The sequence below is a fragment of the Haloarcula litorea genome (assembly GCF_029338195.1).
Lineage (GTDB): Archaea > Halobacteriota > Halobacteria > Halobacteriales > Haloarculaceae > Haloarcula > Haloarcula litorea.
On the sequence record NZ_CP119779.1, the window covers coordinates 1,651,349 to 1,758,706 of the forward strand.

Here is a 107,358-nt window from a genome sequence, read left to right on the forward strand (position 1 = left end):
CGCTCGGGTTCCACACTCGGTCGGGACGCCACCGGTCCCGAGCCGCGCCTGACCAGTCACATAGAAGTGGTTCGCCGTGGTAGTCGCCGGTGTGTCCCGGGATCGACGTGGGGGAACGACCGACGACCGCGGACCCGCCGACCGGTACGGGTCCGTTCGGCTCCCGTCTGCGGTCGCTCTGCTCGCGCTCGCGCTCACGCAGGTCCCCGTCGCGGCCGCCCACGGCGCGACCGCGACCGGCGGCCTCGCCCGGATACACGCGATCGCGATCGTGCTCGTCGGCGTCGGGTCGCTGGTCGGAGCCGTCGTCCTCAAGCGGACGGACCGGGTCTCGCCGACGACCGCGCTCTACGGCGTCCTCCTCGGCGTCGCCGTGGCCGTCGTCGGTGCGGTCCTGTTCGAGGGGCTCGCCCCGGACCCGACCTACACGGCGGCGTCGATGCCGTTCCCCCGGTCGTGGTACCCGCCCATCGCGCTGGCGACGAGCCTGGCGATCGCCGTGGCGAGCTTCGCCGTCGTCGGGCTGCGCTGGCCGACCCGACCGCGGTACGCCCTCTTTGGCACCCTGATGGGGCTGTGGATCGCCTACCCGTACCTGTTCCGGGGGACCGCGGGCACCACGCATCCGATCGGCTACGCCGTCGTCCTCGGGACGCCGGTCGCCGTCGGGTACCTCCTCTGGCGGGACGCGCGACACGCCGTCCGGGACGTACTTCGTGACCCCGTCGCCCGCCGGTTCGGCCTCGGTCTCGGGCTCGCTATCGCGCTGTTTTTCGTCTCCGTCACGGGCTATCTCTCGGTGTTCCCCGAGGAGGGGTTCCCCCACGAGGTGACGGTCGTCGTCTTGCCGACGGTCTACCAGCTGGTCACGTGGCCGACGCTCGAGATCGCGATCCCGCACGTCCCGTTCTTCCTCGCGGTCTCGCCGGGGCTGGCGGTCGTCGTCGGTCTGTTGAGCGCGCTCGTCGGACTGAACGGCGCGCTCGTCGCCCGGCACTGGCGGCTCGAGGAGCGCGCGGGGCTGGCCCGCGGGACCGCCGGCAGCGCCGCGATCGTCGGCACGTGCACCTGTGGCTGCTGTGGACCGCTCGTCGCGAAGGTCGCGCTCCTGGCGGCGGGTCCGTCGGTCGCCGCGCCCCTCTACTGGGTGTTCGTCGATTCCGCCTCGCCGCTCAGCGCGCTGTTCATCGTCGGCAGTCTGTTCCTGTTCACCGGGAGCGTCGTTCACTCGATCGGCTCGGCGTCCGGCCCCGACGGTCCGTCGGCGGTCACCCCCTCGGACTGAAAACGCGCGACCGACGGGAGACCGGGACGTGCCGACCGCCACGAGACCGACCTCGGCGCACGGGCCTACGCCGCTGACGACACCGGCGACCGGCTTCCGGGGACCGCCGCTGCCACCGATCCCCCGCGGCTGGCCCGGCCCGAGGCCGGCGAGGAATCGATCGACTGAGCCCACTCGCCCCGGACCGCCCGACAGACCGCGCCGGGGACGGCGGGGAGTGACCGGACCCGCCGCCGCCCCGTCGTCGGGCGGCCTGTACCAGCCGGCTCTGTCGGGGGCCGGGGGCTCGACCGGGCACCGATCCATACGCGAGGTTTTTATACCGAGAACGGGGTAACACCGGTTGGTGGCGATGACGAGACGTTACCCCCGCTGAGCCCCTTGTGACGACAGCTTCACCCGAGCCACCTTCGATCGGCTCAGAACTCCGTGATCACCGGAATCCCGAACGTCTCGTAGTCGGTCATCGCCGCGAGCGTGGCCGGCGTGTCGTCGAGCGTGACGTGCTCGGAGACGACGGCCCCGGGGTCGACGGCGTCGTCCTGAACGAACCGGAGGATCTCGTCGTAACGGGCCGGCTGCATCCCGATCGCGCCGACCAGGTCGATCTCTTTCCCCACGATATCGTCCGTCGGCAGCGGGATCTCGCCGCCCTCCGCCGCCGTCGTCAGCCCGATCTGGACGTGCTGGCCGCGCTTGCGCAGACAGTCGATGGCGTTCCGGCAGGTCGCCTCCACGCCCAGCGCGTCGACCGCCACGTGGGCCCCGCCGTCGGTGAGCGCCCGGACTGCCGCCGGAACGTCGTCGGTGTCGTCGGCGTCGACGGTCTCGTCGGCACCGAGTCGGCGGGCGAAGTCGAGCTTCTCCTCGAAGAGGTCCACCGCGACGACGCGGGCACCGAGCGCGTCGGCGACGTGGACCGCCGACAGCCCGACGCCGCCACAGCCGTGGACGGCGACCCAGTCCCCGCCGTCGACGTCGGCCCGGTGGACGAGCCCGTGGAACGCGGTCATGAACCGACAGCCCAGCCCCGCCATCTCGACCGAGGAGACGCCGTCCGGGAGCGCGACGACGTTGGCGTCGGCCCGCGGGACGTGGACCTGTTCGGCGAAGGCCCCCGGGGCACCGGGTTCCAGCCCCAGCGCGATCCGGTCGTCACAGAGGTTCGCGTGGCCGGTCCGGCACTGGTGGCAGGTGCCGTCGCCGAGGTTGAACGGGACCGCGACGTGGTCGCCCTCGCGGACGGTCTCGACCTCCTCGCCGACCGCGACGACGGTGCCGGCGGGTTCGTGTCCGAGGACGTGCCCCTCCGTGAGTCCACGCTCCGCCCAGGCGGGGTCGCCCTGCCAGGCGTGCCAGTCGCTCCGGCAGATCCCGCAGGCCTCCGTCTGGACGACGACGCCGGTCGGCTCCGGCGTCGGCGCGTCGATGCTCCGGATCTCCAGCGGCTCCCCGTGGCCGGTGAACACTGCGGCGCGCATGCCACGCTCTACCGCGGTCACGAGCAAAACAGTATCCCCTCGCTCGCGGGTCCGCGATCGACTCCCGGGACGGATCGACGGGGGTATCGAATCCCCTCCGTTCGGCCGGAGGAGTCCCGGACGGGGAGCCGCCGCCGATCGGTCTCTGTCGCGTCGAAACCGCCCCGATCGTCTCCGGAGGTCCCGGATCAGAACGGCGCGTCGGGTCCCTCGTCTGCCCCGCCCGCGTCGGCTCCCCGCTCCTCGATCGGGCCGTCCCAGCCCTGCAGGCCGGGCGCGAAGCTCTCGACGCGGCCCTCGAACCCCTCGTAGGAGGCGATGAGCCGCGCGGCCTGGACGCTCGATTTCCCCTTCGGACACACCGTCACCACGCGGTCGTCGCCGTCGAACTGCTCGACCTCGTCGACGAGTCGCCCGAGCGGGACGTTCTCGCTGCCGGGGATGTGGCCCCGTGCGAACGCCGCGGGCGATCGGATGTCGACCACGCGGGCGGCCTCGTCGTCGAGCACCGACCGGAGCTCCTCGCCGTCGATCTCGCCGTCCATACACGGTGTCTGTCGGTACGGGCCTAAACCTCCGTCGGACTACAGCAGGTCCTCGGCCCGGGCCAGCAGGATCCCCTCGATGGTGGCGTCGTTGGCCGGCTCGCGGCGGGCGACCGACAGCGCCTCCTCGACCGGCACCGTCGTCACCGAGAGGAACTCGTTGTCGTCGAGGTCCCGGTCGACCGGCTCCAGTCCCTCCGCGAAGACGATGCCCCGGCGGTGTCGCAGGACGCCGGTCGAACACCAGAACTCCTCCAACAGCGAGACGCCCGCCGGCTCGAACCCGGTCTCCTCGCGGAGCTCGCGCGCCCCGGCGGCCGTGTAGGACTCGCCGTCCTCGACGATGCCCGCGGGCAGTTCCAGACACTGCTCGCGGATGGTGGGCCGGTACTGGTCGACGAACACGAGCTCGTCGCCGGTGCGGGCGACGACGACGACGGCGTCGGGCAGCTCGGCCCAGTAGTACTTCTTCTCGGAGCCGTCGGGCTGGCGCACGCGGTCGTAGCCGCCGGTGTACCAGCCGGTCTCGTACTCGGCCGCCGAGTCGACGACGGGCCACTCGTGGGTCGGCTCGCGGGTCATGGTTGCTGTGTCACCGCGAGCCGGTAAAGCGTACCGTCGTGGCGCACGCGGACCCCCTCGCCGGCGACGGCGTCGGGGTACTGCTGGCGGAGCGCGTCGAGTTCGTCGAACGGCGAGTGGGTGAACGCCCCCTTCAGCCCGACCGGCCCGCGCCAGTAGGGGGCCGAGCGGCCGCTCGCGTCCGCGGAGGCGTTGCCCAGCGCGCCCGTCGTGTAGGGGTACCGCCGGTCGGCGAGCGCGCTGGCGTTCACGGCGCTGGCGTTCCCGCCGGCAGTCGCGTTCCCCGCCGGCGTCGCGGTCAGGTAGTAGGGATCGCCCGACTGCAGGTAGCTCGGGAGCGCACCCAGCGCGAGCAGGGCGAGGAGCACGACGGCCACGCCGAGGAGGAAGTTCCGCGTGACCCGGCGCATCAGACGACCTCGCTGTAGATGCGGCCGAAGGCCTGCCGGCGGAGGGTGCCGACGGCGGCCTCGCGCTCGTCCTGGAAGGTGGCCGCGACGGCTTCGTCGGCGAACGCGGGCGCGTGCCAGACGACGCCGTCGACGTGCTCGCTCCCGAGGACCGTCACCTCGTGGTCGGCGTCGGCCCGCCAGTCCTCGAACTCCGCGCGGGTGCCGACCGTCACCGCGAGCGACTCCGCGAACAGGGCGTCGCGGGCCGTCTCGACCACGTCGCCGGTCACGCGCTCGCGGTACTCCTCGCCGTCCAGTCCCATCGCCTTCGCGACCTCCTTGACGACGACCTGCGCGGTCGACCCGACCGCCTCGTAGCGGTCCCGGGCCGCCTCGGCCGTCGCCGGCGCGAACTGCCCCTCTGTCTCCATACCCGGCCGTAGGCGCTCGCGGGCTTACTCGGTTTCGGCTTCGTCGTCGCCCGCCCCGCCGTCCGCGTCCGGTTCGCCGTCGCTTCCACCGCCGTCCGCGCCTGCCTCGTCGTCCGCCGCCCCCTCGTCGAGCATCGCCCGCGTGAGGTCGCGGGCCTCGGCCAGCACCTCGCGGTCGTCCTCGCTCAGGTCACGGGGGCCGCGGTGGCTGTCGGCCCCGGGCGGCAGGTCCCCGGTGCCGCCGTGGTCGTGTCCGTGCCGGGCCTCGCCGTGGGCGTGGCCGTCGTCCACGCCGCTCTCCTCGAACACCTGCGGGTACTCCGTCTCCTCGGCGCGGTCGACGACCGCCTCGGCCAGTTCTGTCTCGCCCAGTTGGCCCCACCCCTCGACGTGGTCGTCCAGCCACGCCTCGTGGTCGTCGCCGCCGGTCATCGCGGTGAACGCCAGGTGGTTCGCGAGGTGGCCCGCGTCGGCCTGCGGGTCGCCACAGACAGGACAGGCGTATCCCATGTCCGGCGACAGACGCGCCAGCCGTATAGCTGGCCGGGTTCAGAGCAGTCGCACCATCACGAGCGCGTTCTCGCCGTTGTCGTAGTAGTTCGGGATGGTCTTGCGGTGCTCGAAGCCGAACTCCCGGTAGAGCCGGCGCGCGCCCGAGTTGTCGGCCCGGACCTCCAGCTTGACCGAGCCGGCACCGGCCGCCGACAGCACGCCCAGGGCCCGCTCCAGCAGCGCCGTCGCGACGCCGCCCCGCCGGTAGTCCGAACGGACCGCCAGGTCCTTGATGTGACCCATCGGCGTCCCGTGGTTCGGCACCGTGTCCGCGATGACGTAGCCCGCGACGGTCGGCACGTCGTCCTCGATCCCGGTCTCGGCCACGAGGAAGCCCGGCTCGCTCAGATAGCTCTCCAGCGCCGAGAACGGCCACGGCTGCGGGAAGGCGGCCTGCTCGATGCGGTGGACCTCCAGCAGGTCGGCCTGTTCGGCCTGCCGGACCGTCGGCCGGTCGGCGTCGCCCGGACCGTCGGGTGCGACCGTCGTCACGTCCGTGCGTACGCGGTGACTCCACATAGATGTTGTCGCCGACCGCCCCGCTCCGCGATTCCGGAACCACTTTGTCCGCGCTCGTCCCCGCTTGGCTCGGACCCGGCCGCACGCGCCGGTCCCGCTCACGCATGACAGACACCCACCCGCTCGCGGTCGTCGAGACGGTCGTCCTGGTCGGCATCGGCGGCTTCGCCGGCTCGAACCTCCGGTACTTCGTCGCGGGCGTCCTGCCGGGGCTGCCCGGGACCCTGCTGGTCAACGCCGCCGGGAGCTTCGCGCTCGGGGTCCTCGTGTACGAGGCCCACCGGATCGGCGTGCTGGCCGACGAGACCAGCCTCGCGGCGTCGACGGGCTTTCTCTCCTCCTTTACCACGTACAGTACGTTCGCGCTCCAGACCGCCCGGGCCGCCGAGTGGGCGCTGCTCAACGTCGGCGCGAACTACGCGCTTGGGTTCGCCGGCGTCCTCGCCGCCCGGGCCGCCGTCGACGCCGTCGGGGGTGGTGACTGATGGTGGCGGTCGAACCGGCTCACCTCGTCGGCACCGGGGGCGCGGTCGGCGCGATCTGCCGGTACTACCTCGGCCGGGCCGTCGACCGCGAGGGGTTCCCCGTCGGGACGCTGACGGTCAACGTCGTCGGGAGCTTCGTCCTCGGGCTGATCACCTTCGCCGGGGCGGGGACCGACGTGCTCCTGCTGGTCGGGACCGGAGCCTGCGGATCGTTCACCACGTTCTCGTCGTTCTCGGTCGACACCGTCCGGCTCTGGGAGCGCGGCCGCCCGGCGGCCGCCGTCGGAAACGCCGCGGTCAATCTCGCCGGCGCGCTGCTGGCCGTCGCGCTCGCCCGCGGCCTCGTGACACTCGTGGCTGGCCTCTGAGTCGACGGCGCGTCAGCGACACCCCCCGTCTCCGTCCACCGCCCGCGGGCTGGCCCCGCCGTCGGGCGTCCGGCGCTCGCGCACCCGGACGTGGTGGACCGTCTCCGTCGCGTCGTCGACGACCAGCGCGGCCCCCGTCTCGGTCGGGAGCCGCTCGTCGAGCGCGTCGAGGTACGTGGGCCGGGCCCCGCGCAGCGCCGCCACGTCGCGCTCGCTGGTCAGCCGGTGGGCGACAAGGAGGTCCGCCTGCGAGACGGCCACGTCGGGGAGCGCGCTCGGCCGCTGGGTCGCCAGCCAGCAACTCACCCCCGGCCGCCGCCCCCGGGTCAGTAACCGCCGGAGCGGCCGCCCGGCGACGCCGTCGGTGAACGCGTGTGCCTCGTCGACCAGCAGCCACGGGAGGCGGTCGACGGCTCCCGCGACGCGCCCGCCGTACAGCGCCCCCGCGACGGCCGCGAGGACGGCGTTGGCCGGTGCGCGGTCGAGCCCGGACAGCGACAGCACGGTCGCGTCGCCGTCACAGAGGTCCGTCGCCGTCAGTCCGTCGGCGTCGAAGACGCCCCACGCCGCCGCCAGGTCGAGGTGATTGGCGGCCGCTCGGCGGGCGGCGGCGGCCGCGTCACAGTCCGCGACCCGCTCGCGCATCCCGGCCAGCGTCTCGGCCTCGCTCGCGGCCCGCCAGACGAGCGCGCCCGCCCCGGACTCCGGAGCCAGTCCCAGCAGCGAACACCACGCTCGCGGCCCCAGCGCGTCCGCGCTGACACGCGGCGGTTCGACCCGACCGATCCCCGCGTCCGCCAGCGGGCCGAACGCGCCCATCGGGTCCGCGACGACGGGCGCGACGCCGTCGGCCGCCGCCAGTCCCTCCAGCAGGACGCCCAGCGTGTGTGTCTTCCCGGCCCCGCGCTTGCCGACGACCAGGCCCGCGTGCGGTCGGTTCAGGTCGACGTCGACCGCCGCCCCGGGACTCCCGTCGCGGGCCCGGTAGTGGCCCAGCCGTCCCGTCGGTCCGTCTCCTCGCTCGCGCCCGATGACCACCATAGCGTGGCTGGTCCCGTCTCCGTACTTGAACCCCCGTCCGAGCGTTCAAGTGGGAACCCGGGGCCAGGGGGGTCTATGTGTGCGTCACTGCGTGCGGACGAACGAGCGATCGAGGGGCTCCCGATCCGGCTGGTCATCTCACTGGTGGTCGGCGTCGCCTGCCTCAGCGTGATGATGGGGACGATCTCCGGCATCGAGACGCTCCAGGTCACGGAGGTCGACGTGGAGCCACACCCCGAGGTGACGACGCCCGGAGGTACGAACGTCACCGTCACGGTCGTCGACCCGGAGGGGTCTCCGGTCTCGGGCGCGACGGTGGTCGCAAAGAGCGGGTCGGCCCGGCTCTCGTCGGTGGCGACCGCCGAGACCGGGGCGGGCGGGAACGCGACGCTCTCGCTGTCGCCGTCACTGGGGCCGAACCAGCAGGAGGGGACGGTCGTCTTCGACGTGAAACCGCCGGCGGGCAGCAGCTACCAGGACACGCGGACGAACACGCACCTGCTCGTGGTCGAGTCCTAGTCCCAGTCGATCCAGTCCTGCTCCCACCCGGCCCGTGACTGGGCCTGCCGGCGGGCGTGCTCCCGGTCCTCGCGGCGGGTCCGGTTGCGCTCGACGGTGTCGGCCTGCTCGCCCTCGACGAGCATCGGCCGGAAGGCGACCCCGCCGAGCCGCTCGGTGTCGCCCCCGGGCTGGACGACCGCGAGGCTCTGTTGTCCGGTTCCGAGCGGCATCACCAGCCGGCCGTCCTCGGCCAGCTGGTCGAGCAGCGCCCGGGGCGGTTCGACGGCGGCGGCCTCCACGAGGATGCGGTCGTAGGGGGCGTACTCCGGCAGGCCGTCGGCCCCGTCGCGCCGGTCGACGAGGACGCCGCCGTAGCCCGCCTCCGCGAGGTTCGATCGCGCGTCGAAGACGAGCCGGCGCGTGATGTCGATGGCCTGGACGTTCGCGGCCCCGACGTGCTCGGCGAGGACGGCGGCCGTGTAGCCGACGCCGGCCCCGACGACGAGCACCTCGTCGTCGTCCTCGGGCGCGAGCGCCTCCAGCAGCCGCGCGACGGTGCTGGGCGAGAGGACGCGGGTCCCGAGCCGCTCGAACGGGCGGTCGGTGTAGGCCTGCTCCTCGCCGACGAACGGCTCCCGCGGGACCGCCCGCATCGCCGACGACAGCCACGCGCTCCGCACGACGCCAGTGCTGTCGTGCTGGAGGCCGTCGACCATATCGTCCCGCAGCACCGCTGGGTCCATATCCGAGGTTCCCGCTGGACGTATATGAATGGCGCGCCCGGCGGCGGCCGGCACCCTCACTGCAACGGGACGAACCGCACCGCACCGTGGTCCTCGCGGTCGAGCGATCCGTCCGCCCGGCGACGCGCCCGCACGAGCGTCTGGCTGTGCGAGCCGATCGGCGCGAGCAACAGGCCGCCGGGTCGGACCTGTTCGACCACGGCCTCGGGGAACTCCGGGGCCGCACAGGTCAGGTACGCGCGGTCGTAGGGCGCGTGGTCCGGCCAGCCCTCGCGGCCGTCGCCGGCCCGGACCGACACGTCGCCGTAGCCCGTCTCGGCCAGCGTCGCGCGCGCCAGTTCGGCGAGCTCGTCGTGGTACTCCACGCTGTGGACGTGGTCGGGACCGACCAGCTCGGCGGTGACGGCGGCGTGGTAGCCGCGGCCGGTCCCGATCTCGAGGACCCGGTCGCCCGGTTCGAGGTTCAGCAGTTCGGCCATCATCCCGACCATGCGTGGCGCGGAGATGGTCTGGTCCTGCCCGATCGGCAGCGGGCGGTCGTCGTAGGCGTCGCGCCGCCGCTGCTCGGGGACGAACTCGTGGCGCGGGACGGTCCGCATCGCGTCGAGGACGGCCCCGTCGTCGACCCGGGTATTCCGGAGGCGCTGGACCAGGCGCTCGCGGGCGTCGTCGGGGTCGAACCCGGCCATCCTACCAGGCGGACCAGGCCGTCGTGGACTCGTCGCGGACGTACAACCGGTTGATGTCTTTCGCCTCGGCGCTGTCGCCGTCGAAGTCGAGCTTGCCGTGGTCGTAGCCGTGGGCGTCCTCCCGGATGTGGATGCCCTCGACGGTGAACTCCTCGTCGCCCAGCTGGTCGGTCTCGCCCACGACGAACTCGTAGTCGCCCGGCACCTGGAGCTTGAAGCTCTCGGTCTCGTCGTGCTGGCCGTCCTTCGGGTGCATCGTCACGTTGACCGCGACGTTGCCGACCGCCCGGGACCAGATGGTCTCGACGGCCTCGACGGGGGCCTCTTCCGTCCGGCCCTCGTCGGTCTCCAGACTCGTGATGCGGGCGGTGACGACCGCCGCGTCGGTCTCCAGCAGGAACTCCTCGCCGACGGCCAGCTGCTCCTCTTCGGGGACGTCGACCTGTGCGGTGAACGAGTCCCCGTCCTGGGAGACGACGACGTCCCGTTGCAGGGTGGTCTCGTCGGGCAGTTGCTCCTTGTGGACGTGGTCGCAGTCGGTACAGCGGACGGTGACCTGCCCGCCGGGTTTGAGGACCTCGTGAACCGTCTCGAGGCCCGGCGAACAGGCCGGACAGGGGAGCGCGATGCGCTCGCCCGGTGTGACGTCAGTCATAGGAGGCCGTTGACGGCCCGGGCCTAAATGGTCGTCGTCCCGGCCGAGCCGCGGCCGACGCCTCAGCCCACCACCTCGAAGACGGCGACGAGGTAGTACACCGACACCGCGAGCATCACCGCGCCGGTCGCCCGGTTGACCAGCGACCGGTGTCGGGTGAGTGCCCCCAGTACCCGGGACTGCCAGCGGTCCGAGACGAGCGCCAGCGTGACCAACGGCGCGGCGATGCCGCCGCCGAACGCGAGGAAGTTCGCCAGGCTCCCGACCGGGTCGGTAAAGAGGAACGAGCGCGCCAGGAAGACGGCGACGAAGCCCGGATTGCAGGGGACGACGATGGCCCCGAAGAACGCGCCGTAGCCGAACGCCGACGCGACCGGGTGATTGGTCTGTGGGGGCTCGACGCTCGGGACGAACCGTCCGAACTCGACGTCCGCCAGCAGGAGGAGACTCGCCGCCCCCAGCAGCGCGAACGCCGCCGGCGAGACGACGCCGACGACGTCGGTCAGCGAGGTCTGCAACAGCGTCGTGAACACGAGCCCCAGTCCGAGCATCGACGCCAGGACGCCGGCCGCGACCAGGCCGCCCAGCACGCCGATCGACAGCCGCCCCTCGTTCGTCCGGTTCGAGAGATAGGCGAGAAAGCCGGGATACAGCGGGAGGACACAGACGGCCGTCAGCGGGGTCGCAAGCCCGAGCGCGAACGTGCCGGCGAGCTGGGTCGCTGTGACCATCTCAGCACTCGTCGACGGCCGCCGCGATGTCGCCGGCGGACTTGACGCCCCGTCCCGACAGCAGGGCCGCGTCGCCGTCCGGACAGACCCGGGCGACCGGGGCCGCGGGCGGGCTGGTGACCACGGTGCCGAACTCGTCGACCAGCGCCGAGGTCACGTCCGTCGGCGCGACGGCGTACCGCCAGTCGAAGCCGTGCTCCGCGGCGTGTTTCCGGACCGTCTCGGCGCTCTCGTTGGGGTCGACGTTGACGCTGATCGGGACCGCGTCGGGGTCGTCGGCCGCGAAGGTCGCGAGGTGCTGTTGCTGGCGGGTACAGACGGGACACCAGACCGCGAAGAACTCCAGGATAACCGGCGCGTCGGCGAGTCCGGCGACGGTGAACGTCTCGCCGGTCGTCACGTCGGTCAGCTCCGCCGTCCGCCAGTCCACCTGCGCCTCGGTCGCAGTCCGCGTGGTGGCGTCGGTCGCCGCCTCCGTCGGCTCGGTCGTCCCCGTCGCGTCCCCCTCGCTCCCCGTCGAGCTACACCCCGCAGCCGCCGCCAGCCCCGCCGCCGTCGCCCCGAGGACCGCCCTGCGTGAGCGTTCGCTGTCGTCCATACACTCTCCTCGGCCAACCGGGGAATATTCGTTGTCCGAATTCCGTTCAAACTCCGCACAGCCGCGGTAGTTTTATTGATCCCCGATCGAGCGTCCAGTCCGCGCGCTCGTCGCCCCGCTCACTCACTCCGCGGAAGCGCCACTTCCGCGCCGTCCGCGTACACGGTCGGCTCGGTCAGGATCCCGTCGAGGTGGACCGGCGCGTGCGTGTCGCCGCCGATGGCGTGGTCGTCGCCGACCGCGATGTGGACGGTGCCCCCGGCCTTCTCGTCGAGCAGGACCGAGCCGACCAGCTCCGTGACGGCGACGTTGGTCCCGATGCCGAGTTCGGCGAGGTTGTAGGCGTCCCGGCCCACCTCCTCGGCGGCCGCCGCCAGTTCCGCGCGGACGGCGTCGTCGCTCACCTCGGTGACGTAGCCGTCCTCGACCTCGAACCGGAGCCGCTGCCCGTCGAGCTTCCCGTGGGGACGCATCGTCCCGTCGACCACGAAGGTCCCGTCGGCCGTCTCGGGCGAGAGAAAGACCTCGCCCGCGGGGAGGTTGGACATCTCGCCGGGCTCGTGGACGATGCCGGTGTCGAGGTTCCACTCCCGGTCGCCGACGCCGAAGACGATATCGGTGCCCTGTGGTGAGGTGACCCGGATCTCCTCGGCGTCCTCGACCTGTGCGAGCACGTCCTCGCAGTGGCGTCGGATGGCCTCGTAGTCGGCGTCCAGACCCGTCAGGAACACGTCCTCGGTGATGCCGGGCAGGGTCGCCACCCGGGCTCCGGCGGCGTTTGCCTCGCTGCGGGCCTCGGTGTGGCTCAGGCTCTTGGTCGTCGGAGCCAGCACGACGTCGGCGGTCGCCATCGCGCCGGCGACGGGGGCCGGCGGCTCGGCCCCGTGTTGCTCGCCCGGCGGGTAGCGGAGGACGACGGCGTCGTCCGTAATCTCGCTGGCGACGCGGTACAGCGCCTCGCCGATCGGCCGTCGCTCGTCGTCGGTCACGACGGCACACGACTCGTCTCCCTGGAGGTCCAGACACTGTCGGACCGCGGTCTCCGCCGGTGCTCGGAGCGAGGAGTTGCCCATACCGTCGTCTGGGGTCGCTGCCGGATTAATGCTTGATGGATTCGGCCACCGCCACCGTGTGTCACGGTACCGTGCCGATAGTACAACGATCCGAGTTAGTTTCTATAATTATTAACCGCAACAAATATCTTGACCCCGCGCGAACCCTGTCGTATGCTCCACGTGGGCATCAACGGCTTCGGCACCATCGGCAAGCGGGTCGCCGACGCGGTCCGAACACAGCCCGATATGACGGTCGCTGGCGTCGCCAAACGGTCTCCGAACTTCGAAGCCGCGATCGCGCACGACCGCGGCTACGACCTCTACGCGGCCGGCGACGACGGCCACGACTTCGCGGCGGCGGACCTCCCGACCGCCGGGACCGTCGACGACATGATCCAGGAGAGCGACGTCGTCGTCGACACCACGCCGGGCGGCGTCGGGGCGACCAACGCCGACCGCTACGCCGACCACGACACGCCGGCCATCTTCCAGGGGGGCGAGGCCGCCGACGTGGCCGAGGTCAGTTTCAACGCCCGCGCGAACTACGACGCGGCGGTGGGTGCCGACTCCGCCCGCGTGGTCTCCTGTAACACCACGGGCCTCTCGCGCCTGCTCGCGCCGCTGGAGGAGACTTACGGCGTCGAGAAGGCCCGCGTGACCCTCGTCCGCCGTGGCGGCGACCCCGGGCAGACCTCCCGAGGCCCCATCAACGACACACTCCCGGACCCGGTGGAGATCCCGTCCCACCACGGCCCCGACGTGAAGACGGTCTTCCCGGACCTGGAGATCGACACGATGGGGATGAAGGTGCCGACGACGCAGATGCACACCCACAGCGTCAACGTCACCCTCGACGCGAACCCCGACGCCAGCGAGGTCCGCGACCTGCTCTCCCGGGAGTCCCGACTGTTCCTCATCCCCGAGACGCTGGGCATCGACGGCGCGGGGAAACTGAAGGAGTACACCCGCGACGCCGGCCGGCCGCGGGGCGACGTCTGGGAGAACTGCATCTGGGCCGAGTCCGTCACCGTCTCCGACGGCGACCTCTACTGCTTCCAGGCCATCCACCAGGAGGCCGACGTCATCCCCGAGAACGTCGACGCGATCCGCGCGCTCTCCGAGCGGACCGCCAGCGCCGAGACCAGCATCCAGCGGACCAACGACGCACTCGGCGTCGGGCGGGGCCTCGTCGAACACGAGGAACCGGCCCGCCACGCCGACAGCGCGGCCGACGACTGAGCCCGTCGCCGCCTATCCGACCTCGTAGAACTCGACCTCGCCGCTCTCGGTGTCCAGCGTCGCCACCGAGAACGGCTCCGGGGCCGGCGGGATGGCGATGCCGCCGGGGTTGATCCGCGTGGTCCCCTCGTACTCCTCGACGCCCGCCTCGTGGGTGTGGCCGTGGCACACGTAGTCGTAGGTGCCACACTCGACCAGCGCGTCCACGAGCGCGCCGCTGGTGCCGTGGTAGACCGCCACCGCCTGGCCGTCAAGCGTCAGTTCGCCCATCTCCCCGCAGTAGGTGCCCAACTCCGCGACGGTCGACTCCAGGGCCCACTCGCCGTCGTTGTTCCCCCGGACCGCGTAGAACGTCCAGTCGCCGTCGAAGGGGGTCGCAGAGAACGGCGCGACGAAGTCCCCGCAGTGGACCACCGTCTCGACGCCCGCCTCGGCGAACGTCTCGACGGCGGCCTCGACCAGCTCCGTGTTGTCGTGCGTGTCCGAGACGATTCCGACTTTCATACGCCGGGGTACAGGCGGCGCTCACAAGAACGTGTCTCCCCGACCCCGTCGCGCGGGGCTTATACACCCCCTCCCCGTAGCGGGCGACGATGGCACAGGGTATCCTCGACACCGTCGGGCTCGCCGCCGTCCTCCTGCTGGCCGGCCCCATCGCGCTGTTCGGCCTGGAGCACCTGGTCCGGGGCGACCTGTTCGGGGCCGCGCTCTACCTCGGCGTCGCCGCCGGCCTGGTGGTCGTCGAGCAGTACCTCACGACGCCGACGGACGTCCCGGGGCTGGTCGCCGAGAAGACGGTCGGGGCGGTCGTGAAGACCGACGACGAGGACTAGGTCTCGTCGCGCCAGCGGTCGGGGTCGTCGGCGGCCAGGTACTCCGTCAGCAGCGGCGGGAACGCCCGCCCCTCGAGGTACCGCAGACCGAAGTCCTCCGCCCAGTTGATGATGCCGCGGTCCTCCGTCACGACGCCGGCGTCCAGCTCCTTGGCCAGTACGAGCAGGTCGAAGTCCTCCCGCGAGTCCAGCACCCCCTGCCGGAGCGCGTCGCGGTACTCGTCGCGCAGGTCCGAGATCACCTTGTCCACCTCGGTCATGTGGTCGTGTTCCTCGACGGCCTCGGCGCGGGACTCCTCGGCCTTGCGGACGGCCTTCTCCGAGACCCGCAGCCCGCGGTTCACGCGGTCGGACATCTCGTCGATGAACTCGTAGACGAGGTCCGCGGGGATCATCACCTCGTGGTGGGCCGGCGACTTCGTGATGACCCACGTGTCCAGCTTCGTCAGCACCGCCTCGTCGACGTTCCGGTCCGCGAGCATCTCGGTCAGCTCCGTCTTGATCGAGGGCGGCATGTAACAGGAGATGTTGTGGACCAGTTTCGCCTCCGCGATCAGGTCGAGCAGGTCCCGACACGCCGCCTCGGCGTCCTGGTCGTCGTCCCGGATCTCGTCGGTGAGAAACAGCGAGGTGTCCAGCACGAACCGCTGTTTGAGCGGGCGGTCGGCCATACCGGTGCTACGCCACCCGTACACTAAGACCCTCTGGGGCCTCTCAGCGCCCGGGACTCGACACCAGCGTTATACTGGAATGTCAACAAGTGACAGTATGGCCCGCGACTGGGCGACGGTGTTCGACCTCGACACGGACGCCGCCGACCTGCTGGAACACTTCGAGCGCGAGTGGTTCGAGGGCCGGCAGTACCGCCACCTCCCGGACGCCCGACACGGCGTCGAGCGCGGGACCGCCATCGTCGGCGACGCCGTCGTCCGCGGCTACCCGTCGATGCCCCGGGCGCTCGTACTGGCGACGGCCGTCCCCGAGCGGTTCGACGGTCCCGTCGCCGTCGAGGAGAAACTGAACGGCTACAACGTCCGGGTCGCGCGGATCGACGGGGACCTGCTGGCGTTCACCCGCAGCGGCTACGTCTGCCCCTACACCACCGCGAAGGTCGAGTCCCTGCTCGACCCCGCGGGGTTCTTCGACGCCCACCCCGGGAAGATGCTCTGTGGCGAACTGGTCGGGCCGGAGAACCCCTACACCGAACACGACTACGCGGAGGTCGCGGAGGCGGGCTTCTACGTCTTCGACGTCCGCGACCGGGAGACGGGGGACCCCGTCCCCGTCGAGCGCCGGCGGGACCTCTGTGCCGACTACGACCTGGCGACCGTCCGGCAGTTCGGCACGTACACGCCCGCCGCGGCGGTCGGCGTCGCCCGCGAAGCCATCCGCGACCTCGACGCGACGGGCCGCGAAGGGGTCGTGCTGAAGTCGGTCGACGGCCGGCGGGCGCTGAAGTACACCACCAGCGCCATCCACCGCGCGGACCTCGAACACGCGTTCGCGCTCCCGTTCGACTACGGTCGGGACTTCCTCTTCACTCGGGTGCTGCGCGAGGCGTTCCAGGCCGTCGAGTTCGGCGACTCGACCGCCGAGGTCCACGAGCGCGCCCGGCGGCTGGGAGAAGCGATCCTCGTCCCGGCCGTCGAGACGGTCCGGGCCGTCGAGGCCGGCGAGCCCGTCGGCGACGACCACACGGTGCGGGGCGACCCGGCGGTGATCGAGTCGCTGCTGTCGCACTTCCGGGACCAGGGGCTGGAGGTACACGTCGAGCGAGACGAGCGCGTCGACGGGGAGCGGGTCGTCGCGTTCACCAAGGTCGCGCGGGCGACCCGCGACAAGACCGAGTACTACCTCGAGGGCGGAACGGTCGACGAGTGAGACGGGTCAGTCGGCGACGATGGCCTCGCCGGCCTCGTCGAGCAGTTCGTCGATGGAGCGGTCGCTCGGTGCGTTCTCCAGCAGCACGTCGATGGGCAGCGTCGGCGCGCCGTCGATGAGGTTCTCCATCAGGACCAGCCGTTCCCGGGCCCGGGACATCCCGACGTAGAAGACGCGCCGCTCGTTGTCGGTCAGGGTCGGGACGGGGCTGGTGTGTTTCGTGAACTCGTCGACGCTTGGCACCTCGATGCCCTTCTGGTCGACGGTGGCGGCCATCTGCTCGACCACCTTCTCGGTGAGGTCGGTGCCGACGAAGACGTGGTCGGCCTCGCGGCCCTTCGCGGAGTGGATGGTGCCCAGGCGGACCCGGTCGGCGTCCATCCCGCGGTAGTCGCCGGTGAAGTACGCGTCGACGCTGCGCTCCTGGAAGCTCGTGACCTTCCGGAGCATGTCGCCGGCCGAGGCCGCGTCGGGGACGAACGGCACGTACTCGGTGACGAAGTCGGCGTCGACGTCGATCTCGGCGATGTCGTCGGCGTCGTGGTCCTCCTCGACGTCCTCCAGGGCGTCGAAGAAGTCGTCGCGCTCGCCGGTACCGAACGCGGAGTCGGCCAGCATGTCCGCGAGCCGACGGGCCTCCAGCAGCGTCAGCTCCTCGTCGGCCTCGACGGCCTCGACGGCGTTGACGTACTCGGTCAGCCGGTCGGTCCACATCCGCTGGTCGGTCAGACAGGAGAAGGGGATGCCCTCGTCGATGAACTCGTCGATGAACTGGAACATCTGGTAGCGGGCCCGAAAGAGGACCATCACGGTCTCGTCGGACTCCTGGACGGTGGCCTTGACGTTGCGCGCCAGGTCGAACATCGAGGGGTTCGTGACCGCCTCGACGCGCCCGCCCTCCTTGCGGGGGTTGAGGTCCTTCTCCTGGCGCTTGTCGATGTGGCGCACCTCGCGGTTGACGACGTTGAGGATGCGCGAGGGCAGTCGGTAGGAGTTCGGGAGCACCTCGTCCTGGGTGACGTCCTCGTCCAGCAGGAGGTCGGGGTCCGCGCCCTGCCAGGCGTAGACGACCTGGTCGTCGTCGCCGGCGATGAGGACCCGCTGCATGTGGGGCTTCCACTCCTCGTAGACGTCGTACTGCAGCGTCGTGATGTCCTGGAACTCGTCGATGACGAGGTAGTCGACGTTGGGCAGCAGCGACCGCTGGGCGACCCGTTCGAGCATATCCGCGAACCCGGTGACGTCGTTGTCGCCCTTGTACTTCCGCCAGCCGCGGATGGCGTTGGGCACGTCCACGCGGTCGTCGTCGGTGGGCCAGGTGGGCGTGTACTTGTTACCGGTCTGGGCGTTGTCGTCGATCTCCGGCGGCAGGCGGACCTCCTCCTCGTCCCACTTGAACGGGACGTCGTACCAGTCGGCCACGTCGCGGCGGGTCCGCTGGAGCCACTGGCTGGTGGCGATGATCTTGTTGCCCAGCGTCGTCGACCGTGCCGAGCGCCGCCGGGACCCCTCGTACTCGTCCTCGTACTCGATGCCGAACTCCTCGCAGAAGGCCTCCTTGTCGTCCTCGCCGACGACGTCGCCCCGGGAGAGATCCAGCAGTTCGTACGCCTTCGCGTGCATCGTGCAGACGTTGCCCTTCAGCGCGCGGGGAGTCACGTCGAGCCGCTCGGCGAGCCGCTCGCGGATCTCGGCGGCCGCCGCGCGGGTGTACGAGACGACGAGCACGTCGCGGAAGTCGACGTCGTCGTCCTCCAGCAGTTCCTCGACCCGGTCGAGCAAGGCCGTCGTCTTCCCGCTCCCGGGCCCACCGAACAGGCGGACAACCTCGGTGGTCGAATCGGTCATTGCCAACCAACTAGGCTCGCTGGTTCTTAAACGACGTGCTTTCTGGGAGGCGGAGATAGCCCGACCGCGACGGCCGTCGACACCGACGCCCTACCGGTACAGCGAGACGTACAGCATCGCGAACCCGATGATGAACGGGATGGTCTCGGCCATCTGGAAGAAGACGTTCGCCAGCGCGCCCACGCGGCCGGCGCTCAGCTGCGTGATGACGCTGGAGACGGCCACGCCCATACTGATGAACGCGAAGCCGACGAAGGCGAACTGCAGGCGCTCGGAGGGGCGCTTGCGGTAGGCCTGGAAGCTGATGAGCGTGATCCCGAGCGTCAGGCCGAACACGACCATCCGCATCAGGACCAGCGCCCCGCGGGCGATGGCGACGCCGCCGGAGGCCATCCGTCAGGCCCTCCCCTGCATGGTCATTCGGGGTTCAGCTCGTCCCACAGCTGGCTGAACCGGTCGGGGAGGTTCTCCTCGCGGTAGATCTGGACCTTGTACTCCTCGTCTTCGAGCGAGATGACCGTCGACTCGAAGTTCGACTCGTAGACCTTGTAGTGGTTGCCGTCCTCGGCGACCAGCGTCCGGTCTTTCACGAGGTCGTACTCGTCGAGCAGTTCGATGCGACGGTACACCGTCGGCAGCGAGAGGTCGCACTCCTCGGCGAGCTCCTTCGCGGAGTGGGGCTGGCGGCTGATCGCAGCCAACACTCGGCGGGCGTGCTCGTCGCCGATGGTGTCGAGGATCTCCTCGATGCTCTCCTCGTCGTCCTCTGCCACTACCCGTGCTCTACTCGTGAGTTCACATAAGCGTTTTCGCCCGTCGAGGTGGTTTCAGGCTCGGAAAACGCTGGGCGGTTTATATGCTGTCAGAGCCGGTACCTCCGGGTGCGGATCTAGGTGAGACGATGTCCGGAGACGACCTCCGTCGCGTGGCGACGGGCGAGGCGGTGGGCGACCGACCCGACGAGCGACTGACTCCCCTCGACGGGACGGACGACCGGCGAGTCGCGGCCAGTCGCGACGCCGTCCCGGAGTCGGTGTTGGCCTCGATCGCCGACGATGTCGCCGACGGCGACGTCGCGGTCGACGACGGACTCGTCACGGGGAGCCTCGACGAGGTCCTGCTGGCACTGATCGCGCTGTCGGACGACGAGACCCACGGGACCGGACTGATGACGGAGCTGTCGAACCTGTTCGACGCCGACCTGAGCCCGGGCACTGTCTACCCCCGGCTCCACGAGCTCGAAGCCGACGACACGCTCGCGGTCCACGAGCTCGTCCAGACCAAGCAGTACGCTATCGACGACCCCGACACGGCACGCGCGTCGATCGAGGACGCGGCACGCAGCCACCTGGCACTCGGGCTGTTCCTGCACGCGTCCCTCGACGCCGTGTGACGCGAACCGGTTCTCTCAGTTCGGCCTGTTCCCGGCCCCGGTCGGGTTCGGCTACACCCCCTCGACGGGTCGACGGCGCTCCCGCTCCACTGGAGTCGACGACGAACCGCAGAAAGCGCGCCGTGGTTATACCGGTGTCCAGCCGCACACCGAGCACTCGGTCGCCGACGTCTCGTGGAGACCGCCACAGTCCGGACACTGTTTCTTGTTGTAGTTCTCCTCCCAACCGGGCTCGTCGACCTCGTGGCCCCGCTGTGAGAGGAACTCGTCGAACATATCGTCGCTACTCGGTGCGGACGCCATACGTGCTATGGTATACCACACCAGCATATAGAACTACCGGTACTGTCGAACGTTGCCACACCACCGCCGCTGCGGATCGCCCGGCGACGGCGATTTCCGAGTGTCCGGTATCGGACGGCGACGGCTCCACGCACCGGTCTCACGCCCTGTCCACCGGCGTCACGGACCGCCGCCGTGTCGACGACCGGCCCCGTCGCCGTTCGCCGACTGCCGACGCGGGCGGCTGTACGTGTGAGCGAGAGGGCGGCGCTGACTCTCCTCGGAACTCGAACAGCTGTACGGGCTCGCCGTCGACGAGACGGAGCTGCGGGAACGCGGCGAGCAGATTGAGCGATATTACGAGCCGCTCGCCGACCGGATGGCCCCGCCGGCCGAGGCCGAACAGTCGGCGGCGAGCCACGACTACCCGGAAGACAGGATGTGCGTGTAGCGGTGGCGGGCGATCCGAGTCCCCCAACCGCCGTCGGCTCACTCCTCTGCGATCTCGTGGCCCTGCCTCCCTCGATCCCCTGTCCCCGGGGTGTGATCGAAAGGACGCCGTCGCTCGCGGCGGGTGAGCTGTTCGTCCGCCTCGTCGACCGACGCCGTCCGCTCGGCGGTGATCCGGAGCCTGTGGTCCGCGACCGTGATGTCGACGAGGTCGGTCGGCATCGACTCCGATCGGCCCCCACTGGGCGACGGGACCGGAAACCCGCGGGCGGCGTGTTTCGCCCGTCGCGCTCGCTCCTCGCAGAAACGTGGGCCCTGCCGGATTTGAACCAGCGCTCAATCGGTTATGAGCCGACCGCTTTAACCAGACTAAGCTAAGGGCCCTCGGCGGCAGTTCTCGATTCCTCGTCTTTAGCCTGTCGGCATCGGCGTCCCGCGGGTGTCCGATCGGCGCGACGGAGAAGACGCCACCGCCAGGGCTCGAACCTGGGACAACCACGTTAACAGCGTGGTGCTCTACCAACTGAGCTACGGCGGCTCGGACGCATCCAAACCTTATCCGAGTCGTTAAATATGGCTTTCGCTTCCGGTCGTCACCGACACGCTTTCACGCACTCTGTGGGAACCAGGGGGTATGAGCGACGAGTTCGACGCCGTCGTCGAGCGGGTCCGGGCCCGGGTCTCGCCCGACGCCACGGAGCGCGAGCGGCTCCAGGCGGCCGCGGAGGCGGTGATGGAGCGGGCGCGGACGGCAGTCGCGGACCTGCCGGTCGACGCCGAGGTGATCCAGGTCGGGTCGACGGCCCGGGGGACCTGGACCGCCGGCGATCGGGACGTGGACGTGTTCGTCGCGTTCCCGCCGGAACTCGACCCGTCCGAGCTGGAGCGGTACGGCCTGCAGGTGGGTCACGCCGTCCTCCCCGACGGCCACGAGGAGTACGCCGAACACCCTTACGTCGTCGGGACCGTCGACGGCTACGACGTGGACCTCGTCCCGTGTTACGCCGTCGACGACGCGGGCGACATCCAGTCGGCGGTCGATCGGACGCCGTTTCACACGCGCTATCTCGACGGCCGGCTGGACGACGGCCTCGCAGACGAGGTCCGGGTCGCGAAGGCGTTCCTGAAGGGCGTCGGCGTCTACGGGAGCGACCTCCGGACGCGGGGGTTCTCGGGCTATCTCACCGAACTGCTCGTCCTGGCGTACGGCGGGTTCCGGGCGCTCGCCGACGCCGCCGCGGACTGGCATCCACCGGTGCGGTTCGACCCGGCCGACCACGGGACCGAGACGTTCGACGACCCGCTGGTGGTCGTCGACCCGACCGACCCCGAGCGCAACGTCGCGGCGGTCTGCTCGGCGGAGAGCGTCGCCCGGCTCCAGCACTACGCCCGGGACCTGCTGACCGACCCACGCGCGGAGCTGTTCGAGTCCCGCGACCCCGAGCCGTACGACGCCGACGACGTGCGGGCCGCCGTCGACCGCCGCGGGACGACGCCGGTCGCGCTCCGGTTCGACGCGCCGGACGTGGTCGCCGACCAGCTCTGGCCGCAGCTCCGGAAGTCGCTGCACGGCGTCACGGACGAACTCGAACGGCGGGGGTTCGAGGCGTTCCGGGCGGCGGCGTTCGCCGGGGACAGCGGTGGCCCCGACGGCCCGGCCGCCGCGACCGGCGACGCCGTCCTGCTGGTCGAACTCGCCGTGGCCGAGCGGCCGGCCGTCGAGCGCCACGAGGGGCCGCCGGTCCACGTCCGCGAGCACGCCGAGGGGTTCTACGAGGCCTACGCCGACGATCCCGACGCGGTCGGCCCGTACGTCGACGGCGACCGCTACGTGGTCGAGCGCGACCGGGCGTTCCGGAGCGCCGAGGCCTTCCTCCGGAGCGACGCCCTGTTCGACGTCCGCCTCGGTCCCCACGTCGAGTCGGCGCTCGACGACGGCTACGAGCTGCTCGTGGGGGCGGAGATCGCGGCGCTGGCCGACGCCTTCGGCCGTGACCTGGCGGCGTACTTCGATCCGCAGCCGTGAGGACGCGCTACGACCCGAAGCCCCGTTCGGCCAGTTCGTCCAGCACCTCGCGGGCCTCGTCGCTCACGTCGCCGTCGGGCTCCATCGGCCGGTAGCCGTCCATCACTTCGTGGACGGTGGCGACGGAGTCCGAGAGCGTGTCGAGGCCGTAGCCGCCCTCGAGAACGAACCCGAGGCCCGCGTCACAGTCGTCCGCGAGGTTTCGCATCCGGGCGGTCATCGCCCCGTACCCCTCCGTCGAGACCCGCATCCGCGAGATAGGGTCGTGTTCGTGGGCGTCGAAGCCGGCGCTGACCACCAGCAGGTCGGGGTCGTAGTCGGCGACGGCGGGGGCGATGCAGTCGTCGATGGCCGCGAGGTAGTCGGCGGTGTCCGCGCCCGGCCTGTACTTCACGTTGAGGGTCGCGCCCTCGCCGTCGCCCCTCCCGGTCTCGTCGACGGCCCCGGTCCCGGGGTAGAGCCCGTCCTCGTGGATCGAGGCGTAGAAGACGTCGCCGCGGTCGTAGAAGATGTCCTGCGTGCCGTTCCCGTGATGGACGTCCCAGTCGAAGATGGCCACGCGGTCGGCTCCGTCCTCCAGGGCGGCCTGAGCGGCGACGCCGGCGTTGTTGATGAAACAGAACCCCATCGCGTCGTCGGCGACGGCGTGGTGACCGGGTGGCCGACCCAGGGCGAAGGGGGTGTCCCGGTCGGAGACGTCCGTCCCGGCGGCCCGTGCGGCCCACACCGAGAGGCCGGCCGAGGCCAGCGCGGCGTCCCAGGTGGCCTCGACGGCGACGGTGTCGGCGTCCCAGTCCCCGCCACCGTCGTCGCAGAACTCGCGGAACTCGTCGATGTAGTCGGGGTCGTGGACGGTCCGTACGAGGTCCAGGTCGGCGTCGTTGGCGGCGACGTACTCGACGCCGTGGCGCTCCTTGAGCGCCCGCCGGACCGCACGGAGGCGGTCGGCACTCTCGGGGTGGCGCTGGCCGGTGTCGTGGTCCAGACAGACCTCGCGGTAACCGAAGTTCATTCAGTAGTACTGGGCGAGTTCGAAGTAGGTTCGGACGTCGGCGGCCTTGACCGTCCGCCGGTCGGCGTGGCGGGCGAGGTCGGCGGCGGCCGCGGCGGCGTCGTCGGCGAACCGCTCGAGGACGGACGCCAGCGCCACGCGGGCGTCCATCGCGACCCGGTAGTCGTCGTCGATGTCGAGCCGAGCGATGCGGTCGACGGGGGCGACGGGGAGTTCCAGGGCGTCCTTGTCCGGGACCTCCCCGACGCCGAAGTCCGACGGCATCAGCGTCTTCCGGCCGTCGGCGGTCGCCTCCTCGGCCGCGTCGACGGCCAGCCGCGCCCCCCGCTGCTGGATTCGACGCGCCAGTTCCTCTGCCGCGTCGGCACTCACGCGCAACCCGCCGGCGTTCCGTCGGATGACGGTATCGACCGGCGCGAACGGCAACTCGACGCTCATACAAACACGCGGGAGTGTTGCGGCCTTAAGGGTTTCCGTAACCCCGCTTGGCGGCTCAGAACACGTCGTCGGCGTCGACCCGCCCGTCGTCTAGCGCCCCTCGGACGGTGACTTCCTGGCCCAGCTGGACGCGCTGGTCGGTGTCGACGCTCATCGTCTGCTCGCCGTCGTCCAGCACGACGGGGTCGCCGGTCTGGACGACGGTCCCGGTGAACTCCACCTGCTCGGCGGTCTGTGCGCCGCCGGCAGCCGTGCCGGCGTCGGAGGCCGTGCCGGTGTCCCCGCCACTGCCGCCGGCGTCGCCGTCGCTCCCCCCGCCGAACGACGAGAGCCCGGCGTGGTCGTCGTCGCCCTCCGGTTCGGGGGCGGTGCTCGCAGCGCCGTCGTCGAGCACCACGACCGTCGACGCCCAGTTGGCCGAGGCCTCCTTGTCGTCCTGCCAGCCGTCCTGGATCTCGACGTCCGCGGCGAGCACCTCGTCGCCGGGCGCGATCTCCTTGTCCGCCTTCTCGCCCCACAGCGCCACGCGGATGTCGCCGGTGCCGTCCTGGATGCGGACGTTCCGGACCTGGCCCTCGCTGCCGTCGTCGCGGTCGAAGGTCCGCTTGGGGTCGGCCGAGCGGACGACGCCCGCGATGTCGACGGTGTCGCCGATCTCGACGCCGTCGATGCTGTCGGCGTCGGGTTCGAACGCCACCCGGTCGTCGATCTCGTCGACGGCCCCGTCCTCGCCGACGTGCAGCTCCAGCGAGCCCTCGCGCTCGCGGACGTAACCGTCGACGACCTCGACGGAGGTGCCGGGGTCTATCTCCTCGGCGCGGTCGGCCTGTTCGTCCCACAGCGTCACGCGCACGCGGCCCGTCTCGTCGCCCAGGGTGAGGTTCGCCACGCGGCCCTCGCTGCCGTCGTCGCGGTCGAAGGTGCGGACGCTGTCGGTATCGAGCACGAGGCCACGGAGCGTCACGTCGGACTGGCCCATCGTCAGGCTCTCGATCGTCGAGCCGTCGCCGGGTTCGACGTCGATGGTGGCGTCCTCGTCGGGTTCGGCCTTGTCGACGGACACTTCGAGTCCGTTGTAGCCGTCCTTCGGCCGGCCCTTCACGCGGAGCACGTCGCCGACGTCCAGGGCCCCGTCGTCGATGTCGACGGCCTGCTGGTCCCAGAAGGCGAGCCGGACGCTGGCGGTCTCGTCGGCGGCCTCGACGTTGATGACCCGACCGTCCTCGTCGTCGCCGTCCCGCTCGAAGGTGTTCAGGTCGCCGACGGCCATCACCTTCGCGAGGAACTTCACCTCGTCCATCCCCGGTTCGATGTCGGCGACGGTCTCGACCTCCCCCTCGTTCAGCTCGTGGGCCAGCAGCATCGCGGCCGTCTCCTCGTCCGCGAGGCCACCCATCTGTTCGACCTTCTCCGCGACGGCCTCGCGGAACTCCTCCTCGGAGACGTCCGTCTCCAGATCCGCGTAGATGTCCTCTATCGCACCCATTATCTATGGGACGCAGGGATGGGGCGCGCTTAAGCGTTGCCGTTGGTCCAGCGGCCCGCCGCCGTCTCCCGGTTCCGTCCGTCGGTCGCTCATACGTACCGCTGGTCCCGTCCCCGGGTATAAACCTCCGGTCAGGACTCGACCGACGCCGTCGTCACGGTGGTCCCGCCGTCGCCGCGGTCGTGGACGACCTCGACGGTCTCGGGGAGGCCGCCCGCGAGGGTGACGGTCGCACGGTAGTCGATCTCGACGATCGCCTGCGTACACATATCGGCCCCCTCTCGGTTCTCGGTTCCGACGGTGACGGTGAGGGTCCCGCGGTCGTAGTCGGCACCCGCGAGCGTCGCCGTCTTGCAGCCGTCGGCACCCCAGACCGTCCCCTCGACTGTGACGACGTCGGTGTCGGTGGTGACCGTCGCCGCGTCGCGCTGCGTCCCCGAGCCGCGCCCCGTGACGCTGAACGACGTGTCGGTCACGTGCGGTCGGCCGGGGAGTTCGCCCGTCGGCGTCTCCGTTCGCTCGTCGGTCTCGTCCGCCGGACTGTCGTCGGCTCCGCTGCCCGCACAGCCGGCGAGCGCGACGACCCCGGCGGTCCCGAGTCGTCGGAGGAGGGCTCTGCGTTCCATATCATCGAGACAGTATCCGTAAGAAAGGCCCTTGTGGTGGTTCAAAGCCGACTTTGACCGAGGTGTGTCCCCGCGCCGCGTGGTGCCCCCCGAACCGTCACCCTTTTCATACCGACCCGCCTCCGTCAAGGTGAGTCCGGATAGGGTAGTGGACTATCCTCTTGGCTTGCGGAGCCAGGGACCGGAGTTCAAATCTCCGTCCGGACGTTTCTCTCGACGCCACACCGCGAGCGGAGCGAGCGGTCAGCGTCGACCCCGTGCGGAGATTCGAGCGAGCGAGCCGCACGCCCGGAGCGTCTCGCCCAGGTCACATCTCCGTCCGGACGTTCACTGCGTTCACGACCGGACGTGCGATCTGTGGGCGGAGAGCGCCGTCCGACGCCGGGAGACGCGGGCCGGTGCCGCCTCAGACCGCCTTCTCGACGGTCTGGACGCCCTCGAGCACCGACTCGCGCTTGAAGTAGAGCAGCTCGATCGCGAGCACGGCGGCGGCGATGAGCAACACGGTGAAGAAGGTGTTGCGCTGGTGGATGAACAGGTGATAGAGGAGGATGGGGAAGAACGCGGCCGACCCGACGACGCCGAACGCCGGGACGAGGCCGTTGATCTCCTCGGCGTCGCGCTGGGTCCAGCCGACGTAGCTCATCGCGCCGAAGACGGCGATGAACGCCAGCGACCCGAAGGAGGTGATCCCCTGGAGGCTCCCGTAGGCGGTGAAGGCCGCGGCGAGGACGCCCAGCACGACGATGGTCCGCTCGGGGACGCCGTCGGCGTCGCCGTCGCCGATCCGGTCGGGCAGGAGGTCGTCGCTGAGCATCCCCTTCCCGAAGTGTGCGCTGCTGAACAGCGTCCCGTTGATGGCGCTGCCCGTCGAGAACAGCGCGGCGATTGAGATCGCTACGAACCCCCAGTCGCCGGGGATGAACGGGCGCGCGGCGACCGCGAGCGCCGTCTCGGGGTGCTGGGCGATGACCTCCTGGGGGGCGAGGCTCGTCGTGACGACGGCGACGAGGCCGTCGATGAGCACCGTCGCGACCAGCGAGACGTAGACGGCGATCGGCAGCGTCGACTCGGGGTCCTTGATCTGCTCCTGGTCGTACATCAGGAGCTGCCACCCCTGGAAGGAGACGAAGGAGATCGCCGTCGCCATCAGCAGTCCGGTGCCGGGGCTGGGCGAGAGGCCGAACTCCAGGGAGTTCACCTGGAAGCCGTAGACCACGCCCCAGCCGCCGAAGACGACGAGGATGGCCACCTTGAGCGCGACCAGCGCGATCTCGGAGCGGCCGGTCGAACGCGCTCCCAGCAGGTTCAGCCCCACGAACAGGCCGATGGCCGCCACCGAGACGAACGGCCGGACCGGCAGGCCCAGCAGCGGGACCGTGGTGACGTCGAACAGTTTCTCGAAGAAGCTCCCGAACGCGAAGGCGTACATCGCCATCGCGCCGATGTAGCCCACCAGGAGCGTCCAGCCGACGACGCCGGCGAGCTTCGGCCGGCCGACGAAGTTCTCGATGAACGTCACCGACCCGCCGTGGTCGTCAGAGAGCTTGTTGAGCTGGAGATACGAGTACGCGGCCGCCATCGACACCGTCGACGCGAGTGCGAACGCCGCCCAGGCGGACGCGCCCGTGATCCGAGCGACGACGCCGAGGACGGCGAACACGCCCCCGCCGATCATCCCGCCGAGGGCGATGGCGCTCGCGCCGAAGACGCCGAGTTGGTCGTCGTCTGACATCGACGATCGGTACAAGCGGTCCTTTGTAAGGATTTGTGCTTTCCTGTGCTTGCGGACCGAGTGGGGCGTAGCGCCCGTCTAACGCGTTGAGCGGGCTCGATGTCCGTCAGTCCCGACGGGCGTCGATGCCGACGCCCTCCTGTTGCTCGACGGCGACGCCCTCCGGTTCCGGACGGCCGCGCCGGACGTGGGCGTACTTGATGATCGAGACGAACACCACGCCGCCGACGGCGTTGCCGACCGTCGTGATCGCGAGGAACTGCGCCCACTCGCCGTAGGAGATGGGTGCGCCGGCGAAGATGCCCGCCAGCACCTCGATGTTACCGGCGACGCAGTGGGGCAGGTGGAAGAACCCGATCACGAACGTCGTCAGGACGACGATGGTCAGCCGGGTGATCGAGTCGCCGGCGGAGGTGAGCAGCCACGACAGCAGACCCATCAGCCAGCCCGCCAGTAGCGCGCCGACGAACACGCCGACCGGGGAGAGTTCGACGAACGGCGTCGCGACGCCGACGACCGTCTCCCGGGTGATGACGCCGGTCGTGGGACCGTAGCGGGCGATCAGCACCGCCATGAACACGCCGCCGACGATGTTCCCGCTCCAGACGAGTCCCCACAACCGGCCGAGTTCCCGCACGGACTTGTCGCCGGCCAACACCGGCAACACGGCCAGCGTCGTGTGCTCGGTGAACAGCTCCGAGTGGCCGAGCACGACGTAGACGAACCCGAAGGTGTACATCAGCGACATCGGGAACTTCAGCAGGGGCGGGTCGAGCGCGGTCCCCGCGACCGTCGCCATCGCGATCAGGAACAGCGGCCCGAGTCCGAGGTCGAACCCGCAGGACAGCGCCGAGACGAACTGTCCCGTCGACGGCCGTTCGATGGTCCGTATCCCCTCGCCCATCTGGTTCTCGAGGATGGCCGTGTAGTCCCGCATCGTGTCCCCGGGTGTCGGTTCGCCACCGCTACCGGTGTCGCTCATCGAGCGTCCTCCCGAGACGTAGACATCACCGGGGGGAGCCGCCCCGGCGGAAAGTGTCCACGGCCTGCGACTGCCCGCGCGCTCGGTTCGTCGCGGTGTTTTTTGCCCGCCGCGGCCGAACGCTCGCGTATGGAGGCCCACCTTCGCGCGGGGATCGCCGTCTACAACGCCGGCCGCTACCACGCCGCCCACGACGCGTGGGAGGACCGCTGGCTGGCCCTCGATGCGGGCGACGACGAGCGGTTCCTCCACGGGCTCATCCAGTTCACCGCCGTCGTCCACCACGGCACCGACGGGAACTGGTCGGGTGCCCGGGGCCTCGCGGAGAGCGCGGGCGAGTACCTCGAAGCCCTCCCGGCCGAGTACCGCGGCGTGACCCTCGCCGACGTGCGCCCGTTCCTCGCCCGCGCGGCCGCCGACCCGGAGGCGATCGACTGGGCGGACCCGCCCGAACTGACCCACGACGGCGTCGCCGTCGCCTACGACGACCTCGACTTCGCGGCGACGGCCGTCGCCGCCGGCGTGCTCGCCGAGGCCGACGGCCACGACGAGTCGGTGGTCGTCGACGCAGTCGACTACGCCCGCGCCGAACTCGACGAGCGGGGCGAGGGGCGGTTCGTCGGCCTCCTGTTCTCGTTCGTCCGCGACCCCGAGGGGCGGCCGGTCGTCTACGACCGGCTGCGGCGTCACGTCGAGCGCGAACGGGGCAAGGACAGCGACGTCGCGGGGCTGTTCGACTGACTACCGGCGGCGGAGGACGAGCCACCCGAGGTTCAGCCCCCACGTCGCGAGGAACGCGCCGACGGCGGCGACGAACGGCGAGCGGCGGAGTTCGACGTGTCCGAGCACGTACAGGCCGGCGAACTCGATGCCGGCGACCGCACAGGCGGCGAGCGTCCACGCCACCGCCTTCCAGGCTCGGTCGTACTGGGGCCAGTAGCCGTCGTAGGCCGTCGGGACACCCACCGCGAGCGTCATCAGCAGGAGGAAGTCGCCCGAACCGTCGCCGAACAGGGTGTAGAAGGCGTACGCCGCCGGGATGGCGACGGCGATGGCCGTCGCGATGACGGCGTTGCGCTGTGTCAAGACACGGGCGGCCAGTGCGTCGAGACGCGTCTCGGAGGGCATCGCGTCGCCGTTGTCGGGAGACGCGCATAAAAGCCCGTCCCGCGTCGCCGACCGTGCGCCGCGGACCTCGCCGTCGACCGCGAGTGTCCCGACGGCACTACCCACCGCGACCGGGGGACCGACATCGACCGGGCGATCCGCGGGCCCGACGGCGACGTCGACAACTTCCCGGAGTCCAAGGGCCGGACGTGTAGCCTCAACGCCGACGCCGATACGATGTTCCGCCACCGGTAATTCGACGAGGCCCGGGAGATGTCCCGCAGCGACCGCGGCCAGTCCGAGGACCACGCCCTCGTCCCCGTCGAGGCGTTCGACGTCCTCGGGTGGGGCGACCACCTCCGGGGCGTCCGAGTCGGTTGCGAGACGCGACGACCGGGACGCTCAGGCGTCCGGTTCGACGACCCGCTGTTCCCCGTCGAAGTGCGCGGAGTTGTCCTGGGGGTCGTAGCCCAGCGCCTCCCTCGCGCGCTCGATGGAGTAGTACTTCCGGTCGTTGTCGCTGATCCCGTAGACGATCTCGAACTCGTAGTCCGCCTCGAGCGCGCACTCGTGGATGTGGGCGCAGTCGCGGTAGGAGAGCCACATCGCCTGCCCGCGCTCGTAGTCGATGGGCGGGTGGTTCCGCGTGAGGTTGCCGATGCGGATGTTACAGACCGTGATGCCGTACTCGTCGTGGTAGTACCGACCGAGGATCTCGCCGGTGGCCTTCGAGACGCCGTAGAGGTTCCCCGGGCGGGGGAACTCGGAGCCGTCCAGCAGGAACTCGTCGTCCTCGCGGTACATCTCCGGGGTGCGGCGGTCGGTCTCGAACGCGCCGACGGCGTGGTTCGAGGAGGCGAAGACGAACCGCTCGACCCCCTCGTCGACGGCGGCTTCGTACATCTTCTGGGTGCCGTCGATGTTGTTCGAGAGGACCGACTTCCAGGGCGCGGTCTTCCGGGGGTCGCCGGCGAGGTGGACGACGGCGCTGACGCCGTCGACCGCCCGCGCGACGTCGTCGTCGTCGGCCACGTCGCCGACGACGTACTCGTGGGCGGGCTCCTCGGCCGGGGGACTGTGGAACATGAGCTTCCAGTCGTAGTCGTCCCCGATGCCCTCGAGGATGGCCTCCCCGACCGCGCCGCCAGCGCCAGTGAGCAGAACCGGGCCGTCCATACCTTATCGGGGACAGGTCATCGGTCAATAGGTAGCTTGCGGTTCCGTTATGTGCCGGCCCGCCGAGGGGTCCGTATGGACCCGACGGCTCCACAGGTCGCCTGCTTCGAGGCGGGCGTGAAGTTCGGTTCGCTGTACCACCAGTTCGCCGGAACGCCGGTCAGCCCCGCCAGCGCCGACTCGCTGGCCCGGGCGATGGAGGAGGCCATCGAGAACCAGCCGTACTGTGAGCGAGTCGACGTGTCGGTCCGCGAGGACGTCCTGGCCGAGGCTATCGAAGCGGGCGGGGCAGACTACACGGAACTCACCGGCCGCTTCCTCGACGTCGAGATGACCGTCGACTACGAGGGGGTCGTCGTCGAGACCAGTATGGCGATGGAGGACGGGTACCCGCTGATGCGGGTGGACGCGGTCTCGCCGGACGGATAAGGTATCTGATCGGTCGAACAGCCCCGAAAATTTTACCCGCGGTGCCCGTGGAGGTCCGGTGATGACCCTCCACGCAGTGGACGACATCGGCGACGCCATCGACGCCACGAAGTCGTTCGTGCTCCCGTTCGAGCTCGGGACGTGGCTCCGGCTCGCCTTCGTCGTCTTCTTCATCGGCGGTGGCGGCGGCACCGGCGGCGTCCAGAACCTCAGCAACCTCGGTGATATGGGCGGTGGCGGCGGTGGCGGCGGCACCGGCGGCTCCGGCGGGTTCGGCGCGACCGCGCCGCTGGAGTCGCTGCCGGCCGTGACCGACGGGCTGGCCCGACTGACGCTCCCGGGGGGGCTGCTCCAGACCGGCGGCCCCGGCCCCGGACTCCCGCCGGGCGCAGCCGAGGCGCTGGCCGGCTTCGGCCTCCTGACGCTCCTGGTCGTCGTGCTGGTCGTCGTCGCCCTCGTCGTCGTCTTCGCCGTCCTCGGCGCGCTGATGGAGTTCGTCTTCGTCCAGTCGCTCGTCGACCGCGAGGTCCACGTCCGCCGCTACGCGAGGGACCACCTCGGCAACGGCCTCCGACTGCTGGGTTTCCGGATCGTCGTCGGGCTGGCGATGCTGGTGGTGTTCGGCGGTCTCGCACTGGCCCTGTTCCTGGCCGTGCTCGGGGGGAGCGCGACCGACCTCGGCGCGTCCGTCATCCTCGGGTCGTTCGGGCTGTTCGTCCTCCTGCTCGTCGTGGCGGCGGTGGTCGGCGGCACGATCAACGGCTTCACCAACGTCTTCGTCGTCCCGCTGATGGTCGACGACGACGACGGCGTCGTCGCCAGTTGGCAGCGCCTGCTTGACTCGCTGACCGACCACCCCAAGCAGTACCTCGCCTACCTCGCGCTCTCGGTCGTCCTCGGCATCGGCGTCGGCATCGTCGGTGCGGTGCTGGGCGTCGTCGCCGCGATCGTCCTGCTGATCCCGTTCGGGGGACTGGCGCTGGTCTTCTGGTTCGCGCTGGGACAGGGGCTGCTGGCCGGCGTGCTCGCGGGGATCTCCCTCGCGGCGTTCGCGCTGGTCCTGCTGGTCGTCGCGAACCTCATCAAAGCGCCGCTGCTGGCGTTCCTGCGTTACTACGCGATGCTCGTGCTGGGCGACATCGACGCCGACCTCGACCCCATCCCCGAGGTCAGGGCGGACGTCCGGGGCTGAGCCGACGGGTCCCGGGAGTTCGTTTTCGGTTTCTCCGACCGCCGACCGCTCGCGTCCGGCGGTTACACTTTCACTTTCAGGCGGGCTTTTAATCCCTCCCCGTGTGAATACCTCCCTATGAGTCAGACGAGTCTGGACGACGACGAACTGTTCGGCGAGGCCGCCAACGAGATGCGCTCCGACGTGGAGGCGTCGCTGGCCGAGGCCCGCGGGGCGCTGCCCGACGCCGACGCCGTCTGGGACGTCGAGGCCGACAACACGCTCGGTGTCCTGAACGCGCTGAAGGGGGCACTCGACGTGGGCGACGCCGAGGACCACCTGCGGGACGCGAAGAAGTGGTACACGATGGGCGAACGCGCCGACGCCTTCGAGGACGCCGACGACCTGGCCGAGGAGATCGAGACCGTCGAGGGCCTGATCAAGGACGTCGAGGACGCCCGCGAGCAGGTGAGCGACCTGACCGCGACGATCCCACAGCTGCGGAGCACGTTGGAGGAACTCGGCGAGGGCAGCGACGACGCGGAGACGGACGCCGAGGCCGACGAGGCCGAGGCCTGACCGCCGCTCTTCTCCCGTTCCCCAGCGACGCGCTCGTCCGAGGTGTCCGGCGATCGCTCTCCCCTCCGGGGGGAGCCGGCGGGGTGGCCGAGGCGGCCTACACGATGGAGTCGGGCCGGGTGGCGAAGTAGGTGAACACCATCCCGAGGCCGACGCCGTAGACGACGTGGGCGAGCAGCGTCAGCGCCGCGTACAGCGCGAGCGTGACGCCGCTCTGTCCGGTGTAGAACGCGAGGACGAACCCCGTCCACATCGCGGCCCCGAAGAACGCCCCCGCCTTCGCGTCGGAGTCGCCGGGCAGGTACGCCTTCAGCGACGCGAACAGGAGCGGCCACGGGAACATCCCGCCGCCGAGGAAGACGAACAGGCCGAACAGCACCTCCGGCACGTAGCCGGTCAGTCCCACGATCTCGGTCAGGATGGCGAAGTCGCCGAAGCTGAACGCGCCCACCGACTGTGCGATCAGGAAGACGACGCTCATCATCGCCGTCCCGACGAGGCCGCCCGCCGCGCCCACGACGCCGTCGGCGAGGATCCCCGCGAGGCTGTCGAACTCCTCGCTCTCGACCAGCGAGTCGTCGTTGACGGGGTCGTCGACCCCGGGTGACGCATCGTTCATAGTGTGTCATAGCGTACCAAGTGACAAAAAGAATGCGCACGTGTTCGGCTGTGGACCCGGTTATGTAATCTGACTGTCCACAATACCTATGATAGGTGCTGAAAAAACATTAGGGAAATGCCGAGTCACTTGGTACCACACGCCGTGAGCCTCCTACTCCAGGGGGGGCCGGTCAGGTCACCGAAACAGGTGTTCAACAACATCTTCGAGGTGTTTCTCTGGTTGGGGACGGCCGTGGGGATCGTCGTCATCCTGTACACGCTGTACCACGCGGTGAAGTACCGCGAGTCCGCGAGCGAGGACGACCCCTACGCCGACAAGGTCGAGCGCCCGTCGATGGGGGAGCTACCACAGGGGGGATCGGGCGGCCGGAAGGTGTTCTACTCCTTCGGCATCAGCGCCGTCATCGTGATCTCGCTCATCGCCTGGACGTACAGCACGCTGCTGTACATCGAGCAGGGGCCGCCCGAGGATCGGGCCGAGTCGATCACCGTCGAGGTCGAGGGGTTCCGCTTCGGCTGGGAGTTCATCTACCCGAACAACTACAGCGACATCACCCTCCGGGTGCCCGAGGACCGGGTGGTCAGGTTACGGGTGACATCGCGGGACGTGTTCCACAACTTCGGCATCCCCGAGTGGCGGGTCAAGACCGACGCCATCCCGGGGATGTACACGGACGCGTGGTTCGTCGCCAACGAGACGGGCACCTACCAGGCGAAGTGTTACGAACTCTGTGGCAGCGGCCACTCGCAGATGGTCGCCGACGTGCAGGTTATGCCCGCCGAGGAGTTCGACGAGTGGTACGCGGGGACGAACGGAACGACTGAGGGCGGGAACGCGACGAGTGCGAACGGGACCGCGAGCCTCGGCGCGCCCGCACGGGCTGCCGCGCCCGCGGGAGGTGTCCCGGCGTGAGCGAAGCCCACGACCACGGGCTGCCGCCGAAGTCCTCGATCAGCCGGTGGTTCCTCACGACCAACCACAAGGACATCGGCGTCCTCTACCTGGTCACCGCGCTCTTCTTCCTGGTCTTCGGCGGGATGCTGGCGCTGCTGTTCCGCCTCGAACTCATCTCCCCCGGCGCGGACCTGCTGGGGTCGCTGGGGTACAACCAGGCGGTCTCCACCCACGGGCTGTTGATGGTGTTCTGGTTCATCTCGCCCTTCGCCTTCGGGTTCGCCAACTACGTGGTCCCGCTCCAGATCGGGGCCGACGACCTCGCGTTCCCGCGCCTGAACGCGCTGTCGTACTGGCTCTACCTCTTCTCGGGGGTCCTGATGGGCGTCTCCTTCTTCCAGGGGATGACCTTCGTCGGCGGGTGGACGATGTACGCGCCGCTGAACACGCCCGCCTACATCCCCGGCGAGGGGCTCGGCGCGACCTCCGTCGTGCTGGCGCTCATCATGTTCACCGCCGCGGTGACGCTGGGGTCGGTGAACTTCCTGACCACGATGTACCGGATGCGCGCCGAGGGGATGCGGATGCGCGATATCCCCATCTTCTCGCTGTCGATCAACCTCACCGTCTGGATGATGCTCTTTGCCTTCGCCGCCCTGCTGGCGGCGCTGATGATCCTCGGCTCCGACCACATCATCGGGACGAACTACTTCGCCTACTCCATCGACGGCACGACGATGGCCACCGACGCCGACAACCCCGGGGCGTCGCTTTTGTGGGCGCACCTGTTCTGGTTCTTCGGCCACCCCGAGGTGTACATCGTCTTCTTCCCCGCGCTGGGGGTCATGGCCGAGTGCTTCCAGACGTTCACCGGCCGCCGACTCGTCGGCCGGAAGTGGTTCATCCTCTCGATGGTGCTGGTGGCGCTCCAGAGCTTCGTCGTCTGGATGCACCACATGTTCCTGACCGGGATCAACCTCCCCATCAAGACCATCTTCATGGCGACGACCATCGGGATCTCGCTGCCCTTCGACCTGATGGTGTTCTCACTGATCTACACGATGGCGAAGGGACGGGTCCGCTTCACCACGCCGTTCCTGTTCTCGCTGGGCGCGCTCATCCTCTTCATCATCGGCGGCATCACCGGCGTCTTCCTCGGGGCCATCGTGCTGGACTACCAGTTCCGGGGCACCTACTGGGTGGTCGCGCACTTCCACTACGTGATGGTCTCGGGCGCGACCGCGCTCTTCGGCGGGCTCTACTACTGGTATCCGAAAATAACCGGGAAGATGTACGACGAGTTCCTCGGGAAGCTCCACTTCGCGGTGTACTTCGTCGGGTTCAATCTGCTGTACTTCCCGATGTTCGTCGCCTGGGAGACGCCCCGGCGGGTGTTCGAGTACTCCCAGGACCTCCAGATCTACCACTCCGTCGCCACCGTCGGCGGGTTCATCCTCGGCGCGAGTATGCTCATCATGTTCTACAACCTCTTCGTCTCGCTGTGGCGCGGCGAGGACGCCGGCGACAACCCGTGGGACTACGCCACCTCCGCCGAGTGGGCGGTCTCCTCGCCGCCGCCCCTGGAGAACTTCCCGGGCATCCCGAGCTACGCGGGCGGCTCGCTGTCCTTCCTCGACGACGAGGACGTGGCCGAGCGCCGCCGGGAGACGAGCGACTCCGACCGGCCCGCTGGGAGCGGCGTCGTCGCGGACGGCGGCACTGCAACTGACGGCGGGACCGGGACGGCCCCGGTGACCGCCCGGGCGACGGCGACGCCGACGGTCCCGGCCCACGAGACCGAGGAGGAGGAACACGCCAGCCACGCGAGCCTGTGGCCGTTCCTCATCAGTCTCGCGGGCTTCGTCGCCTTCCTCGGGCTCTCGGGCGTGCGCACGGGGAGCCTGGTCTACATCTCGCTGGCCGCCGCCGGCGGCCTGGCGACGGTCGGTTCGCTGTTCGGGATGGCCCGCGAGTCGTTCCACGCGCCGGAGATGGCCATCGCCGAGCGCTGGCCGTTCGCCGGCGTCGAGAAGACGAAACTCGGGCTGTGGTTCTTCCTCGCCAGCGACATCGTCCTCTTCGGGGCCTTCATCGGCTCGTACGCCTTCGTGCGGGTCGCCTACGGCTGGACGGAGTGGCACCACGACCTCATCCCGGCGGCCCACGTGACGATGCCGGGCCTGATCAACACCTACCTGCTGCTCACGTCGAGCTTCCTCGTCGTGCTGGCGATGGTCGCCGCCGAACGCGAGAGCCGCCGGGGCACGGTCGCCGCGCTGGTCGGGACCTTCCTGCTGGGTGTGGGCTTCCTGATCAACAAGGGGATCGAGTGGAACCACCTGTTCCACATCCACAGCGAACTGTTCCCCAACGGGTGGAACCTCTCGACGAACATCGCCTCGTCGACGTTCTACCTCACCACCGGGCTCCACGGAGCCCACGTCACCGTCGGCCTGATAATCTGTGCGTACATGGCCGTCAGGGCCTGGAACGGGGCCTACCAGGGCGACGACAAGCCCATCGAGTACTTCGGGCTGTACTGGCACTTCGTGGACATCGTGTGGCTGTTCCTGTTCCCGCTGTTCTACATCCTCTAAGACCATGGACTGGAAAGGCTACACCCTGATCTACGTCGTGTTGTTCGTGTTCGCGACCGCACAGGCCGTCGTCGAGTTCGCCGGCCTCGTCGAGAGCGCCTACTGGGCGGCGTTCGGGATCATAATGGTGCTGTCGGTGATCAAGGCCGTCGGCGTCGCCGCCTACTACCAGCACCTCCGCTGGGAGCCCCGTTCGGTCACGTACCTCGTGCTGGGCGGAACGCTGGCGGCCGTGGCGCTGACGATGGCCGCCGCCTACTCCATCGTCTGAAGCCCCTCTCTCAGAACACCCACACCGCCGCCAGGACGACACCGCCACCGGGGCGATCTCGCGCAGTGCGCTCCCGAGCAGGTCGACCAGCGGCGGCATAGTCCGTCGTGCCACGGGCGCGGCTACGTAGCTTCGGCCGCCCGTCGGGGGTCACGCGACCAGCTGCGCGACGATGGCGACGAGGAAGAGGGTCGCCGCGACGGTGGCCGACTCCGCGGCGGCCAGCGAACTGGGGTGACCCCGCCGCTTCGCGGAGCTGTAGACGCCGAACAGCAGGTAGCTCACGAGCGCGATCCCGCCGGCCAGCGCGACGCTCAGGCCCATCGTCGCCCGCTGAGCGGCCGGCGCGGAGATGTACGCGAACGTCAGCCCGACGAAGCCGACGACCAGCAGCGCGAAGCCGAGCCCCAGCACCGCGGGGTCGTCCCAGAGCTCGTCGCGACGCTGGACGGCCCCGGTCGGTACCCACCCGCCGGCCGACGGGGTGTAGTCGTACCAGCCGCGACTGCGAGCCACCCAGCCGAGTATCGCGAACCCGACCAGCCCCATCAGCGCCGTACTCACGAGATACGAGGTTGCCATACGGTGACGTACAGCAGTGTCCGTAATAATCGTTGGTGCCGCTCGGACCCCCGGTTAGAAGTGGGTGTCATTTCATCACACACACGATGGTCCATCGATCGACGCATCGACGCGGGAGCGAGGGCGGATGAGCGGCTCGCAGCGCGCGCCGGCGGCGGACCTCGGCCTGCTGGACGCGACGATGATCGGGATGGGCGCGATGATCGGCGCGGGCATCTTCGTGCTGACTGGGCTGGCCGCCGAGATCGCCGGCCCCGCGGCGATCCTCGTGTTCGTACTGAACGGCGTCGTCACGGCGTTCACCGGCCTGTCGTACGCGGAGCTGGCCGCCTCCATCCCCAAGAGCGGGGGTGGCTACGCGTTCGTCCGCGAGGTCTTCGCCGACCTCCCCTCCTTCCTGATGGGGTGGATGCTGTGGTTCGCGTACATGATCGCCGGGGCGCTGTACGCGCTGGGGTTCGCCCCGAACTTCCTCGAACTGCTCCACGTCTACGGGATCGTCCCGCCGCCCGAGCAGGTGGGTGCGATCGCGCTGCCGGTGGTCGACGCCGCCGTCCCGGCGGCGTTCGGGCTCGCCTTCGTCGCCGTGCTGGCGCTGGTCGCGCTCAACGCCGTCTCGACGGCCGCGAGCGGGAGCGTCGAGACGATCTTCACGGCGACGAAGGTAGCCATCCTGCTCGTGTTCGTCGCCTTCGGCGCGACCGCACCGATGTTCTCGACGGCGGAGTTCCAGCCGCTCTTTCCCGCCGGAGCGGGCGCGGCGGCGGTCCTGCCGGCGATGGGGCTGACGTTCATCGCCTTCGAGGGGTACGACCTCATCACCACGGTCACGGAGGAGGTGAAGAACCCCCGCGAGAACATCCCGAAGGCGATCTTCGTCAGCCTCGCGGCCACCGTCGTCGTCTACCTCGCCGTCGTGACCGTCGCCGTCGGGACCCTCGGGGCCGAGGGACTGGCGGCGGCCGGCGAGGCCGGCATCGCCGAGGCCGCGACGCAGTTCATGCCGACCGGTATCCCGGTCATCCGGAACGGGGGCGCGATCATCGTCTTCGGCGCGGTGTTCTCGACGCTGACGGCGCTGAACGCGGTCGTCATCGCCTCCTCCCGGGTCGCGTTCTCGATGGGCCGGGAGGGCCAGTTGCTCCCGCGGTTCGGGCAGCTGCACCACCGCTACGGGACGCCGTTCGTCGCGATCCTCGCAAGCGCCGTCGTGATGCTCGGGTCGGTGGCGCTGCCGACCCAGAGCGCCGGCAATATGTCCAGCCTCTTCTTTCTGCTCTCGTTCGTCGTCGTCAACGGCTCGGTCATCAAGCTCCGACGGGAGCGCCCGAACATGACCCGACCCTACGAGATGCCGTTCTACCCCGCACCCCCCGTCATCGGCATCGTGTTGAACCTCGTCCTGACGGCGGTACTGGTCGAGTACCTCGTCCGGACGGACCCGCTGGCGCTGGCACTCAGCGCCGGGTGGATCCTGCTGGGGGGCGTCTCGTACGTCGCGCTCGGCCGCGCGGCCGACACCGAACGCGGGCCCGGTGAGCCGGCACAGACAGCGCCCGCAGGGGACGACTCATGACAGGGAAACTCGACATCGTCATCGCGGGCGGCGGTCGCGTCGGCTTCCAGACAGCCCGGCTCCTCGAAGAGCGGGGCCACGACGTCACGGTCGTCGAACAGGACTCCGACCGGTGTGCGGTGCTGGCAGACGCCTACGTCGCGACGGTCATCGAGGGCGACGCCACGAACCCCGGTATCCTCGAACAGGCCGGCGTCGAGACGGCCGACACCGTCGCCGGGCTCTCCGGCGAGGCCGGGCTGAACCTCGCCGTCTGTCTGGCCGCCCGCGAGCTCGCGCCCGACGTGCGAACCGTCGCCCGGGTGGACACCGCCGAACGGGCCGCCTACGACCGGTTCGTCGACGCGGTCGTGTTCCCCGAACTGGCCGGGGCGCGCGTGGCGGCCAACGAGGTGTTGGGCAGTGACGTCCAGAGCCTCGCCGACACGACCGGCCGGCTGGACATCATGCACCTCCGCGTCGCGGAGGGTGCGCCCGCGGCCGGCAAGTCGCTGGCCGCGGTCCGGCTCCCGAAGGGGGCGGTGGTCGTCTCCGACGAGAGCGGCGATCGGGTGGCCGGGCCGGAGACGGTCCTCACGGCCGGCGAGCGCTACGTCGTCGCCGTCGAGCCGGGGGTGGCCGACGAGGTGATGAACCTCTTCCGCGGCTAGGCCTCGACCGGCGGCGCGCGCTCGCGCTCGGCCGCACCCAGCGCCAGCTCCAGCGCCTCCTCGAAGGGCGTCCCCTCGACGGGGACGATCTCCTCGATGCGGTGGTCCGTGACGACCACGCGGTTCTTCAGGCCGTCGACGAGCGGCTTGGCGACGCTGACCGGCACGTCCGTCACCAGGCCGAGCCAGCGGGCCGACAGCCCCGGCGACAGCACCGGCACCGGCACGATGAGCGGCGGCCGCCCGACCAGTCGCTCGGCGGTCGTCGTCAGGATCTCCTGGTAGGTCAGCACGTCCGGCCCTCCGATCTCGTAGGTCTCGCCGGCGGTCTCCGGGGCGTCTAGCACGCCGACGAGGTACTCGATGACGTCGTCGACGTAGATCGGCTGGCACTCGGTGCGGACCCACGACGGCGTGATCATCACCGGGAGCCGCGCCGCGAGCTGGCGGATGATCCGGAAGCTCGCCGATCCCGCCCCGACGACGATGGCCGCCCGCAGCGCCGTCAGCTCGGCCTCGCCCTCCCCGAGAATGTGCTCGACCTCCCGCCGTGATTCGAGGTGTTCCGAGAGCTCTTCCGCCTCGCTGCCCAGGCCGCCGAGGTAGACGATGCGCTCGATGCCCGCCTCGTCGGCGGCTCGCAGGAAGTTCCGCGCGCCGCGGCGGTCCTGCTCCCGGAAGTCCTCGCCGGCCTGCATCGAGTGGACGAGGTAGTAGGCCGCGTCGACGGCCGGCAGCGTCAGGTCCTCGTCGAGGACGTCCCCCTGTACCACCTCGACGCCGGTCGGCGGGTCGTAGCTGTCGGGGTCGCGGGTCATCGCGACCACCTCGTGGCCACGTTCCAGGAGGGCCGGGACGAGGTGGCCCCCGACGAACCCGGTCGCCCCCGTGACGAGGACGCGCATACCGACCGGTTGGGTCGCTGTCTCCTTAACCCCACGGCCGGCGGCCACCGACCACTCGAATTAGATATATCTAAATATCTAATTAGGTGAAAACACTTTTACGGTTAGGCGATGAGGTACGCGTGTTCAGACACGTATGACGCGAAACGACGGCGTCTCCGGCACCGCACCGGAGACGCGACGGAACTGCCTTCCCTCACGGGGCCGCGTGCTCGTGCCCGGCGGTCGCGCCGGTCGGACGGCGGGTGTCGGTCGATGAGCCCGCTGCAGCTCCCGGCCGGGCTGTTCGACCCGGCCGTCCGGCAGGCGCTCGACGTCCTCGTCGGGTCCTGGCGCGAGGGGTTCGTGCAGGTCTCGGGGTTCGTCGGGGCGACCGTCCTCCTCTTCAGTCTCGTCCAGTACCGCTTCGACGGCAGGCTCACGGAACTCCTCGGGGAACACGAGCGCGCCCAACCGCTCGTCGGTGCCCTCCTCGGGCTGACGCCGGGGTGTGGCGGCGCGATCATCGCGATGCCGCTGTACATCCGCGGGACCGTCAGCTTCGGGACCGTCGTCGCCGCGCTCGCGGCGACGGCGGGAGACTCCGCGTTCGTCATCCTCGCGCTCGCGCCCGAGGCGGCGCTGTACGCGTACGGGCTCGCCTTCGTCGCCGCCGTGCTCTTCGGCTACGCCATCGACCTCTGGGGGCTTGGGGTGGGTCGGGTCGACAGCGCGGTCGACCGCCTCGGCCGACCGATGACCGACGGCGGGTTCGCCACCACGAGCGTCGCGGAGGGCGGGCCGAGCGTCCCCGAGTACGAGGGACCGGACCAGCACGGCCACGGTGGCGGGCTGCCGAGCTATCTCCCGCAGTCCACCCTACTGGAACGGGTCAGCCACGCCGTCCACGTCCTCTGGTGGGTCGTCCTCTCGGGGGCGCTCGTGGCCGGGGTCCTCTACCTCGTCCAGGGTGCCAGGGAACCCGTCTGGGAGGTCGCGTTCACGTACGACGGGCTGTTCACCGTCGCCGGCCTCGTCGGCACCACGCTCTCGTTTTACCTCCACTTCGTCGGTCGCCACTACGTCGGGGCGGGCGACACCGGCCAGGTCAGGGACTCCTTCGAGAGCCTGTACAGGACGTTCCAGCACGCGGCGATGGAGACGGCGATGGTCACGGTCTGGGTCGTCGCGGGCTACCTCCTCTACGAGTACGGGCTGTTGTTGACCGGCGTGGACATCCAGGGGCTGGCGGCGTCGGCGGGCGTGCTCGCCCCCATCGCGGGTGCCCTCATCGGGCTCGTCCCCGGCTGTGCGGCCCACATCGTGTTCGCCCAGCTGTACGCCGTCGAGGAGGCGATCCCGTTCTCGGCGCTGGTGGCCAACGCGATCAGCCAGGACGGGGACGCGCTGTTTCCCCTGATGGCCATCGACCTGAAGGCGGCCATCGTCGCGACGATCTACACGACGATCCCGGGCGTCGTCGTCGGGATCGCCGTCTACCACTTCTGGCCGTACGCCCAGTTCGGCTTCGGGGTGCTGTGACGGCCGACCCACCGGGCGACGCCGACTCCCGAGTTATTAAAATAGATGGAGAAAGTTAACAAGAAATAGGATCAAAAGCCGTCTTGATAACAGCTGATTTAATAATACGCGAGACACTACGTCCACGTAATGAGCTCCTCCGAGTCGGACCACGGCGGTCCGGACGACGGGCCGACCGGCACGGCGGGCGGCGACGCCACGATCCGGTTCTCGGTCCCGGACATGGACTGTGCCTCCTGTGCGGGGAAGGTAGAGAACGCCATCGGTCAGATCGACGGGGTCGCCGGCTACGAGACCCGGCCGACGACGGGTCGGGTCGTCGTCTCCTACGACACCGAGCGCACGAGCGAGGCCGCCCTCGTCGCCGCCATCGAGGGCGCGGGCTACGAGGTCGTCGACAGCGACGGCGAGGGCGACGGGGGCGGTAGCCACGACCCCGGCGGGACCGACGGCGTCTGGCCCAGCGCGCGGGCGAAGAAGACGGCCGTCGGCGGGGCCTTTCTCGCCGCCGGGCTGGCCCTGGAGTTCTTCCTCGGGGGACTGAACGCCGAACTCGCGACCGTCCTCGGCGAGCCGCTCCACCTGGCGGACGTGCTCTTCCTTGTCTCGGTCGCGGTCGCGGGCCAGTCCATCGTCCGGAACGGCTACTACTCCGCGAGGAACCTGAACCTCGACATCGACTTCCTGATGACCGTCGCCATCCTGGGGGCGCTCGCGGCCAGCCTGGCCTTCGGCGAGGCGCTGTACTTCGAGGCCGCGACGCTGGCGACGCTGTTCAGCGTCGCCGAACTGCTCGAACGGGCGTCGATGGACCGCGCCCGGGACTCGCTGCAGGAGCTGATGGACCTCTCGCCCGACGAGGCGACGGTCAAGCGCGGCGACGACACCGAGACGGTCCCCGTCGAGGCCGTCGCGGTCGGCGACGTGGTGGTCGTCAAGCCCGGCGAGAAGATCCCGATGGACGGCGACGTCGTCGCGGGCGGCAGCGCGGTCAACCAGGCCCCGATCACCGGCGAGTCCGTGCCGGTCGACAAGACGACCGGCGACGAGGTGTACGCCGGCACGATCAACGAGGAGGGCTACCTCGAGGTCGAGGTCACGTCCGCGGCCGGCGACAACACCCTCTCGCGCATCGTCGAGCTGATCGAGGACGCCCAGTCGAACAAGACCGACCGCGAACAGTTCGTCGAGCGGTTCGCCGCCTACTACACGCCCGTCGTCGTCGCCTTCGCGGTGCTCGTGACGGTCGGCGGGCCGTTCGTCCTCGGGACCACCTGGCCCGAGGCCGTCGTCGACGGGCTGACGCTGCTGGTGCTTGCCTGTCCGTGTGCCTTCGTCATCTCGACGCCGGTCTCGGTCGTCTCGGGACTGACCAGCGCCGCGAAGAACGGCGTCCTCATCAAGGGCGGCTCACACCTCGAGGCGACGGGCGCGGTCGAGGCCGTCGCCTTCGACAAGACCGGGACGCTCACGAAGGGCGAACTCACGGTGACCGACGTCGTCCCGCTCAACGGCAACACCGAGGCCGACGTGTTGCGGTGTGCCCGCGGGCTCGAGAAGCGCAGCGAACACCCCATCGGCGAGGCCATCGTCCAGCGGGCCGAGGGAGCCGACGTCGCCGAGCGCGAGGTCGACGAGTTCGAGAGCATCACCGGGAAGGGCGTCCGGGCGGACCTCGACGGCACGCCCCACTACGCGGGCAAGCCCGGCCTGTTCGACGAACTCGGCTTCGACCTCTCGCACGTCCACGCGACGACCGACGGCGGCGTCGTCACCCGGACCAGCCGGCAGCTGTGTGCGCGCAACGACTGCCTGGACCTGCTGACCGACACGGTCCCCGGACTCCAGTCGGAGGGGAAGACGGTCGTCCTGGTCGGCACCGAGGACGAGCTGGAGGGGCTCATCGCCGTCGCCGACGAGGTCCGTCCCGAGGCCGCCGCGGCCGTCGAGCGCCTGAGGGCGCTGGGCGTCGAGCGGACGGTGATGCTCACCGGCGACAACGAGCGGACCGCGCGGGCCATCGCGAGCGAGGTCGGCGTCGACGACTACCGCGCCGAGCTGCTGCCCGACGAGAAGGTCGCCGCCGTCGAGGACCTCGTCGCCGAGTTCGAGGGCGGCGCGGCGATGGTCGGCGACGGCATCAACGACGCGCCCGCGATGGCGACGGCCACCGTCGGGGTCGCGATGGGTGCCGCGGGCACCGACACGGCGCTGGAGACGGCCGACGTGGCGCTGATGAGCGACGACCTCTCGAAGCTGCCCTATCTGTACGAACTCGCCGGCAGGGCCAACGGCGTCATCCGGCAGAACATCGCCGCAAGCCTCGTCGTCAAGGCCGGCCTCGCGCTCGCCGTCCCCTTCGGCTACGTCCCCATCTGGCTCGCGGTGCTCGCCGGCGACGCCGGGATGACCGTCGGGGTCACGGGCAACGCGATGCGGCTCTCGCGGGTCCGGGCGGACGGCGAGGGGAGTCCCGAGACCGAGGCGTCGGAGTCGTAGCGGGACGGCCGTCCCGACCGGCTCAGTCGTCGGCGTCGGTTCGGGCGCGCCGTTCGGTCGCCCGGCGGACGAACTCCTCGGGCAGCTCGTCGATCTCGCCGGCCTGGACCGCCCAGAGGCTGGCGTACAGCCCGTCGGCGGCCAGCAGGTCGTCGTGGGTGCCCCGCTCGACGATGCGGCCGTCCTCCAGCACGAGGATGGTGTCGGCGTCCTTGACCGTCGAGAGCCGGTGAGCGATGGCGAAGGTGGTCCGGTCTTCCGTCAGGTCGTCCAGCGAGCGCTGGATGAGCATCTCCGTCTCCGTGTCGACGTCGCTGGTCGCCTCGTCAAGCACCATAACGTCGGGGTCTTTCAGCATCGCGCGGGCGATGGCGATGCGCTGCCGTTGCCCGCCCGAGAGCTTGACGCCGCGCTCGCCGACCATCGTGTCGTAGCCGTCCGGGAGGTTCTGGATGAAGCCGTGGGCCTCGGCGGCGCGGGCGGCCTCGCGGATCTCCTCGTCGCTGGCGTCGAAGGTCCCGTAGGCGATGTTCTCGCGGACGGTGCCGTAGAAGAGGAACGTCTCCTGGCTCACGTAGCCGATGGCCTGTCTGATCGAACTGATCTGGACGTCCTCGAGGTCCTGGCCGTCGATGCGGATCGCCCCCTCGTCGACGTCGTACATCCGGAGCAAGAGCTTGAGGACGGTGGACTTCCCCGCGCCGGTCGGGCCCACGAGCGCCACCGTCTCGCCGCCCTCGACGGAGAAGTCGATGTCCGCGACGACGGGGTCGCCGTCGTAGCCGAAGGTCACGTCGTCGTACTCGACGGCCCCCTCGGTGACGGTCAGCGGCTCGGCGTCGTCGGCCTCGACGAGCCGGCCGGGGGTGTCCATCAGGCCGAACACCCGCTCGGCGGAGGCGTAGGCCCGCTGGTACATGTTGATGATCTGCCCGAACTGCGCCATCGGCCAGACGAACCGCTGGGTGTAGATGATGAACGCGACGAACTCGCCGGCCGAGAGGCCAAGCGTCAGCGGCCCCGGTGCCTGCCCGAGGACCATCAGCCCGCCGACGACGAACGTCAGCACGAACCCCAGCCCGGCGACGAGTCGGAGCCCGGGGAAGAACGTGATGCGGGTCTCGATGGCGTCCCAGTTGGCGTCGAAGTACGCCTGCGAGGAGTCCTCGACCCGGTCTGCCTCGTAGGGTTCGGTGTTGGCCGTCTTGATGATCTGGATGCCGCTCAGGTTGTTCTCCAGCCGGGAGTTCAGCCGCCCGACGGAGGAGCGGACCTCGGCGTACTTGGGCTGGATCGTCTCGATGAACCGCTTGGTGAACAGGGCGATGATCGGCACCGGCACCAGCGCCACCAGCGCCAGCTGCCAGTTCATCCAGAACAGGTAGCCGGCGATGCCGACGACCATGATGACCAGCCGCGAGGTGGAGTTCAGCCCGTCGTTGAGGAACTTCTCCAGCCTGTTGACGTCGTTCGAGAGGACCGACATCATCTCCCCGGTCTGCTTGTCGGCGAAGAAGTCCATGTTCAGCCGCTGCATCGTCTCGTAGGTGTCGGTCCGCACCTCGTGTTGGACGTGCTGGGCGAACTTGTTCCACCCCCAGTTCCGGCTCCAGTGAAACACCGCGCCGAGGAGGAACGAAGCCGCGACGAGGCCCGCGGTCAGCCACAGCTGGCCGGCCGCCCCCGGCGGAATCCAGGCGTCGGGGACGAACAGCAGGTCGTAGCTGGAGTCGCCGCTCCCGCTCTCGAAGACGGCGTCGATAGCCAGCGCCAGCAGCAGCGGCGGCAGCAGGTCCAGTAGCCGCGCGAACACCGAACTCACGAGCCCGACGGTGAACGCGCCGCGCTGCTGGCCGCCGTAGGCAGTGAACAGCCGCCACATCGGTCGGTCGACGCGCTCCCTGGCGTCCTCGAAGGCGTCGTCCTCACCCGCCGCGTCGAAGTCCATCGCCCGGATTAGCCCCCGGAGCCGCAAAAACGCGTCGGGCTACCGGACGCCCTCGGGGACGACGACCCGGTCGCCCACCTCGACGCCGGTCCGGTTCGTCCACCCGCGGTTCACCTCGAGGACGTACTTCCCGCGGCCGCGATAGCGTCGGAGGTCCTCGTTGCCCGTCCCCGCCGGCGGGAGCGCGGCGTGGTGGATCGTGGTGACGGTCCCGTCGGCGTCGACGAAGACGATGTCAAGCGGGAACGACATGTTCCGCATCACGTAGGCGTGGCTGTCCACCTCGTCGTGGACGAACAGCATCCCCTCGTCGGGGGCCAGCGACGCCGTCTCGCTGAGGCCGACGTACCGCTGGCTCGCCGTCGCGGCGATGCGTACCTCGACCGTCGCCAGGCGCTTCCCGTCCACGCTCTGTGCCGCGACGGTGGTCGCCTCCTCTGTCGGCGACGTCCCGGTGGCCGTCGCCGCCCCGGTGCCGTTCTCGTAGACCGTCACGGTCCCCCGGTCGTAGTCGCCGACCCCGACGAGCCCCACCCAGAGGCTCGGCTGGACGGCGAGGAGGAGAACCCCCAGGAAGGCGACGAAGCCGATCCCCGCCGCCAGTGCGCGCCGCACCATACCTGGTCCGAGGGCCAGCGCGAGCGTAAGGGTTCCGACCGAGAGAGAAAGCGTTATTCCTGCCGATGGGGAACCTCCGTGTGCGGGTCCGTGGTCTAGTTGGTTATGACGTGGCCTTTACAAGGCCGAGGTCGGTGGTTCGAATCCGCCCGGACCCATCCTGCGAGGGTCACGCGAACGGAGTGAGTGTGACCTCGGAGCGACTCGTCGCTCCGGTGAACGGACGTGAGGAGCGGATGGTCCACGGATTCGAACTCCGGAAACCGCGCACAGCGGAGTGAGCCCGGCTCCTCCAGTTCGATCGCCGGGAGGGCATCGTTCCCCCGAGCCCCGCGATCGCGGTGCTCGCGTGGGACGCTCGGACCCACCGTTCTGTCACACCTGGGCGGTCGTCGCCGAGCGCGCCCGTCCCGACCGACCGGCTGTCGTTCCGCCGACACCTGCCGAAAGCCATTTACTGGGACCTGTGTTACCGGGAGGCATGATCGACGGATCGACCTGTCCGAAATGCGACGGTCACGTCTCGACGGCCAACGGGACGGAGTACGAGTGCGACGACTGCGGCGCGGAGTTCGACAGCGCCGACCTGTTCCTCCCCTGACAGAGGTCGCCCGCCGGCGCGGCGGCTTTCGAAATCCTTTTTCCTTCCCTCGTCGTCGGTTCGGGTGCGCGCCGCCTTAGCTCAGACTGGGAGAGCACTCGACTGAAGATCGAGCTGTCCCCGGTTCAAATCCGGGAGGCGGCATTTTCCTGCGAACGACGTGAGTAGTAAAATACTCCCGAATGGATTTGAACCAGACGAGTCACAGCCCGCGCAGCGAAGCGAGCAGGAATGTCTCGGCGTGGTTCACGATCCGGGAGGCGGCATCCGGGTTCTCCGCGATTCGCATTCGAGAGCGTTGCGCTCTCGACCGGTTTCGAGCCGGAACGGAAGCAGAGGCATCGAGGTTGCGGCACTCGGCGGCCTGTCCGCCGGCGACCGCGAGCCCAGCGACGCGGGGTTTCAATACCGGTGCCGACCTGCAGAGCGGTACGGGCACCTATGACGGAGAACCGTTCGGCGACGGACATCTTTCGCCTTCTCGCCGACGACACTCGGGTCGACATCCTCCGTGCCGTCGCCGTCTCGCAGTACGAACGCGAACAGGTCGGGGCGGGGGCCGCCGAGCTCTCCTTCTCGGAGATCTACGACCGCGTCGACGTGGAGAACACGTCGAAGCTGTCGTATCACCTCGGCGAACTGACGGGGGCGTATCTGCGGAAGAGCGACGACGGCTACTCGCTGTCACACGCCGGCGAGCGGATCGTCCGATTCATCCTGTCGGGGAACTACGAGCAACCGCCGTCGTTCGGGCCCGAGCCGGTCGATGGCACGTGCGTCTACTGCGGCGCGACGGCACTCGAAGCGCGGCTCTCACACCAGTTCTTCCGGGTCGACTGTACGGCCTGCGAGCGACAGGTGACGGGACAGCCGATCACGCCGGCACAGGTCGAGACACGGGACGGCGAGTCGCTCGTCCGGAGCGTCAAGTTACGCAGCGCGGAGACCGGCAGGCAGATCCGACGGGGGACGTGTCCGGAGTGTCGGGCGCGACTCTCCGCCGAGGTGGTCGCCGTACCCGAGAGCCCGCTGCCCGATGCCGACTCGAACCTCGTGACGAGCGCCTGTGAGGCGTGTCTCCGGGAGTACAACAGCCCGCTGACCTACAGCGTCGTCTCCCACCCGGCGTCGGTCGCCTTCCACTGGGAACACGGCGTCGACGTGACGGCGCGCGGCCTCTGGGAGTTCCACGAGCACGTCTACGAGGGGCGCTGGACGTCCGAACGGGTCGGGTCCGATCCCGACGAGTACGAGGTCGTGATGCGACAGGGAGACGACGCGGTCCGGCTCCACCTCGATTCGACCGCGACGGTGGTGGGGACGGAGCGCGTGCGACGCGAGAGCGGCGAGTTTCGGCGATCCTGACAGAACGGTTACGAAATAGCCGTTGAGCCGACGGCGGTGCTGACCGGCCCATTCACCGAGTGTCGGCGTCAGGGGCCGATCGTCGGGGGTATCCGCTCAACGACAGTTTTGAATCGAATCCGACAAATTATCAAATATTCGATAACTTTATCGGTGTTCCCGGGCGGACTCGTACTCGATGGAGGCCCATCCAGTGCGATCGAGCGACTCCCCCGATTCGACAGGCCAGCAGCACCGAACGCACAGCGAGACCACCGACCGAGGGCAGTCGGCACGGCGGCGGTCGAAGTCGGCCGACGAGATCGCCGACGCGTACGCGGACGTGGCCGACGACCTCGCGCGGTGGCGACGGCTCGACGAGCTCTTCGCCGGCCGGTATCGCCGCCGCCAGTTCGAGGGCGCGACCGGTCGCGTGCTCGACGTCGCCTGTGGCACCGGGCGGAACTTCCGCTATCTCCCGTCGTCGAGCGAGGTCGTCGGCGTCGACATCAGCGACGCGGTGCTCGCTCACGCCCGAACCGAACTCGACAGGCTCGACCTGGACGGCAGCGTCCGGCGGATGGACGCGCAGGCGCTCGAGTTCCCCGACGACAGCTTCGACACCGTCGTCTCGTCGTTCTCGACGTGCACGTTCCCCGACCCGGTCGCCGCGCTCCGGGAGATGGAGCGGGTCTGTGCCCCCGACGGCGAGATCCTGCTGCTCGAACACGGCCGGAGCGACGCCGCCCCGCTCGCCTGGCTGCAGGACCGCCGCGCGGAGTCCCACTACGAGAAGACCGGCTGCCGACTGGACCACGACCCGCTGGCGACTGTCGAACGGGCCGGACTCGCGGTCGAGCACACCCGGACCGCGCTCTTCGGACTCGTCACCGCCGTCGACGCCGTCCCGAGGTGAACACCGGATGCAGACGTCCACGACACCGCATTCGCCCGCGTATCGACCCAGCGACCACGACGCCCGGATCCACGAGACCACGATGTCACCACCACACCCGCCGCGGTACCAGCACCGTCCCGACCAGCACGTCCGACCGAGTTCTCCCGACGGACCGGAGGTGGCGGATGTCTAGCCGCCGCGCCCGGCTCCGGTCGCTCGTCCGGAGCCCACAGAGCGGCCGCGTCCGCGCCGTCTGGCGGGTGCTCGTGCCCGTCCTCGCCGGCTTTCTCACGCTGCTCCTCGTGAGCGCGACGGCGTTCAGGCTGGGTCTGAACGGCGGCCAGGCGATGGTGGCTGGATTCGCCGGGACCACGCTCGTGCTGGCGGCCGTGCTCGTCCTCTCGGCCCGGTACGTCGACCGTCGCCCGATCCGGGAGTACGGCTACCACCTGTCCCGTGGCTGGTGGCTCGACCTCGCCGCCGGCACCGGGATCGGGACGCTCCTCGTCGCGGCGACGTTCGTCCTCGCGCGCGCCACCGGCGCGCTGCGGGTCACCAGCGGTGGCCCCGTCACCGACCCGTCTACGCTCGGGTGGCTGCTGGTGTTCTTCGTCGCGTTCGTCGGCGTCGCGTTCTACGAGGAGTACCTCTACCGCGGCGCGTTCGTGACGAACGCGGTCGAGGGGCTCACGGCCCGTGGTGTCACGCGCTCGGCCGCGGTCCCCCTCGCGCTGGTCGCGAGCACCCTCGCGTTCGCACTCGTCCACCTCCCGGGAGCACTCGCCGGGGGCGCTGACGTCGCGCTCGTCGCCGTGAAGACGGGGCTACTCGGTGGCCTGCTCGGCGTCGCGTACGTCTGGACCGACGAACTCGCGCTCCCGATGGGGTTGCACCTCGGCGTGAACTACGCGCTGATGAACGTCTTCGGGATCGGTGCCGCGAAGGTGCCCGGGATTCCGGCGCTGCTGACGGTCGAACACACCGCGACGGGGCTGTGGAGCCCGGCACGGGGCGTCCCCCTGTTCGTCTCGATCCTCGTCGGATACGGCCTCGTCGCCGTGTGGGTCCGGTGGCGGGGCCGCGACCGGACTGTCCAGCAACGCACTCGTTCCACTCACAGTCACTCCGACCGATGACACGACCACGACGCACCACGACGGACGACAGCACCGCTCGAACCACGAGACGGTCGTTCCTCGCCGGTCTCGGCGGCCTCGGACTCGGCGGCCTCGGCCCGACGGCCGGGCGAGCGAGCGCCGCGACCGACGCACGGAACACCGGCACACGGCCGGGCGACGGCCCGTTCGGCGACGGCGACGACCTCGAAGCGTTCGTCGACGACGTGATGGCCGAGCGGATCGGGACGACCACGCCCGGCGCGACCGTCGCCGTCGTCTCGGGCGAGACGCCGGTCCTCACCAAGGGCTACGGCGTCGCCGACGTCGACGCCGGCGAACCGGTCCGGGCCGACGAGACGGTCTTCCGGGTCGGCTCCGTCGGCAAGCTGGTGACATACACCGCCGTGATGCAGGGCGTCGAGCGGGGCGTGCTCGACCTCGATGCCGACGTCAACGCGTACCTCGACGACTCCACCGTCACGGTTCCGGCGGCCTTCGAGGATCCCGTGACGCTCCGACATCTCGGCACTCACACCGCCGGGTTCGAGTCCCAGATCGACCCCGAGATCGTCGCCGATCCGGCCGGGCTCGACCCGTTGGAGGCGGTCCTCGCCGACCAGCGACCAGCGCGCGTCCGCCCGCCCGGCGAACTCGTCGGCTACTCCAACTACGGGGCGGCGCTCGCGGGCCACGTCGTCGCCGAGGCCCACGACACGACCTTCGAGGAGTACGTGCGCTCGGAGATCCTCGACCCGCTGGGGATGTCCCACAGCGCGTTCGCCCAGCCCGTCCCGGACGGCCAGCCCGGTCACCTCGCTGCGCCACACGCCCGTGCTGGTGGGTCGTTTACGACGGCCGACGACGTGTACATCAATCTGTGGCCCGCGGGCTCGCTGAGCGCCACGGCGACGGATATGGCCGCGTTTATGAGTGCTCACCTCGGCGGTGGCGCAGTCGGCGACGCGCGGATCCTCGACGCGCCGACCGTCGAGACGATGCACAGCCGCCACCACGTCCGCCACCCGGCAGTCACGAACTGGCGGTACGGGTTCCACGAGCACGGCGACCCGGCGGCCGACCTCGTCGGCCACTCGGGCGGGACGGTCAGCTTCACGAGCTATCTGCTGCTCGCGCCGGCCCACGACGCCGGGATCTTCGTCGCCTACAACAGCAACCCGGCCGAACTCCCCGAGGTCGTCGTCGACGAGATCGTCGCCGAGTACGGGCTCCAGGCGGCACCGACCGCGCCGACGCCGACGTCGCGGCCGGGCGGCCGGGAGCGCGCGGCGACCGTCGCCGGCGAGTACAGTCTCACCGCCCTCCCACGGAGCGGCCCGCTCCAGGCCGTCGATCGCCTCGAACACCTGACCGTCGAACCGGGGGCCGACGGCCGCCTCCGCACGACGACCCTCGGGGGCGACGCCCGCGAGTGGGTCGAGACCGATCCGTACGTCTACGAGGCGGTCGACGGGCACGACGCCCTCGCCTTCGAGGTCACGGACGGGGAGGTGGACGCGTTGAACGTGAACAGCGAACCGACTGGGGTCTACCGGCCGGTGCCGTTCCGCGAGCGCCAGGCCGTCACCGGCGGTGTCCTCGGGGCGACGGTGGCCGGCCTCTCCCTCTCGCTCGCCGGCCGGGGCGGACACGGCGCGTGGCGGCGGTGGAGGCGGAGTCACACGGACGGCGGAGCCGACGCGGAGGGCGAAGAATGACAGAACAGCGACGCTCTCGAGGACGGAGCGAACGGCCCCACGACCACCGGCACGGAGCCGACCGCGGTGTTCGACGCCGACTGTCAAGTCCCGCGTGGCTCGCCCACGCGGCGGGCGTCGCCCTGAGCGGGCTCGCCGTCGGGTTCGTCGCACTCTTCGTGGCCGTCCTGGCGGCCGGCGGCGACATCGCGCTCGTCACGCGCCCGCTTCCGATGCGCATCGCACTGGCGCTGCCGCCCGCGATCGCGGTTCTGACTGCCGCGACCACGGCGGGGGCGGTGCTCGCCTGGGCGAACGGCTACTGGTCGCTGCGGGGCCGGCTCCACCAGACGGCCGTGGCGCTGCTCGGCCTGGGGTTCAGTTGGCAACTCGCCGCCCTCGGGCTGCTCTCGCTGTAGGTCGGACCACTCACCAACAGACCGAATACGTACCCACAAGAGACGAACCCTATGAACGCGCTTCAGACGTACGACGCGGCGACGATGGTATCGGGACGGGCGGACTGGATCGACCCGGAGTTGTGCTCGGCCCTCGCGGAGTACCCGCTCGACTCGATCGACACGGAGTACCCGCACTTCGTGCGGTCGGTCGACGGACCCGACGACACGGTCCGACCGAGCGAGGACCACCCGGTCTTCTACGGGTGTTTCGACTGGCACTCCGCCGTCCACAGTCACTGGTGTCTCGTCCGGCAGCTCCGTCTCTTCGAGGACCACCCCGCGGCCTCGGACATCGTCTCGACGTTGGACGAGCGGTTCACACGCGAGGGAGTCGAACAGGAGGCGTCGTACCTCGCGGCCAACGAGTCCTTCGAGAAGCCGTACGGCTGGGCCTGGTTCCTCCGCTTCGCGGCGGAGTTGCACCTCTGGGACACGGACCGGGCGACTGCCTGGCGCGACCTGTTCGACCCCCTCGAACGGCAGGTCGTCGACCTCTTCGAGGCCGAGTTCCTGACACAGGAACGGCCGTTTCGGGTCGGGACCCACGCCAACTCCGCCTTCGCGCTCACGTGTGCGCTGGACTACGCCCGGGTCGTCGACGACGAGGAGTTCGAGTCGGCCGTCTCGGCGACGGCCGAGGCGTTCTTCGGGGACGACCGGAACTACCCGGTCGAGTACGAACCGCTCGGGTGGGACTTCCTCTCGCCGGCGCTCGCCGAGGCCGACCTGATGCGGCGGGTGCTCGACCGCGAGGCGTTCCGGCGGTGGTTCGACGGGTTCGCGCCCGCCCTCACCGAGGCTCCCCACGACTCCATCCTGCGTTCCGTCGCGGTCGAGACGGACAGCGACGACGGCCTCGAACTCCACTTCGTCGGACTCAACCTCTCGAAGGCGTGGGCGATGGCCGGGATCGCGGACGCACTCGACGACAGACGGGCGGCGGCGCTCGAACGGGGTGCGAAGCGCCACGTCGACCACAGCGTCGAGCTGGCGTTCACCGACGACTACGCCGGCGCACACTGGCTCTCCTCGTTCGTGCTGTATCTGTTGACCAGCGACGAGGGCGGGATCGCACCCGAACGGTGACGGCGCGACGATCGCTCGTCGGCGTCGGTGGAGCCGTGCGACCTGGACCGGCGCGGTCCCGCCGTAGCGCGGTCCACGACCGCGAACCCGGCAGCGACGAACCGACTACTGCGCCCGTTCCTCGGGGGGGATGAACGACCCGACGGAGACGGTGTACAGCGTCACGGTCGCCACCCGGAGCACGTAGACGACGAGGACCACGAGCGGCGCGAACAGCACCCCGGCCGCCGCGGTGGTCACCCAGGGCAGCCAGGCGGCCGGGATCGCCGGCGGGCTCCCGGACGCGGTGTACACCTGCGCCAGGTAGTAGTTCAGCAGGAGCGCCGGGACGCCCGTGTAGACGAGCTGGCGCGAGAGGGCGGCGAGGTCCTGCTGGACGGCCAGGGTCTTGAAGAACTGCCGGACGACGGCGACCCCCTTCAGGAGTTCGAGGATGTCGTCGACGGCGTCGGCGCTCTCCGCGGATAGGTGGTCAGCGAGGCCCCGCTGGAGCCCGCGCACGTCGTCGATGCGGTCCGCGTACTCCGTCCCGAAGGTTAGCAGGAGTACTTCGAGCGTGCTCCCGGACTGATCGCCGGCGGACAGGTGGTCGGCGTAGGCGACGAGGTCCTCGGTCAGCGCGTCCACCCGCTCGCGCTGGTCGTCGGACAGCGCCGCCGAGTCGTCGACGTGACGCTCCAGACTGGCGGCACGTTCCTCCAGCGTCCCCGCCACCAGCGCGAGGAACGAGCCGGGATCGTTCGGACTGGTGTCGACGCCGGCGATCTCCTCGATCGAGCGCCGGAAATCGAGGTTCCCCTCCAGCCGGTCGGTGAGGTCCGCCGGCATCCCGAACACGCGCGAGAGGATCAGCTGATTGATCGAGAGCGTGACCGTCACGATGGTAGCCAGCGCGCTCAGCAGGCCGCTGCCCAGCACCGTCGCCAGCGCGCTGTCGGGGCCGACGTAGATGACATTCCCGAACGTGAGCGCGGCGGTCAGGGCCACGACCCCGACGACGAGGAGGCTCGCGACCCGCTCGCGGTCGCCGGAGAGCAACAGCCAGCGCGCGACTCGATTGTCCGTCGGCCGTCCGAAGTCGTCGTCGGACATCTGTCTCGTCGGCCCTGTTCAGGACCGGCCCACATAACTGGTCGCCCGGCGGCTACCGCCGGTCGTCGCTCTCGCTGTCGACGTCGATGTGGTGGGGCTCCTCCTCGGATCGCTCCCGGCCGCCAAGCAGCCGCGAGCGGACGTCCTCCGCGAAGGACTCGACCTGGTTGCGCAACGTCTGGACCTCTTCCTCGAACTCGTCGACGGAGCGCTCGACGTAGTGGACGCGCTGGAGCGGGATCCGACGGACCACGTCGTGGTCGTCTCCGTCCTCGTCGGTCTTGACGATCCAGTGGTCCTGGAAGTAGGCGATGTGCTCGTTCTGGACCGTCCGTTCGACGGTGCCGTCGGGTGTCTCGTAGACGATCGTCGCCGTGCCGAGGTCGTCGTCGACCATACCGGACGTCGGGCTTCGGGACAATTATGTCCTGTGGCTAGCGACGAATTGGCCGGCGGCACGCTCGCCGGTCAGTAGTCGACGACGGCGGCGACGATGCCCGCGGTCTGACCGATCCCGGTGACGGCGAGCCCCGCGAGCGTCGTCGGGGCGGCGTTCGCGAGGCCGGCCAGGTAGAGCCCGACCCCGACGACACAGAGCCCGGCACCGGCGGTGTAGGCCCGCGGCCGACGGTCGACCAGGCGGCCGGTGTAGGCGAGCCCGGCCGCGGGGACGAGCGTCCACCCGACGACGGTCGCGGTCAGCATCGGCGGCGCGCGCACGAGCAGGCCGGTGATCCCCAGCAGTGTCACGCCGAACCCGGCGACGAGGACCCGCCGCCAGGCCAGCAACACGCCGTCGGTCATCTCGCGCCACGAGAGGACGGTAAAGGCCGCGATGATGCCGGCCATCACGAGGTGGGCGATCAGGACCGCTCGCGGCGCGAGGACCCCGCGGTGGGCGGCCGCGGCGAAGGCCCACGCGAGGGGGACGAGGCCGACGGGACCGGTCTCGCGGAGACGACGGAACACGTCCCGTCCGACGGCCCCCACCTACAAGAACTCGTGGTCCGACCGTGTGAGCTGTTCACGGTCCGTCTTCGACGAACCGCCCGAGAGCGGCCGTCTCGACGCGCGAACGGGCCGGTACGGAGACCGGAAAGATTATCCGTGCCCCCGGCTTCCGTTCAGTCGCAATGGCGAAAGGAACGGTCGACTTCTTCAACGACACTGGCGGTTACGGTTTCATCGACACTGAGGACTCTGAGGAGGACGTCTTCTTCCACATGGAGGACATCGGCGGTCCCGACCTCGAGGAAGGGCAGGAACTCGAATTCGACATCGAGCAGGCCGACAAGGGCCCGCGAGCGACCAACGTCACCCGACTCTAACGATGGCGAAAGGCAAAGTCGACTTCTTCAACGACACTGGTGGTTACGGCTTCATCGATACCGACGACGCGGACGAGGACGTCTTCTTCCACATGGAAGACGTCGGCGGTCCTGACCTTGAGGAGGGGCAGGAGGTCGAGTTCGACATCGAGCAGGCCGACAAGGGCCCGCGCGCGAAGAACCTCGAGCGACTGTAAGACGGCTTCTGTCTGCAGTCCCGATCACTCGACGACTCACCGCGTAGCGGTGGGTCCGTCCGACGACGCTCACCCCTCGTCCAGCGGCGCTGCCGCCCGGTAGACCAGCTCCATCGGGAGCCCCGCGGCGTCCGTCGGCGGGTCCGGCGGCAGCGTCCGCAGATCGGCCGCACCGGGCGTCGCGGTGTAGGCCAGCACGACGGCGTCGAGCACGTCGGCGACGGTCACGTCGTGGCCGGCCGTCGCCTCCGCGGCGTGCTGGACCGTCGGCGCGGCGTCGCGGTCGTAGTGGGCGAGCGTCCGCATCCGCTCGGCGTAGCCCGCGGCGACGGCAGACGGGTGCTCCAGGGGCTCGCCGGCGAACGCCCGGAAGCAGAGGTCGGGGTGAGCCGATCGCACGACTGCGGCGGCCTCGGGCACCTCCTGGAGGAGTTCGTCGACCATCGCGATCGCGTCGCTCCGGTCGAACGCGGCCTCGGAGAGGGCCGCTCCGCTCTTGCGCTCGTGGGTCCGGTTGGCGGCCGAGTAGCGCTGCTTCCGGGTGGCCTCCCGGACCGGCGGCGTCGTCACCGTCTCGGCCCGGGGACCGAGCACGGCGCGGGCGCGCTCGTCACAGCGCCGCACCGGGTCGCCGGACTCGACGAGGCCGACGGGGACGGCCACGAGGACGAGCCGTGCCGTCTCCTCGTAGCGCGCCCAGCAGTCACCGATCCCCTCGAACACCGCCGCGTGGTCGAACCCGTCGGTGGTGAACGCCACCGCGAGCCACGCGTCGCCGCTCCGGACGACGCCGACGTACAGGTCCTCCGCCATCATCGACTCTCGGAGACGGGCCGGCAAAAGTCTGACCCGCCCCGGCCGTTCGACCGACGAACCGGTCGCTGCGGTTCCTCGGCACAAAGTTTCAAGTCCCTTTCCGCTGCAACGGACGGTATGAGCACTCCCTCCGAGTACGACATCGAGGGCCTCGACCTGCGCGGCGACAGCTACACCGTCGAACAGAGCCTGGTCCGGAACAAGTACAAGGCGATGGACGCCGACGGCAACGTCGTCCTGCGCGGCAAGCAGAAGATGTTCAAGCTCAAAGAGCAGTTCCCGTTCGTCGACGGCGACGACGAGGAGGTGTTCGAGGTCAAGGCCGGCGGGATCGTCGACATCGCCGGCAACTACGTCCTGACCGACTCCAGGACCGGCGAGGAGCTGGTCGTCCTCGACAACGACTACTCCATCCTCCAGGACACCTGGAAGATCCGCGACGCCGACACGGAGGCGAAGATCGCACAGATCGACTCCCGGGGCGCGCTGGTGACGCTGGCCCGCAACGTCCTGCCGTTCGGTCAGTGGATCCCCCACAAGTACGAGATCACCGACGCCGACGGCGACCACGTCGGGAACATCGACGGCGAGTTCTCGCTGAAGGACCGCTACACCATCACCATCGACGACGCCAGCGACGTCCCCAAAGAGCCCGTCATCGCGGCCGCGATGGTCATCGACGCCATCCAGGGGAACTGACCGGCCTCGCCCCCTCGATTCGACGCCTCAGGCCGGCCTCGGAGTCCCCCCGCTGTCGGCCGACTGGACGCCGCCGAACACGAACCGCGTCCCCCCTTCGCTCGTCTCGACCCGGCCAGACCAGCCGTGGCTGTCGACGATCCGCTCGACGATGAGCAGCCCCAGGCCGTGGTCCCCGACGTCCTCGCTGGGATCGAACAGGCTCGTCGCCAGCGACGACGGGAGGCCGGGACCGTCGTCCTCGACGACGAACCCGTCGTCGGTCCCGCGGACGGTGACCGTCGTGCCCGGTCCGCAGTGTTCGCCGACGTTCCGGAAGAGGTTCTCGAAGAGCTGTTCGAGCCGTGACTCGTTTGCCAGCACCCGTCGCTCGGCATCCAGCCGGAGCGTCGCGCCGTCCGGGTCGACGGTCGCCCACGCCCGCCCCGCGACCGTCTCGACATCGATCGACGTCTGATCGCCGGCGCTGGCTCCGTCGCGAGCCAGCGAGAGGACGTCCGTGATGAGCGTGTCCATCCGGTCCAGCGACGACAGCACCGTCCCGACGTACTCGTGGACGTCGCCGGTGCTCTCCTCGTGAGCGAGCTCGGCGTATCCCTTGGCGGCCGTCAGCGGGTTCCGGAGGTCGTGAGCGAGGACGCCGGCGAACTCCTCGAGGCGACGGTTCTGTGCGGCCAGTTCCCGCTGGTGGCGCTCGCGTTCGATCTCGTGGCTCGTCCACTCGGCCAGTAGCTCGACGAACTGCTCGGCCGACTCGTCGAACGCCTCCTCGCGGGGATCGTCGCCGGAGTAACACAGCGTCCCGTACACCTCGCCGTCGACGACCAGTGGCGCGCCGATGTAACAGGCGAGCCCTGTCGTCGTCAGCGCGACGTCGTCGTGGTACGGGGAGTTCGGTGCGTCCGAGATGACGACGAGTTCGCGGCTGTCGACGACGTGCCGACACCAGGTCTCGTCGAGGTCGTGTGTCGTTCCGGCTCGGTAGTCGCCGTTCTCGACGGTCGAGTCGACCACCTCGTAGACACCGTCGCCGGTGTAGGTCAGGAGCCCGTAGTCGAGACCGAGTCGGTCCCGTCCGACGGTGATGGCCCCCCGTATCCGCTCGTCGAGGTCCGCCGAACGATCACAGCTGAGCTCGTAGAGGTCCCGAAAGTAGTCCGGTGAGTCGGCTCCACCCATACCGTCGCTTGGCCGTGGGGGGTGAAAGAGGTTGGTCAGTCCTCTCGGGAGCCGAACCCGGAGCGCTCCATCACGCCCCAACTCCGGTCGCCCCGGACGTACTCGACGAGGCCGCGCCACGCGACGATCGTCTTCCACTGCCGGTAGCCGAAGTTCTCGAGGACGCCGTACCACAGCAGCCGGAGGATCTGTCGGGGGTCGTCGTAGCGGTTGAAGCTCCAGACCTCGCTGAACACGCCGAACCACGACAGGAAGACGCCGAACCCGGAGGTCAGCAGGAAGAAGACGAGGAAGAACTCGACGTTCAGCACGCCGACGTACCACGCCAGTGGGAGGAGGACGTACCCGAGCCCCTCGACCAGGGGGCCCAGCATCTCGGCGACGACGAACAGCGGGAACACGAGCGTCCCGACACGGCCGTACTCGGGGTCGCCAATCATCTTCCGGTGTGTCCGGACCGTCTCGATCATCCCCCGGTACCAGCGCCGGCGCTGTCGACTCAACACTCGACGACTGCCCGGGACCTCCGTCCACGCGACCGGCTCCGGGACGAAGTCGACGGTGTACTCGCGGTCCTCGTCCGTGAGGTGCTTGTGCAGGCGGACCACGATGTCGAAGTCCTCGGTGATGGTGTCGTGCCGGTAGCCGCCGATGTCACGGACTACGTCGGTCCGGAAGAGTCCGAAAGCCCCTGAGATGAGGATGAGTCCGTTCAGCCGATTGAGGCCGAGCCGCCCCGAGTAGAACGCCCGGAGGTACTCCATCACTTGCAGGCCCGGTAACCCCGTCTTCGGGAGCGAGACGGACTCGACGATACCGTCGTTGATCTCGCAGTTGTTGGCGACGCGGATCACGCCCCCGGAGGCGACGGCAGTCGTCGGCTCGTCGAGGAACGGCCTGACGATCTGGAGCAGCGCGTCGCGGTCGATGACGGTGTCGGAGTCGACCGCACAGAACAGCGGCTGTTCGGTCAGCCAGATACCGGCGTTCAGGGCGTCGCTCTTCCCGCCGTTCTCCTTGTCGACCACGAGGAGCTCCTCGTAGCGCCGCGACCGGTAGACGTCTCGGATCCGCTCGCCGGGTACCTCGTAGGGCACCGCTGCGTCGACCGGTTCGAGCTCGAACCGCTCGACGAGCGTCGAGAGCGTCGCGTCGGTCGACCCGTCGTTGACGACGACGATCTCTAGGTCCGGGTAGTTCAACGCCAGCATCGACCGGACGCTCTCCTCGATGGTCGCCGCCTCGTTGTACGCGGGCACGACGACGCCGATCCCCGGGTAGAACGGGGTGTTGAACCGCCGGAAGGGCGGATCCCACTGCGCCTCACGCACGTCGTCGCGCAGTTCGAGCAGCGCCAGGACGTGGACGAGGAGGTAGCTGGCGTTGACGACGGCGTAGTAGACGACGACGCCGATCCCGCTGATGGCCAGCGCCGCGACGACCAGGTGTTCGAACGTGTGCATCAGCCGCTCACCCGTCCGCCCCGCCGCGCCAGTCCGTCGTAGCGGTCGTGCTCGCTGCTCCAGCGCCAGGCCTCGCCCAGCACGGCCGGCCCGTCCTCGCCAACCCGGTCCCGATGAGTCACGAGCGCGTGCGTCCCGCGTTCGAGTGCGCGCGGGTCGTCTTCCGAGACGAGCGCGTACAGCAGGACGCTGAGGGCCGACTCGTCGCCCCAACTGCCGAGCATCTCGTAGACGGCCGCCCGGACGCGGGGCGAGGGGTCCGCCACCGCGCGTTCGAGGAACACCCGGTCACGGAGGGACTCGTGCCAGCCGAAACTGCCCAGCGCCCGCGCGGCGGCCGCCCGGATCGCCTCGGTCTCGTCCTCGAGTGCCGCCGTCAGCCACGTCAGGTCCGTCTCGCCGGCGCTCGTGTCGAGGTGTTTACAGACCGCGAGCACCTGTGCGAACAGCGGTTTCGGCCACTCGCGGTACCGATCGCTGGCGCGTGCGAACAGGGGACCGGGATCGCGCCGTGTGACCCGGTACAGCGTGTCCTGGCCGAAGACGGTGAACTGCTCGTCGATCCCGTCGAGGAGGAGCGACACGGCCGCGTCGGCGTCGGCGAGTTCGTCACAGGTGGACAGCAGTCGGACGAGTGCGGCCCGTTCGCGCGCGGTCGTCGCCTCGAAGTCGACTGCCGCCACGGGGTCGGTGTCGCACAACAGCGTCAGCCACGTCAGCGCCTGCAGCCGACGGTACTCGTCGCCGCCGCCGAGTCGCTCCCGTGCCCGGCCTGTCACCCCGAGGGCCGACCCGAGCGGTCGGAGTCGCTCGGCGTCGGTACCGTCGAGTTCCCGGAGGAACTCGCCGAGGAGCGACTCGGCGACCCGTCGCTCTGTGGTCGACAGCGACGCGGCCCACTCCTCCCAGCCGGGGTCTCCGGGGCCGTACAGTCGATCCAGCAGTTCGGTCTGTACGTCGTCGCGGACACGCTCGCGCCGCCGGTCGCCCAGGTACCGAGACACCGAGAGGCCCATCGTCAGCGCGAACGATGTCGCGAGCAGCAGTCCCACCAGCAGCGCGAGGACAGTGAGAAGCACCGACAGCGGCACGAGGTAGCCGCCCACCTCGTAGACGGTCCCGCTCTGTAGCACCGGCGCGGCTTCAATCATCGACGTATCGGGTCACCCTGGCGACCAGCGCCGCCCCGCTGAACGGTTTCGTCACGTAGTCGTCGGCTCCCGATTCGAACCCCTCCAACACGTCGGACTCCCGACCGCGGGAGGTGAGCATCACGACCGGCAGCGCGGGGTCGACGGCCAGCTCGCCGTTGCGGATCATCCTGAGCAGTCGCGTCCCGTTCAGTCGCGGCATCATCACGTCTAGCAGACAGAGGTCGGGATCGACGTCGCCGGCGTCGAGCGCGTCCGCGGCCGCTCGCCCGTCCGGGTACGTCGTCACCGTGAACCCGGCGTTCTCCAACCGGTGGGTGAGGAGCCGTCGGATCGTCTCGTCGTCGTCGACGACGAGTACGTGCGCACTCGTCTCGTCGGTCACGTCGGTAGGGTCAGCTTAGCGACGGTCGATGAAAACCTTTTGTGAAACGCCGAGCGTCGGAGGAGTAATGTGTGTCTACCCGCTTGAGCGGGTATGCGACGACGGGCGTTCCTCGGGATGGCCGGCGTCGGCGGGATCGCCGGTCTCGCGGGGTGTGGGGAGGAGCGCGAGTCGATCGACGATCCGACGTTTCGGGTCGGCGACGACGTGCTCCAGCGGCGGACCCGCGACGGGTACGAGCAGGTCCCGGTCCGCGGTGTCAACCTCGGAATGGCCAAGCCCGGCCGGTTCCCCGGGGAAGCGGCCATCACGCGCGAGGAGTACGACCGCTGGCTGGCTGCGATCGGGGAGTTCGCGACCGTCGTCCGGACGTACACGGTCCACCCGCCTGCGTTCTACCGGGCGCTGGCCGCCCACAACGCGACCGCCGACGAGCCGCTGTCGCTGCTTCAGGGTACGTGGGTCCCGACCGCGGACCTCGTCGACGCGGGCGACGCCACCGCCCTCTCCGAGCAGGTCGACCGTGCGGTCCGCGAGACGGTCGACGCCGTCCACGGGGCGACGACGCTGCCGGAGCGGCCCGGCTACGCCAGTGGGACCTTCGACACGGACGTCAGCGACGCGCTGCTGGGGTACCTGTTCGGCATCGAGTGGCCCCCAGAGGTGGTCGTTGAGACGAACGAGTCGGCCGACCCCGACGGCGGCGGGCAGTACGTCGACGCCGCCGAGGGGGCCCCGTTCGAGCGCTGGCTCGCCGGCCGGCTCGACGGGCTGGCGGCCCACGCCGCCGAGCGCTACGGCACGCAACGGCCGCTGTCGTTCGTCAACTGGGTGACGACCGATCCCCTCGAGCACCCCTACGAGCCGTTCCGCGACGAGGACCGGGTCGGGATCGATCCCGACGCTGTCCGGGCGACCGACGCCTTCGCCGCCGGGACGTTCGCGTCCTACCACGCGTACCCGTACTATCCGGACCTGCTCAACGAGACGCCGGCGTACCTGGACTACGTCGACCACCGGGGCGAGCGCAACAGCTACGCGGGCTACCTGAACGACCTCGTGGGAGCGACGGCCCTCCCACTGGTCGTCGCCGAGTTCGGCGTCCCGAGTTCGCGGGGCATCGCCCACCGACACGTCCACGGCCGCCACCAGGGGTGGCACACGGAGCGCGAGCAGGGCGAGATCCTCGTCCGGATGTTCGAGGACGTCGCCCACGCCGGCGCGGCCGGAGGGATCGCCTTCGCGTGGCAAAACGAGTGGTTCAAGCGGACCTGGAACCTCGACGCCCGTTCGGTCCCCGGTCGGAGACCCAACTGGTCGAACGTCGAGACGCCGGAACAGCGGTTCGGCCTGCTGGCGTTCGACCCGGTCGAGGGCCCGCGACTCGACGGCTCGCTCGACGGGTGGGGCGACGCCACCACTCTCGACGCCGAACCCACGGGCCCGGCCGCAGACGGACCGACGCTGACCGGCGTCCGGGTCACGCACACCTTCGAGGGACTGGCCGTCCGCCTCGCCTTCGACACACTCCCCGACCCGGTGGACTGGTCGGCCGTCAACGCACTCGTCACCGTCGGGCTGACCGGGCGCGAGCGCTCGCTCCCCTTCGGGACCGGCGCGTCGGCCGTCGCGGACGTGACGGTTCGGCTCGGCGGTCCCGGCGACTCCCGTCTGCTGGTGGCCGCCGACTACGACGCCTTCGCCCGCGAGTTCGGCGAAGCGGCAGGGCTCCCGCTCGACAGCTACCGCGACGGCAGCGCCGGCTTCGTCCCCTCCCGCGAGCCGGTCAACCTCGGCTACACGGTCCCGGCGACCGGCGAGCGCGTCCCGTTCGACGCCGTCGAGACGGGCCGACTGCGCTACGGGACCGGGGACCCCGACGCGGCCGACTACGACTCGCTGACCGACGTCCACGTCGCTGCCGACGCGATCGAACTCAGACTCCCGTGGCTGCTCCTGAACATCGCGGACCCGTCGGGCAAGCGACGCATCGCGACGGCGTGGGACGACGGCCTCGCGACCGAGCCCTTCGAGGACGTGGCCGTCGCCGCCGGCACGTACCGACCGGACTCGTCGGGCCGCGCCGTCGACGCCGACGGGCCGACGAACCTCGGCCACGTGGCACCGGGCGTCGACGGATCGCGGCTGCGGACGGTCCGGTACCGTTGGGAGCCCTGGGAGGACCCGGTATACGAGGAGCGACAGAAGGCGTCGTACGACGCCCTCGTCGACGCGTTCGGATCCGACTGACCACCGGAAGGCTTCTCCGCCTCGCTCCCCGAGCGCGTGTATGCGCCGCCGGGAACTCCTCCGCGCCGCCGGGACCGTCGGAGCGCTCGCCCTGCCCGGCCTCAGCGCCGGCCACCCGACGCCGAGCGGCGACGACGCCGCTACCCCGCAGTCGACGCCGACGGACGGCGCCCCCATCGGGACGCTCGCCCTCCCCGGTGCCCACGAACTCGTCACCAGCCCGGACGGCCACACCGCCTACGTCGCCACGGGGACCGGCGTCGCCGTCGTCGACGCCGTCGTCCCGGCGGCCCCCCGACTGCTCACCCACCGGACGGACCTGCTGGCCGACACCGAGGCCGGGCCGATGCGGGAGGTCCAGGACCTCGCCGTCGTCGGCGACCGCCTCCTCGTCGCCGGCCCCGCCCACCCCGCCGATGGCGCACACGGGCTCGTCGTCTTCGACGTCAGCGACCGCCGCCGGCCCCGTCGGGTCGGGGCCCACCTGACCGAGACGACGATCCACAACTGCGACTTCGACGGCCGGTACGCCTACCTGACCGCGAACGGCCGCGAGGGCAACCCCCTGCTCGTCGTCGACACCGAGACGGGGGCCGAGGCGGGCACGTGGTCGCTGTTCGACGCCGACGCGGCCTGGCGCGAGGTCCCCCCGAGCCTGCGTCCGCTCCACGACGTGTGGGTCCACGAGGGGCGGGCGTACCTCGCGTACTGGGACGCCGGGACGTGGATCCTCGACGTGGCCGACCCGGCAGATCCGGCGCTCGTCTCGCGGGTCCGTGGCCGAGGCCCGTCGACCCTCGCCGCGGTCGACGATCCGGCGACCGAACGGACCGAACCGCCCGGCAACGACCACTTCGTCACCGTGAACGAGGACGCGACGCTGCTGGGGGTCGGCAGCGAGTCGTGGGACCTCGGGGGCGACGGCTCCGGCGGCCCGGGCGGCATCGAACTGTTCGACGTCTCGGACCCGACCGCGCCCGAGTCGCTGGCGACCATCGACCCGCCCTCGACCAGCGACCCGACGCCCGGCGGCGTGCTGACGACGGCGCACAACTTCGAGCTCGTCGACGGGCGCTGCTACTCGGCGTGGTACAACGGCGGCGTCCGGGTCCACGACGTGCGCGACCCGGCCGACCCACGGGAGGTGTACGCGTGGCGGGACTCCGCGACCGCGTCGTTCTGGACCGCTCAGCGCGGGGCGCGGTGTTTCCTCGCGGCCAACACGAACGCCAACGCCGGCGGCGAGGTGACGCCGGGCGTCTACGCGTTCCCGGACCCGTCGCTCCCGACGCGAACGGCGAGGGAGTCGCCGAGCGGGAGCGACGGTGACGCCGCCGGCGGTCCGCTGAGCGTCTCCGGCGACGGGTTCGGCGTCGGGGCCGCGGTGGGCGCGGTCGGTGCGGCGGCGCTGAGTGCGTGGCGACACCGCCGGCGCGGGCGTGACTGACGCCGCTCCCGAGCGGCCGCCGCCGACCGGCTACGGGAGGACTCGACTGGCCGGCTACGAGAGGGCGCTGACCAGCGCGGCCGCCACGCTCCGGGCGCGGTCGGCGAGCGCCTCGGGCACGTCCCCCCGCTCGACGGCCGCGTCGAGTTCGTCGTCGTCGACCCGCTCGACGGTGCCGTCCGCGTGTCTCACCACGTCGACGTGCAGGTCGACGTAGCGGGCGGTGTCGGGGAACACCTCGACCGGCGTACAGACGTTGACGTAGGTGCCCTTCGAGGTCCCGTCGCCGTCGCGGTACACCGTCGGGTACCACCACCGCCCCTCCTTCAGCGTCGTCTCGGCGACGTCGCCGGCCTCCTTCGGGACGCCGAGGCCGTCGTACTCGCCGCCGCCGGCCATCTCGCGGGTCACGGTGACGGTGCCGTCGGCCGCGACCGACTCGACGTCGGCGCGGCCGAGCGTGAGCAGCCGGCCGTCCGGCTTCCCGTGGCCCAGCGTCAGCGTGTCCCCCTCCCGCGGACCGAACTGGGCGGCGGTCACGCCGAAGGGGAAGTCCTGCTCCCCGTCGGCCTCGGGGTCCGGGCAGAGGGCCTCGACGTAGTCGACGGCGGCGCTGGCGGCCTCCGATCCCGCCTTCACGCGGTGGTGGCCGGGCATCGTCGCCGTCACCGCCCGGCGGCGCTCGTCCAGCCCGAACCGGCTCTCGCGGCCGAACCAGACCCACGTCGTCGCGACGGCCGCGTCGCCGTCGGGGTCGTCCACCCGCCCCCGGTCGGCGTCGTCGACGGGGTCGGCCGCCGCCAGCGCCTCGTCCAGCGCGGCCGCTCGCTCGTTGGCCGCGTCGAGGGCGTCGGCCAGCGCGTCGAACGAGGCCTCGTCGCTTGCCCGGCCCCACGAGACGCCCCACCCGTCGCGAGGGGCCGCCGAGATCACGTCCAGCATCGCCGGCCCGCCGGCCGAGGTGGTGTTCGACGCGCCCCGCTCGAGCGTCAGCAGGTCGCCCCGGACCGCGACGGCCGTGTCAAGCACCGCCCGGCCGTCGGTCCAGGGGGCCGTCGCGTCGACGACCTGGCCGCGGACCCGGTCGCCCGTCTCGATCCGGTCGTCGGCGTTCGAGTACGGGAGGAAGGCCTCGCCGACGCCGCAGTCGACGACGGCACCGCTCCCCAGCGTCTCCGTCACCGCCCCGGTGACGACCGCCCCATCCGGAGTCTCGGCCGACCACGCGAGCGCGTCCCGACCGAGGCCCCGGAGACGGTCGACGACCCGCTCCACCGACTCGCTGTCGCCGCTCACGCCGACGCCCTGCCGGTCGTCGGTCGTCGCCACCGTCGCCGCCGCCCGCTCGGCTCCGAACTCGGCGTCGAAGCGGTCCTCGATCGGCCCGGACGCCTGCACCACCTCCACGCCGGCGTCGATCAGTAGCTCGGTCAGGGCAGTCGCGTAGATACCCCGGACGCGGACGCTCATAGCGCGTCGGCGTCCGTCGCGAACCGCACCCGGCCGTCGACGGTCGGACCGAGCGTCAGTTCCACCACCTCGTCGTTCAGCACGCGCCCGCCCTCGACGGGGACGCCCCACGAGTCGAACCGGAGGTACCCCCGGATGTCGTCGGCGTGTGTGAACAGGTCCAGGTACTCGACGGTGTGTGTCTGGATATCGCTGCTGCTGTGTGCGACGTCCATATCCGAGTGGAGCGTCTCCCGGTCCGCGAAGAACGCTTCGAGGTCGTCGGCCGCTTCGTCGGTCAGCTCGACCACCGTCTCGGAGGCCGCCTCGATGGCCGTCTGGTCCACCCCGGCCTCGCGCAGCGCCTGCTGTTCCCGCTGTGTGAAGTGCATACCCGCCGTTGGCGGCGGGGGACCGAAAACGTCGCGGATGCTCACTCCCCGCCGGGCACCCACAGTCGACGCCCCCGACGCTGTCGACCGGCTCCGCGCCGAGCGGTCGGGCCGCCGGAACACGGCCCGGCCCCGGATCACTGGTGACCGCAGAACGTCGGCGTCGCCGCTCAGGCCATCGCGTTCAGGACCAGGATCAGGACCCCGAACAGCAGGCCGAAGGCGACGATGGTGCGCGGATCGATGCGGATGGTGTTGCTGTCCTCGGCGTCGAAGTACCGGACCAGTCCGGCACTGGACATCAGTCCGCCGCTGTCGCTGCTCATACGGACTCCTGCCACCCGAGCTTCGGTAAGCCTTTCGGGTTCGTGCCGGCAGCCGCGCCCGTATGGACAACCCTTATCAGACCCCGCAGGTTACTTCGAGGAGAACCATGACGGTCACGCTCAAGGACTTCTACGCCGACTGGTGCGGCCCCTGCAAGACCCAGGACCCGATCCTCGAGGACCTCGAGGAGGAGTGGACGGACGTCGAGTTCGAGAAGATCAACGTCGACGAGGAACAGGACGTCGCCAACGAGTATCAGGTCCGCTCGCTCCCGACGCTCATCGTCGAGAACGACGACGGCGTCGTCGAACGGTTCGTCGGCGTCACACAGGCCGAGGACATCGAAGACGCGTTCCAGCAGGCCGGCGCGTAAGTTCTAGTCGGTCGACGCCCGATCGTAGCGACTCGCCGGCAACAGCAACTCGCTGACCGCCGGCAGGTGTTTGACGTTGAAGACGATCTTCGCGTCCGTCGCCGGCGCGGCGATACACGAGAGCCGGATGCCCTTCTCGTGGAGTTCCTGGGGGAGGACGTGGCTCGCCGGCGAGGGCATCTCCCCCTCGACGACGGCGACGGCGCAGTTGGTACAGGCCCCGCCCCGGCAGGCGAACGGCCAGTCGTAGCCCGCGTCCTCCGCGGCCTCCAGGAGCGTCTCGTTGTCCGCCACGCGGAACTGTCCGTACCGCTCCGGGTCCAGCCCTCCGTCGGCCGCCTTCTCGAAGAGGTCGTCGTCGCCCAGGTCCCACCCGTGGTCGGCGATCACCTCGTAGTCGAGGTACTCGACGACGACGCCCTCGGGCTCCGGGGGTTCCGACGGCTCGGCGTCGTCCTGCTCGCTCGCCGGGGCCGTCTCTCCGTCCCCCGCGTCCGGCGCGACCACCTCGTCGCCCGGCTCGTAGCCGTTCTGGAGCAGCTCGTAGGCCTCCTGGACGGCGCGGAACTCGTCGGGCGAGCCGCCGTGGTCGGGGTGGACGTCTTTCACCCGCCGGCGGTACGCGTCGACGATCTCGGCGTCGTCGGCGTCGGGATCGACGCCGAGAATCTCGTAGGGGGAGGCCACACCGGAGGGACGGACTCCGCGGTGAAAAGTGTCTCTACACCCGGTCTACTGGAAGCGGACGCCCAGGTCGTGCAGCCCGTCGTTGTGCCGCGCGACGTTGATGAGCAGCGGAGTCAGCCCCTCCACCTCGGCGGCGTTGGCGATCGGGCCGCCGTCGAGTGCCCGAAGCCCCTCGATCCCCTCCGCGAGTTCGCAGACGGTCGCCTTCGCGTCGGCGTCGTCGCCGACGACGACGGTGTCCCAGTCCAGCTCGGCGTCGAGGTTCGCGAGCCGGCCGGCCGCGAGGTTGTGGAACGCGCCGACGACCGGCGTCCCCGCGGGCGCGGCGTTGGCCGCGAGCTGTGTGACGCTGCCCGGGCCCGGGCGGTTGTAGTGGAACCCGTCCTCGTCGCGCTTCATCCCGACGGCCGGCGAGACCAGGATCGCCTCCCCCAGGTCGTCGGCGATCGACTCGACCGTGTCGGTGAGGTGGTAGGCCGGGACGGCGGCCACGACCACGTCGGCCCGCGCGGCCGCGTCCTCGTTGCCGAGCCCCTCGACCGTGACCTCCCGGCCGCGACTCGCCAACTCCGTCTCGTACTCCTCGGCTTTCCCCTCGGCCCGTTCGACCTCACGGGAGCCCACGATGACCGTGTGGTTCGTGTCCGACGCCCAGCGGAGCGCCAGCCCCTCGCCGATGTCGCCGGTGCCGCCGAGTAGCGCGATTTCCATACCTACGGCGTGGGCCGAACGGCGAATAAGCGTTGTGCGACCGGCCGGGCTTGCCTACGTGTACCGCTCGAACGCCGCGTCCAGTCCACCGCCGTAGGCCGCGTACAGTCCCGCCCACAGGCCCAGCGTGAACGCGACCAGCTGTGCGACGACGGCGACGCCGCTCGTGTGCCCGAGCAACAGTTCGAACGGCACCGCGAACAGGACGGTGACGACGAAACTGACGAGGATGTACGTCGCCACCCTCCCGGGTCGGTGCGCCGTCGCGAAGACCTCGGGGTTCCGGCTGATGGTCGCGTAGGCCGCCGGAAACGCTACGAGGGTGAAGGAGACGGCGTACAGCGGCACGTGGTCGATCGACGGTTCGAACACCACGGCACCGCCAACCATCCCCGCCCAGATGCTCACCAAGAGCGCCCACGCGCCGACGACGATCCGGCCCATGTCGGGAGATGCCGCTCCCGCCGGAAACCCCTGCCGCTCTCCGTTCACGACAGCAGGTCCGACAGGTCGTTCACCGACTCGACGACGGCGCTGGCCCCCGCGTCGACGAACGCCCGCCGGCCCGACTCGCCGGTCAGGCCCCCGGTGAGGATGCCGACGCCGTAGTAGACCCGCTCGTCGTCGGCCGCGTCCGCGTTGCCCGCGGTCCGCACGTCGTCCAGCGTGTCGCCGGCGAACGCCACCCGCTCGGCGTCGAACCGCTCGGCCAGCGTCACGAGCGCGTGGGGGTGGGGTTTGCCCTCGTCCCAGTCGTCCATCGTGAACCGGTGCTCGTCGGCCACCGACAGCCCGGCCCGCTCCAGGGCGATGTCGGCCTCCGCCGCGGGCCGCCCGGTGACCACGCCGACGGCGTAGCGCTCGTCCAGCGCCGCCAACGTCGCCTCCTCGACCAGCACCGGCTCGTCGTGGATATAGCCCGGCGCGTCGAAGGCCGGCTCACCGTCCTCCAGCTCGCGGTACAGTTCGCTCCCCAGGTACAGCGTCTGGAACACCTCGCGCAGCCGCTCGGGGTCCCACGCCTCGACGACCCGCTCTCCCGCATCGTCGGTGAGTCGGGCCCGGAGTGTGGCCTCCACCGCGTCCAGCCCGCCGCCGCGCTCGGCGGCGGCCTCGGCCACCGACGACAGCGGCCCGACGTCCCCCTCTCGGGTCGCCAGCACGTACAGCGCCGCCGCGTCCGTCACCAGCCAGTCGTTGTTGAACCCGCCGGCGTCCTTGAGTGCCTGGATGCCGTCGTCGCCGATAGTGTCGCCGTATACCCGCTCGACGGACTCGACGACCGCCCGCCGGTAGGAGTCGGCCACGTCCACGAGTACGCCGTCGATGTCCAGCACGACCGCGTCGACTTGCATACCTCCCCGTCGTGTGCGCGGTTGAAGCGCCTTGCTATCTCCGTCAGTCGCCGGTCCCGTTCCCCGGCCAGTCCTCCCGGCTCTCGACGCTGGCCGAGGAGTTGTTCGCCCCCGCGACGTAGCTGTCGTGTGCCGGCCCGAACTTCGTGGTTACCAACAGACCGTTCGTGAGGGGGTCGGGGTCGTCGGTTCGGTGCGCCTTCAGCGCCCAGTCCGTGTCGAGATAGAACGTTCGATACAGCCCACCGTTCGGTAACTTCGCTCTGTAGTAGATCCGGTCGGGAATCCAGGTCTCGTTGACGGGATGTCCCGGTTCTGCGTAGTAGCCCGTTACATTCTCCAGCCCAGCTGTCAGGACTGCCCACGTGTCGATGGCGTTGTAGCCTTGTCCGTCAGCGGTGAAGTTCACTACGACGATATCCTGGTCTACGTAGATTCCCCTATTCGTAATATTTGTGATATTATCACCGCCGCTATTAACCCATTTCTGGTAGTCGAACGCAAACTCGTTGTACCGCTCGCGTTCGTTGAAATCGGCGAACTTCTCTTCCAGCGTCTCGTCCTCCTCTTCCTCGGGTGGTGTGTGCTTCTCGATTGTCAGCAGGTACTCGAAGGTCGCACCCGGTTCGCTAGACGTAGCGACGATGGTGTACTGACCGGCGGTGGGAAGCGTGACCGTCTTCAACCCGGCGCTCTCACTGGATCCGTCGTCGTCGTTGACGCCGATGACGGTGCCGTTGGGTGCCAGGAGACGGATGTAGGGGTCGCCGGTCGTCGATCCCATCGTGATGTGGACCGTGCTGTTCGCGGGCGCGGTGAACGTCACCGGCTCGTAGTACTTTCCGGTGTCCGTCTGTGGGTCCCCGCCGTCGAGTTCACCCCGCCGAGTGACCAGGACCGAGAAACCGGTCTGTTCGTCGGGAAACGACATCTTCCGGAGGTCGGTCCCGTTCTGTACCGGCGTCGCGGTCGGAGTGGCAGTCGATGTCGACGTTTCGGTCGCACGTCTATCCGCCTCAGTACCGGCTTGTCCGACGCCGAGGCCACTACAGCCGGCCGTGACGAGCAACAACGCGAGCAACACGGACGTGACTGCAGACCGGGACCGACCGACGGGAGTGACTGCCATTTTATTTCACTAATTTGTATACACACCTAATTCTTGCGGTAGAAGAAATTAAAAAGAGATCGGACGCCACTGTCTGCACCGGATATCAAAATCTCAGGTCATACAGACGTCGTTCCACGCGACGGCACAGCCGCCCCCACCGGAACTACTGCTTCCGGAATCGCCTCCCTCGTCGCCGTCACTACCACCGGTACCCGATGTTTCCCCGTCCCTCCACGGCCGGTCGTCCGCGTCGTCGCCCGTGGAACTGTCACCCTCGGAGTTCTCGTTGCTGGTACCGGTGTTCGATGCACCGCCGGTGATATCGCGGTACGAGGACCCCTCGCTCTCGGAACTGTCTTCCCCTGAATACGCTCCACACATAATCGTACAGCCACCGACGTCGTCGTCCGTGGCCTCGCTGGTCGTTCCGGTCGTCACATCCGACGCGGTTCGTGTGCTACTATCCGAACTAGTGGGCCCGTTACCGCTACCGGTCCTGTCGGTCGATTCTTGGCGCTGTTCGTGTGCCTCGTCCATCGCGTCACCGAGTGCGTCTAGATCGTAGACGCCGTCGGTCACTTCGAAGTTCTCGATGTCGACGCCGAGTTCGCTGGCGGTTCGGACTTCGCCCGCGCTGTCGACGTACAGTTGAATCCCGGATTCGTCGTTGGTGTCGACGACGACGGCTTCTTCGCCGGGCAGTTGGTACTGGAGGTCGCTCCCGATGTCCCCGATGCACTCGCCGTGAAAGTGGTAGTCACAGTCCGAGGATCGCCCGCCACCGGCGGGACCGCTCCCGTTCGACGCCGGGTCGCCGTTGAGTGCCGTACCCACGGCCACGTCCCGACTCGCGGTCCCCCGATGACCGAGTGCGTCGTAGACGACCACCCTGACGGGGACGGTTCCCGACGATTCGAACGTGTGTGTCAGGGAGGGTGTCGCGTTCCGTCCCGAGAGTGAACGCCGGTCGACGACGGCACCGTCGACCACCCACGCGACCGTCTCGAGGTCGGCCTCCGAGGCGTTCGCGACGGCGGTCAGGGTCGTAGACCGGCCGGCGACGGCTCGCTCGGGGCCGTCGAAACCGACACGCGGGGACCGCGATCCGGCGGCGGTGGCGGTGACGTACAGCGTGTCCGAGCGGGTCGCGCCGTCGTCGTCGGTGACGGTGACGGTCACGTCGTAGCGGCCGGTCGTCGACGGCGTGAACGTGGTCTGTCGGCAGGTCGGGCAGGCCGGTGTCGTCGTCGCGTCGCCGGGCGTCTCGATCGTCCAGGTGACGCCGGCGACGCTGCCGTCCGGGTCGCGGCTCCCGTTCGCGTCGAGATACACCGTCGTGTCGACGGAGACCGTCTGGTCGAGACCCGCGTCGGCCAGCGGCGGGCTGTTGCCCGACGCCGCCGCGCCGCCGGCGGCGACGGCCAGTGCGAGCAGGCCGACCAGAGTGACGTACCGTCCGTGCATCGGAGGGGTTGGGTCCGTGTTCCGGCATAAAATTTCGTAGCGTTATAAATTAAACTAATTCGGGTTGTGGGTGACCGAACGCAGCCGTGGATGCCGTCGGACGGGGAGCCGGGACCGACGGGTAGGGTTTAAGTAGGTCACGCGGGCAAGAACTGGTAATGGGTCTCAAATGCTCCGTCCTCGGCCACGCGTACGGTGAGACCACCATCGAGCGCGAGCGCGAGGAACAGGGTAGCGAAGTAGTCATCACCATCCAGGAGACGGAGACCTGCGAGCGGTGCGGCGAGACGCGGGTCGTCTCGGAGAACAAGGAGGTGACCGCTATCGAGACGCCCTCGGACATCGCGGGCGATATGGTCGACGCCGAGAGAGACGCGGTGGAAGACACGGACGACGCCGACGCGACGGAGGCCGACGAGGGGGAGCCCGACGCGACGACTGGAGAGTCGGTCGCGGACGGCGACGTCGACGCCGATGAGGAGACCGAGGACGCGGAGTTCATCGACGGAGCGAGCGACGACGAGCAGGGGGTCACAGCGGGCACGGGAGAGGACGATGCCTTCGCCGATACCGAGCCGGAACTGGAGGAGACGGGCGGTGAGGTCGACGGTGACGACGCGGAGATCCTCGACGACGGCGACGACGCCGACGGCGGGGACGAGGCCGGCGACGCCGAGCTCGGCGACCCGACGACCGACGTGACGGTACCGGACGCCGAGGGGGAGGTGGAGACGGTGACGGACTCCGAGACCGACCCGGAGACGGACGACGGAGTCATCATCGACGAGGACGGCTCGGAGCGGACGACCGACGACGACCGGGAACCCGGCCAGTGGCCGTCGGAACCGGGCGACGACGGGGACGACTGGTCGCCCGAGATGCTGACCGACGACCAGAGCGGGGAGGACACGGACCCTGACGGATCCAACGGGGGGACGGTGGCGGTCTCGGACGGCGAGTTCTACTGCCCCGAGTGCGGGTTCACGACCGACGCCGAGGCGAGTTCGCTGCGCGCCGGCGACTTCTGTCCCGAGTGTCACAAGGGCTCACTGGTGACGGGTACCGAGTGAACACAAACGGTAAGACGGCCCCTCGCAAAACCACGGTTATGCGAGAGTACAAGATGCGACGCGGGGAACACCTCGAAGACCGCGTCCCGGATATGGAAGCGTTCGTCGAGGAGTACTTCGGCGAGGTCACCGACACGGAAGAGCACAACGGCAGCGACCTGTTGGTCGTCGACGAGCCCGACAACCCGGTCTTCACCCGCGTCGTCGCCGGCACGGTCGAGTACGGGAGCAAGAAGGACAAGATCGCGCTCCACATCGACGAGCGGCCCGCCGAGGAGGTCATCGCGGAGGGACACGTCGACGCCGCGGAAGACGCCGTCGCAGTCAAGAACGACTTCCTCGAGGAGGCGACCGGTCGGGACGCGAAAGCACGCCGGGACTCGATGAAGCGGGACGTCGAGGACGACGCCGACAAGCCCGACAACGTCTGAACGCCGTGGGAGGGGTGGGGACGATCCGTTCCGAGGGCCGGTCCGGCGTCACACATATATATTCTCGTGCCATACGTTCACACACGCCTCGACGGAGTCGCGACGGTAGCAGTAACCGTCGCGTGCGCGTCGGTGCCGAGGCCGTGTCATAGTTTGTCCGCCCCGTCGGAGGCGGCCCCAATCCGACACACGGCACGTCCGTTTCTTTCGGCCGAGCGGGCCGGTCAGTGGTCCGGCCGGTCTCAGTCGACCAGCCCGTAGCCGCGCCGCACCAGCGCCACGTCGACGGCGACGACGGCGACCGTGAGTCCGGTCAGGACGGCCAGCGAGACGACCGGTGAGACGGCCGAGGCTTCCGGAATGACGCCGTAGCGGACGCCGTTGACCATGTACACCATCGGGTTCAGGAGCGTGACCTGTCGCCAGACCCCCTCCAGGGCCGACAGCGGGTAGAAGACGGCCCCGAAGAACACCAGCGGGCGGATGATGAACTGGTTCATGACCGTCAGGTAGTCGAAGTCACGCGCCCAGAGGCCGCCGATGACGCCGAACGCGGCGAAGAGGGTCGGGATGACCAGCGTGAACGCCGCCAGGAAGAGGGGGTTCGCGACGGTGACGGGCGTGAACACGAGTCCGACCCCCCAGATGATGAGGCCGACGACCACGCCCCGCAGCGCGGAGGCGGCGACGTAGGCCAGCACCATCTCGGTGTGCGACAGCGGCGAGGTCAACACCTCGTGGATGTACTCGTTCCAGCGGCCGTGGAAGATCGAGAAGGAGGCGTTCTCGAAGGCGTTCGAGACCATCCCCAGCACGACCAGTCCGGGGAGGATAAAGAGGACGTAGCCGGCTCCGCCGAAGGCCTCGGGGTCGCCGCCGCTGATGCGCTCGCCCAGCACCACGCCGAAGACGGTGAAGTACAGGACGTTCGTGATCATCGGCGGCAGGAACGTGTTACGCGGCCGGCGGACGTACCGGAGCACCTCGCGGTGCAGCAGCGTCCAGAGGCCGACCAGCCGATCCCGGACTCCCGTCGGCGCGCCGTTCGCGCCGTCCCGGCCAAGCGCGCCGCTCCCGTCGCCGCGACGCGGCGGCTCGGTCGCCGGCCCGTCGTCGCTCCGTCCATCGTCTCTGTGCCGGCCGCCGGCACGTTCGTCGCTCACGCGGACACCTCCGCGTAGTCGCGCTCGTCGCGCGTGAGGTCGACGAACACCTCTTCGAGCGACGCCCGGCGGATGTCCAGCGAGGTGACGGTGTGGCCCTGCCGTTCGAGCCGGCGGAGCAGTTCGGGTGCGGTCCGGCTCCCGCCGGCGGCGGTCACCGACAGGCCGTCGTCGGTCACCGCGACGTCGGTGACGCCCTCGACGTCGAGCGCGGGGGCGGTCCGGGGCGGGTCGGCCAGTCCGATGTCGACGGTGTCGGTGCCCCGCGCCATCAGCTCGCCGGGCGCGGCCTCCTCGACCTTCCGACCGTCGTCCATGATCGCCACCCGGTCACAGAGGCGCTCGGCCTCCTCGATGTAGTGGGTGGTCAGCAGGATGGTGGTGCCGGCGTCGTTCATCCGGTTGATGATGTCCCAGAGGTCGTGGCGCAACTGGACGTCGACCCCGGCGGTCGGCTCGTCGAGGATGAGCAGGTCCGGGTCCGAGACCAGCGCGCGAGCGAGGACGAACCGCCGTTTCATCCCGCCGGAGAGCCAGTCGAAGCGGGTGTCGCGCTTGTCCCAGATGCCGACGGTCTTGAGCGCCTCCTCGGCCCGGTCGCGGGCCTCGTCGCCGCCGATGCCGTGGTAGCCGGCCTTGTGTTCCAGCACCTCGACGATCGGGAAGAAGCGGTCGACGTTGAACTCCTGTGGCGCGAGGCCGATCCGGTCGCGGGCCTCGCGGTAGTCGTCCTCCACGTCGAAGCCGAACACCTCGGCGTCGCCGCCGTCCTTGTGGACGAGCCCGACGAGCGTGTTGATGAACGTCGTCTTACCGGCCCCGTTGGGACCCAGCAGGCCGAAGAACTCCCCGCGCTCGACGGTCAGGTCCAGCCCGTCCAGCGCCTGGACGTCGCCGTAGTCTTTCAGCAGGTTCCGGGCGCGTATCGCCGGTGCAGTCATCACCGGAGCAAAGCGGGCCGACACCGAAAAGCACGTTGGACCCCCCGGAGCAGCGTGCGCTCGGCCGTGCGTCGTGCTACCGTCCGAGCCGCTCGCGGGAGATGGCGACGCCCGACGGCGTGATGATGAGCTGGTCGTCGTCCTTCTGGACGATGTCGCCGCCCACCTCGTTGGCGACCTGCTTGAGCTCGTCGCTGATGTGTTCCATCGTCCGGTCCTGCGTGGAGTGGCGCGTGATGTCTGCGACGACGATGTCGCCGTCGTAGACGGCGTCCTTGATGTCGATGACGTCCTGCTTGTCGCCGATGCTGGCGATGCGGACCTGCCGGTCCGCGTCCGCGCCCGCCGCCTCGATGCCCTCGGCGTCGAGTTCCACGTAGTCCTCCGTGTTCCGCGAGGAGCCGGACTCCTCGCCGAGGATCTTGCTCATCAGTCCCATGTCACTCAGCGCGGGCGCTACCCGTTTCAAGGTTTCGTCAGACGGGATACCGTGGCGGGACGTCCCTGGTCTGTCAGGGGCGCTCGGGACACCCAACGCTCGGAGCGGCCGTCGGACGCCGCTCCTACACCGAGAACTCGAAGAGGTCGTCGCCGACGTGGTGGATGGACTCGACGACCTTCCCCGAGTCCCCGACCATGTCGTCGCCGTCGGTCTTCGCCCGGCCGATGGCGAGGAACTTCCCGTGGGACTCCTCGTTGATCACGACGAGGTCGCCGGCAGCGATCTCGTCGTCGGCCTCGGTGATCCCCGGGCGCATCACGTCGGCCCCGTCGGAGACGAACGACACCGCACCGGCGTCGACGGTGACCACGCGCCGCTCGGGCGGGTAGCGGTTCGCCCCCTGGACGGTGAGGAACGGTTCGGGGTCGCTATCCCCCTCGACGTACAACACCAGCGGGTCGCCGTCGACGAGGACCACGTTCCAGTCGCTGTCCTCGAACTCCACCTTCTCGTAGCTGTCCGCGGAGAGGTCGACCCCCAACTGCTCCGAGAGGGCCGTCTCGATGGCGTCCACCTCGTCCGACCGGAGGTGGTGCCGCGATTTCACGTCCATACGGGGGTCTGCGCCGCGGGTCGGGGTAAGCGTAACGAAGGGTAGCGGGAGACACCGACGGCACGGGGGAGGCTTTTGGCCTCTCGTCCCCACGTACCGGTATGCGCGTCGTCACGCTCCTCCCGTCGGCCACCGAGATCGTCTACGCCCTCGGGGTCGAACCGGTCGGGGTCTCCCACGAGTGCGACTACCCGCCGGCGGCCCGCGAGCGGCCGTCGGTGAACCGCTCCCGGGTCGACCCGGAGGCCTCAAGCAGCGAGATCAACGAGCAGGTCGCCGCGGCCGAGGCCGGCGACGGCGTCTACGCCGTCGATCGCGAGACGCTGGCGGCCGTCGACCCGGACGTGGTGATCACGCAGGGCGTCTGTGACGTCTGTGCCGTCGACCACGTCCAGGTCGCCGCGGCCGTCGACGACCTGGGGCTGGACGCCGAGGTGCTGACGCTCGACGTCCACAGCCTCGCCGACCTCTTCGAGTCCGTCCACCGCGTCGGGACGGCCATCGACCGCGAGGAACGGGCGACCGACCTCGTCGCCGACCTGAAAGAGCGGGTCGCGGCCGTCGAGACGACCGCGGCGCGGGCCGAGACGACCCCGAGTGTCGCCGTCCTCGACTGGCTGGACCCGGTGATGGTCGCGGGCCACTGGGTCCCGGAGATGGTGGAGCGAGCCGGCGGCGGCTACGGGATGGCCGACCCCGGCGAGCACTCCCGGCCCCGCGAGTGGGCGGAGGTGCGCGAGTACGACCCCGACGTGCTGGTGGCCGCGCCGTGTGGCTTCGACGTGGCCCAGACCCGCGAGAACCTCGCCGACCTGACCGAACGCCCGGGGTTCGACGACCTGACCGCCGTCCGCGAGGGCCGCGCGTTCGTGATGGACGGCCACCACTACGTCAACCGCTCGGGGCCGCGGCTCGTCGACACGCTGGAGTTCCTCGCGGCGCTGGTCCACCCCGACCTGTTCGACGCGCCGCCCCGGGACGCCGTCCGGGAGCTGCCGGCGCTGCGAGTCTAGGCGAGGACGGCGACGACGAGGTTCAGTGCGACGACGCCACAGCCGAGCCCGACGACGGTGCCGAACCACGTCCGCCAGCCGGGGACGCGCTCGACGACCGGCCGACACGCCAGCAGGACGACGCCGACGTACAGCGCGACGGCGGCCTTCAGCGCGACGACCAGGAGCGGCTCGTGAGCCAGCAGGACCCGGATCCAGGGGTTGGCCTCCGTCTCGACGCCGGTCGCGTGGACCGCGAGCAGCGTCGACACGAGGTCGCCAAAGCCCCAGACGAACACCAGCGCGAACACGAGGTCGACGTAGTCGGGGTCGGCGACGCGGGCGCGGAGCGAGCGGGGTCGCGCCGAGGGGGTGTCGGCCATCGTTCTCGCCCGAACGGTTCCGGTCCCCGAACGTAAAGCTCCGCACCGAGCTATCACCGCTGAGAACGGCTCAGTCGGCCGAGAGCTCGCACCGCCCCTCGTAGCTCGCCTCGCGGACGCTGTCGATGGCGGGGGCCTCGCCACACACCGGACAGTCGGGGGTCTCCGGGACCGGGATCTCGTCGACGTCCATCCGCCCGGCGTCGAACGCCAGCAGGCGGCCGGACAGCGACTCGCCGTAGCCTAGCGCGAGCTTGACCACCTCGGTCGCCTGCAGGCAGCCGACGGTGCCGGGGAGGACACCCAGCACTCCCGCGGTCGCACAGTCCGGCACCGTCCCCGCGGGCGGGGCCTTCGGGAACAGACAGCGGTAGCAGGGGCCGTCGCCGGTGAATGTGGTCACCTGCCCCTCGAACCGGAAGACAGCGCCGTGAGAGAACGGGACGCCGGCGAGCGTGCAGGCGTCGTTGACGAGGAATCGCGTCGGGAAGTTGTCCGAGGCGTCGACGACGACGTCGTACTCTCCGACGAGGTCGGCGGCGTTGTCGGGCGCGAGCCGCGTCTCGTGGGTGTCGACGGTGACGTCGGGGTTCAGGTCGGCGACGAACTCGCGGGCCGAGTCGACCTTCGGCCGGCCCACGTCGCTGTCGCCGTGGATCACCTGCCGCTGGAGGTTCGACCGCTCGACCGTGTCGTCGTCGACGACGCCGAGCCGGCCGATCCCCGCGGCGGCGAGGTACTGCAACACCGGCGCACCGAGCCCGCCGGCACCGACTACCAGCACGGCCGTGTCAAGCAGCGCGGCCTGGCCCTCGGGTCCCACGTCGTCCATGATGATGTGCCGGGAGTACCGGTCGAGCTGTTCCGGGTCGAGGTCCGGGCGCATACCGTGGCCGTTGGCCGCCGTCGCTGATAAGGCGTCGGTTCGGGCCTAACAGTCGTAGAGGTCGCGGTACTTCGCGTCGGCGTAGTCGAGGAAGTAGTCGGCGGTGAAGGACTCGCCGGTCGCCTCCCGCACGAGGTCGTCGGTCTCGTAGCGGGCACCGTGGCTGTGGACGTTCTCGGTGAGCCAGTCGTGGATCTCGCCGAACTCGCCGCTCCGGACCTGCTCGTCGACGTTCCCGATGTCGGCTCGAAGGTGGTGGTTCAGCTGCGCGGCCAGCACCGATCCCAGCGAGTACGTCGGGAAGTAGCCCAGCGAGCCGTTGGTCCAGTGGATGTCCTGCAGACAGCCCTCCGCGTCGGTCTCGGGTCGCACGCCGAGGTACTCCTCCATCTTGTCGTTCCAGACCTGCGGGACTTCGGCGACGTCGAGGTCGCCCCGGATCAGGTCGCGCTCGATCTCGAACCGGAGGACGATGTGCATGTGGTAGGTCAGCTCGTCAGCCTCGACCCGGATGAGGTTGTCGTCGTACACCTCGTTTGCGGCCTCGTAGAACTCCCGGGGCGTGGCGTCGGTGCCGAGGTGGTCGTTGGCGGTGTCGGCGAACAGGTCCCAGAACGGTCGCGTGCGGCCGACGTGGTTCTCCCAGAAGCGGGACTGGGACTCGTGGACCGAGAGGTCGCGGCTGTCGCCCAGCGGCGTCCCGTACTCCTCCTGGGGCAGGCCCAGCGTGTAGGTGGCGTGACCGAACTCGTGGACGGTCGAGCCGATGGCCCCCATCGGGTCCTCGGGCTCGAAGCGGGTGGTCACGCGGGCGTCGAACTGCGTCCCCGTCGAGAAGGGGTGTGGCGCGGTGTCGAGCCGGCCGTGGTCCCAGTCGTAGCCCAGCGTGTCCAGCGCCGCCTCGACGACGGCGCGCTGGCTGTCGTCGTCGTACGTGCCCTCGAAGGGGTCGGCCATCGTCACGTCGCTGTCGGCGATGTCGTCGATGAGGGGGACCAGCTCCTCGCGCAGGCGGGTCAGCACCTGCTCGGCGGTGTCGATCCCCAGGTAGGGCTCGTACTCCTCGAACAGCACCTCGTAGGGGTCCCGGTCGGGGTCGATGGCCTCGGCGTACTCCCGGCGGAGCTGGACCATCTCTTCCAAGGTCTCCTCGTACTTCGAGAAGTCGTCCTCGGCCTTGGCCTCCTCCCAGACCGGCAGGGCGTTCGAGGTGGCCTCGGAGATGCGCTCGACGAGGTCCGCGGGGACGCGGGTCGCCCGCTCGTGGTCCCGGCGGACTTCCCGGACGACGGCCTCCTGTTCGGGGTCGAGGTCGGCCTCTTCCAGTTCGTCCAGCCAGTCGGCGAGGTCGTCGTCGGTCAGCAGCTCGTGGTGCAGCGTCGACAGCGCCGAGGACTGCTTGGCCCGGGCCGGCGTGCCGCCCTCCGGCATCATCACCTGCTGGTCCCACTGGAGGACGCCGCCGGCGTCGCCGACGTAGTGGAGCTGTTTCACGTGGTCGAGGAACTGCTCGTAGGTGGCAGAACTGCCGCTCGCTTGCGCCATACTCCGGCCTTGGAATCCACACGGTAAATGGGCACGGTCGTCGGTAAGGCCTGCAGCGTGGCGCGCGAATCCACCCCCGGTCGCCGCCGTCCTCAGGCCAGCCACCGGTCGGCGACGCCGGCGTAGATCGCACGACATCGACGGAGTACCGGCACCGCGACGCTCTCGTCGGCGGTGTGGGCCTCGCCCGGTTCCGCCGCGCCGACGACGACGCACTCGGTCCCCTCGCTCGCGAGCCAGCCGGCGTCGGTGGCGTGCGGTTTGACGACCTGCTCGGGATCGCCGTCCTGTGCCTCGGCCGCCGCGCTCTGGACGGTGTCGGCGAACTCGGCGTCGCCACAGGCCATCGGCGGGAGGTCCTGGTCGACCTGCCAGGTCACGCCCGCGACGTCTTCGACCCGCCCCAGGGCGGCCCGCTCGCCGGGGACGGTGCGCTCGTCGACGGTCACCTCGCAGCGCTCCGGGATCACGTTCCAGGCCGAGCCGCCGTCGATCTCGGTGACCGCGACGCTCCCTCGGACGCCGTGACCCAGCACGTCCGTCTCGGGAAAGTCGAGGTCCCGGACCACGTCGACGGCGTCGGTCGCCCGGTAGACGGCGTTCTCGCCGGCCTCGGGCTCGCTGGCGTGGGCGGCCGCGCCCTCGGCGACGACGGTCGAGCCGCGCCGGCCCTTGTGGGCGACGGCGACGTCCGTGACCCCCGCGGCGGAGTAGCCGGTCGACCCCTCGCCGACGACGGCGTAGTCGACCGAGAAGCCGTCGTCGAGTGCGGCACGACAGCCCTCGCCGCCCTGCTCCTCGCCGGCGAAGGAGGCGAAGACGAGTTCTCCCGCGTCGGGGTCTGCCGACCGGAACGCCAGCATCGCCGCCGCGACGCTGCCCTTCATATCGGCGCTCCCGCGGCCGTGGATGCGCTCCTCGCCGCGGTCGCCCGTCTGGCGGCCGACCACGTACTCGCCGTCCGCGACCTGTGACTCGTCCGGCGGCACCACGTCGTGGTGGCCCACCAGCGCCAGCGACGGCCCCTCGCGGTCGCCCCGCTTGCGCGCGAGGACGTTCCCGTGCTCGTCGTGTGTCACGGCCGCGTCGGTGCGGTCACGGAGCCAGCCGGCGACGAACTCCCCGGCGGCCGACTCGTCGCTGCCGTCCCCGCGGTGGCTCGGGATCGCGACCAGTTCCTCGGTGAGGTCGGCGACGTCCATACGGGGCGGTGTCGGGCCGTCGGCTTGTGTCTTGTTGCGGGGCCGTCAGCGCAGCGCCGCGTAACCCACGCCCAGCACGCCGCCGTAGACGACGTGCCAGAGGAGGCTCGGCACGGCGAAGTTCGGGAACGGTGGCGCACCACCGAACCCGACCGCGCCGAGCCACACCGGCATCACCAGCGCGGCCAGCAGCGCCCAGGTCACGACGCCCCACGCGACGCCCAGGCCGACGACGGCACCCGTCGACTGGCCGATCACGCCGGACTCGGCGATCGCAGCGAGGGCGACGCCGAGCACGGCTCCGTGTGAGAGGTGGACGACCCAGCCGGCGACGCCGCCGGAGAGGCCGTACAGCGCGGGGATCGCGGCCGCCAGCGTGGGCGGGTTCATCAGCGACACGAGAACGGCCATCACGGCCGCCCCGGCGATCCCGCCGGCGACGCCGGCCTGCCACGCGTCCAGTGCGAGTCCGCTGTCGGTCGCGGAGTCTGTCGTCGTTGCCATAGCGTCGGTCGATGCACGCGCGACTGTCAAGAAGTCGACTTGATAACGCGCCGGCGGTGCATCGGCCCGGTAGCTTGAAGTGAGAGAACGCGGGCGGCCGTTCCGATAGGTCCCCGTCCAGCCTCACGACGGGGTGAGCCGAGACACATCGGGTAACTGACCGGTAACCCCTCAGCCCACGAACAGTCGCGCTGACTCGACCGGTTGGCCAGCACTTTTGTCCCCTCTCCCGTAGCGGGGGTATGGCCGACGACATCGACCGCATCAGTCTCACGCTGCCGTCGTCGATGGTGGACCGACTGGACGGGATCGTCGACGACTGGGAGTACGACAGCCGCTCGGAGGCGATCCGCGACTCGCTGCGGGACTTCTTCGCGGCCTACGAGTGGGAGTCCGGCGGCGACAGCCGGCACCACGGGACCATCGTCGTCGTCCACGACCACCACGTCGACGGGCTCGCCGACGACCTCCAGACCATCCAACACGAGATGGCCGACGCCATCACCTCCGTCCAGCACATCCACCTCTCGCACGACACCTGTATGGAGACGCTGGTCGTCGAGGGGGCCGCCGGCGACATCACGGAACTGGCCAACCGACTGCGCGCGCTGGGCGGGGTCCAGCAGGTGAAAGTCGTCGTCGTCGACGAGTAGCCGTCCCCGGGTGGGGTCGTGAACGTCTGACCGCCGCGCCGTCCAGAACGCCACTCGCTAGCGCGGCTATCACGGCCCTTATCAGTGGACGCACTCGTATCCCACGTATGGAAATCGTACCGGACACGAGCGTGGTCATCGACGGCCGCGTGTCCGAGCAGGTCGAAGCCGACGCCGACGCGGCGTCCGAGGCCGACGGCAAGGGCTTCGCCGGGGCGACGGTCGTCGTCCCCGAGGCCGTGGTCGGCGAACTCGAGGCCCAGGCCAACGACGGCCGCGAGACCGGGTGGGAGGGACTCGAAGAGCTCCAGCGACTCGTCGACCTCGCCGACGATGGGACCGTCGACGTCGAGTACGTCGGCCGGCGGCCCGACGCCATCGAGAAGCGCGAGGCCGGCGAGGGCGAGATCGACGCGCTCATCCGGGACGTGGCACAGGACCGCGCGGCGACGCTCGTGACAAGCGACGACGTCCAGGCCGAGGTCGCACGCGCGAAGGGACTCGACGTCGAGTTCCTCGACCCCGTCGTCCGCGACTTCGACCGCCTGCAGATCGAGAACTTCTTCGACGAGTCGACGATGAGCGTCCACCTGAAGACCGGGGTCGCTCCCTACGCCAAGAAGGGGTCGATCGGCGATATGCACTACCAGCCGATCCGCGACGACCCCGCCACCGAGGACGAGCTCCGGGACTACGCCGCCGACATCGAGGACGCGGCGCGGGCCTCGCCCGACGGCTTCGTCGAACTCTCCGAGCCGGGGATGACGATCGTCCAGTTCCGCGACCTGCGGATCGCCATCGCCCGCCCGCCGTTCTCCGACGGCCTGGAGATCACGGCGGTCCGGCCCATCGTCAAGACCGAACTCGACGACTACGAGCACGCCGACGAGCTGCGCGACCGCCTGACCGAGCACCAGCGGGGCGTCCTCATCTCGGGGTCCCCCGGAGCCGGGAAGTCCACGTTCGCACAGGCGGTGGGGGAGTTCCTCGTCGACGCCGACTACGCGGTCAAGACGATGGAGAAGCCCCGCGACCTCCAGGTCGGCGAGGAGATCACCCAGTACACCGAACTCGGCGGGTCGATGGAGAAGACCGCCGACTCGCTTTTGATGGTCCGGCCCGACTACACCATCTACGACGAGGTCCGCAAGACCGACGACTTCGAGGTGTTCGCGGACATGCGGCTGGCCGGCGTCGGGATGGTCGGGGTCGTCCACGCGACCCGGGCCATCGACGCCCTCCAGCGGCTCATCGGCCGCGTCGAGCTGGGCCTGATCCCCCAGATCGTCGACACCGTCGTCTACATCGAGGCCGGCGAGGTGGACACGGTCTACGACGTGACCACGGAGGTGAAGGTCCCGCAGGGGCTGATGGAGGAGGACCTCGCGCGCCCGGTCATCGTCGTCCGGGACTTCGAGACCGGCCGGCCCGAGTACGAGATCTACACGTTCAACCGCCAGGTCGTCACCGTGCCGCTGAACGAGGACGACGACGGGGACGACTCCGGCGTCGACCGCCTCGCCAAACAGGAGGTCGAGCGGGAGATCCGCTCGATCGCCCACGGCCACGTCGAGGTGGAGCTCAAGGGGCCCAACACCGCCGTCGTCTGGGTCGAGGAGGGCGACATCTCGCAGGTCATCGGCAAGGGCGGGGGCCGCATCTCCGACGTCGAGAACCGCCTGGGCATCGACATCGACGTCCGGTCGCTCGAGGAGAAACCGAGCGGTCCCTCCGGCGGACCGGCGACGGAGTCCGGCGGCCGGCAGGGCGAGATCGTCACCCCCGAGATCACCTCGCGACACGTCATCGTCCCGCTGGAGGGCCACGCCGGCGACACCGTCGAGGTCCAGGCCGACGGCGACTACCTCTTCACCGCGACGGTCTCGCGGGGCGGCGAGATCCAGGTCTCGCGCGGCTCGGGCATCGCGGAGGAGCTAGAGCGGGCGGTCGACCGCGGGAAGACGATCACCGTGGTGCCGTCGTAACACGAACGAGCATCCGCGGCGGGAGGCCGCGGTTCTCGCTCACGAACGGAGTGAGTGAGCGCGGAGCGCCCGCCGACCGCCCCGGCGTGAGCGGCTAGTCGTCGTCCTGGGGCGCGGCGCTCGGTCCGCCCGAGAAGACGAACTCGTGTTCCGCCTCGGTGGTGAAGTGCCCGAGGATCTCCGAGAGCGGGATGACGTAGCGGACGAGCTCGTCGGCCCGCGCGGAGACCTCGTTCAGTTCGGCGGCCTGTTCCTCGGCGGCCCCGGCGACGTTCTCGGCCTCGGCCATCGTGTCCTCGGTGCGGCCGGCGACGTCGGTCAGCGTGGCGGCCACGTCGTCGAGGTGGGCCTGTGCCTGCTGGGGATCGCCGGCGTCCAGCGCGGCGACGGCCTCGTCGACCGTCTCGGCGGCCTGCTGGAGGTCGTCGCGCTGGCGGCTGGCGTCGTCGGAGATCCGCTGGATGGACTCGGCGACCTGCTCGGCGGCGTCCCTGACCGTCGTGGCGCTCTCGCCGACGACGCGGCCGGACTCCTCGACCCGGTCGGAGAAGGACTTGAGCTGACCGACCGTCTTCTCCAGCTCCTCGATCATCGCGTTGAAGTCCTCGGCGATGGCGTCCATCGCGTCGTTCTCGCCGTCACCCTCGAGGCGCTGGGTGAGGTCGCCGGCGGCGGCCCGCTCCATCACCTCGGAGTACTCCGCGGCGCGGTTCTGGAGGTGGGCGTTGGTCTCGACGACCTCGTCGCGGGCGACCTGGGCCTTCTTGCGCTCGCGCTCGGCCTCGGCGATCTGGTCCTGCAGGGAGTCACGCATCGCGGCGAAGCCGTCGTAGAGCTGACCGACGGTGTCGATCCGGCCCGACTGGACCTCGACGTCGAGGTCGCCGTTCCGCATCTGCTCGGTCTTGCGGGTCAGCCGGTCGATGGCCCGCGTGGTGTTGCGCCCGAGGACGGCACCGAGGACCCCGATGGCCGCGACGCCGAGCAGCGTCGCCCACAGCCCCTGGTTGGCGACCCGGCGGACGGTCCCGTAGGCGGCCTGGATGTCGGTGTGGACCAGGACGACCCAGTCGGTGCCGACGACCTGCGCGTAGCCGACGACGTAGTCGCTGTCGGCCAGGGCGGCGGTTGCGTCGAGCGCGCCCGCACCCGGGCCGGCACGCATCGCGCCCGACTCCGCGGGACCGAGTTCGCGGGCGACGCCGGGGGCGTCGTTGCCGGCCCCGTACCGGTCCAGCAGGAGGCTGTTGTTCGACTGGTGGAACAGGACGCGGTTCCGGCCGTCGACGACCAGCGACGTGCTCTCGCCGGAACCGAAGCGGGTCCCGGTGAACTGCGCCAGCGGCACCGTGTAGACGACGTACTCGCCGTCGGCGTCGGCGACCGGCGTGACGTAGGCGATGCGGGGGGTCGTCCCGCTCAGCGTCGCCTCGCTCGTGTACGCGTCGGTGAGTCTCGTCTGGGTCGTCCCCTCGATGGCCGAGCGCAGCGTGGCGTTGAGCTCGGAGAGGGGCTCGCCATCGAGGCTGGACTTGGTCGAGACCGTGACCCGCCCGCTCGCCGCGTCCACGTAGTGGAGGTTGGGGAGCGTGTCGTCGCCGTAGTCACGACCCCGCATCTCGGCGTTGAACCGGTCGTGGATGGCCTCGGTGTCGCCGGAGGCGACGGCCCCCGATCGCGCCATCGTCTCGACGAAGTTCCTGTTGCGGGTGTTCCAGGCCGCTCTCCCCTCGGCACCCTGTTTGGCCATCGTCGCGTGTTCGGTCAGCACCTGCTGTTCGAACTCCGTCCTGATCTGCTCCGTGCCGACGGCTCCCACGCCGCCGACGAACAGGCCGATACAGAGGAGCGCGATGAAGAACTTGAGCGCGAACCGACGGCGGACGAACTCCGGCGTCGCCGTCCGGAGCGCCCGCGTGAGGGGGTTCGGATCGGGGCCGGCGTCGCCGTTCATCGCGACCCCGTCCCCCGGCTCGTCTCCACCCCGTCACTTCGCGACGCTCTCACGATCGGTATCGTGTGTTCGGCCACCATACCACAAGCAGTGAACTACTATTTCATAATACTTTTTCGAAACTCGGTGACTCGAGAGCGGTCGGCCGGCGGCTCACGACGCCGGCCACGGCTGACGGCGTGACGACTGGGATCGCGGACGAGCGGAGAAGACGGTCGTCCGGCGGCGGTCGGACGGTAGTCGGTCGCCTCGGGCGTCGCCGCTCGGGACCGGCGACCGAAGAACGCGGGACGGCGGGCGGTCTCAGTCGGAGACGGCGGCGTCGGCCTGCTCGGCGGGCTGGTCGGTGATCTCGTAGAGGTTCTGCCGGGCGTCGGCGAAGTAGACGTCCTCCTCGATGACCCCGACCTCGTCGAGTCGTTCCAGCGCGTAGCGGACGGTCCGGGCCGAGAGCATCGACTCCTCGACGATGCCCTTCTGGGTGAGCGGCCCGTCGTACTCGAGCACCTTGTAAACGAGCTTCGCGCTCGGAGGAAGGTCCGCGATAGCCTCCTCGTCGGATTCCGTCATTACAGGCTCCAAATGTCGCCGGATGCATAAAGATTGAGGAGTCCGTTCGCAAGACGGGCGCTCGCGGGGGAAGACGGGTGCGCCGGGAGCCCACGGCGGGACGCTGGCCGGGTCCCGGAACCGCGCCCCTTTTGGTGGCGGGTCGTCCACTATCGGGTATGGCAACGGATACGGCGGACGGGATGAGTTCCCACATGCGAGGGCTCACCGTCACGACGATAACGGCGGTCGCGGGCATCGCCGCGGCGTTCGTCTCGAACGCGGTGGCGGCGAGCTCGACGGACATCGTCGGCGTCCTCGTCGTCGCGGCCGCCGTGCTCGCACAGTTCCCGGTCCTCCGGGTCGTCGGCATCGACACCGACGACCTCTCGACGAAGGACGTCCTCTACGTCGCGTTTATGACGTTCGCGCTCTGGTTCGTCACCTGGGGCATCCTGCTGACCGCAGGGGTGTAACCGATGGCGGACGACAGCATCGCGGTCGTGGACCTAGAGCGGTGTCAGCCCGACCGCTGCAACTACGAGTGTATGAACTACTGCCCGCCCAACCGCAGCGGGAAGGAGTGCATCGTCAAGCGCGGCGAGGCCCACGAGGACGACGAGGAGTTCGAGGGGAAACCCGACCAGGTCGCCATCTCGGAGGAGATCTGTCTGGGCGAGTCCTGCGGGATCTGCGTCAACAAGTGCCCGTTCGACGCCATCGAGATCATCAACCTCCCGCAGGAACTCGACGACGACCCCGTCCACCGCTACGGCGAGAACGCCTTCGCCCTGTACGGCCTGCCGACCCCACAGGAGGGGCAGGTCACGGGGATCCTCGGCCCGAACGGCATCGGGAAGACCACCGCCGTCCGCATCCTCGCGGACGAACTGGCACCGAACCTCGGCCGCTACGGCGACCGGCCGGGCTGGGACGAGATCTTAGACGAGTACCGCGGGACCGCCCTGCAGGAGTACCTCGAACAGATGCGGGACGGCGACGTCGACGTGGCCCGCAAGCCCCAGTACGTCGACCGCATCCCCGACCAGTTCGACGGGAAGGCCCGCGAACTGCTCGAACAGACCGACGAGCGGGGCGAACTGGACGCCCTGATCGAGCGGACCGGGATCGGCCCGGTCGTCGACAACCACATCGACGACCTCTCGGGCGGCGAGCTCCAGCGGGTCGCGCTGGTCGCGACGCTGGCCCGCGACGCCGACTTCTACTTCCTCGACGAGATCACGCCGTACCTGGACATCGGCCAGCGGATGACCGCCGCCCGGCTCATCCGCGAACTCGCGGAGGACGGGGACCGCTCGATGCTCGTCGTCGAGCACGACCTCGCCATCCTCGACCTGCTGGCGGACAACATCAACGTCGCCTACGGGTCGCCGGGCGCGTTCGGCGTCATCACGTCGCCCAAGTCGACGAAGAAGGGGATCAACGAGTACCTCTCGGGATACCTGGAGAACGAGAACATGCGGGTCCGCCAGACCGAGATCGAGTTCGAGGAACACGCCCCCCGGACCGCCTCGACCGGCGACGTCGTCATCGAGTACCCCGACCTCACGAAGTCCTACGGCGAGGGCGAGTTCTCGCTGCAGGTCGAGGCCGGCACGATCCGCGAGAGCGAGGTGCTGGGCGTGGTCGGCCCCAACGGCATCGGGAAGTCCACCTTCGCGAAGATGCTCGCGGGCCGGCTCGACCCCACGGAGGGCGAGGTCGACACCCGACTGGACATCGCCTACAAGCCACAGTACATCGAGATCGACCAGCCGATGCGGGTCGACGCCTTCCTCTCGTCGATCACCGACGACTTCGGGACCTCCTACTGGAACACGGAGATCGCCCAGCCGCTGCAACTGGAGTCCGTGATGGAGCAGCAACTGACGGACCTCTCGGGCGGGGAGCGCCAGCGGGTCGCCATCGCGGCCTGCCTCTCGAAGGACGCCGACCTCTACCTGCTGGACGAGCCCTCGGCCCACCTCGACGTCGAACAGCGGGTGCTGGCGACCTCGGCCATCCGCCGGTACGCCGAGAACCACGACGCCACGGCGATGGTCATCGACCACGACATCTACATGATCGACCTGCTGGCCGACCGCCTGCTGGTGTTCGAGGGCGAGCCGGCCAAGCGCGGCCACGCCGCGCCGCCACAGGGGATGCGCGAGGGGATGAACGAGTTCCTCGCGAACCTCGACATCACCTTCCGCCGGGACGAGCGCACCTCCCGGCCCCGCATCAACAAGCCGGGGTCGCAGCTGGACCGCCAGCAGAAGAACGCCGGCGAGTACTACTACGCGCCCGATCAGGCCTGAGGCACGCGTTCCTCGCCGCCCGGCTGGCCGCGACACCGCCGTGATCGAGTGCGTCACGCTCGGCGCTGCCGCTGTCGTTGCGCGTCCGCTCGGTGGGCGTGGCGCTGCCGTCGAAAAAACCGAGTTACGCCGCGGGGTCGCTGGTGTCGCCGGTCTCGGACCCCGCGACGGCGTCGTCGAGCCCGTCGGCGACCTCCGTCGGGTCGAACTCGTCGTCCGGGCGCAGCTCCCGGTCGGGCGAGTCGTCGTCCTGTCGTTCGGTGACCGATTCCCCACCGGTGACGTCGACGAAGATGTCACCGAGTTCGTCCGCTCGGTCGCTGGACTGACTCTTGCTCATTACGCGTGAAGCTATACCACGAGGGGGATTAGGCGCACGTCCTAACTCGTTAGGCACGCTCCCGTCCGGCGATCACAGCACGTTCCGCTGGCAGGACCCACACAGCGACGTCTCCTTGACGTCGACCTGCCGGACCGTCGGCGAGAAGTTCATCACGCAGCGCTTGTTGTCGCAGTGTTCCAGGCCGAGGGTGTGCCCGATCTCGTGGACGACCTCCTTGCGGACCCGCTGGGAGAAGATCTCGCCGGCCGAGCGGTCCGAGAAGCCGCCGTCCGAGGAGGTCTGCAGGCGGTACGTCGAGATGACGCTGCCGGAGCCACCGAGGTAGGCCAGCCCGAAGACGTAGTTGCGGCGGCGGTAGAACAGGTCCTTGGGCGTGATGGCGATGTTCTTCCCGCCCGAGCCGACCCGGCGTGCGAGGTCGATGAACTCCTCGGCGCGGTACTGATCGCGGTCGCCATCGTACGCACCGGCGGGGACCGACTGGGGGTCGTGCATCGTGACCTCGCAGTCGTAGGTCCCTCGGAGGCCGTCCGACGCCTCGCGCTTGACCCGCGCGGAGACGTCGCCCACCGGCACGATGTCGACGTGCATAGGAACCCATATGCGACGGCGGCGCTTAAACATCCCGCCGTGGACCCGCCCGACCGCGCCCTCGTCGATCGGTTGGCCGCCGCCGACAGCGTCGTCGAGGTCGGGGTGGGCGCACACCCGGACGTGGCCGCCGCGCTGGCCGACCGGGGCGTCGCCGTGACGGCGACGGACGTGGTCGCGCGGTCGGTGCCCGACCCCGTCGCGTTCGTCGTCGACGACGTGACCGACCCGACCCCGGCGGTGTACGACGGCGCGGACGCCGTGTTCGCACGGAACTGCCCGCCGGAACTCCACCGCCCGCTCCGGGCCGTCGCGCGACTGGTCGAAGCCGACTGCGCGTTCACGACGCTGGGCGGCGATCCCCCCGCCGTTCCCGTCACGCGCGAGTCCCTCCCCGGCGGCGAGACGCTGTTCCGCCCGCGGGACGGGCCGGGAACGCGGTAATCGGTGGCCCCCGACGAGGGACAAAGCCAAGAGTCGTCCGGGTATAGGGGCGTGTATGAGAGCGAAGCCGGAGTACCGCGACCGCGACGAGACGGAGGTCGCAGTACTCGACGCGCTCGCCGATCGCCACGAGGAGGGGATGACGGTGTTCGAGATCCGCTCCCGGACGGAGGTCGACATCGACCGCATCGAGGAGGCGCTGGGGGCGCTGAAGCGGGACGACCTCATCGAGGTCGACGACGACGGTCAGCGGACGGTCATCCTCCCCGACGAGGACGTGGTCGGCCCGCCGGCACCCGACGAGGAGGAGTCGCTGTTCGACCAGATCCGCAAGCGACTGCCGCTCTAGTCGTCGGCCATCGGTGCCGCGGCGCAGTTGTTCGGTCCCAGTTCTAACTCGAAGGCCGTGTCCGCGTCGGCGTCTTCGGTCCCGAGGTTGACGGCGACGATTCGCTCGTAGTTCGCGGGCTGGGGCGGCATCCCCGCACAGACCCGCTCGACGAACGTCTCCCGGTCCATCGAGAACGCCGCCAGCCGCGCCCGCAGGTCGCCCAGCCGGGCGGTGTAGGTGCCGTCGGCCGCCGGCTCGGTGTCGGGGGCGTAGTGACCGGGCGCGACCAGGGTCTCGTCGGGCAGCGGTGCCAGCCGCTCGGTCAGCGACTCGTGGAGCGAGCGGGCGAGGGCGGCCGCGCCGTCGTCCCCCGCCTCCAGGTCCGGGCGGGCGACGCCGTCGAGGAACAGGCTGTCGCCGGCGAGCAGGGCGTCGCCGACGCGGAGGCCCGTCATCCCCGTCGTGTGCCCGGGCAGCGGGACGGCGTCGAGCGACGCCGCGCCGACCGCCACCGAGCCGTCGTCGGCCAGCTCCGTCACGGGGAACGCGACGCCTCGGTCGGCGGCCCGGGCCGGCACGACGGCCTCGACCCCGTGGTCGTCGGCCAGCAGCCGGAGCCCGCTGACGTGGTCGGCGTGGACGTGGGTGTCGACGGCGGCGACGAGGTCGGCGTCGCGAGCGCCCGCGTCGGCGGCGTACCGGCCGGCGAAGGCCCGGAGCGGGTCGACGACCGCGGCCTCGCCGTCCCCGACGACGAGGTAGGAGAGACAGCCCGAGGAGGGGCGGTCGTACTGGACGACGGTGGCCTCGTCGCAGGGTACCTCGCGGGCCTCGTAGAGGCGCGCCCAGCCGTACATCCCGTCGGCGAGGTTGCGCGCGTCGACGCCGTGGCGCTGGAGGAGGCCGGCGACGAACGCGCTGGCCTCGCCGCGGGCACAGACCACGGTGATCGGCCCCTCGCCGTCGACGGACGCGACCAGCGGTTCCACCTCCCCCGTCGCCTTCGCCTGCAGGAACTTCGCGAACGGGAGCTGCGTCGCGGTCACCGACGCCCCCTCGATCCGCCACTGCTCGAACTCGTCGCGGTCGCGCACGTCGAGTAGCCGGACCGACTCGCCGCCGTCCAGCCGCCGTTTCAGGTCCGCAGCGGACAGCGACGGGTGGCCGGCCGGCGGGTCGGGGTACTCCGCTGCCATACCGCCCCGTAGACGCCGACGGGCGATAAATCGACGGGAGGTTCTAAGCCCGCGGCGCACCTCCCTCCGGTATGGACCCAGCGGACGTACTCGACGCCGTCCGGGACGGGGCGGCGACCGAACTGGACCGGCTCGGCTCGGACAAGCTCCTCGTCGCGGCGACCGGAGCCTCGATGACCACCGAGACGGTCGCCGGGGTCGCGCTGGCCCGCGAACGGGGTGTCGCGGCGACGCTCGACGACTGGGCCGGCACCGTCGACGGCCCCGCCGCCGACGCCCTCCGGCGGGCCGGCGCGGCCGCCGGCGAGCGCGCCGACCGGATCGCGGCGGCGGTGGCGGACGCCGACCCCGGGGACGGGGACGCCCTGACCGCACACCTCGCGGGGGTCGAGGGCACCGCCGCCCGCGTCGGGGCGGGACTGATCGCGGTCCCGCTGGTCGCCGATCGCTTCTACCTCCAGCTCGTGAGCTACTTCGTCAACGAGGCCGACGAGGGACGGGCGGACCTGTTCCGGGAGCTCCGGACGTCGGCGAGCGACCTCGACCCCGCCGGGGACGCCCTCGGGGTGCTGGACGAGGGCGGACGCGAGCGAGCGCGGGACGCGGCCCTCGACGCCGTCGACGCGGCCTACGAGGACTACGCCGAGACGCTCCGTGGGATGGGGCTGGACCCGAAGCCGATCTGCTGACCGCGGGCAGACGCCGGCCGGTCGGACCGGCTCCGTCACTCCAGCCGGTAGGTCGCCACCCGGTCGGCGGCGTAGCCGAACCCGACGACCGCGGCCCCGGCCGCCAGCAGCAGCGTCGCGCCGACGCCGCCGGCCAACAGCGCCGGCCTCCCGACCGGCAGCGAGAACGCCGGCTCGACGGCGACGGCGACGGCCGCGCTTCCGGGCGCGACGGCGGCCCCGAAGACGGTGAAGTACAGCAGGAACGCCCAGCCGCTGGGGACGGTCACCGTCCGTCCCTGGACCGACGACCGCTCGAACTTCGGGAAGACGATGCCCGCGCCGGCGGCGACGGCCGGCGCTGCCGCCGTCGCGACCAGCGAGGTCGCGAGTGCGGCCGCCAGCACGAGCGGCGCGGTCCCGGCGGCGAGGCCCGCCCCGGCGACGAGCAGCGTCGTCGCGACGACGCCTGGGGCCAGTCCCGCGAGCGCGAGGCCCGCGACGAACGCCCGCCCGGAGACGTCGGCGGTCAGGGTCAGCGGGAGCAGTCCCTCCTCGCCACCCAGCGGGTTCAGGGTGAACGCCGCGCCGACGGCGGCGGCGGTGGCCAGCCCCGCCGTCAGGGGGAGCGTCGGCGGTACCTCGCCGGCCAGCAGGACCGTCTGCAACTGGTAGACGAGCAGGAAGAACGGGGCGATGGCGAACTGGACGGTGAACGGGGAGCGCCTGGCCCGTCGCCAGGACTTCTGGGCGACCACGCGGGTCGCCGTCGGGACGCGACCGGCAAGCAACCGGTCCGAGAGGGTCCGGTCGGCGGCGGCGAACTCGTGGTCGGGCTGGACCGCGTCGCCGTACCAGACCCGAACCGCCAGCCGGTCACAGGCGACGGTGGCGACGCCGAGGCCCGCGAGCAGGCCGCCGACGGCGACGAGGGCGCGGGCGGGGCCGCCGGTCGCCCCCGGCACCGCGAGCAACACGGGGTCGACGACCCAGGACAGCGGCGAGCGGGTGGCGAGTCTGAGCGCGGTCAGCTGGACCGCCGGGACCGAGGACAGCGCCACCCAGCCGGCGACGAACCCGAACGAGGAGAGCGCGCCGACGCTGGCGCGGTGCCTGGCGACGAACGCCGACCGCGCGGCCACGAGCTTCACCGCGAGCCCGCCGGCGACGCCGGCCAGCCCCCCGGCGACGGCGACCAGCCCGACAAGCGCCAACACGACCGGCGCGACCAGCGGTGCGCCCAGCCCGACCGCCAGCGGGACCGCAAGCGCCACGAGCGGGAGCGCGAGGACGGCCAGCAGCCGTCCCAGCTCCGCGAGGACGACGCCGGCCAGGACGACCCGGTACGGGACCGTCGTCAGCAGGCCGTCCAGCCCGTCCGGCTCGCCGATCTGTTTGACCGTCCGCTGGAGGACGACGAACGCGGCGATCCCGAAGGCTCCGCCGAGGACCCCCGTCGCCGCCAGCCGGACCGCCTGGGGATTGGCGTCGGGCAGGAAGGACGCGCCGAAGTACGCCGCCGCGCCGATCGCCAGGCTGTACGCGGGCACCAGCAACAGCCCACCCAGCAGGAGGAGCGTCCCGCGCGTGCTGCTCCGGAGCCCGCGCCACGTCCGGCGGAGCTCGGTCCGGGCGACCAGCCGCACGCGCCGGCCGGCAGGGCCGGTCATCGCGTCGCCGCCTGTTCGCCGGTCACGTCGAGGAACACGTCCTCCAGCGTGCTCCCGGACTCGACGCCGTCGGTCAGCTCCTCGGGGGACCCCTCCGCGACCAGCCCGCCGTCGTGGAGGACGCCGACGGTGTCGGCCAGCTCCTCGACGACCGGCAGGATATGCGTCGAGAGGAAGACGGTGGTGTCGGCGGCCGCCACCTCGCCGATGGTGTCCCGGACCGTCCGGGCCGCTCGGGGGTCTAGCCCGCTGGTCGGTTCGTCCAGGAAGAGCACGTCGGGCTCGTGCAACAGCGCCTGCACCAGCCCGAGCTTCTGTTTCATCCCCTTCGAGTACGTCGACACCCGGCGGTCGGCGTCCTCGGCGAGGGCGAAGCGGTCGAGCAGCGACTCGACGCGGTCCCAGTCGTCGTGGCCCCGCAGGCCGGCGACGTACTCCAGTTGCTCCCGGCCCGTGAGCTCGTCGTACAGCGGCGGCTCCTCGGGGAGGACGCCGATGTGCTCGACGACGTCCGCCCGGTCGGCGACGGACGCGCCGGCGACGCGGGCGGTCCCCGACGTGGGTTCGGTCAGCGTCGTGAGCATCCGGATGGTGGAGGTCTTGCCGGCACCGTTGGGGCCGAGGAAGCCGAAGACGGACCCGCGCTCGACGGTGAGGTCCAGGTCGGCGACGGCGACGGTGTCGCCGTAGCGCTTCGTCAGCCCCTCGGTGGCGATGGCTGGAGGGCTCATACCCGGGGTCGCGGGCGAGACGGCATTAGGTCTTGTCCACGCGGTCGGGCAGTCCGGGGGTGGCGCTGGGGGGCCGTCGGGGAATGAGAAGACACTTGCGAGGGTGGAGCGCACCCCGGCACGTGACCGACACTGCCCTCCAGCAGCAGTTGCAGCGCGTCCAGTTCCTGTTGGTGCTCGCGGTGAGCCTCCTCAGCGGGCTGGTCCTCGGGAGAGACTACGCCGACGAGGCGTTCATCGCCGTGGTGAGTTTCGTCGCACTCAGTCTGGTGTTGCTCGTGAGCGTTCTCTTCAGCCCACCCACGGAGTGAGGCGACCATCGGTCAGCGCAGAGCACGCAGCCGGTTGTTAGTTCTCCCCGGCCGCCCGTTGTCGAGGTCGTCGTGGCCGGTCGGCTGTCGTTCTCGGCCGTGTGGCGCTACTCGTCCGCGGCGACCTCGGTCCCCGCCTCCCCTTCGGCGCTGTTGCCTTCCGCCTCGTCCTCGACGACCTCGATGCCGCGGTTGTTGACGGCCGCGGGGTCGAGGCCGACCTCCTGGAGGAAGTCCTTGTACTCCCGCTCGCACTGCTCGGCGTCCTTCTGCCGGTCGCTGGCCCGATCGCAGAGCGCCACCAGGTCCTCGGGGACGTCGTTGGTGTAGACGATCCAGTGGTTGATGAGATCGGAGAGCCGACGGATCGGCGAGGTGAAGTGGCCGTAGATCTCGAAGTTCAGGGCGTGGTGGCCGCCGAAGGGGTCGTTCATGTACTTCGCGCGGGGCATCACCTTCATCACGGCCCACTGGATCTTGTCCAGCTGGCGGCCGGGGGCCTGCTCCAGGGTCGCGTTGACCGCGCGCCGCGGGTCGTCCCAGGCCTCGCCGGGGATGGAGACGCCGTCGAGTTCCTGGATCTCCCGCAGCGCCTCGTCCCACTCGTCGGGGGAGGGCTGGGGGTGGACGCGGTACATCGCCTCGACGCCGCGGTCCCACATCAGCTCGTGCGTGACGGCCTTGTTGGCCTTGAGCATACACTCCTCGATGATGGTGTGAGCGCGGTCCCGCGAGGGATTGAGCACGAGCGATCCCTCCTCCTTGCGCTGTTCGTGCATCGCGTCGGCCAGGTGCCAGACCAGTTCGGTCTTCTCGGCGAGGTCGACCTCGGGGTCTTCCAGCAGGGCGTCGGCGCTGTCGGGGTCCTCGAGGACGTTCTCGGCCTCCGTGTAGGTCAGGCGGGCGTCGCTGCGGACGACGGACTTGTAGATCTCGATCTCCTCGTAGCCCAGGTCCTCCTTGTCGAGGTGCATCTCGACGGTGTGGGCGAGGCGGTCCTCGTTGGGGACCAGCGAGCAGACCGTCTCCGCGAGGACGGGCGGCAGCATGTGGACGGTGTACCCCGGCAGGTAGACGGTGTTGCCCCGTTCGACGGCCTCCTCCCACATCCGCGTCTCGGGGTTGACGTAGTGGGTCACGTCGGCGATGTGGACCCACAGCACGTACTCGTCGTCGCGCTCCTCGACGGAGATGGCGTCGTCGAAGTCCTGGGCGTCGATGGGGTCGGTCGTCCAGGTGGTCATCTCCCGGAGGTCCCGACGCTCGTCGACCTCCTCTTGGATCTCCTGTTGGACGTCCTCGGTCCGGGCCTCGGCCTCCTCGAGGACGTCCGCGGGGAACTCGTCGCGGATCCCGAACTTCTCGAACAGTTCCTCGCGCTTGTTCGCCATGTGGCGGGCCAGCTCCTCGTCGATCTCGACGGGACCTTGCCCCTCGGCGGTGCCGGCGGCCGACTGAGCGTCGTCTTCGGTCATGACTCCGGCTACGCCCACGCCGTAGTTATGACTGTCGGGGCCGGCAGCGGTCGGTCCCGCTCACTCGCCCTCTTCGGCCAGCTCGCGGTACGCGCGCAGGAACGACTCGCGGTCGGTCTCGCCGGCCCCGGCCGCCGACAGGGTGGACTCGAGGTCGCCGCGGGGCTGGCGGGAGAGCTCGGAGAAACAGTCCTTGCAGAGGTACTCGAACTCCTTGTCCCGGCGGTCCCACCGGTCCCCGTGTTTGTCGTACTCGCGGGCGTCCGACCGGGGGACCTGGTCCCCGCAGGCGATGCAGGTCACCGTCTCCCGGTCGGTCCGGGACCCGAACATACGCGACGGTAGTCACCGGGGCGGTATAGACCTTTCCGCGGCGGTACGCGTCGCCGACTGCCGCCGTCACGGGCCACACGTTTATCCACCAGCCACCGCTAGAGGGGGTATCGGAACGCCACGGAGTTCGCGAATGAAGGCACCACAGACTCTCGCGCGGTCGACGCTCGACACGCTCCCCATCAACATCGCCGTCCTCGACGAGGAGGGGACCATCCTGTTCACGAACCGGGCGTGGCAGGAGTTCGCAGACGTCGACGGCGGCGAGATGCAGGGGGTGAACTACTTCGCGACGACGAACGTCGACGCCGACGAGTACGCGGCCCGGGCCGTCGCCGGCATCGAGGCGGTCATCGAGGGCGAGGAGGACCTGTTCACGCTGGAGTACCCCTGTCACTCCGCCGAGGAGAAGCAGTGGTTCCTGATGCGGGTCGCGCCGCTGCCCGCGGACGAACCCGGCAGCGCCGTCGTCGCGCACATCGACATCACCCAGCGGAAGCTCGCGGAGCTGAACGCCGAGCGCCGCAGCGAGCAGCTCCGGGCCGAGCGGGCGAACCTCGAACACCTCGTCGAGCGCGTCGACGGGCTCATCACGGCGGTGATGGACGACGTGATGAGCGCCGGGTCCCGGTCGGACATCCAGTCGACCGTCGTCGACCGGCTCGCGGCCGTCGACTCCTACCGGTTCGCGTGGGTCGCCGAGTTCGACATCCGCGACGAGGCGCTCAAGCCCGCGGCGCTGTCGGCCCCCCGGGACACGGACGTGACGATCGCACTCGACGGCGACGACCCGGTGGCCACGGCCGCCCGCGAGGAGAGCATCCAGGTGGCGACCGGCGACGTCCCGGCGGTCCACGAGGGGATGGCGGGCGAGCCCGTCGACTCCGTCGCGGCCGTCCCGCTGGCGGCCGACGGATCGCTGTACGGCGTCCTCACCGTCTACGCGGACACGCCGGACCTGTTCGACGACCGGGAGCGCGCGGTCCTGGGTGCGGTCGGCCAGGCCGTCTCGACGGCCATCGACGCCACCGAGACGAGTCGGCTGCTCACGGCCGACAACCTCACCGAACTGGAGCTGGCCGTCGACGACGACGAGGTGTTCTTCGTCGCCCTGGCCCGCGAACTGGACATCGGGCTGGAGTACGGCGGCAGCGTCGCCGACGACGAGCGGACGGTGATGTTCTTCCTCGTCGAGACCGACGACCCGACGGCCGTCACCGCCGCGGCCGCCGACCACCCGCAGGTCAGGGCGGTCACCCACGTCTCGACGGCCGAGTCGACCGCGCTGTTCGAGTTCACCGTCGACGACCCGCCCGTGGTGTCCACGCTCGCCGGTCGCGGGGCCGAGACACGCGAGATCTCGGTCTCGTCGTCGGGGGCGGAGCTGACGGTCACGCTCCCGGCCGCGACGGAGACCCGGAGCGTCGTCCAGGCGGTCCGGGACCGGTACCCCGGGACCGACCTCGTCGCCGTCCGCGAGCGCGACGAACCGCCGATGACCAGACAGGCGTTCGTGGCGACGCTGGAGGACCGGCTGACGAACCGCCAGCTGACGGCGCTTCGCAAGGGGTTCCTGGGTGGCTTCTTCGACTGGCCCCGGGACGTCTCCGGCGAGGAACTGGCCGAGTCGATGGACATCTGCCCCTCCACCTTCCACCAGCACCTCCGGGCCGGCGAGCGCAAACTGCTGGAAGCGGTGTTCGAGACGTGGTGATGTCCCCGCGACGCCCCGTGGTTTCGACGCCGAACGCTCCTAAGCAGTTGGGCACACCGTTTAAAAGTTCGCTGCACTTAGTATAGAATAGATGAGGTACCGCTCGGACTCCCGTCGCGGTCGGATCCCTGTCGCCGCGGACGGGACGCCCGCCGGGAGCGTCGCAACGGTCCACGGTCCGGTCCGACGCCCGACGCCGTCGCGGTCACGAGGAACCACACGCTGACCACCCCGTCGCACGCACGCAATGCAATCTGACAACATTCGCACGAGCAAATCGATCCAGCAGCAGACCGGCCGGACGTTCCACCTCGCGACCCGCGTCCTCCCGGAGCGCATCCGCCACCCGACCTACGTGATGTACGCGTTCTTCCGCATCGCCGACGAGGTCGTCGACCAGCCGGACGGCCCGCCGCCGACCGTCCAGCACGAGCGGTTGGAGGAGTTCCGCGAGACGGCGCTGGGCAACCGCGAGCCGGAGGACACCGACGACGGGGCGGTGCTGGCCGCGTTCGACGAGCTCCGCCGCGAGCACGACATCCCGGACGAGGAGGTCAACGTCTTCGTCGACGCGATGCAGATGGACATCGCGCAGGCCCGCTACGAGACCTTCGAGGACCTCCGGGAGTACATGCGGGGGTCGGCCGTCGCCGTCGGCAACATGATGACGATGGTGATGGACCCGCCCGGGAAGGAGGAGGCGCTCCCCCACGCACGGGCGCTCGCCGAGGCGTTCCAGCTCTCGAACTTCCTGCGCGACGTCCGGGAGGACATCCGGGACTACGGGCGGGTCTACCTCCCCCAGGAGACGCTCGCGCGCCACGGCGTCACCGAGGAGCAACTGGCCGACGCCGAGGTCGACGAGGGGTTCCGAGCGGTGATGCAGGAGGAGATCGCCCGGACCGAGGAGCTGTACCGCGAGGGGGTCGCCGGCATCCGATACCTCCCCGAGGACTGCCAGTTCGGCGTCCTCCTGTCGGCCGTGCTGTACGCGGAACACCACCGACTCATCCGGGACCGGGGGTACGATGTCCTGACAGAGACGCCCGAACTGACCCGCCGACGGCGGCTCTGGCTGCTGGCCCGAACGTGGTGGCACTGGCGGCGCAACGGCGACCCCGAGGCGACCTTCTACGCCGTCAGCGCCGTCTCGGAGCGGGGACCCGGTGCGACCCCGACGGACGTGACGGGCCACGGCCAGCCGACCTGGCGCGGATGAGTTCGCCGCGGGTCGCACCCGCCACGCGCCGATGACGGCGCTCACGTACCTCCAGTTCCACGCGCTGCTCGTCGTCCCCGCGCTCGTGGGGCTGGCACTGACCGTCCGCTACCGCCTGGGGAGCCGGCGGACCGTCCTCGGCGGGACGGCGCTCCTGTCGGGGCTGGCGCTGGTCTACACCACGCCGTGGGACGCCTACCTCGTGGCACGCGGCGCGTGGCGGTACGGCGACGGGACCGTCCTCGTCAGGTTCCTCGGCGTCCCGCTCGGCGAGTACCTGTTCTTCGTCCTCCAGCCGCTGGGGGTCGGCCTGTGGGTCGCCCGGTTCGGCGTCGACACGACGCCGCCGTTGCGGACGCCGCTGCCCTCGCGGGCGCTGGGCGCGCTGGCGGCCGGCGCGGTCGCCGCCGCCGGGATCGCGCTGCTCGGTGCGCCGAGCGGGCTCTACCTCGGGTCGCTGCTCGCCTGGAGCGCCCCCATCCTCGCCATCCAGTGGGCCTTCGGTTGGCCGTTCCTCGCCCGGGAGTGGCGCGTCGTCGCCGTCGGGACGCTCGTGCCGACGCTGTACCTCTGGCTCGTCGACCGGCTCGCCATCCGGCTTGGGATCTGGACGCTCTCCGACGAACTGACGACGGGGGTCGTGGTGCCGCTGCTCGGACTCCCCATCGAGGAGGCGGTGTTCTTCCTCCTGACCTCCCTGTTCGTCGTCCAGGGGCTCGTCCTGTACGCGTGGCTCGTCGACCGCTGGGGGGACCGATGAGCACCGCCGCCGAGCCGCGGCTGGCGGCTCCGACCCGCGAGGCGCTCCGCCGGATCGCCGTCGAGCCGGGGTGGGCCGCGAGCGCGCTCGTGACGGTCCCGTTCCTCGCCGGCCTCGCCGTCCCGCCGACGCTGCAGTACCTCCCGCTGGCGGCGAGCGTCCTCGTCGTCGGGCTCCCCCACGGCGCGGTCGACCACCTCGCGGTCGCGCGGACCCGCGGCGAGCGACCGGACCTGCGGGCGGTCGGCCGGGTGGTCGCGCTGTACGCCGCCGTCGGCGGGGCCTACGCGGTCGCGTGGTTCCTCGCGCCCGCGCTCTCCTTTACGCTGTTCGTCGCGGCGACCTGGTTCCACTGGGGCCAGGGGGACCTCTACGCGCTCGCGACGCTGACCGACGCCGACCACCTCCGGTCGCTCCCCCAGCGGGCCGCGACGGTCGTCGTCCGGGGCGGGCTCCCGATGCTGGTGCCGCTGCTCTCCTTCCCGGAGTGGTACCGCCGGGTCGCGACCGACCTCGTCGGGCTGTTCGCGCCCGCTGCGGTCGACGCGCTGGCCGTCGCCTTCCGCCCGGACGTGCGGGCCGCGCTGGCGGTCGGATACGCGGTACTGGTCGCGGGGACGTTGGCGGTCGGGTTCGCCCGGGCGAACGACCTCGCTGGGTGGCTGCTCGACGCCGGGGAGACGCTGGGACTGGCCGTCTACTTCGCCGTCGTCCCGCCGGTCCTGGCCGTGGGCGTCTACTTCTGCCTCTGGCACTCGCTGCGCCACGTCGCCCGCCTGCTCGCCGTCGACGACGCGGCCGCCGCGGCTCTCGAAGTCGGCGACGTCCGGCGTGCGCTCGCCCGCTTCGCCCGCGACGCCGCCCCGCTGACGGCCGCGTCGCTCGGCCTGCTCGCTGCGCTCGCGGTCCTCGTCCCGAACCCGCCCGCCACGCTGCCGGAGTGGGTGGCGCTGTACCTGGTGTTCATCGCCGTCGTCACGCTCCCGCACGTGGTGGTGGTGACGGTGATGGATCGGGCGCAGGGCGTCTGGGCGTAGTTCGGACGGACCGCACAGGAGCAAGGGGTCTGGGCGTAGTCCGGACGGACCGCACAGGAGCAAGGGGTCTGGGCGTAGTCCGGACGGACCGCACAGGACCGGTTCACCCCAGCACGGAGAGCACGGTCCCGGCGACGGAGAGCAGCGCCGCGAACGCGGTGAGCCACACCGCCGATTCGTCGGGCTCCGAGGACGCGCCCGTGACCAGCGTGTGGCCGCTCGTCGCGAGCAGCGCACCGCCGCCGGCGATCGCCGCGAGGCCGGCGAGCCCGCTGACGCCGTCGCCGCCCGAGACCACGTACCCGTTGTACGCGACACAGCCGCCCACGACGCCCATCGAGAGGTGGTGGACGGTCGTTCGGTTCACGGCCGAGGCGACGGGCGGACCGAGCAAGTGTCTTGTGCCGAGAGTGCAGTCGCTGCCCACTCGGCGAGAACGGAGAGAAACGCCGCCTTACTTGCCCTTGCCGCGGTTCGAGCGCAGCGACGGGCGGGTCTTCTCGGCACCCTTGCCCTTCTCGCCGAGACCGCGGTTGCGGCGGCCGGCACCCGTCAGGCCGCGGAAGGCGCGGTCGGCCTGGTCGTCCTCGCAGATCCACGCGAGGTCGTCGTCGTTCCGGATGGCCCCGTGCTCGGGGTCGACGAGGATGACCTCGTGCCACTTCTGTCGGCCGTCCTGGCCGACGGAGTAGCTGTTCAGCACGCGGAGGTTCGGGTAGACGCGGGCGGCCCGCTCCTCGGCGACGCGCTGGATGTCCTTCCGGCGGGTGATGCGGGTGACGCCCTGGCGCTTGGTCCGGCGACCGGCCTTGTGCCGGCGCTTGCGGGCGCTGCCCTTCCGGACCGAGACCCGGGCGACGACGACGCCCTGCTTGGCCTTGTAGCCCTGCGAGCGGGCCTTGTCCAGCCGGGTCGGGCGCTCGACGCGCTCGACGGAGCCCTGGTCGCGCCACTCCTGCTGGCGCTGCCACTGCAGTTCTGCGAGCTGTCCCTCTTTGGGCGTCTGCCACGCCTCTCGGATGTACGAATACGCGCTTCGTGCCATAGTTTCACCACGGGCGTTGCGTGGTTCAAGTCGCAGAGCGACTCACATCCCGGCCTGCACACGCAGGTGCCCGCTGGTGCCCGTCTCCCAGCGGTTGCCGTCGCTACTTCGCTCGCGCCCTTAAGGAGTTCGGACTCGGATCGGGGCTCGCGCCCGAACTGACGGGCTTTTCCCGTTCGGCGCTGTACGCGTGGTATGTTCGAGACGCGCCCGGACCGGGGCAGCGAGGTGGTACTGGTCGGCCGGTCCAACGTCGGGAAGTCGACCCTGATGCGGGAGCTGACCGGTCACACCTTCGACACCGGGCAACGGCCCGGCGTCACCCGCGAGCCCAACCACTACGACTGGACCGGCCCCGACTTCGTGTTGACCGACCTGCCGGGATTCGGCTTCATGCAGAGCGTCCCCGAGGACGTCCGCGAGCGGATCAAGACCGACGTGGTCCGCTACGTCGAGGCCAACGCCGACGAGATCCTGGTCGGCGTGCTGGTCGTCGACGGGAAGGCCGTCGTCGACATCATCGACCGCCACTCCGGCCCCGACGAGGTTCCCCACGTCGTCGAGCTGTTTCACTTCCTGCGGGAGGTCGGCGTCGAACCCGTCGTCGCCGTCAACAAGATGGACAAGGTCGACGACGCGGACGAGCGCCTGAACGAGCTCTGTGACCGGCTGGGGATGCTCCCGCCGTGGCAGCAGTGGCAGGAGACCGTCGCACCGATCTCCGCCAAGAACGGCGACGTCGACGCCCTGAC

119 protein-coding genes and 5 tRNA genes (1 of these 124 running past the window's edge) are annotated in these 107,358 nt (G+C 70.2%); 51 read left to right on the plus strand and 73 right to left on the minus strand.

Annotated features, from left to right (window positions below):
* Positions 1–91 precede the first annotated feature (91 nt).
* Positions 92–1,285, plus strand: a complete 1,194-nt coding sequence (locus tag P0592_RS08810) for a hypothetical protein (protein ID WP_276273902.1) — start codon at positions 92–94, stop codon at positions 1,283–1,285.
* Positions 1,286–1,704: 419 nt separating this feature from the next.
* Here the strand turns inward: P0592_RS08810 and P0592_RS08815 are convergent, their stop codons facing one another.
* From P0592_RS08815 to P0592_RS08845, 7 genes are all read right to left on the minus strand, one after another.
* Positions 1,705–2,766 carry a zinc-binding dehydrogenase gene (locus P0592_RS08815; protein WP_276270517.1) on the minus strand — a complete coding sequence of 354 codons (1,062 nt, stop codon included), beginning with the start codon at positions 2,764–2,766 and terminating at the stop codon, positions 1,705–1,707.
* Between the two features lie 188 nt (positions 2,767–2,954).
* Positions 2,955–3,311 (minus strand): rhodanese-like domain-containing protein, encoded by a 357-nt coding sequence (locus P0592_RS08820; protein ID WP_276270518.1) that lies wholly within the window; start codon positions 3,309–3,311, stop codon positions 2,955–2,957.
* 39 nt (positions 3,312–3,350) lie between these two features.
* The gene (locus P0592_RS08825) at positions 3,351–3,893 is read right to left on the minus strand and encodes an NUDIX hydrolase (protein ID WP_276270519.1); all 543 of its coding nucleotides are present in this window, start codon (positions 3,891–3,893) and stop codon (positions 3,351–3,353) included.
* Positions 3,890–4,303, minus strand: a complete 414-nt coding sequence (locus tag P0592_RS08830; RefSeq protein WP_276270520.1) for a hypothetical protein — start codon at positions 4,301–4,303, stop codon at positions 3,890–3,892. Before P0592_RS08830 ends, P0592_RS08825 begins: the two co-directional genes overlap by 4 nt.
* Positions 4,303–4,716 carry a DUF5809 family protein gene (locus tag P0592_RS08835; protein WP_276270521.1) on the minus strand — a complete coding sequence of 138 codons (414 nt, stop codon included), beginning with the start codon at positions 4,714–4,716 and terminating at the stop codon, positions 4,303–4,305. Before P0592_RS08835 ends, P0592_RS08830 begins: the two co-directional genes overlap by 1 nt.
* Positions 4,717–4,740: 24 nt before the next feature.
* On the minus strand, positions 4,741–5,226 hold the full coding sequence (locus P0592_RS08840; RefSeq protein WP_276270522.1) for a DUF5810 domain-containing protein: 486 nt from the start codon (positions 5,224–5,226) through the stop codon (positions 4,741–4,743).
* 39 nt (positions 5,227–5,265) lie between these two features.
* Entirely contained in the window at positions 5,266–5,760 is a 495-nt protein-coding gene (locus P0592_RS08845; protein WP_276270523.1) for a GNAT family N-acetyltransferase, read from the minus strand.
* A gap of 131 nt (positions 5,761–5,891) precedes the next feature.
* On the opposite strand from P0592_RS08845, the gene P0592_RS08850 reads away from it, so the two are divergent.
* Together P0592_RS08850 and crcB are read left to right on the plus strand one after the other, a co-directional pair.
* Entirely contained in the window at positions 5,892–6,272 is a 381-nt protein-coding gene (locus tag P0592_RS08850) for a CrcB family protein (RefSeq protein WP_276270524.1), read from the plus strand.
* The gene (crcB, locus tag P0592_RS08855; RefSeq protein WP_276270525.1) at positions 6,272–6,640 is read left to right on the plus strand and encodes a fluoride efflux transporter CrcB; all 369 of its coding nucleotides are present in this window, start codon (positions 6,272–6,274) and stop codon (positions 6,638–6,640) included. The genes P0592_RS08850 and crcB overlap by 1 nt, the downstream gene beginning before the upstream one ends.
* Before the next feature lie 12 nt (positions 6,641–6,652).
* Here crcB and P0592_RS08860 read toward each other — a convergent pair whose 3' ends face one another.
* Entirely contained in the window at positions 6,653–7,681 is a 1,029-nt protein-coding gene (locus tag P0592_RS08860) for an ATP-binding protein (protein ID WP_276270526.1), read from the minus strand.
* A 75-nt stretch (positions 7,682–7,756) separates the two neighbouring features.
* On the opposite strand from P0592_RS08860, the gene P0592_RS08865 reads away from it, so the two are divergent.
* Positions 7,757–8,200, plus strand: a complete 444-nt coding sequence (locus tag P0592_RS08865; protein ID WP_276270527.1) for a DUF7382 domain-containing protein — start codon at positions 7,757–7,759, stop codon at positions 8,198–8,200.
* Here the strand turns inward: P0592_RS08865 and P0592_RS08870 are convergent.
* The 6 genes from P0592_RS08870 to P0592_RS08895 form a co-directional block, all read right to left on the minus strand.
* Positions 8,197–8,925 carry a protein-L-isoaspartate O-methyltransferase family protein gene (locus P0592_RS08870; RefSeq protein WP_276270528.1) on the minus strand — a complete coding sequence of 243 codons (729 nt, stop codon included), beginning with the start codon at positions 8,923–8,925 and terminating at the stop codon, positions 8,197–8,199. The genes P0592_RS08865 and P0592_RS08870 overlap by 4 nt on opposite strands.
* A gap of 56 nt (positions 8,926–8,981) precedes the next feature.
* Positions 8,982–9,614, minus strand: coding sequence for a protein-L-isoaspartate(D-aspartate) O-methyltransferase (locus tag P0592_RS08875; protein ID WP_276270529.1), 633 nt, complete (start codon positions 9,612–9,614; stop codon positions 8,982–8,984).
* Position 9,615: 1 nt separating this feature from the next.
* Positions 9,616–10,269 carry an HVO_0476 family zinc finger protein gene (locus P0592_RS08880; RefSeq protein WP_276270530.1) on the minus strand — a complete coding sequence of 218 codons (654 nt, stop codon included), beginning with the start codon at positions 10,267–10,269 and terminating at the stop codon, positions 9,616–9,618.
* Positions 10,270–10,331: 62 nt separating this feature from the next.
* On the minus strand, positions 10,332–11,000 hold the full coding sequence (locus P0592_RS08885; RefSeq protein ID WP_276270531.1) for a cytochrome c biogenesis protein CcdA: 669 nt from the start codon (positions 10,998–11,000) through the stop codon (positions 10,332–10,334).
* Position 11,001: 1 nt separating this feature from the next.
* Positions 11,002–11,598, minus strand: coding sequence for a TlpA family protein disulfide reductase (locus P0592_RS08890; RefSeq protein WP_276270532.1), 597 nt, complete (start codon positions 11,596–11,598; stop codon positions 11,002–11,004).
* Positions 11,599–11,717: 119 nt separating this feature from the next.
* Positions 11,718–12,671 (minus strand): aminopeptidase, encoded by a 954-nt coding sequence (locus P0592_RS08895; RefSeq protein ID WP_276270533.1) that lies wholly within the window; start codon positions 12,669–12,671, stop codon positions 11,718–11,720.
* Positions 12,672–12,824: 153 nt separating this feature from the next.
* Here P0592_RS08895 and P0592_RS08900 point away from each other — a divergent pair, with 153 nt between their 5' ends.
* Positions 12,825–13,892 carry a type II glyceraldehyde-3-phosphate dehydrogenase gene (locus P0592_RS08900; RefSeq protein ID WP_276270534.1) on the plus strand — a complete coding sequence of 356 codons (1,068 nt, stop codon included), beginning with the start codon at positions 12,825–12,827 and terminating at the stop codon, positions 13,890–13,892.
* Positions 13,893–13,904: 12 nt separating this feature from the next.
* Here P0592_RS08900 and P0592_RS08905 read toward each other — a convergent pair whose 3' ends face one another.
* Positions 13,905–14,396 (minus strand): metallophosphoesterase, encoded by a 492-nt coding sequence (locus P0592_RS08905; RefSeq protein ID WP_276270535.1) that lies wholly within the window; start codon positions 14,394–14,396, stop codon positions 13,905–13,907.
* An 89-nt stretch (positions 14,397–14,485) separates the two neighbouring features.
* On the opposite strand from P0592_RS08905, the gene P0592_RS08910 reads away from it, so the two are divergent.
* Positions 14,486–14,725: a DUF7533 family protein gene (locus tag P0592_RS08910; RefSeq protein WP_276270536.1), complete on the plus strand. Its 240-nt coding sequence runs from the start codon at positions 14,486–14,488 to the stop codon at positions 14,723–14,725.
* Here P0592_RS08910 and P0592_RS08915 read toward each other — a convergent pair.
* Positions 14,722–15,396: an RNA ligase partner protein gene (locus P0592_RS08915; protein WP_276270537.1), complete on the minus strand. Its 675-nt coding sequence runs from the start codon at positions 15,394–15,396 to the stop codon at positions 14,722–14,724. The two genes, P0592_RS08910 and P0592_RS08915, sit on opposite strands and share 4 nt — an antisense overlap.
* 97 nt (positions 15,397–15,493) lie before the next feature.
* On the opposite strand from P0592_RS08915, the gene P0592_RS08920 reads away from it, so the two are divergent.
* Positions 15,494–16,606, plus strand: coding sequence for an RNA ligase (locus tag P0592_RS08920; RefSeq protein ID WP_276270538.1), 1,113 nt, complete (start codon positions 15,494–15,496; stop codon positions 16,604–16,606).
* 6 nt (positions 16,607–16,612) lie between these two features.
* Here P0592_RS08920 and P0592_RS08925 read toward each other — a convergent pair whose 3' ends face one another.
* The 3 genes from P0592_RS08925 to P0592_RS08935 all read right to left on the minus strand — a co-directional run bounded on the left by P0592_RS08925 (position 16,613) and on the right by P0592_RS08935 (position 19,227).
* On the minus strand, positions 16,613–18,454 hold the full coding sequence (locus tag P0592_RS08925; protein WP_276270539.1) for a UvrD-helicase domain-containing protein: 1,842 nt from the start codon (positions 18,452–18,454) through the stop codon (positions 16,613–16,615).
* A gap of 90 nt (positions 18,455–18,544) precedes the next feature.
* Positions 18,545–18,847 (minus strand): DUF7521 family protein, encoded by a 303-nt coding sequence (locus P0592_RS08930; RefSeq protein WP_276270540.1) that lies wholly within the window; start codon positions 18,845–18,847, stop codon positions 18,545–18,547.
* A 23-nt stretch (positions 18,848–18,870) separates the two neighbouring features.
* Entirely contained in the window at positions 18,871–19,227 is a 357-nt protein-coding gene (locus P0592_RS08935) for an ArsR/SmtB family transcription factor (RefSeq protein ID WP_276270541.1), read from the minus strand.
* A 128-nt stretch (positions 19,228–19,355) separates the two neighbouring features.
* Here P0592_RS08935 and P0592_RS08940 point away from each other — a divergent pair, with 128 nt between their 5' ends.
* Positions 19,356–19,847 (plus strand): PadR family transcriptional regulator, encoded by a 492-nt coding sequence (locus P0592_RS08940; RefSeq protein WP_276270542.1) that lies wholly within the window; start codon positions 19,356–19,358, stop codon positions 19,845–19,847.
* Positions 19,848–19,973: 126 nt separating this feature from the next.
* On the opposite strand, the gene P0592_RS08945 is transcribed toward P0592_RS08940, so the two are convergent.
* The 4 genes from P0592_RS08945 to P0592_RS08960 all read right to left on the minus strand — a co-directional run bounded on the left by P0592_RS08945 (position 19,974) and on the right by P0592_RS08960 (position 21,117).
* Positions 19,974–20,150 (minus strand): HVO_0416 family zinc finger protein, encoded by a 177-nt coding sequence (locus P0592_RS08945; RefSeq protein ID WP_336406624.1) that lies wholly within the window; start codon positions 20,148–20,150, stop codon positions 19,974–19,976.
* Positions 20,151–20,618: 468 nt separating this feature from the next.
* Positions 20,619–20,801, minus strand: coding sequence for an Hsp20/alpha crystallin family protein (locus tag P0592_RS08950; RefSeq protein ID WP_276270543.1), 183 nt, complete (start codon positions 20,799–20,801; stop codon positions 20,619–20,621).
* Between the two features lie 87 nt (positions 20,802–20,888).
* Positions 20,889–20,963 (minus strand) — tRNA-Ile (locus P0592_RS08955).
* An 81-nt stretch (positions 20,964–21,044) separates the two neighbouring features.
* Positions 21,045–21,117 (minus strand) — tRNA-Asn (locus tag P0592_RS08960).
* 96 nt (positions 21,118–21,213) lie between these two features.
* Here P0592_RS08960 and cca point away from each other — a divergent pair.
* A complete protein-coding gene (gene cca / locus P0592_RS08965; protein WP_276270544.1) occupies positions 21,214–22,605 on the plus strand; it encodes a CCA tRNA nucleotidyltransferase in 1,392 nt (463 codons plus the stop codon).
* A 7-nt stretch (positions 22,606–22,612) separates the two neighbouring features.
* On the opposite strand, the gene P0592_RS08970 is transcribed toward cca, so the two are convergent.
* The 4 genes from P0592_RS08970 to P0592_RS08985 all read right to left on the minus strand — a co-directional run bounded on the left by P0592_RS08970 (position 22,613) and on the right by P0592_RS08985 (position 26,167).
* Complete coding sequence (locus P0592_RS08970; protein ID WP_276270545.1) at positions 22,613–23,617, minus strand: histone deacetylase family protein; 1,005 nt, start codon at positions 23,615–23,617, stop codon at positions 22,613–22,615.
* Positions 23,618–24,055, minus strand: a complete 438-nt coding sequence (locus P0592_RS08975; protein ID WP_276270546.1) for a histone — start codon at positions 24,053–24,055, stop codon at positions 23,618–23,620.
* A gap of 55 nt (positions 24,056–24,110) precedes the next feature.
* Complete coding sequence (locus tag P0592_RS08980; RefSeq protein ID WP_276270547.1) at positions 24,111–25,541, minus strand: single-stranded DNA binding protein; 1,431 nt, start codon at positions 25,539–25,541, stop codon at positions 24,111–24,113.
* 131 nt (positions 25,542–25,672) lie between these two features.
* Positions 25,673–26,167: a hypothetical protein gene (locus P0592_RS08985; protein WP_276270548.1), complete on the minus strand. Its 495-nt coding sequence runs from the start codon at positions 26,165–26,167 to the stop codon at positions 25,673–25,675.
* A 134-nt stretch (positions 26,168–26,301) separates the two neighbouring features.
* Between P0592_RS08985 and P0592_RS08990 the strand changes: the two genes are divergently transcribed.
* Positions 26,302–26,374: transfer RNA gene (locus tag P0592_RS08990), tRNA-Arg, on the plus strand.
* A gap of 199 nt (positions 26,375–26,573) precedes the next feature.
* Here P0592_RS08990 and P0592_RS08995 read toward each other — a convergent pair.
* Together P0592_RS08995 and P0592_RS09000 are read right to left on the minus strand one after the other, a co-directional pair.
* The gene (locus P0592_RS08995) at positions 26,574–27,902 is read right to left on the minus strand and encodes an APC family permease (RefSeq protein ID WP_276270549.1); all 1,329 of its coding nucleotides are present in this window, start codon (positions 27,900–27,902) and stop codon (positions 26,574–26,576) included.
* A 106-nt stretch (positions 27,903–28,008) separates the two neighbouring features.
* Positions 28,009–28,884: a formate/nitrite transporter family protein gene (locus tag P0592_RS09000; RefSeq protein WP_276270550.1), complete on the minus strand. Its 876-nt coding sequence runs from the start codon at positions 28,882–28,884 to the stop codon at positions 28,009–28,011.
* 129 nt (positions 28,885–29,013) lie between these two features.
* Between P0592_RS09000 and P0592_RS09005 the strand changes: the two genes are divergently transcribed.
* The gene (locus P0592_RS09005; RefSeq protein WP_276270551.1) at positions 29,014–29,625 is read left to right on the plus strand and encodes a DUF309 domain-containing protein; all 612 of its coding nucleotides are present in this window, start codon (positions 29,014–29,016) and stop codon (positions 29,623–29,625) included.
* Here P0592_RS09005 and P0592_RS09010 read toward each other — a convergent pair whose 3' ends face one another.
* Both P0592_RS09010 and azf read right to left on the minus strand, forming a co-directional pair.
* Positions 29,626–30,348, minus strand: a complete 723-nt coding sequence (locus P0592_RS09010; RefSeq protein ID WP_276270552.1) for a hypothetical protein — start codon at positions 30,346–30,348, stop codon at positions 29,626–29,628.
* A 45-nt stretch (positions 30,349–30,393) separates the two neighbouring features.
* Positions 30,394–31,167, minus strand: a complete 774-nt coding sequence (gene azf, locus P0592_RS09015) for an NAD-dependent glucose-6-phosphate dehydrogenase Azf (RefSeq protein WP_276270553.1) — start codon at positions 31,165–31,167, stop codon at positions 30,394–30,396.
* Positions 31,168–31,242: 75 nt separating this feature from the next.
* Here azf and P0592_RS09020 point away from each other — a divergent pair, with 75 nt between their 5' ends.
* The 3 genes from P0592_RS09020 (at position 31,243) to P0592_RS09030 (ending at position 33,346) form a co-directional block, all read left to right on the plus strand.
* The gene (locus P0592_RS09020) at positions 31,243–31,596 is read left to right on the plus strand and encodes a dihydroneopterin aldolase family protein (RefSeq protein WP_276270554.1); all 354 of its coding nucleotides are present in this window, start codon (positions 31,243–31,245) and stop codon (positions 31,594–31,596) included.
* 61 nt (positions 31,597–31,657) lie between these two features.
* Positions 31,658–32,788 carry a DUF7544 domain-containing protein gene (locus P0592_RS09025; RefSeq protein ID WP_276270555.1) on the plus strand — a complete coding sequence of 377 codons (1,131 nt, stop codon included), beginning with the start codon at positions 31,658–31,660 and terminating at the stop codon, positions 32,786–32,788.
* A 117-nt stretch (positions 32,789–32,905) separates the two neighbouring features.
* Complete coding sequence (locus P0592_RS09030) at positions 32,906–33,346, plus strand: DUF5790 family protein (RefSeq protein ID WP_276270556.1); 441 nt, start codon at positions 32,906–32,908, stop codon at positions 33,344–33,346.
* 97 nt (positions 33,347–33,443) lie between these two features.
* Here the strand turns inward: P0592_RS09030 and P0592_RS09035 are convergent, their stop codons facing one another.
* Positions 33,444–33,965 (minus strand): DUF6789 family protein, encoded by a 522-nt coding sequence (locus tag P0592_RS09035; protein WP_276270557.1) that lies wholly within the window; start codon positions 33,963–33,965, stop codon positions 33,444–33,446.
* Between the two features lie 117 nt (positions 33,966–34,082).
* Between P0592_RS09035 and coxB the strand changes: the two genes are divergently transcribed.
* Genes coxB through P0592_RS09050 form a run of 3 tightly spaced genes read left to right on the plus strand, consistent with a single transcriptional unit; the run spans position 34,083 to position 37,730 of the window.
* On the plus strand, positions 34,083–34,880 hold the full coding sequence (gene coxB / locus P0592_RS09040) for a cytochrome c oxidase subunit II (protein WP_276270558.1): 798 nt from the start codon (positions 34,083–34,085) through the stop codon (positions 34,878–34,880).
* Complete coding sequence (locus P0592_RS09045) at positions 34,877–37,459, plus strand: cbb3-type cytochrome c oxidase subunit I (RefSeq protein ID WP_276270559.1); 2,583 nt, start codon at positions 34,877–34,879, stop codon at positions 37,457–37,459. Before coxB ends, P0592_RS09045 begins: the two co-directional genes overlap by 4 nt.
* Positions 37,460–37,463: 4 nt before the next feature.
* Positions 37,464–37,730: a cytochrome C oxidase subunit IV family protein gene (locus P0592_RS09050; RefSeq protein WP_276270560.1), complete on the plus strand. Its 267-nt coding sequence runs from the start codon at positions 37,464–37,466 to the stop codon at positions 37,728–37,730.
* 150 nt (positions 37,731–37,880) lie between these two features.
* On the opposite strand, the gene P0592_RS09055 is transcribed toward P0592_RS09050, so the two are convergent.
* On the minus strand, positions 37,881–38,312 hold the full coding sequence (locus tag P0592_RS09055; RefSeq protein WP_276270561.1) for a hypothetical protein: 432 nt from the start codon (positions 38,310–38,312) through the stop codon (positions 37,881–37,883).
* Positions 38,313–38,439: 127 nt separating this feature from the next.
* Here P0592_RS09055 and P0592_RS09060 point away from each other — a divergent pair, with 127 nt between their 5' ends.
* Positions 38,440–39,888, plus strand: coding sequence for an APC family permease (locus P0592_RS09060; RefSeq protein WP_276270562.1), 1,449 nt, complete (start codon positions 38,440–38,442; stop codon positions 39,886–39,888).
* The gene (locus P0592_RS09065; RefSeq protein ID WP_276270563.1) at positions 39,885–40,538 is read left to right on the plus strand and encodes a potassium channel family protein; all 654 of its coding nucleotides are present in this window, start codon (positions 39,885–39,887) and stop codon (positions 40,536–40,538) included. Before P0592_RS09060 ends, P0592_RS09065 begins: the two co-directional genes overlap by 4 nt.
* Here P0592_RS09065 and P0592_RS09070 read toward each other — a convergent pair.
* On the minus strand, positions 40,535–41,443 hold the full coding sequence (locus tag P0592_RS09070) for an NAD(P)H-binding protein (RefSeq protein WP_276270564.1): 909 nt from the start codon (positions 41,441–41,443) through the stop codon (positions 40,535–40,537). The two genes, P0592_RS09065 and P0592_RS09070, sit on opposite strands and share 4 nt — an antisense overlap.
* A 255-nt stretch (positions 41,444–41,698) precedes the next feature.
* Between P0592_RS09070 and P0592_RS09075 the strand changes: the two genes are divergently transcribed.
* A complete protein-coding gene (locus tag P0592_RS09075) occupies positions 41,699–42,964 on the plus strand; it encodes a putative manganese transporter (RefSeq protein ID WP_276270565.1) in 1,266 nt (421 codons plus the stop codon).
* 129 nt (positions 42,965–43,093) lie between these two features.
* Positions 43,094–45,463, plus strand: a complete 2,370-nt coding sequence (locus P0592_RS09080) for a heavy metal translocating P-type ATPase (protein WP_276270566.1) — start codon at positions 43,094–43,096, stop codon at positions 45,461–45,463.
* Between the two features lie 22 nt (positions 45,464–45,485).
* On the opposite strand, the gene P0592_RS09085 is transcribed toward P0592_RS09080, so the two are convergent.
* Both P0592_RS09085 and P0592_RS09090 read right to left on the minus strand, forming a co-directional pair.
* Complete coding sequence (locus tag P0592_RS09085; RefSeq protein ID WP_276270567.1) at positions 45,486–47,411, minus strand: ABC transporter ATP-binding protein; 1,926 nt, start codon at positions 47,409–47,411, stop codon at positions 45,486–45,488.
* Between the two features lie 39 nt (positions 47,412–47,450).
* A complete protein-coding gene (locus P0592_RS09090; protein WP_419181131.1) occupies positions 47,451–48,026 on the minus strand; it encodes a DUF192 domain-containing protein in 576 nt (191 codons plus the stop codon).
* Positions 48,027–48,113: 87 nt separating this feature from the next.
* On the opposite strand from P0592_RS09090, the gene P0592_RS09095 reads away from it, so the two are divergent.
* From P0592_RS09095 to P0592_RS09130, 8 genes are all read left to right on the plus strand, one after another.
* Positions 48,114–48,187 (plus strand) — tRNA-Val (locus P0592_RS09095).
* Positions 48,188–48,700: 513 nt separating this feature from the next.
* Positions 48,701–48,774, plus strand: a tRNA-Phe gene (locus P0592_RS09100).
* A gap of 297 nt (positions 48,775–49,071) precedes the next feature.
* Positions 49,072–49,995, plus strand: coding sequence for a winged helix-turn-helix domain-containing protein (locus tag P0592_RS09105; RefSeq protein WP_276270569.1), 924 nt, complete (start codon positions 49,072–49,074; stop codon positions 49,993–49,995).
* A gap of 178 nt (positions 49,996–50,173) precedes the next feature.
* Positions 50,174–50,890, plus strand: a complete 717-nt coding sequence (locus P0592_RS09110; protein ID WP_276270570.1) for a class I SAM-dependent methyltransferase — start codon at positions 50,174–50,176, stop codon at positions 50,888–50,890.
* Positions 50,891–51,057: 167 nt separating this feature from the next.
* A complete protein-coding gene (locus tag P0592_RS09115; protein WP_276270571.1) occupies positions 51,058–52,008 on the plus strand; it encodes a CPBP family intramembrane glutamic endopeptidase in 951 nt (316 codons plus the stop codon).
* Complete coding sequence (locus P0592_RS09120) at positions 52,005–53,705, plus strand: serine hydrolase domain-containing protein (protein WP_276270572.1); 1,701 nt, start codon at positions 52,005–52,007, stop codon at positions 53,703–53,705. Before P0592_RS09115 ends, P0592_RS09120 begins: the two co-directional genes overlap by 4 nt.
* Positions 53,702–54,103: a hypothetical protein gene (locus tag P0592_RS09125; protein WP_276270573.1), complete on the plus strand. Its 402-nt coding sequence runs from the start codon at positions 53,702–53,704 to the stop codon at positions 54,101–54,103. The genes P0592_RS09120 and P0592_RS09125 overlap by 4 nt, the downstream gene beginning before the upstream one ends.
* 51 nt (positions 54,104–54,154) lie before the next feature.
* Positions 54,155–55,231 carry a DUF2891 domain-containing protein gene (locus P0592_RS09130; protein WP_276270574.1) on the plus strand — a complete coding sequence of 359 codons (1,077 nt, stop codon included), beginning with the start codon at positions 54,155–54,157 and terminating at the stop codon, positions 55,229–55,231.
* Between the two features lie 105 nt (positions 55,232–55,336).
* Here the strand turns inward: P0592_RS09130 and P0592_RS09135 are convergent, their stop codons facing one another.
* The 3 genes from P0592_RS09135 to P0592_RS09145 all read right to left on the minus strand — a co-directional run bounded on the left by P0592_RS09135 (position 55,337) and on the right by P0592_RS09145 (position 57,313).
* A complete protein-coding gene (locus tag P0592_RS09135) occupies positions 55,337–56,323 on the minus strand; it encodes a DUF7972 family membrane protein (RefSeq protein ID WP_276270575.1) in 987 nt (328 codons plus the stop codon).
* A gap of 52 nt (positions 56,324–56,375) precedes the next feature.
* On the minus strand, positions 56,376–56,720 hold the full coding sequence (locus P0592_RS09140) for a hypothetical protein (protein WP_276270576.1): 345 nt from the start codon (positions 56,718–56,720) through the stop codon (positions 56,376–56,378).
* 71 nt (positions 56,721–56,791) lie between these two features.
* Complete coding sequence (locus P0592_RS09145; protein WP_336406631.1) at positions 56,792–57,313, minus strand: hypothetical protein; 522 nt, start codon at positions 57,311–57,313, stop codon at positions 56,792–56,794.
* Positions 57,314–57,456: 143 nt separating this feature from the next.
* Here P0592_RS09145 and P0592_RS09150 point away from each other — a divergent pair, with 143 nt between their 5' ends.
* Both P0592_RS09150 and P0592_RS09155 read left to right on the plus strand, forming a co-directional pair.
* Positions 57,457–57,651 carry a cold-shock protein gene (locus P0592_RS09150; protein WP_276270577.1) on the plus strand — a complete coding sequence of 65 codons (195 nt, stop codon included), beginning with the start codon at positions 57,457–57,459 and terminating at the stop codon, positions 57,649–57,651.
* A gap of 2 nt (positions 57,652–57,653) precedes the next feature.
* Positions 57,654–57,848, plus strand: coding sequence for a cold-shock protein (locus P0592_RS09155; protein WP_276270578.1), 195 nt, complete (start codon positions 57,654–57,656; stop codon positions 57,846–57,848).
* Between the two features lie 69 nt (positions 57,849–57,917).
* On the opposite strand, the gene P0592_RS09160 is transcribed toward P0592_RS09155, so the two are convergent.
* Positions 57,918–58,661: a DUF429 domain-containing protein gene (locus tag P0592_RS09160; protein WP_276270579.1), complete on the minus strand. Its 744-nt coding sequence runs from the start codon at positions 58,659–58,661 to the stop codon at positions 57,918–57,920.
* A gap of 120 nt (positions 58,662–58,781) precedes the next feature.
* Here P0592_RS09160 and P0592_RS09165 point away from each other — a divergent pair, with 120 nt between their 5' ends.
* Entirely contained in the window at positions 58,782–59,363 is a 582-nt protein-coding gene (locus P0592_RS09165; RefSeq protein WP_276270580.1) for an LURP-one-related/scramblase family protein, read from the plus strand.
* A 27-nt stretch (positions 59,364–59,390) separates the two neighbouring features.
* On the opposite strand, the gene P0592_RS09170 is transcribed toward P0592_RS09165, so the two are convergent.
* The 4 genes from P0592_RS09170 to P0592_RS09185 are packed head-to-tail and all read right to left on the minus strand — an operon-like array spanning position 59,391 to position 63,541.
* Positions 59,391–60,542, minus strand: coding sequence for a sensor histidine kinase (locus tag P0592_RS09170; RefSeq protein ID WP_276270581.1), 1,152 nt, complete (start codon positions 60,540–60,542; stop codon positions 59,391–59,393).
* A 35-nt stretch (positions 60,543–60,577) separates the two neighbouring features.
* Positions 60,578–62,005 (minus strand): glycosyltransferase family 2 protein, encoded by a 1,428-nt coding sequence (locus P0592_RS09175; RefSeq protein ID WP_276270582.1) that lies wholly within the window; start codon positions 62,003–62,005, stop codon positions 60,578–60,580.
* Positions 62,005–63,156, minus strand: coding sequence for a HEAT repeat domain-containing protein (locus tag P0592_RS09180; protein ID WP_276270583.1), 1,152 nt, complete (start codon positions 63,154–63,156; stop codon positions 62,005–62,007). Before P0592_RS09180 ends, P0592_RS09175 begins: the two co-directional genes overlap by 1 nt.
* Complete coding sequence (locus P0592_RS09185) at positions 63,149–63,541, minus strand: response regulator transcription factor (protein ID WP_276270584.1); 393 nt, start codon at positions 63,539–63,541, stop codon at positions 63,149–63,151. Before P0592_RS09185 ends, P0592_RS09180 begins: the two co-directional genes overlap by 8 nt.
* Positions 63,542–63,634: 93 nt before the next feature.
* Between P0592_RS09185 and P0592_RS09190 the strand changes: the two genes are divergently transcribed.
* Both P0592_RS09190 and P0592_RS09195 read left to right on the plus strand, forming a co-directional pair.
* Positions 63,635–65,791, plus strand: coding sequence for a hypothetical protein (locus tag P0592_RS09190; RefSeq protein WP_276270585.1), 2,157 nt, complete (start codon positions 63,635–63,637; stop codon positions 65,789–65,791).
* A gap of 40 nt (positions 65,792–65,831) precedes the next feature.
* Positions 65,832–67,238 carry an LVIVD repeat-containing protein gene (locus tag P0592_RS09195; protein WP_276270586.1) on the plus strand — a complete coding sequence of 469 codons (1,407 nt, stop codon included), beginning with the start codon at positions 65,832–65,834 and terminating at the stop codon, positions 67,236–67,238.
* A gap of 54 nt (positions 67,239–67,292) precedes the next feature.
* On the opposite strand, the gene P0592_RS09200 is transcribed toward P0592_RS09195, so the two are convergent.
* From P0592_RS09200 to P0592_RS09210, 3 genes are all read right to left on the minus strand, one after another.
* Positions 67,293–68,708: a ribonuclease FAU-1 family protein gene (locus P0592_RS09200; RefSeq protein WP_276270587.1), complete on the minus strand. Its 1,416-nt coding sequence runs from the start codon at positions 68,706–68,708 to the stop codon at positions 67,293–67,295.
* On the minus strand, positions 68,705–69,079 hold the full coding sequence (locus tag P0592_RS09205; RefSeq protein ID WP_276270588.1) for a DUF7532 family protein: 375 nt from the start codon (positions 69,077–69,079) through the stop codon (positions 68,705–68,707). Before P0592_RS09205 ends, P0592_RS09200 begins: the two co-directional genes overlap by 4 nt.
* A gap of 170 nt (positions 69,080–69,249) precedes the next feature.
* Complete coding sequence (locus tag P0592_RS09210; protein WP_276270589.1) at positions 69,250–69,405, minus strand: preprotein translocase subunit Sec61beta; 156 nt, start codon at positions 69,403–69,405, stop codon at positions 69,250–69,252.
* 107 nt (positions 69,406–69,512) lie between these two features.
* Between P0592_RS09210 and P0592_RS09215 the strand changes: the two genes are divergently transcribed.
* The gene (locus tag P0592_RS09215; RefSeq protein ID WP_276270590.1) at positions 69,513–69,779 is read left to right on the plus strand and encodes a thioredoxin domain-containing protein; all 267 of its coding nucleotides are present in this window, start codon (positions 69,513–69,515) and stop codon (positions 69,777–69,779) included.
* A 3-nt stretch (positions 69,780–69,782) separates the two neighbouring features.
* Here the strand turns inward: P0592_RS09215 and fer are convergent, their stop codons facing one another.
* From fer to P0592_RS09245, 6 genes are all read right to left on the minus strand, one after another.
* A complete protein-coding gene (gene fer, locus P0592_RS09220) occupies positions 69,783–70,466 on the minus strand; it encodes a ferredoxin Fer (protein WP_276270591.1) in 684 nt (227 codons plus the stop codon).
* A 45-nt stretch (positions 70,467–70,511) separates the two neighbouring features.
* Positions 70,512–71,177 carry an NADPH-dependent F420 reductase gene (npdG, locus tag P0592_RS09225; RefSeq protein WP_276270592.1) on the minus strand — a complete coding sequence of 222 codons (666 nt, stop codon included), beginning with the start codon at positions 71,175–71,177 and terminating at the stop codon, positions 70,512–70,514.
* A 54-nt stretch (positions 71,178–71,231) separates the two neighbouring features.
* A complete protein-coding gene (locus tag P0592_RS09230; protein ID WP_276270593.1) occupies positions 71,232–71,621 on the minus strand; it encodes a hypothetical protein in 390 nt (129 codons plus the stop codon).
* Between the two features lie 44 nt (positions 71,622–71,665).
* A complete protein-coding gene (locus P0592_RS09235) occupies positions 71,666–72,532 on the minus strand; it encodes a TIGR01548 family HAD-type hydrolase (protein WP_276270594.1) in 867 nt (288 codons plus the stop codon).
* Positions 72,533–72,575: 43 nt separating this feature from the next.
* Complete coding sequence (locus P0592_RS09240; RefSeq protein ID WP_276270595.1) at positions 72,576–73,661, minus strand: PPC domain-containing protein; 1,086 nt, start codon at positions 73,659–73,661, stop codon at positions 72,576–72,578.
* 93 nt (positions 73,662–73,754) lie between these two features.
* A complete protein-coding gene (locus P0592_RS09245) occupies positions 73,755–75,107 on the minus strand; it encodes a PKD domain-containing protein (protein WP_276270596.1) in 1,353 nt (450 codons plus the stop codon).
* 158 nt (positions 75,108–75,265) lie between these two features.
* Here P0592_RS09245 and P0592_RS09250 point away from each other — a divergent pair, with 158 nt between their 5' ends.
* The gene (locus P0592_RS09250; RefSeq protein ID WP_276270597.1) at positions 75,266–76,177 is read left to right on the plus strand and encodes a DUF7093 family protein; all 912 of its coding nucleotides are present in this window, start codon (positions 75,266–75,268) and stop codon (positions 76,175–76,177) included.
* Positions 76,178–76,215: 38 nt separating this feature from the next.
* Positions 76,216–76,608 (plus strand): DUF5611 family protein, encoded by a 393-nt coding sequence (locus P0592_RS09255; RefSeq protein ID WP_276270598.1) that lies wholly within the window; start codon positions 76,216–76,218, stop codon positions 76,606–76,608.
* Positions 76,609–76,850: 242 nt separating this feature from the next.
* On the opposite strand, the gene P0592_RS09260 is transcribed toward P0592_RS09255, so the two are convergent.
* The 4 genes from P0592_RS09260 to P0592_RS09275 form a co-directional block, all read right to left on the minus strand.
* Positions 76,851–77,624, minus strand: coding sequence for an ABC transporter permease (locus tag P0592_RS09260; protein WP_276273924.1), 774 nt, complete (start codon positions 77,622–77,624; stop codon positions 76,851–76,853).
* A 143-nt stretch (positions 77,625–77,767) separates the two neighbouring features.
* Positions 77,768–78,712, minus strand: coding sequence for an ABC transporter ATP-binding protein (locus P0592_RS09265; protein WP_276270599.1), 945 nt, complete (start codon positions 78,710–78,712; stop codon positions 77,768–77,770).
* A gap of 76 nt (positions 78,713–78,788) precedes the next feature.
* Positions 78,789–79,151 carry a cell division protein SepF gene (locus tag P0592_RS09270; protein WP_276270600.1) on the minus strand — a complete coding sequence of 121 codons (363 nt, stop codon included), beginning with the start codon at positions 79,149–79,151 and terminating at the stop codon, positions 78,789–78,791.
* Between the two features lie 124 nt (positions 79,152–79,275).
* Positions 79,276–79,767, minus strand: a complete 492-nt coding sequence (locus P0592_RS09275; RefSeq protein ID WP_276270601.1) for an RNA-binding protein — start codon at positions 79,765–79,767, stop codon at positions 79,276–79,278.
* Between the two features lie 101 nt (positions 79,768–79,868).
* Here P0592_RS09275 and P0592_RS09280 point away from each other — a divergent pair, with 101 nt between their 5' ends.
* The gene (locus P0592_RS09280) at positions 79,869–80,780 is read left to right on the plus strand and encodes an ABC transporter substrate-binding protein (RefSeq protein WP_276270602.1); all 912 of its coding nucleotides are present in this window, start codon (positions 79,869–79,871) and stop codon (positions 80,778–80,780) included.
* Here the strand turns inward: P0592_RS09280 and P0592_RS09285 are convergent.
* The 5 genes from P0592_RS09285 to P0592_RS09305 form a co-directional block, all read right to left on the minus strand.
* Complete coding sequence (locus P0592_RS09285; protein WP_276270603.1) at positions 80,777–81,142, minus strand: DUF5658 family protein; 366 nt, start codon at positions 81,140–81,142, stop codon at positions 80,777–80,779. The genes P0592_RS09280 and P0592_RS09285 overlap by 4 nt on opposite strands.
* Positions 81,143–81,212: 70 nt before the next feature.
* On the minus strand, positions 81,213–82,028 hold the full coding sequence (ubaA, locus tag P0592_RS09290) for an SAMP-activating enzyme E1 (protein WP_276270604.1): 816 nt from the start codon (positions 82,026–82,028) through the stop codon (positions 81,213–81,215).
* Positions 82,029–82,073: 45 nt separating this feature from the next.
* Positions 82,074–83,573 carry a carboxypeptidase M32 gene (locus tag P0592_RS09295; protein ID WP_276270605.1) on the minus strand — a complete coding sequence of 500 codons (1,500 nt, stop codon included), beginning with the start codon at positions 83,571–83,573 and terminating at the stop codon, positions 82,074–82,076.
* Between the two features lie 92 nt (positions 83,574–83,665).
* Entirely contained in the window at positions 83,666–84,775 is a 1,110-nt protein-coding gene (locus P0592_RS09300) for a M20 family metallopeptidase (protein WP_276270606.1), read from the minus strand.
* Between the two features lie 45 nt (positions 84,776–84,820).
* On the minus strand, positions 84,821–85,279 hold the full coding sequence (locus P0592_RS09305) for a histidine kinase (protein WP_276270607.1): 459 nt from the start codon (positions 85,277–85,279) through the stop codon (positions 84,821–84,823).
* 242 nt (positions 85,280–85,521) lie between these two features.
* Here P0592_RS09305 and nikR point away from each other — a divergent pair, with 242 nt between their 5' ends.
* Together nikR and P0592_RS09315 are read left to right on the plus strand one after the other, a co-directional pair.
* Entirely contained in the window at positions 85,522–85,932 is a 411-nt protein-coding gene (nikR, locus tag P0592_RS09310) for a nickel-responsive transcriptional regulator NikR (RefSeq protein WP_276270608.1), read from the plus strand.
* Positions 85,933–86,039: 107 nt separating this feature from the next.
* Positions 86,040–87,917, plus strand: coding sequence for a PINc/VapC family ATPase (locus P0592_RS09315; RefSeq protein ID WP_276270609.1), 1,878 nt, complete (start codon positions 86,040–86,042; stop codon positions 87,915–87,917).
* A gap of 94 nt (positions 87,918–88,011) precedes the next feature.
* On the opposite strand, the gene P0592_RS09320 is transcribed toward P0592_RS09315, so the two are convergent.
* Together P0592_RS09320 and P0592_RS09325 are read right to left on the minus strand one after the other, a co-directional pair.
* Entirely contained in the window at positions 88,012–89,871 is a 1,860-nt protein-coding gene (locus P0592_RS09320) for a PDC sensor domain-containing protein (RefSeq protein WP_276270610.1), read from the minus strand.
* Positions 89,872–90,174: 303 nt separating this feature from the next.
* Positions 90,175–90,441: a helix-turn-helix domain-containing protein gene (locus tag P0592_RS09325; RefSeq protein ID WP_276270611.1), complete on the minus strand. Its 267-nt coding sequence runs from the start codon at positions 90,439–90,441 to the stop codon at positions 90,175–90,177.
* Between the two features lie 158 nt (positions 90,442–90,599).
* On the opposite strand from P0592_RS09325, the gene P0592_RS09330 reads away from it, so the two are divergent.
* Together P0592_RS09330 and P0592_RS09335 are read left to right on the plus strand one after the other, a co-directional pair.
* Positions 90,600–90,896, plus strand: a complete 297-nt coding sequence (locus P0592_RS09330; protein WP_276270612.1) for an EMC6-like membrane protein — start codon at positions 90,600–90,602, stop codon at positions 90,894–90,896.
* A gap of 3 nt (positions 90,897–90,899) precedes the next feature.
* A complete protein-coding gene (locus P0592_RS09335) occupies positions 90,900–92,738 on the plus strand; it encodes a ribosome biogenesis/translation initiation ATPase RLI (RefSeq protein WP_276270613.1) in 1,839 nt (612 codons plus the stop codon).
* A gap of 124 nt (positions 92,739–92,862) precedes the next feature.
* Here P0592_RS09335 and P0592_RS09340 read toward each other — a convergent pair whose 3' ends face one another.
* Together P0592_RS09340 and P0592_RS09345 are read right to left on the minus strand one after the other, a co-directional pair.
* Positions 92,863–93,078, minus strand: a complete 216-nt coding sequence (locus P0592_RS09340) for a hypothetical protein (protein WP_276270614.1) — start codon at positions 93,076–93,078, stop codon at positions 92,863–92,865.
* 72 nt (positions 93,079–93,150) lie between these two features.
* On the minus strand, positions 93,151–93,672 hold the full coding sequence (locus P0592_RS09345) for an archaemetzincin family Zn-dependent metalloprotease (RefSeq protein WP_276270615.1): 522 nt from the start codon (positions 93,670–93,672) through the stop codon (positions 93,151–93,153).
* Between the two features lie 39 nt (positions 93,673–93,711).
* Between P0592_RS09345 and P0592_RS09350 the strand changes: the two genes are divergently transcribed.
* Positions 93,712–94,116 (plus strand): UPF0146 family protein, encoded by a 405-nt coding sequence (locus P0592_RS09350; protein WP_276270616.1) that lies wholly within the window; start codon positions 93,712–93,714, stop codon positions 94,114–94,116.
* A 55-nt stretch (positions 94,117–94,171) separates the two neighbouring features.
* On the plus strand, positions 94,172–94,465 hold the full coding sequence (locus tag P0592_RS09355) for a DUF6432 family protein (RefSeq protein WP_276270617.1): 294 nt from the start codon (positions 94,172–94,174) through the stop codon (positions 94,463–94,465).
* On the opposite strand, the gene P0592_RS09360 is transcribed toward P0592_RS09355, so the two are convergent.
* Complete coding sequence (locus P0592_RS09360; RefSeq protein ID WP_276270618.1) at positions 94,462–95,643, minus strand: MBL fold metallo-hydrolase; 1,182 nt, start codon at positions 95,641–95,643, stop codon at positions 94,462–94,464. The genes P0592_RS09355 and P0592_RS09360 overlap by 4 nt on opposite strands.
* Positions 95,644–95,714: 71 nt before the next feature.
* Between P0592_RS09360 and P0592_RS09365 the strand changes: the two genes are divergently transcribed.
* Positions 95,715–96,332, plus strand: coding sequence for a transcription antitermination protein (locus tag P0592_RS09365; protein ID WP_276270619.1), 618 nt, complete (start codon positions 95,715–95,717; stop codon positions 96,330–96,332).
* 35 nt (positions 96,333–96,367) lie between these two features.
* On the opposite strand, the gene P0592_RS09370 is transcribed toward P0592_RS09365, so the two are convergent.
* Positions 96,368–97,981, minus strand: coding sequence for a hypothetical protein (locus P0592_RS09370; protein ID WP_276270620.1), 1,614 nt, complete (start codon positions 97,979–97,981; stop codon positions 96,368–96,370).
* Entirely contained in the window at positions 97,978–98,712 is a 735-nt protein-coding gene (locus P0592_RS09375) for an ABC transporter ATP-binding protein (RefSeq protein ID WP_276270621.1), read from the minus strand. The genes P0592_RS09370 and P0592_RS09375 overlap by 4 nt, the downstream gene beginning before the upstream one ends.
* A gap of 122 nt (positions 98,713–98,834) precedes the next feature.
* Here P0592_RS09375 and P0592_RS09380 point away from each other — a divergent pair, with 122 nt between their 5' ends.
* Positions 98,835–99,023, plus strand: a complete 189-nt coding sequence (locus P0592_RS09380) for a hypothetical protein (protein WP_276270622.1) — start codon at positions 98,835–98,837, stop codon at positions 99,021–99,023.
* Between the two features lie 107 nt (positions 99,024–99,130).
* Here the strand turns inward: P0592_RS09380 and P0592_RS09385 are convergent, their stop codons facing one another.
* On the minus strand, positions 99,131–100,498 hold the full coding sequence (locus P0592_RS09385) for an RNB domain-containing ribonuclease (RefSeq protein WP_276270623.1): 1,368 nt from the start codon (positions 100,496–100,498) through the stop codon (positions 99,131–99,133).
* Positions 100,499–100,558: 60 nt separating this feature from the next.
* Positions 100,559–100,831, minus strand: coding sequence for a DUF7562 family protein (locus P0592_RS09390; protein ID WP_276270624.1), 273 nt, complete (start codon positions 100,829–100,831; stop codon positions 100,559–100,561).
* Positions 100,832–100,964: 133 nt separating this feature from the next.
* On the opposite strand from P0592_RS09390, the gene P0592_RS09395 reads away from it, so the two are divergent.
* From P0592_RS09395 to P0592_RS09410, 4 genes are all read left to right on the plus strand, one after another.
* Positions 100,965–102,545, plus strand: coding sequence for a bacterio-opsin activator domain-containing protein (locus tag P0592_RS09395; protein WP_276270625.1), 1,581 nt, complete (start codon positions 100,965–100,967; stop codon positions 102,543–102,545).
* A gap of 247 nt (positions 102,546–102,792) precedes the next feature.
* Positions 102,793–103,764, plus strand: coding sequence for a phytoene/squalene synthase family protein (locus P0592_RS09400; protein WP_276270626.1), 972 nt, complete (start codon positions 102,793–102,795; stop codon positions 103,762–103,764).
* Positions 103,765–103,795: 31 nt separating this feature from the next.
* A complete protein-coding gene (locus P0592_RS09405; RefSeq protein WP_276270627.1) occupies positions 103,796–104,524 on the plus strand; it encodes a lycopene cyclase domain-containing protein in 729 nt (242 codons plus the stop codon).
* Complete coding sequence (locus tag P0592_RS09410; RefSeq protein ID WP_276270628.1) at positions 104,521–105,561, plus strand: Brp/Blh family beta-carotene 15,15'-dioxygenase; 1,041 nt, start codon at positions 104,521–104,523, stop codon at positions 105,559–105,561. The genes P0592_RS09405 and P0592_RS09410 overlap by 4 nt, the downstream gene beginning before the upstream one ends.
* Before the next feature lie 103 nt (positions 105,562–105,664).
* Here the strand turns inward: P0592_RS09410 and P0592_RS09415 are convergent, their stop codons facing one another.
* On the minus strand, positions 105,665–105,928 hold the full coding sequence (locus P0592_RS09415; RefSeq protein WP_276270629.1) for a hypothetical protein: 264 nt from the start codon (positions 105,926–105,928) through the stop codon (positions 105,665–105,667).
* 87 nt (positions 105,929–106,015) lie between these two features.
* Complete coding sequence (locus P0592_RS09420; protein WP_276270630.1) at positions 106,016–106,606, minus strand: 50S ribosomal protein L15e; 591 nt, start codon at positions 106,604–106,606, stop codon at positions 106,016–106,018.
* Between the two features lie 195 nt (positions 106,607–106,801).
* On the opposite strand from P0592_RS09420, the gene engB reads away from it, so the two are divergent.
* Positions 106,802–107,358, plus strand: partial view of a GTP-binding protein EngB gene (gene engB / locus P0592_RS09425; RefSeq protein WP_276270631.1) — the 5' portion only. Its footprint extends 61 nt past the window's final position; 557 of the gene's 618 nt are visible here — the first part of the coding sequence; it begins with the start codon at positions 106,802–106,804; its stop codon lies beyond the right edge, outside the window.

Excerpts from the sequence above, each read along its gene's own strand:
- P0592_RS08815 (WP_276270517.1), bottom strand. The coding sequence starts at position 2,766 with ATGCGCGCCGCAGTGTTCACCGGCCACGGGGAGCCGCTGGAGATCCGG.
- P0592_RS08820 (WP_276270518.1), bottom strand. The coding sequence starts at position 3,311 with ATGGACGGCGAGATCGACGGCGAGGAGCTCCGGTCGGTGCTCGACGAC.
- P0592_RS08825 (WP_276270519.1), bottom strand. The coding sequence starts at position 3,893 with ATGACCCGCGAGCCGACCCACGAGTGGCCCGTCGTCGACTCGGCGGCC.
- P0592_RS08830 (WP_276270520.1), bottom strand. The coding sequence starts at position 4,303 with ATGCGCCGGGTCACGCGGAACTTCCTCCTCGGCGTGGCCGTCGTGCTC.
- P0592_RS08835 (WP_276270521.1), bottom strand. The coding sequence starts at position 4,716 with ATGGAGACAGAGGGGCAGTTCGCGCCGGCGACGGCCGAGGCGGCCCGG.
- P0592_RS08840 (WP_276270522.1), bottom strand. The coding sequence starts at position 5,226 with ATGGGATACGCCTGTCCTGTCTGTGGCGACCCGCAGGCCGACGCGGGC.
- P0592_RS08850 (WP_276270524.1), top strand. The coding sequence starts at position 5,892 with ATGACAGACACCCACCCGCTCGCGGTCGTCGAGACGGTCGTCCTGGTC.
- crcB (WP_276270525.1), top strand. The coding sequence starts at position 6,272 with ATGGTGGCGGTCGAACCGGCTCACCTCGTCGGCACCGGGGGCGCGGTC.
- P0592_RS08860 (WP_276270526.1), bottom strand. The coding sequence starts at position 7,681 with ATGGTGGTCATCGGGCGCGAGCGAGGAGACGGACCGACGGGACGGCTG.
- P0592_RS08865 (WP_276270527.1), top strand. The coding sequence starts at position 7,757 with ATGTGTGCGTCACTGCGTGCGGACGAACGAGCGATCGAGGGGCTCCCG.
- P0592_RS08870 (WP_276270528.1), bottom strand. The coding sequence starts at position 8,925 with ATGGACCCAGCGGTGCTGCGGGACGATATGGTCGACGGCCTCCAGCAC.
- P0592_RS08875 (WP_276270529.1), bottom strand. The coding sequence starts at position 9,614 with ATGGCCGGGTTCGACCCCGACGACGCCCGCGAGCGCCTGGTCCAGCGC.
- P0592_RS08880 (WP_276270530.1), bottom strand. The coding sequence starts at position 10,269 with ATGACTGACGTCACACCGGGCGAGCGCATCGCGCTCCCCTGTCCGGCC.
- P0592_RS08885 (WP_276270531.1), bottom strand. The coding sequence starts at position 11,000 with ATGGTCACAGCGACCCAGCTCGCCGGCACGTTCGCGCTCGGGCTTGCG.
- P0592_RS08890 (WP_276270532.1), bottom strand. The coding sequence starts at position 11,598 with ATGGACGACAGCGAACGCTCACGCAGGGCGGTCCTCGGGGCGACGGCG.
- P0592_RS08895 (WP_276270533.1), bottom strand. The coding sequence starts at position 12,671 with ATGGGCAACTCCTCGCTCCGAGCACCGGCGGAGACCGCGGTCCGACAG.
- P0592_RS08900 (WP_276270534.1), top strand. The coding sequence starts at position 12,825 with ATGCTCCACGTGGGCATCAACGGCTTCGGCACCATCGGCAAGCGGGTC.
- P0592_RS08905 (WP_276270535.1), bottom strand. The coding sequence starts at position 14,396 with ATGAAAGTCGGAATCGTCTCGGACACGCACGACAACACGGAGCTGGTC.
- P0592_RS08910 (WP_276270536.1), top strand. The coding sequence starts at position 14,486 with ATGGCACAGGGTATCCTCGACACCGTCGGGCTCGCCGCCGTCCTCCTG.
- P0592_RS08915 (WP_276270537.1), bottom strand. The coding sequence starts at position 15,396 with ATGGCCGACCGCCCGCTCAAACAGCGGTTCGTGCTGGACACCTCGCTG.
- P0592_RS08920 (WP_276270538.1), top strand. The coding sequence starts at position 15,494 with ATGGCCCGCGACTGGGCGACGGTGTTCGACCTCGACACGGACGCCGCC.
- P0592_RS08925 (WP_276270539.1), bottom strand. The coding sequence starts at position 18,454 with ATGACCGATTCGACCACCGAGGTTGTCCGCCTGTTCGGTGGGCCCGGG.
- P0592_RS08930 (WP_276270540.1), bottom strand. The coding sequence starts at position 18,847 with ATGGCCTCCGGCGGCGTCGCCATCGCCCGCGGGGCGCTGGTCCTGATG.
- P0592_RS08940 (WP_276270542.1), top strand. The coding sequence starts at position 19,356 with ATGTCCGGAGACGACCTCCGTCGCGTGGCGACGGGCGAGGCGGTGGGC.
- P0592_RS08945 (WP_336406624.1), bottom strand. The coding sequence starts at position 20,150 with ATGGCGTCCGCACCGAGTAGCGACGATATGTTCGACGAGTTCCTCTCA.
- P0592_RS08950 (WP_276270543.1), bottom strand. The coding sequence starts at position 20,801 with ATGCCGACCGACCTCGTCGACATCACGGTCGCGGACCACAGGCTCCGG.
- cca (WP_276270544.1), top strand. The coding sequence starts at position 21,214 with ATGAGCGACGAGTTCGACGCCGTCGTCGAGCGGGTCCGGGCCCGGGTC.
- P0592_RS08970 (WP_276270545.1), bottom strand. The coding sequence starts at position 23,617 with ATGAACTTCGGTTACCGCGAGGTCTGTCTGGACCACGACACCGGCCAG.
- P0592_RS08975 (WP_276270546.1), bottom strand. The coding sequence starts at position 24,055 with ATGAGCGTCGAGTTGCCGTTCGCGCCGGTCGATACCGTCATCCGACGG.
- P0592_RS08980 (WP_276270547.1), bottom strand. The coding sequence starts at position 25,541 with ATGGGTGCGATAGAGGACATCTACGCGGATCTGGAGACGGACGTCTCC.
- P0592_RS08985 (WP_276270548.1), bottom strand. The coding sequence starts at position 26,167 with ATGGAACGCAGAGCCCTCCTCCGACGACTCGGGACCGCCGGGGTCGTC.
- P0592_RS08995 (WP_276270549.1), bottom strand. The coding sequence starts at position 27,902 with ATGTCAGACGACGACCAACTCGGCGTCTTCGGCGCGAGCGCCATCGCC.
- P0592_RS09000 (WP_276270550.1), bottom strand. The coding sequence starts at position 28,884 with ATGAGCGACACCGGTAGCGGTGGCGAACCGACACCCGGGGACACGATG.
- P0592_RS09005 (WP_276270551.1), top strand. The coding sequence starts at position 29,014 with ATGGAGGCCCACCTTCGCGCGGGGATCGCCGTCTACAACGCCGGCCGC.
- azf (WP_276270553.1), bottom strand. The coding sequence starts at position 31,167 with ATGGACGGCCCGGTTCTGCTCACTGGCGCTGGCGGCGCGGTCGGGGAG.
- P0592_RS09020 (WP_276270554.1), top strand. The coding sequence starts at position 31,243 with ATGGACCCGACGGCTCCACAGGTCGCCTGCTTCGAGGCGGGCGTGAAG.
- P0592_RS09025 (WP_276270555.1), top strand. The coding sequence starts at position 31,658 with ATGACCCTCCACGCAGTGGACGACATCGGCGACGCCATCGACGCCACG.
- P0592_RS09030 (WP_276270556.1), top strand. The coding sequence starts at position 32,906 with ATGAGTCAGACGAGTCTGGACGACGACGAACTGTTCGGCGAGGCCGCC.
- P0592_RS09035 (WP_276270557.1), bottom strand. The coding sequence starts at position 33,965 with ATGAACGATGCGTCACCCGGGGTCGACGACCCCGTCAACGACGACTCG.
- coxB (WP_276270558.1), top strand. The coding sequence starts at position 34,083 with ATGCCGAGTCACTTGGTACCACACGCCGTGAGCCTCCTACTCCAGGGG.
- P0592_RS09050 (WP_276270560.1), top strand. The coding sequence starts at position 37,464 with ATGGACTGGAAAGGCTACACCCTGATCTACGTCGTGTTGTTCGTGTTC.
- P0592_RS09055 (WP_276270561.1), bottom strand. The coding sequence starts at position 38,312 with ATGGCAACCTCGTATCTCGTGAGTACGGCGCTGATGGGGCTGGTCGGG.
- P0592_RS09060 (WP_276270562.1), top strand. The coding sequence starts at position 38,440 with ATGAGCGGCTCGCAGCGCGCGCCGGCGGCGGACCTCGGCCTGCTGGAC.
- P0592_RS09065 (WP_276270563.1), top strand. The coding sequence starts at position 39,885 with ATGACAGGGAAACTCGACATCGTCATCGCGGGCGGCGGTCGCGTCGGC.
- P0592_RS09070 (WP_276270564.1), bottom strand. The coding sequence starts at position 41,443 with ATGCGCGTCCTCGTCACGGGGGCGACCGGGTTCGTCGGGGGCCACCTC.
- P0592_RS09075 (WP_276270565.1), top strand. The coding sequence starts at position 41,699 with ATGAGCCCGCTGCAGCTCCCGGCCGGGCTGTTCGACCCGGCCGTCCGG.
- P0592_RS09080 (WP_276270566.1), top strand. The coding sequence starts at position 43,094 with ATGAGCTCCTCCGAGTCGGACCACGGCGGTCCGGACGACGGGCCGACC.
- P0592_RS09085 (WP_276270567.1), bottom strand. The coding sequence starts at position 47,411 with ATGGACTTCGACGCGGCGGGTGAGGACGACGCCTTCGAGGACGCCAGG.
- P0592_RS09105 (WP_276270569.1), top strand. The coding sequence starts at position 49,072 with ATGACGGAGAACCGTTCGGCGACGGACATCTTTCGCCTTCTCGCCGAC.
- P0592_RS09110 (WP_276270570.1), top strand. The coding sequence starts at position 50,174 with ATGGAGGCCCATCCAGTGCGATCGAGCGACTCCCCCGATTCGACAGGC.
- P0592_RS09115 (WP_276270571.1), top strand. The coding sequence starts at position 51,058 with ATGTCTAGCCGCCGCGCCCGGCTCCGGTCGCTCGTCCGGAGCCCACAG.
- P0592_RS09120 (WP_276270572.1), top strand. The coding sequence starts at position 52,005 with ATGACACGACCACGACGCACCACGACGGACGACAGCACCGCTCGAACC.
- P0592_RS09125 (WP_276270573.1), top strand. The coding sequence starts at position 53,702 with ATGACAGAACAGCGACGCTCTCGAGGACGGAGCGAACGGCCCCACGAC.
- P0592_RS09130 (WP_276270574.1), top strand. The coding sequence starts at position 54,155 with ATGAACGCGCTTCAGACGTACGACGCGGCGACGATGGTATCGGGACGG.
- P0592_RS09135 (WP_276270575.1), bottom strand. The coding sequence starts at position 56,323 with ATGTCCGACGACGACTTCGGACGGCCGACGGACAATCGAGTCGCGCGC.
- P0592_RS09140 (WP_276270576.1), bottom strand. The coding sequence starts at position 56,720 with ATGGTCGACGACGACCTCGGCACGGCGACGATCGTCTACGAGACACCC.
- P0592_RS09150 (WP_276270577.1), top strand. The coding sequence starts at position 57,457 with ATGGCGAAAGGAACGGTCGACTTCTTCAACGACACTGGCGGTTACGGT.
- P0592_RS09155 (WP_276270578.1), top strand. The coding sequence starts at position 57,654 with ATGGCGAAAGGCAAAGTCGACTTCTTCAACGACACTGGTGGTTACGGC.
- P0592_RS09160 (WP_276270579.1), bottom strand. The coding sequence starts at position 58,661 with ATGGCGGAGGACCTGTACGTCGGCGTCGTCCGGAGCGGCGACGCGTGG.
- P0592_RS09165 (WP_276270580.1), top strand. The coding sequence starts at position 58,782 with ATGAGCACTCCCTCCGAGTACGACATCGAGGGCCTCGACCTGCGCGGC.
- P0592_RS09170 (WP_276270581.1), bottom strand. The coding sequence starts at position 60,542 with ATGGGTGGAGCCGACTCACCGGACTACTTTCGGGACCTCTACGAGCTC.
- P0592_RS09175 (WP_276270582.1), bottom strand. The coding sequence starts at position 62,005 with ATGCACACGTTCGAACACCTGGTCGTCGCGGCGCTGGCCATCAGCGGG.
- P0592_RS09180 (WP_276270583.1), bottom strand. The coding sequence starts at position 63,156 with ATGATTGAAGCCGCGCCGGTGCTACAGAGCGGGACCGTCTACGAGGTG.
- P0592_RS09190 (WP_276270585.1), top strand. The coding sequence starts at position 63,635 with ATGCGACGACGGGCGTTCCTCGGGATGGCCGGCGTCGGCGGGATCGCC.
- P0592_RS09195 (WP_276270586.1), top strand. The coding sequence starts at position 65,832 with ATGCGCCGCCGGGAACTCCTCCGCGCCGCCGGGACCGTCGGAGCGCTC.
- P0592_RS09200 (WP_276270587.1), bottom strand. The coding sequence starts at position 68,708 with ATGAGCGTCCGCGTCCGGGGTATCTACGCGACTGCCCTGACCGAGCTA.
- P0592_RS09205 (WP_276270588.1), bottom strand. The coding sequence starts at position 69,079 with ATGCACTTCACACAGCGGGAACAGCAGGCGCTGCGCGAGGCCGGGGTG.
- P0592_RS09210 (WP_276270589.1), bottom strand. The coding sequence starts at position 69,405 with ATGAGCAGCGACAGCGGCGGACTGATGTCCAGTGCCGGACTGGTCCGG.
- P0592_RS09215 (WP_276270590.1), top strand. The coding sequence starts at position 69,513 with ATGACGGTCACGCTCAAGGACTTCTACGCCGACTGGTGCGGCCCCTGC.
- npdG (WP_276270592.1), bottom strand. The coding sequence starts at position 71,177 with ATGGAAATCGCGCTACTCGGCGGCACCGGCGACATCGGCGAGGGGCTG.
- P0592_RS09230 (WP_276270593.1), bottom strand. The coding sequence starts at position 71,621 with ATGGGCCGGATCGTCGTCGGCGCGTGGGCGCTCTTGGTGAGCATCTGG.
- P0592_RS09235 (WP_276270594.1), bottom strand. The coding sequence starts at position 72,532 with ATGCAAGTCGACGCGGTCGTGCTGGACATCGACGGCGTACTCGTGGAC.
- P0592_RS09240 (WP_276270595.1), bottom strand. The coding sequence starts at position 73,661 with ATGGCAGTCACTCCCGTCGGTCGGTCCCGGTCTGCAGTCACGTCCGTG.
- P0592_RS09245 (WP_276270596.1), bottom strand. The coding sequence starts at position 75,107 with ATGCACGGACGGTACGTCACTCTGGTCGGCCTGCTCGCACTGGCCGTC.
- P0592_RS09250 (WP_276270597.1), top strand. The coding sequence starts at position 75,266 with ATGGGTCTCAAATGCTCCGTCCTCGGCCACGCGTACGGTGAGACCACC.
- P0592_RS09255 (WP_276270598.1), top strand. The coding sequence starts at position 76,216 with ATGCGAGAGTACAAGATGCGACGCGGGGAACACCTCGAAGACCGCGTC.
- P0592_RS09265 (WP_276270599.1), bottom strand. The coding sequence starts at position 78,712 with ATGACTGCACCGGCGATACGCGCCCGGAACCTGCTGAAAGACTACGGC.
- P0592_RS09270 (WP_276270600.1), bottom strand. The coding sequence starts at position 79,151 with ATGGGACTGATGAGCAAGATCCTCGGCGAGGAGTCCGGCTCCTCGCGG.
- P0592_RS09275 (WP_276270601.1), bottom strand. The coding sequence starts at position 79,767 with ATGGACGTGAAATCGCGGCACCACCTCCGGTCGGACGAGGTGGACGCC.
- P0592_RS09280 (WP_276270602.1), top strand. The coding sequence starts at position 79,869 with ATGCGCGTCGTCACGCTCCTCCCGTCGGCCACCGAGATCGTCTACGCC.
- P0592_RS09285 (WP_276270603.1), bottom strand. The coding sequence starts at position 81,142 with ATGGCCGACACCCCCTCGGCGCGACCCCGCTCGCTCCGCGCCCGCGTC.
- ubaA (WP_276270604.1), bottom strand. The coding sequence starts at position 82,028 with ATGCGCCCGGACCTCGACCCGGAACAGCTCGACCGGTACTCCCGGCAC.
- P0592_RS09295 (WP_276270605.1), bottom strand. The coding sequence starts at position 83,573 with ATGGCGCAAGCGAGCGGCAGTTCTGCCACCTACGAGCAGTTCCTCGAC.
- P0592_RS09300 (WP_276270606.1), bottom strand. The coding sequence starts at position 84,775 with ATGGACGTCGCCGACCTCACCGAGGAACTGGTCGCGATCCCGAGCCAC.
- P0592_RS09305 (WP_276270607.1), bottom strand. The coding sequence starts at position 85,279 with ATGGCAACGACGACAGACTCCGCGACCGACAGCGGACTCGCACTGGAC.
- nikR (WP_276270608.1), top strand. The coding sequence starts at position 85,522 with ATGGCCGACGACATCGACCGCATCAGTCTCACGCTGCCGTCGTCGATG.
- P0592_RS09315 (WP_276270609.1), top strand. The coding sequence starts at position 86,040 with ATGGAAATCGTACCGGACACGAGCGTGGTCATCGACGGCCGCGTGTCC.
- P0592_RS09320 (WP_276270610.1), bottom strand. The coding sequence starts at position 89,871 with ATGAACGGCGACGCCGGCCCCGATCCGAACCCCCTCACGCGGGCGCTC.
- P0592_RS09325 (WP_276270611.1), bottom strand. The coding sequence starts at position 90,441 with ATGACGGAATCCGACGAGGAGGCTATCGCGGACCTTCCTCCGAGCGCG.
- P0592_RS09330 (WP_276270612.1), top strand. The coding sequence starts at position 90,600 with ATGGCAACGGATACGGCGGACGGGATGAGTTCCCACATGCGAGGGCTC.
- P0592_RS09335 (WP_276270613.1), top strand. The coding sequence starts at position 90,900 with ATGGCGGACGACAGCATCGCGGTCGTGGACCTAGAGCGGTGTCAGCCC.
- P0592_RS09340 (WP_276270614.1), bottom strand. The coding sequence starts at position 93,078 with ATGAGCAAGAGTCAGTCCAGCGACCGAGCGGACGAACTCGGTGACATC.
- P0592_RS09345 (WP_276270615.1), bottom strand. The coding sequence starts at position 93,672 with ATGCACGTCGACATCGTGCCGGTGGGCGACGTCTCCGCGCGGGTCAAG.
- P0592_RS09355 (WP_276270617.1), top strand. The coding sequence starts at position 94,172 with ATGAGAGCGAAGCCGGAGTACCGCGACCGCGACGAGACGGAGGTCGCA.
- P0592_RS09360 (WP_276270618.1), bottom strand. The coding sequence starts at position 95,643 with ATGGCAGCGGAGTACCCCGACCCGCCGGCCGGCCACCCGTCGCTGTCC.
- P0592_RS09365 (WP_276270619.1), top strand. The coding sequence starts at position 95,715 with ATGGACCCAGCGGACGTACTCGACGCCGTCCGGGACGGGGCGGCGACC.
- P0592_RS09370 (WP_276270620.1), bottom strand. The coding sequence starts at position 97,981 with ATGACCGGCCCTGCCGGCCGGCGCGTGCGGCTGGTCGCCCGGACCGAG.
- P0592_RS09375 (WP_276270621.1), bottom strand. The coding sequence starts at position 98,712 with ATGAGCCCTCCAGCCATCGCCACCGAGGGGCTGACGAAGCGCTACGGC.
- P0592_RS09385 (WP_276270623.1), bottom strand. The coding sequence starts at position 100,498 with ATGACCGAAGACGACGCTCAGTCGGCCGCCGGCACCGCCGAGGGGCAA.
- P0592_RS09390 (WP_276270624.1), bottom strand. The coding sequence starts at position 100,831 with ATGTTCGGGTCCCGGACCGACCGGGAGACGGTGACCTGCATCGCCTGC.
- P0592_RS09395 (WP_276270625.1), top strand. The coding sequence starts at position 100,965 with ATGAAGGCACCACAGACTCTCGCGCGGTCGACGCTCGACACGCTCCCC.
- P0592_RS09400 (WP_276270626.1), top strand. The coding sequence starts at position 102,793 with ATGCAATCTGACAACATTCGCACGAGCAAATCGATCCAGCAGCAGACC.
- P0592_RS09405 (WP_276270627.1), top strand. The coding sequence starts at position 103,796 with ATGACGGCGCTCACGTACCTCCAGTTCCACGCGCTGCTCGTCGTCCCC.
- P0592_RS09410 (WP_276270628.1), top strand. The coding sequence starts at position 104,521 with ATGAGCACCGCCGCCGAGCCGCGGCTGGCGGCTCCGACCCGCGAGGCG.
- P0592_RS09420 (WP_276270630.1), bottom strand. The coding sequence starts at position 106,606 with ATGGCACGAAGCGCGTATTCGTACATCCGAGAGGCGTGGCAGACGCCC.